Origin of the sequence: Trebonia kvetii (genome assembly GCF_007827045.1) — a bacterium.
Taxonomy (GTDB): Bacteria; Actinomycetota; Actinomycetes; order Streptosporangiales; family Streptosporangiaceae; genus Trebonia; species Trebonia kvetii.
On the sequence record NZ_RPFW01000008.1, the window covers coordinates 57042 to 171260 of the forward strand.

Sequence of the window (114219 nt, forward strand, 5' to 3'; positions counted from 1 at the left end):
TCTGGATCAGCGACGCCGGATTGCCCTCGGCGGCCACCCACCACGGCGCGTGCGGCCCCTCGGACACCGAAGGCAGGACGAACGTCGCGCCGCCCTCGGCGGGCTCGACGGTGACCAGCCAGTCGACCGCTTCCCTGGCCAGCGTCTCGTCCCACGCGTCGCAGGTGTCCATGATCCGCAGCGCCATCTCCACCGCGGCGGGCTGGCTGGCGGGGGTGCGGCAGTCGGGTTCGATGCCGTGCCCGAACCCGCCGTCGGCGTTCCGGTAGGCGGCGACCGCGTCCCGCACCGGCTCGGCGACGCCGCCGCAGAACAGCCGCTGGAACATCCGCTTGTCGAGCACTCGCGCGTTGCCGGCCAGGAAGTCCGCGGCCGCGTCGAAATCTGGAGTCTTGTTCACGAGCCCATCACATCACCCGGTTGCCCCGGCCGTATTGAACGAAACGGCCGTGCTGAATCTCAGCGCGGTGGCCAGGCGCTGGCCCGCAGCGGGTCGGCTTCCGGGTCGTCGCGGTACCCGGCGGGCCGCCGTCGCGGCGGGACGGGCTCCCGCCGCCCGATCTCGTCCAGGATCGGCCTGATGATCGCCTCGTACGCGACCGGGTTGTACCTGGCGTGGATGGCCCGGAGCACACCCTTGCCGCTCGCCTCGCCGATCAGCTCCTTGAGCAGCCGGTAGTCGACGTCCTCACCCTCGGCAAGCCGGTGGTACACGCACTGCGCGATGGAGGCCACAGCCGGCTGGCCCGCCGACTCAGTCAGCACCATGAGCGTCGCGTCCTTCAGGTCCATGCGCAGATCCTACGCATTTGCGACCGACGGCAAGAGGCATTGGCGAGCCCGCGGCGGGAGATGGCATCCTGGCAGCATGAGGCTGACAGGCGTTAGGCCGTCGCCGGCGAGCTGGGTACCCCCCGTTGCCTGGCTCGCCCCCGGGTACGCGGAGTGGCGGCCGCCCGCCGCGCTGCGCGGCCAGGTGGCGTGCCTGTGGCTGAGCGTCATCCCGGATCGGCCCCAGGGCAGCGGGCTCATCTTGCCCGACGGCTGCAGCGACTTGATCTGGGAGCAGGGCGCGGGCGCCTCCGTTGCCGGGCCGGACACCGGCCCGTTCACCGCGGGAAACCAGGCGCCCGGCGCTGTCATCGTCGGCATCCGCTTCCGCCCGGCCGCCGGCGGCCAGGTGCTCGGCCTCCCGCTCAGCGAACTCCGCGACCAGCGCGCACCGCTCGCCGACGTGCTTCCCGGCCAGGCCGCCTCGACCCGGCTCCCCGCCGACCTGAGCCCCGCCGAGGCCGCCACCCGCCTGCTCGACCTGACCGGCAGGCTGATTGCGGATGGCGCGGCCGATCACGCCATCGCCCGTGCCGCGACCCTGCTCCGCGACCCCGCCGCCCGCACCGAGGAAGTAGCCGGCCTGGTGGGCCTCAGCGAGCGCCAGCTCCGCCGCCGCAGTCAGGCCGCCGCGGGCTATGGCCCCAAGACACTGCAGCGGGTCCTCCGCTTCCAGCACTTCGTCCGCCTGCTCGACGCGTCGCCCGTCCTCCCCGACCTGGCCGACGCGGCCGTCCGCACGGGCTACGCCGACCAGCCGCACCTAACTCGCGAGTGCCGCGCCCTGTCCGGCCGCACCCCCGCCGCCCTGCACCGCCTCCGCCGCCCGGCCTAGGGCGATGAGCCTCTGTCCCGGCTCGCCTAGACCGGGTATCGCTTGGGCCCCTGCGTGTAGCTCCGCCCGGTCGGCGTCGTCCACTCATGCCAGCCTGGCCGGGGCTGGGTGAGGTTCCATCCGGGTGACTGTTTGACGCGGTGGCATTGCCTGCTGCGTGATCCGGCGTTGCACGCGCAGGTTCTGCCTCCCTTGTCGTAGGGCGTCGCGTGCTCGAAGTCGGTTTCCCTGGCGTGGCGGGAGCAGGGCGGGAAGGTGCATTCCCCGTCGCGTACCTGGACGAGGTGGCGCAGGGTGTCGTTGGGCTGGTAGGCGTGCGATTCGTGGCGGTGGTGGCAGTCGAATGTGGGCATCGGCTCAAGTGCGACGGCGAACCGCCTGCCGTCGGGCAGGGTGAGCGTCCAGCGCCCGGAGCCGCCCGGCGGTCCGGGGTCGTCGTCGCAAGTGAAGCGCCACGCAGATCTGCCTGGCGGCCCGACCGCCCCAGCCAGCGATTTCAGCCGGCTGGCGGTGATCGTCAGCTGCACCCGGGCGGGCAGCCCGGGTCTTGCGCTGTACCCGAAATCATCCTGGCGGGTCTGGCGTCGTGCCGGGCGGGCGCAGCCGTGGCCGATCGCGATCCCGTCGGTGTCGGTGACGGTGAAGCACAGCCGGGTCGCCGGGCTGGCGATGGCGGCGGCGGCCAGGTCGCGGCAGAGTTCGGGGTCGAGCGGCCCGAGGCCGTGGCCCTCGCCGGGCCGTTCCCCGAGGCCGAGCAGCGTGGCCAGCGGCAGCACCAGATCGGTCAGGCGTGGCGGCGATGACTGTCCGGCGGGTCCGTCGCTGGCGGGACGGTCGCCTGCCGGGCGGCCGTCGGCGGGACCCTCGCCGCCCGGGCCGCAGTCGTCCGCTGCGCCTCGGTCGCCGCCGCGTGCTGCGTCCGGATCGTCGCCGTCGCCGATGTCGAGTCCGGTGCCGCGTGCCTGGTCCGGGTCTTGGCTGCCGGCGCTGCCCGGGTCTTGGCTGCCTGCGGTGTCCGGCTGGCGACTGGCGGGCGGGGTGTTTGCGGTGCCGGGTCCCTCGCCGGCGGCCGCGCCGGGCCGGGACTCGGTCGCGAGCTGGCCGCAGGCGATGCGGGATCTGGCGCTGGTGCCGTTGATGAGATCCAGATACGCGGTGGCGCGCAGCTGGTCCATCCGCGCCTCGCCGAACACCCCGGAGTCCTGGTATTCGGCGGCCCGCTCGCCCACCCGGGCGTGCGCGGCCAGGGCCTGGCCGGTGGGCAGGTCCCGGCCGGACAGCCCCGCGGCGCCTGATTCCTCGCGGAACAGCAGCACCCGGCTCCGGTTGCGCTCGGCTTCCTCGCGGCGGCGGGCCGCCGATTGCGGATCCACTGTGATCGCGGCCTGCTCGGCGAGCCTGGCGACCTGGCTGTGGGTCTTGCCGGGCAGTTCCGGCGCGATCATCGCCTCGGCGGCGGCCGTGTCTTCGTCGGTGAGCGGGCCGAGGGCCTGGTCGATGGCGCGTGCCTTGGCCAGGGTGAGGTCGCCAGCGGCGAGCAGCTCCCCGGTGGCGGGGAGCCGGGCGTGCAGGTCCCAGGCGAGCCACATCAGGTTCTCCGCCGAGGTCACTGACATCGCCAGGGCGGCGGCGACCTCGTGGGTGAGCGATCTGGTCCAGCCTTCGGGCAGGCCGGCGCGGTAGCTCCCGCCGGGCAGCGGCTGGTCCTCGTCGCGGATCAGCGCCCGCAGCACGCCGAGCTTGCCCGCCGCCGCCCACGACTCCAGCGCCTGCCACCGGCGCAGCAGGCCGGTCATCTCGTCACGGGACAGGCCATCGCAGCGCCACCCGGCGCCGGAGGCGGCCTCGGCCGCGGCGGCCAGCGCCGCCGACACGGCGCACGCGTCCAGGCCGCCGCCGAGGGCGAACCCGGACGGTGACGGGGGAGCCGGACCGGGCCCGGGCGTGCCGCCCGTCCCGTCGTCCTGTCCCGGCTGCGGTCCCATCCGGATTCCCCTTTGTTCGATTTGCTGCTTACAAGTTCTAGTACTCGAATATTATCACTAATTCAAGATCATTATCTGCCGAAACACTATCCATACAGACAGTCTTTCCTAACCTCAGACGGAACCATTCACGCCCGTCCTCAGGAGAAACATTCACGCCGGACCGCAGGCGAAAGCATTCACACCTGGCAGGATGTTAGACACCGACGATGACTTTCGGCCCAGGTGATCGTCCTCACTGACGTCGGGCCACGGCACCGGGCCGGGTCGTCGTGAAGCAACGTGTCAGGAGGTCATCGTGCCGCGAGTGCGGGTGCACAACTTCTCGGTATCGCTGGACGGGTTCGGCACCGGGGAGGGGCAAAGCCTGGATGCCCCGTTCGGGCATGCGGGGGTCCGGCTGCACGAGTGGTTCTTCGCGACCCGCACGTTCCACGCCATGCAAGGCCAGCCCGGCGGCAGTACCGGCATCGACGACGCGTTCGCCAGCGCCTGGGAAACGGGCATCGGCGCCGAGATCATGGGACGCGGCAAGTTCGGCCCCGATCACGGCCCCTGGCCGGACAAGGAGCCGGACAAGCAGTGGAACGGATGGTGGGGAGACAACCCGCCGTTCCACACCCCGGTTTTCGTCCTTACCCACCATCCCAGGCCCTCGGTTCCGATGGACGGCGGCACCACGTTCCACTTCCTCGACGCCAGCCCCGCCGAGGCGCTCGCACAGGCGCGTGCGGCCGCCGCCGGGGCAGACATCCGCATCGGCGGCGGCCCGTCCACCATCCGCGAATTCCTGTCCGCCGGACTCATCGACTACCTGCACATCGTCGTTGTGCCCATCGTGCTTGGGCGCGGGGAGCGGCTCTGGGACGGGCAAGAGGCGCTCGAAGACCACTTCCAGATCGAGGCCGTGCACAGCCCGAGCGGCGTCACCCACCTCACCCTAAGCAGACGCTGAGCACAGCTGAACAGGGCGGACCCGTCGCCTAGCCGTGGTCGTGCGGCTCGGCGATCATCGCCGTCCCGATCTCACGGAAGCCAAGCCGGCTGTACACCCGGGCCACCTCCGCGTCGGAGGCGGAAAGGAACACCGTCGACGCGCCGCGCGCCAGCGCGTCGGCGGCCAGCGCATGCGTGACCGCGGCACCAAGCCCGCGGCGTCGGCTGGCGGGCAGCACCCCGATCCCGGTGATCTCCGCGACCTCGCCGGCGAGCTGGTAGCTGCCCGCGGCGAGTGGCCCGTTCGGGCCGCCGGCCGCGGCGAGCACCGACTGCCCGGCGCGCAGCCGTTCCCGCAGCATGGAAATGGTGGCCGCGTCGTGGTCGGCGGCAATCTTGTCCCGCTCGGTGACGCCGGCCTCGCTGATGCCCGTGCCCGGGTGCCCGAACGCGACGGCAGGCACCGACCAGGCGAGCACCACGTCGGGGTCGTCGGCGCCGAGGATGCCGGCGGTCAGCCGCGGCGGCAGGTCCGGCGGCGCGTTGAGTGACTCGAGCACAAGCAGCGGGTGCTCATGCACATGCAGGCCCGCCTCGGCCGCCGCGAAGGCCATATCGGGCGCGGCCTGCTCGATCCACTCGAACGACTCAGGTATCAGCAGTTCCCGCTGCCTGGCCCGCGCGGCGCGGACATCGCCAGCGGACACACGGGGCCGCCTGCCGACACGCGGCCGCGCGTAGTACGGATAACCGGACCCGACGGGAATGAAGAGGACGAGGGAACCGATCGTCTCAATCCTGGCGCGCTGTCTCGGCACGGTGTCGCAAAAGACGTCAATCCGCCCGATCATCTCATCATCGCTCACAACGCCTCATACCTTAGGCGGGGTGCGCGCGGTCAGCCAAGCCCTTTACCGTCAGGACTCTCATGCCATCTGGAGCGGTCCCTGGCTTGGCGGCGTCGACTGACCAGACGCCCCGCCGGAACTGGAACCGGAACCGGAGCCGGAAGTGGAGCCTGAGCCAGCTCCAGGGCCAGCAGCGGAGCCGGCGCCCGAGCCAGCAACGGAACCGGAACCAGCGACGGACGCAGGCACCGCCGGCCCGTACACCTCGATCTCCGCGGGAGACAGGCCGAGCATGGTCGCCGCGTCGTGGAACGCGAACCCCTCGCGGGCCAGCGTCTCAAGCGCGCTCCGCGTCGCCCGGTTGGCCGCGTCGACGGCCATCCGCGCGGCATGCCGCGCCCGCAGCGCGTCCGCGACCGGCGCCGGAGCATCGGGGAGCACGTCGACCCTGATCGCCTCGGCAGGAATGTTGAGGGTACGCGAGATGACCTGCCTGGCCACCATCTCGGCCTGGCTCAGGTCGCGGATCTGCGCGCTCAGGCCCTCCACCTGCGGGATGCGGATCGTCCACCAGCGGCCGGCCCGCTCGCACAGCGCAGTGAAGGTTGTCGTCTCCATGAAATGCCCCTTATCACCGAGTCGTCGGTTCCCCCCAGCGCGGTGACTTGGAACCTTATGCTACCGGCGAGTAGCGAAAGTTGTCGGCGAACGTGCGCACTAGTGACAAAAAATCGCACAACACTCCTGCTCAGCGGACCAGATGCCGGTTCGGGGCGGCCGCCTCGGCGGCGAACTCCGGCAGTTCGGTGACCGGGATCCCCGCCGCCGTCAGCAGTTCGACCCCCTGGCAGTCCGCCACGAACAGCGCGGGCTCCCGCCAGGCGATCACCACCCGGGCCAGCCGGGCCGCGATGATCAGCTCGGTGCAGGTCCGCGGCCGGGAACTGCGCGCAGTGCACGGCTCGAGCGTGCTGTAGATGGTGGCACCGGCCAGCCGCGGGTCTCCGTCGGCGAGCTTGCCGAGTGCCGCCTCCTCCGCGTGCACCGCCAGATCGCCGCCCTCGCGGGAGAAACCGCGCGACAACTCCGCCCCGTCCGCGCCGACGATGACCGCGCCGACCGAGAAAGCGGTATCCGACGGCGGGCACTCCCGCGCCAGCGACACCGCGACCCGCATCCACCCCGAGTCATCCACGCCGCCCATCCTAACCGCGAGCTAAAACACGATTTCACCGAAAAAAGAATATCCAGCAGAACGGTTTCGTGCTAAACCTTTTCCCGACTCCCGCGACCTATGGCAGTCAAGGCATTAGCATTGACCTGCGCAAACAGCCGTTATTAAAAGCGGGCAAAAGTCGGCAAAGCCGCGCCAGCGGTTACTTCTCCATCGTCGCGTACGCACGTAAAGCCCGTGCGCAAATCGCTAGAAGGCGTCGCCGGAATACATCGTCTGACAAAAGTGAGGTCATCATGACCCTGGAGGCCCTCGCCGCCGGGACGCCCGTCGCCACCGTTGCCCAGGCGGCTTCGCACCTGACAGGTCGCCAGGTCGTCCCGGGCCTGGCGATCATCACGGTGCTCCTGCTCGCCCTGGTTATCTGGTTCGGTCCGAGGGACAGTGAGCGCGACCCCGGTGACTCACGGACCGCCGACGGGTCAGTTCACGCTGCTGATCTGCGCGATTCGCCCGAGGACTTCCCCGGCGCCGTCACCGGGGAGGAGGTCGGCGCGGTCTTTCCCGTTGTCGAGGATGCCCACGAAGGCGCAACCGCTCATCGGGAGTGAAACCGCAGCGGTAACCGTGCCGCCGGCTCGCGTCTGGAAGGTCAGGGTGAACCGGCCGCCGTAGTCCGCTGGGCAGCTCCAGGTGGAGTCGGCAGGCAGCGTGACATGCCGTTGATGAGCGACACGATGTCCCGCACCTGAGTGGCTGCGCTGATGGTGACGGGCCCGGCGGGCCGCACGACCGTCTGCGGAGAGAAGGTCACGCCAAGCGGCGGCACCGCGGAGGAGGGGAAAGCCATGCACCCCGCCAGGGCGATTGCCGCAACCGCGGTCGCGCCAATCGCAATCGTGACCCGCCGCATTCCAGCCGACATACCTATTGGACGCGCCAGGCGCGCCGCCGGTTTCACCCGCATCGTCGCGGGCAGTTCAAGCCGCGATCAATGTCATCGACGTGTGCCAATTGGGCCGACGGCAGTTCTCTCACGGGAGGAGTGAGGTTATGGCCGGCAAGTTCGAGGTATATCAGGACCGCTCTGGCAAGTATCGTTTCCGGCTAAAGGCGGGCAACGGCGAAGTAGTCGCCTCGGGAGAGGCGTATGAGACCAAGGCATCGGCGAAGGAAGGCTGCGAAGCCGTTAAGCGCGCCTCGGACGGCGCGTCCGTCGTCGAGGTCGAAAGCTAGCCGGCTTCCATCGCGATTCAGCGCCGGCCCGGGCGTTGCCCGGGCCGGCGCCAGCTAGCACTTGCCAGATTCCCCGCTGATGGACTGCTGATAGATGTCCGCGTAGGTGCGAGAGTCCTTGATGAGGTCGTCGCTGAAGGCGGCCACGTCGATGCCGATGAGTTCCAGTACTCCCTTGCCGGCCGCGACGCCCTCCTCGAAGAAGTCGACAAGCCCGGACAGCAGTGTCCCGTCAGACAGGTCGACCGGTCCGACCTTGAAGAAGTACCGCTGCATCTCCTTGTAGACGATCTGGTAGTCCGGCGGGAGCGCCTTGACCCGCGCCATGTGCACCCGCCACTGCTTCTTGCCCTCGATGATGTCTTGGATGCCCACGTCAGCCTCCCAGCCGGGCTAGTTTCCTCGCGACGTTCCTGTTCAACTGCTCGCGCCACCGGTCGCGATAGCTCCGGGCCCCTTCTCCGCCGGCCAGCGCCACGCAGAAGCCCTTGATGTCGTCGCCGAGCACCTCGTGAACGCTCTGCCCGTCCGCCGCTGATTCTTCGAGCAATCCCAGAGCGCCGTCGAGGACCGGCATCAGACTGCGGCCCGTGAAGCCCGCATAGGGGAAGAGGTGGACCTTGATCTGTTCCCACACCGCCCGGTAGTCGGCTGGCAATTCCTCGGCCCGGGCTTCGAATACCTTCCATTCCCTGGTGAGGTCGCTGCCCGTCACGGTCTCCCAGAAGGTCATCTCCCACCCTCCTTGAGCTTGTCGATTCGCGATGAGAGGTACTCCCATTTCGCCCAGAACCGCGCGAGTTCGTCGCGTCCCGCGTCGTTGAGCGCGTAGAACTTGCGCGGCGGGCCCAATCCGGATGGCCGCTTCGTCACCTGCACGAGCCCGTTCTTCTCCAGTCGCAGCAGAATGGTGTACACCGTCCCCTCGATGACATCGGCGAAGCCGAGTTCGTTCAGTCGGCGCGTGATGGCGTACCCGTAGGTCTCCTCGCCGCCGATGATTTCGAGCACGCAGCCCTCAAGCGTGCCCTTCAGCATCTCCGTCAGGTCATCCATCGCCGGCCTTCTTCCGCACTCTCGGTACTGCGTAGTACCGAGTACCACTACACGGTATCACAGAGTACTGGACAGTCCCGGGATTTACCAGCGCGGATCGTGATTAACGGGGGTCTGAACCATGACGGTCCGGTTCACCGGGAACCGCCGCCGCGGGCAGCGGAAGGCCGCTGAGCGCTTCCCTGATAGCCGCGCCGTATGTCCCGGACCGGTCATCGGCTTGTAAGGCTGAAAACCAGGGGGAAGTTCGGAGGTCTGCAGCATCCTGGCGGCCAGGTCGACAGGGCCGACGCCGGCTGCCCGAACGCCGGCGGGACTGGCAGCGCCTGCCAATGCGGACAGGAAGATCACGACGACCATAATCATCAGCCGCGATTTCTTGCCCATCGCCGCATTGCCCCCCGTCCGGCGGCCCGATGCACTGTAGCCGCCGCTTACCTCTCAGTTCGAGGCGGGATTTTCGTCATGCTAAAACTGTTGGACTATGCCGTCAATGCAGCCTGCCGGACTTCCGAAGACGCCGCACTTTCCGCGTCTTAGACCGGGAAAAAACGAAATGACGCTAACGCTAGACGGAGTGGTGAATGTGACACGGGATCGGGCGCGCGAAGCGAAAAGCCCGCAGCGAGGTCAAGAACCTCCCTGCGGGCTTCCGCGACTAACCAGCTAAGACCCGTCAGACGTCGAAGTACAGCTCGAACTCGTGCGGCGTCGGGCGCAGCCGCACCGCGTCGATCTCCTTCTCGCGCTTGTACGCGATCCAGGTCTCGATGAGGTCGTCGGTGAAGACACCGCCCTCGGTGAGGAAGGCGTGGTTCGCCTCGAGGTTGTCGAGCACCGCATCGAGCGAGCCGGGCACCATCGGGATCGAGGCGGCCTCGTCCGGCGGCAGCTCGTACAGGTCCTTGTCGACGGGCTCCGGCGGCTCGATCTTGTTCTTGATGCCGTCGATGCCCGCCATCAGCATCGCCGCGAAGGCGAGGTACGGGTTGGCGGACGGGTCGGGCACGCGGAACTCGATCCGCTTGGCCTTCGGGTTCGAGCCGGTGATCGGGATGCGGCAGCAGGCCGAACGGTTCCGGTTCGAGTAGACCAGGTTGACCGGCGCCTCGAAGCCCGGCACCAGGCGGTGGTAGGAGTTCACCGTCGGGTTGGTGAAGGCGAGCAGCGACGGCGCGTGCTTGAGCAGGCCGCCGACGTACCAGCGGCCGATGTCGGACAGGCCGCCGTAGCCCATCTCGTCGTAGAACAGCGGCGCGCCGTCCTTCCACAGCGACTGGTGGCAGTGCATGCCACTGCCGTTGTCGCCGAAGAGCGGCTTCGGCATGAACGTCACGGTCTTGCCGGCCGCACGCGCGACGGACTTGACGACGTACTTGTACAGCAGCAGCTTGTCGGCCTGCTCGAGCAGCTTGCCGAAGCGGATGTCGATCTCCGCCTGGCCGGCGGTGCCCACCTCGTGGTGCTGCATCTCGGTCACGATGCCGACCTCGATGAGCTTCTTGACCATCTCCGAGCGCAGGTCGGTGTAGTGGTCCATCGGGGGCACGGGGAAGTAGCCGCCCTTGTACGGGGGCTTGGCGCCGAGGTTGCCGCCCACCTCGTCGCGGCCGGTGTTCCACGCGCCCTCGATGGAGTCAACGTGGTAGTACCCCTCGTTCGACCCGGTGGAGAACCGCACCGAGTCGAAGATGTAGAACTCCGCCTCAGGCCCGAAGAACGCGGTGTCCGCGATGCCGGTGCCCTTGAGGTACTCCTCGGCCTTCGCGGCCACGTTGCGCGGGTCGCGGGAGTAGGCCGCGCCGGTCAGCGGGTCGAAGACAGAGAAGGTCAGGTTCAGCGTCTTGTGCTGGCGGAACGGGTCGAGCACGGCGGTCGTCGGGTCCGGGATCAGCAGCATGTCGGACTCGTGGATGGCCTGGAAGCCGCGAATCGACGAGCCGTCGAACATCCGGCCCTCGGTGAAGACGTCCGCGTCGAACGTCTGGACCGGGATCGTGAAGTGCTGGACCGTGCCCGGCAGGTCCGTGAACCTGACGTCAATGAACTCCACGTTTTCCTCAGCGATGAACCTGAGGACATCTTCAGCACTGCTGAACGACATCAACCCTCCCTGAACAGGGCGCGCATAGTGAGCTATAACTCGATTTCTTCGGCGGAATCGCTTCGGACAGTAGCCGTCGGCAATTTCCTGACCGTATCCCCGATGTTTCGTGAGTGTTACGCGTGCTCCACCGGTACCAGCCGCGCAACCGCCCCGGCCAGCTTCGACAACCCAGCCGCGGGCGGCGAGCGGATACCGTAGTCCTGTGGCTCAAGGACCCAGGAACCCGCGCACCAGGAACGCGACCAAGCCGGCCGCCGCGTCCGGTGCCGTTGTGGCCGATGATACGCCTGACTACCCCGGCAAGCGCTTCGGCTTGCCAAAGGAGGGTCCCATGTCGGTGGCCCCGATGGGCAGGCGGCTGATCGCGCTGCTCGTCGACTGGCTGCTGTGCTACCTGATCGCCTCGAGCATTGTGGGCCACAACATCGCCGCGGCGGGCGACGCGCACTACCGCGACGCCCAGCTGCTGACGCTGCTGCTGTTCGCCGTCGAGGTCTACCTGCTCACCGCGGTCAGCGGCCTGACGGTCGGCAAGCGCCTGCTCGGCATTCGGGTGATCCGCACCGACGGCGGCCGCCCCGGCTTCGGCTGGGCGGCGCTGCGCACCGTGCTGCTGCTTTTCGTCGTCCCCGCGTGCCTCACCGACCGTGACCAGCGCGGTCTGCACGACCGCGCCGCCGACACGATCGTGGTGCGGCTCTAGCCTCCCGGGGGACGACCTCCGTACCCCCGCTGTCGTGCGTCCTGCACGACGAAGGTGACTAGCGCTGCTGCTTGGGCATCTTCGGCATGCGGGCGCCCTTCGGCATCGGCCCCTTGGGCATCTGCATCGTCGGCGCCAGCGCCTTGAGCCGGTAGTTCAGGTCCGACACCGCGGCAGGCCGCAGCGTGCGGGGCAGCATGGTGATCTTTCGCTGCAGCTTGCTGACCGGGACCTGGCCCTCGCCGCTGCCGGCCTGGAACTCGTGAATCGGCACGCCGTGCGCGACCCGCTCGGTCTTCTTCCGCTCCGCGGCGAGCAGCGACGCGACCCGGGCGGGCACACCCTCGCCGACAAGCACCACGCCGGGCTTCCCGACCGCGCGGTGCACTACGTCCATGGTCCTGTTGCCCGCTACCGCGGGGGTGACCGTCCAGTCGCCGCGCATCGACTGGAGCACCGCGGCCGCCGCCCCGAGCTGACCGTCGATCGCCGAGTACTGTGCCTGCTGCGCGAACCGCCCGAACAGGATCATCGCCGTCATCACGCCGAGAATCACGCCAAGCGGGATGAAGAGGAAGGCCGGCCCGACCAGCAGCCCGAGAAGCACGAACACGGCGATGACGAGCACAGCGGAGCCGAAGATGATCGGCATCGCCCGCCGGTTCTGCTCGTTGACCAGCTTCGCGACCATGCGGATCTGCTTGAACCGCCCGGCCTTCGCGAGGTCCTCAGCGCTGTAATTGTCAACCACCGGCTCAGCCTTTCCAGTAACACGCGTGCCAACATCAGTGAGCATACGGTTTCGCGCCCACCGGGCTGTAACCGACGAGAGTCAAAGTCCCATACCCGTCAGTCCGAACGTGTTCGGCCGACTCCGTCCCGTCACCAGTGCCCCCGGGGCGTGGCAAAGCAGCAGGCGGGCGCCTATCCGAACGCGGGGAACGCGTCCGCCCGTTCGCCGAGGAACGTCCGGTCGGCGTCGCTCAGCGCGGCCCGTCCCGTCCCCTTGAGCAGGTATGTCGCGGGATCCCAGGCCGGCGGCCGCGCCGGGCTGCCGGTGAGCTCGTCCAAGGTGCGCAGCGCGAGCGTGAGCGCGTCGCGCCGTGGTCCTAGCCGCTCGCCGGGCAGGCGCGCGGTCAGGTCGAGCTGGTGGATCACCCACTCGGTCGTCCACATCGCCAGGATGTCGTCGGCGTCCATGACATGCCCCTGCAGCAGGAACGCCCCGGCCGGCGCGTTCCTGCTCATCGCCGCCGCCTGCCGCGCGGTGTCGGCGAAGTGCTGCCGCAGCCCGTCGGCGGTCGCGTACGCGCTGCCGTTCGCCCAGTGGAACCTGGCCTGCGCGTACGTGACGGGCTCGGTCGCGGGCGGCCAGTCGCGCCAGTAGCTGACGTAGTCCCTGTCGATGACATCCCCAGACGCGGCGGGCTCGGCGAAGCTGAGCGCGTGCTCGGCGAGCCCGAGCCGCATGTGCATCAGCAGGTGCGCCGCCAGCCAGCCCGAACATAGCGTCGGCGCCACCAGGTCAGAGTCGCTGAGCCCCGCCACCACGGCGGCAAGCCGCTCCACCTGTCCGGCCGCGATCTCCCTGATTCTCTCCGGTAGCCGTTCGCTCACGTTTGGCAAGCCTAGCGGTGGCCGGCCGTTGCCCGTGGTTGACTGGCCGCCACAGCCAGGACATCGCGGGCAAGATCTTCAGCCTCGCGAGCAACCCAAGGACGCGACAGGTGTCTCTGCTTCGTGGACGCGATGGATACCTCTGAACGCCCGGGCATGGCGCCGGACGCCGGTGATGCCCCGGACGGGCGCCTGGACGCCACGGCAGGCGTCACCGCGCTCTATCAGGGGCACGCGGTGGGCCTGATCCGGCTGGCCATCGTGATGCTCGGGGACCGGGTGGCGGCCGAGGACGTGGTGCAGGACGCGTTCCTCGGGCTGTACCGGCACTGGGACGGGCTCGCCGACACGGGCAAGGCGCTGGCTTACCTGCGGTCCGCCGTCCTCAACCGGTGCAGGAACGCGCTGCGCCAGCGCCATCGCGGCACAAGGCACGGTGTCACGCCGCAAATCGTGGAGTCCGCCGAGGCCACGGTGCTTGTCGGCGAGGAAAACCAGCGGGTGCTTGCCGCGATCCGCGCGTTGCCCGACCGCCAGCGTGAAGCCCTGGTGCTCCGCTTCTACCTCGACCTGTCCCAGGACGAGACCGCCCGCGTGATGGGCATCAGCACGGGCACCGTCAAGTCCGCGACATCCCGCGCCGTCGCGGCGCTCGGCCGGCTGCTGAAGGAGGACTCATGACCGGGACCCAGGAACGCGCCGTCACCGCGATGCGCGCCATCGGCGACACCGTCACGGGCGCGCCGCCGCTGCGCTTGCCGCCGCGGACCGCCGCTTCGACTCGGTTCACCCGGCTTGGCCGCCCGGCCAGCCGCGCCTGGCGGCTGTGGCTGGTCCCCGCCGCCGCGGCCGTCGCCGTGGTCGCGATCGCGCTCTCGCTGGCCGTGGTGCGCTCCGCGCCGAAGGAGTCCGCGGCCCCGCCAAGCACCGCCGCGCCGTCGGCGCAGGCGGGGACCAGCGGTTCCGCCAGCGTGCCGCCGTACTACGTGACGCTCCCGGCGTTCGGCTGGTACGCCTATGCGCCGCCGGCGCCACAGACCAGTTCGGCCAGCCAGACCGTGCTCGTCGTCGGCGAGACTGCCACCGGCAAGCGGCTGGCCACCGTGACGCCGCCGCACGGCATGACGTTTAACGTGGTGTCAGGCGCGGCCGACGACCGGGCCTTCGTCGTCGGCGCGACGAGCTACTCGCCCGGAGAGAAGACCGTCAGCGGGATCTGGTTCGAGACCTGGTACCTGCTGCGGATCTCACCGGGCACGGCGCACGTCGCGCAACTCACTCAGCTGCGGATCCCGGTGGTCCCGAACGTGACTGGTATCGCGATCTCTCCCGAAGGCACCATGCTGGCCGTGGCCTACCAGCAGTTCTCCGGCCCGTCCTGGTCCTCGGCCAGCGGGCGTCCCCAGCTGGGCCTGTGGTCGGTCGCGACGGGCAGGGAGCTGGACCACTGGTCATCGGCGCAGGGCCGGATCACCGCCACGCCGCCGGCCGCCGGGTCCCGTCCTGACCCGTTCGACACCGCCGGCCTGGCCACCGCGCTGCGCTGGACCCCGGACGGCGGCGGACTCGCCTATGCCTGGAACGGCTCGCAGATCCGGCTGCTTGACTTCACCGCGCAGGGGCCCCGTCAGCCGGACCTGGTCAAGGCGAGCAGGCTGCGCGCTGGGATCGGCGACTACTACACGCCCGCGGGCGCCAGCTTCACCTGCGTCGCGGCCGACGGCTGGTCGCTCTCGACCGGGGCTAGGACCTTCACCTGCGCCGGAAGCTATGTCCCCATGCGCGCGGCGACTGGCCCGGGCTGCGGCAAGAATGCGCCGGCCCACCCCGCGCTCTTCCAGCAGATCCAGCTCGGCGACGGTGCCCAGGAACTGACCACACTGGCGCAGTCTCCCGGTTGCGTGCCCGCCGGCCCCAGGGCCAAGAGCGCGGCCCTCGGCTGGTCGAGCGCCGACGGGTCGAGGGTCATCGCCATGCTTGGTGACCCGGCAGCCCGCGACGACAAGTTCGGCGTCTTCACGAAGAAGACGTTCAACGCGCTCCCCGCGGTGATGAGCAGCGGGTCGCTCGTCACGGTTGCCTGGTAGTCCAGGCGGCAGATGGCTAGCCAGCCGCCGCGGCGGAACGCTGCTCGATCGCCTGCGCGTACAGCTTGCCCGCCCGGTAGGAGGACCGGACAAGCGGGCCGGACATCACGCCGGCGAACCCCATCGCGATGGCCTCGTCGCGCAGCGCGACGAACTCCTCCGGGTGCACCCAGCGGTGCACCGGATGGTGCCGCGCGGACGGCCGCAGGTACTGGGTGATCGTCAGCAGCTCGACGCCGGCCGACCGCAGGTCGGCCATCGCGGGCGCGATCTCCTCGCGGGTCTCGCCCATGCCCAGGATCAGGTTGGACTTGGTGACCATGCCCGCGTCGCGGGCCTGGCGGAGCACGTCGAGCGACCGCTCGTAGCGGAAGCCCGGCCGGATGCGGCGGAAGATCCGCGGCACCGTCTCCAGGTTGTGCGCGAACACCTCGGGCCGCGCGCTGAACACCTCGGCGAGCTGTTCGGGTTCGGCGTTGAAGTCGGGCACGAGCAGCTCGACGCCGCAGCCGGGCACGGCCGCGTGGATCTCGCGCCCGGTCTGCGCGTACAGCCAGGCGCCGCCGTCCGGCTGATCGTCGCGGGCTACTCCGGTGACCGTCGCGTACCGCAGCCCCATCGCGGCGACCGACTCGGCGACCCGCCGCGGCTCGTCACGGTCGAGCGGCTGCGGCTTGCCGGTGTCGATCTGGCAGAAGTCGCAGCGCCGCGTGCACTGGTCGCCGCCGATCAGGAAGGTGGCCTCGCGGTCTTCCCAGCACTCGAAGATGTTCGGGCAGCCTGCCTCCTGGCACACCGTGTGCAGGCCCTCCGACTTCACTAGCTGCTGCAGCGCGGTGTACTCGGGCCCGGTGCGTATCCGGGTCTTGATCCACGGCGGCTTGCGTTCGATCGGCGTCTCGGCGTTGCGCGCCTCGAGCCGCAGCAACCGCCGTCCTTCAGGGGCCAGTTCCGGAGTATGCACCACGTTCACCAGCCTACGTTCCCGCGGCCCCTCGCGCGCCCTGGCCCGTCGCGCCGGGGAACGTAGGCAGGAGTGCTGGCGAGCGCTTCAGCTGGCCCCTACATCGCGTTGGCGTCGGCGCGGGCGAGCATCGCATCCATGACCGCGTACTCGGCTTCCTGCACAGCCGCGATCGCGAAGCCGATCGCGTCATCGGCGTACTCCTCCGCCGCCTCGGCCTTCAGTTCCGTCTTGCGGGCGTCCCGCTCGGCCCTCTTGTCGCCGGCCCGCTGGTGGAGCTGCGCGACGTGCGCCTGCCACTGGTCCTTCATGGTCTCCCAGCCGGTGGCGGTCTCGGCCTGAGTCTCTGCCATGTTCGCCTTCATCTCCCGTGCCTGCTGCTCGGCCTCGGCCTGTGCCTGCTGCACCTGGGCCTTCAGCTGATCGCGGCCGGTGCTCGCAGCGGCCTTGATCTTGGCCTGGGCGTCGTTGACCCGCTGGGTGAGCGTGCTGAAATCGGTGTTGTGTGTCATGTCATGACCTTCCGTGAAACGTTCCTGGCCTCTTCAAGCCGTCAGCCGGCCCTGCGCTGCCCGCGGAGGCTTGCGGGCGGCCCCGAGCCCGCGCGCCCTATTTCACTCGCCAAGCATCCGGGGGGACATCACCTTGACAGGGTGATGACCGCTCGCGGCGCGCGGGCTTACCGTCCCGCTGTAGCCGCGAACGGAGGACTCATGCGATCAGACACGCCCCCAGACGACGACGAACTCGGCCCTGTTGACTTCATCGTGGTCGAGTTTCCGCACGGTCATATCGGCGCGCCAGGCTTCGAACAGCTGCTCTCCCTCGCGGATCAGGGCACCATCCGGATTCTTGACGTGGAGTTCGTCGCCAAGGACGCCGCGGGAGCCTCGCGGAGAGTCGAGGCGAGCGAGCTCGGCAATCCCGACGGCATCGACCTGAGCCTCTGGGCCGGCGCCTCCTGCGGCCTGCTCGATCAGGCCGATGTCGCCCTGATCGACGCGGCGATCGAGCCGGGCGCGATCGCGGCCGTCATCGTGTACGAGAACCGCTGGATTCTCGGCCTGGCGGACGCCTGGCGGCGGGAGGGCGCCCGGCTGATCGCGGACGGCGGGGTACCGGCCGACGACCTGGTCGCCGCCCTCGACGCGAGCGAGCGGTCCTAGAGGAGGAGATGACGGTGGGCATACTGAAGACTGCCGCGACGGTGGCGGTGGCCAGCTCAGTCCACGGACGGGTGCAGCGCAGGCAGCAGCAACGCTGGGCGGCACAGGACCACGCCGCCGCTCCGCCGGTGCCGCAGCAGGCACCGCCCATGGCGGCGCAGCAGGCCGCGCCCATGGCGGCGCCGCAGGCCGATACCGGCGAGCGGCTCGCCCAGCTAGCGCAGCTCGGCGAACTGAAAACCGCCGGGGTCCTCAGCGAGGCCGAATTCGAACGGGAGAAGGCGCGCATTCTCGGCGGGTGACCGCCGGGGATCGCAACGCGACCTGGGCGGGCGGCTAGGCCGCCGACGCGAGCAGCGGCGCGACGGTGTGGATCCGCTGCCAGCCCCGGTAGCCGAGCGCCGCCGCCAAGTGCCGTTCGAGCAGCGGCGTCACGTCGGCGACCGACACCCTGATGCCGAGTTCGGTGGTGAGCGATGTCACGCCGGCGTCCCTGATGCCGCAGGGCACGATGCGGTCGTACCAGGACAGGTCACAGTCGCAGTTGAACGCCAGGCCATGCATGGTGACACCCCTAGCCACCCGGGCGCCGATCGCGCCGACCTTCCGGTCAGGCAGGCCGCCGGAGGCGGGAATCCAGGTGCCTGAGCGCCCCTCGACCCTGATCGCGGCGAGCCCGAACTCGGCGCAGACCCGGATCATCGCCTCCTCGAGCGCGCGGATATAGGCGACCACGTCCATCGGCTCGCGCAGCTTGACGATCGGGTAGGCGGTGAGCTGCCCCGGCCCGTGCCAGGTGATCTTGCCGCCGCGGTCGACATCGATGACGGGGGCCCCTGGGTCGCCGACCGGCCGGTCGGACAGCGCGGTCCGTTTGCCCGCTGTGTAGACCGGCGTGTGCTCGAGGAGCAGGCAGCTGTCGGGGACCTCGCCGCTGACTCGCCGTGCGTGCACCGCGCGCTGCATGTCCCAGCCCTGGACATAGTCCACGGCGTTCGACCCGAAGCCTGCGTGCGCGAAAACGAGTTCAGAGTCCACGACATCGAGAGTACGACGCGAGTGAGACCGCCGCGTCTCCCGGCGCGGACCCGGCCGGCTCCCGGTGCAAGATCACACAGTCGCGGCGGTAGACCCGCCGCGCGCCGCGGACATAATCTCGTCGCCATGGCAACCGATTTCACAGAGGAAACCGCGGCCGACGCCGTCATCGAGTCCTTCGCGCCGGACACGGACCCCCGGCTACGCGAGATCCTGACCTCGCTTGTCAGGCATTTGCACGGGTTCGCCCGCGAGGTCGAGCTGACGATCCCCGAGTGGGAGAAGGCGATCGACTTCCTGACCCGCGTGGGACACAAGTGCGACGACGAGCGCCAGGAGTTCATCCTGCTGTCGGACGTGCTCGGGCTGTCGATGCTGACCGAGACCATCTCCAACAGGAAGTTCGGCGTGGCCACCGAGTCGACGGTCCTCGGCCCGTTCCACGTGGTCGAGTCCCCGGTCCGCGACCTAGGCGACAACGTCGACCTGGTGGGCACGGGCACGCCCTGCGTGGTAACCGGCCGGGTCGTCTCGGTAGACGGCACCCCGCTCCCCGGCGCCACGATCGACGTCTGGCAGGCCAACGACCAGGGCTTCTACGACGTCCAGCAGCCAGAAGTGCAGCCAAGGACCAACGGCCGCGGCCTCTTCACCGCCGACGAGGATGGCCGCTTCTGGTTCCGCACCATCGTGCCGAGCTTCTACCCCATCCCCACCGACGGCCCCGTAGGCGAACTGCTCAACGCCACCGGCAGGCACGCCTTCCGCCCCGCCCACATCCACTTCATCGTCGAGGCCCCAAGCCACCGCCCCCTGACCACCCACATCTTCGTAGCAGGCAGCCAGTACATCGAGTCCGACACCGTATTCGCTGTCAAGAAATCCCTGGTAGTCGACTTCAAGGAGGTAACAGACGAGACCAAGGCGGAGCAGTGGCACATGACCAAGCTCCCCTTCCGCCACGCCGACTTCGAAATCATCATGCAGCCCGGTTCATAGCTTCGCCCAGCCCGCCCAGCACGCCCAAACCGGACCCAAGCCCCGCCCGGACCCGCAGGCAAGCGGGCCAGCCCCCGCACCCAGTCAGCCGACCCACCCAGGCCCCCAACGCGCGAACCTCAGCCACCCGACGCACCACACAGGCCAATCCCGAAAAGAGCGGGTGTACACATTTGGGCCGAAGTACACCCAGCAACGAGCCAGCCCGCAGCGTCAGCGGGGCAGTTCGGCGGTGAGTGCCGCGCCGACCGTCGCGTGATCGAACGAGAACCCCGCATCGAGCAGCCGCGCCGGCAGCACCCGCGCGCTGGTGAGCAGCTCAGCTGACATCTCGCCAAGGCCGAGCTTGAGCAGAAATGAAGGCACCCGGAGCCAGGGGAAGTCGGGCCGCTTGAACGCGGCGTGCAGCGCCGCGGTGAGCTCGTCGTTGCTGACCGGGTTGGGCGCGGTGAGGTTGTAGGCGCCGCTGCGCTCGTCCGCGCCCGGCCCGTCGAGCAGGAAGCGGATGGCCCGGATCTCGTCGGTCAGCGAGATCCAGCTCATCACCTGATGGCCGTCGCCGAAGCGCGGCAGCACACCGAGCCGAGCGGGCAGCGCGAGACGGCCGAGCACGCCGCCCCCGGCGCCGAGCACCAGCCCGCTGCGCAGGTGCGCGACGCGGATGCCCGCCTCGCGCGCCGGGTCGGCTGCGGCCTCCCAGTCATGCACGACGCGGGACAGGAAGGCCTTGCCCGCCGGGGCGGACTCGGTGACCTCACGCCCGCCGGTGTCGCCGTACCAGCCGATCGCCGAGGCGCAGATGAACGCCTTCGGCGCGGGATGGGTCGCGGTGAGCGCCGACGCGAGCGCGCGGGTGGCGAGCACACGGCTCGCCCTGATCTCCGCCTTGTACGCGGCGGTCCAGCGGTGGTCGCCGACCCCGGCGCCGGCCAGGTGCACCACGGCGTCCACGCCGGACAGCGCCGGATCGCCGGCGTCGGCCGCGCGCGGGTCCCAGCGGACCTCCTCGCCTGACTGCGCGCCCGCGCGCGGCGGCCGCCTGACGAGGCGGACAACCTGGTGGTCGTCCGCTCGCAGGCTAGCCGTCAGCGCGGCGCCGATCAGGCCGGACGAGCCGGTGATCGCGATCCTCATCCCGATGCCCTCTTGCCGCGAGCCTTCACCGGCGCGGCCTCCTACAGCCCGAGGTCGGCCTCGAACGCGCCCTCCTCGAGACGGTTCTTCACCGTGACGAGGAACCGGGCGGCGTCCGCGCCGTCCACGAGCCGGTGGTCGTAGGTCAGCGCCAGGTAGACCATGGAGCGAACCGCGATGACCTCGCCGAGCGACGGGTCGTCCACCACAACGGCACGCCTGACCACGCTGCCCACGCCGAGGATGCCGACCTGGGGCTGGTTGATGATCGGGGTGTCGAATAGCGCGCCGCGGCTGCCGGTGTTGGTGAGCGTGAACGTGCCGCCCGACAGTTCGTCGGGACCGACCTGGCCGCCCCTGGTGCGGGCGGCGAGGTCGGCGATCTTCCTGGCCAGGCCGCCGATGTTCAGGTCGCCCGCATTGTGGATGACCGGCACCATCAGGCCGCGCTCGGTGTCCACGGCGATGCCGAGGTGCTCGGCCGCGTGGTAGGTGATCTCCTGGGATTCGGAGTTGATCACCGCGTTCAGCACCGGGTGCACCTTGAGCGACTCGACGGCGGCCTGCGCGAAGAACGGCAGGAACGTCAGCTTGACGCCCTCGCGGGCCTCGAACGCGGACTTGGCGCGGTCCCTGAGCCTGGCGATGTTGGTGACGTCCACCTCGACAACGGTGGTCAGCTGCGCCGAGGTCTGCAGCGATTCGATCATCCGCTTGGCGATGACCTGGCGCGGCCGGGACATCCGCTGCGTGGTGCCGCGCAGCGCGGACGGAACGATCTCCGGGCGGGCAGGAGCCGCGACAGCCGGCGCCACGGCGGGCGCCGCAGCCGGGGCGGGCACCGCGGCAGCGGGGGCGGTCGCGGTCGCGGCTGCCTGGGCGGCGGCCGCCGCCTCGGCGGCGCGCTGGGCGCGGGCCGCCTCGAGGACGTCCTGCTTGCGGATGCGGCCGCCGACACCGGTGCCGGTGATCGCCTCGAGCGGCACCGCGTGCTCGGCGGCCAGCTTGCGGACGAGCGGCGTGACATACGGCGACTCGCCGGTCGGCAGCGGGGTGGGCTCGGGGTAGGAGTCGGCGGGCTCGTCCTCGACGGGCACCGGCGGCGCGTACGCCGGGGCGGGCGGCTCGGGCGGCGCGTACCCGGCGGGGGCGGGCGCGGGCGGCGGCGCGTAACCGGGCGCCGGGGGAGCGGCGGGGGCGACCGAGGGCGGCGGTGCGCTCCACGACCAGCTGCTCGGCGCGGACGTGCCGCCGTTGGCCGGGGCAGCGGCGACGGGGGAGGGCGCGGCGGGGGAGGGCGCGGGGGCGGGAGCCGCGGGCGGCTCAGGCGCGGGCGGGGCATAACCGGGCGCGGCGGGCGCCGGGGGCGCGGGTGCCTCGGCGGCAGGCGCGGCGGGCGCCGCGGGCGGCTCGGGGGCGCTCGCGACGTCGGCGTCCTCGATCACGGCGAGCTGCGCGCCGACCGCGACCGTCTCGTCCTCGTCGACCGCGATGCCCCGCAGGATCCCGGTGGCGGGTGACGGGATCTCGGTGTCAACCTTGTCCGTGGAGACCTCGAGGAGCGGCTCATCGGCCGTGACGTGCTCGCCCTCCTTCTTCAGCCAGCGCGTGACGGTGCCCTCGGTGACGCTCTCGCCGAGCTGGGGCATTACTACGGAGACCGACATCTTCGGTGTGACTCCTTAGGCGTGGAAGTGCAGTGGCTTGCCGGCGAGCGCCAGGTGCGCCTCGCCGATGATCTCGGACTGGGTGGGGTGCGGGTGGATGAGCGCGGCCACATCGTCCGGCTCCGCGTCCCAGTTGTAGATGAGCTGCGCCTCGGCGATGAGCTCGCCGACCCGGCTGCCGACCAGGTGCACGCCGAGCACCCGGCCCGGCTGGCCGCCAGGCGTGGACGGGGCCTCGGCGATGACCTTGGCCTGGCCCTGCGTCTGCAGGATGACGCTCTTGCCGTTGCCGCCGAGCGGGTAGTTGACCTCGACCACGTTGATGCCGCGCGCGGTGGCCTGGGCGGAGGTGATGCCCACGGAGGCGACCTCAGGGTCGGAGTAGGTGATGCGCGGCACGCCATCGTAGTCAATCGGGCGGACGTCGAGCCCGCCGAGGCGCTCGGCCACCAGGATGCCCTCGCCGAAGCCCACGTGCGCCAGCTGCGGGTGCGCGATCCCCTGGATGCTGACCAGGTCGCCCACGGCGGAGATGGTGGGCACCGCTGTCCGGCACAGCGGGTCGACCTCGACGAACCCGCGGGTGATGCCGACGCCGTTCTCCTCGTACCCGAGGCCGGCGGAGACCGGGCCGCGGCCCACGGCGACCAGCAGTAGCTCCGCCTCGAGCTGCTTGCCGTTACCGAGCGTGACCTGCACGCCGGTGTCGGTGTAGTTGACCGACTGGAACGGCGTGCCGAGCTCGAAGCCGATGCCGCGGCGGCGGAACACCCGCTGCAGCACCTTCGCGGACGCCTCCTCCTCGAGCGGCAGCAGCTGCGGCGCCATCTCCACGATGGTCACCTCGGCGCCGAACGAGCGCCACACCGACGCGAACTCGACGCCGATCACGCCGCCGCCGAGGATGATCGCCGACGCGGGCACCCGGTCGAGCGTCAGCGCGTCGTCCGAGCTGATGATGCGGTTGCCGTCCAGGTTCAGCCCGGGCAGCGAGCGCGGCACGGAGCCGGTCGCGAGCACCACGTGGTCGCCGGAGTAGGTCGCGCCGTTGACCGTCACCGAGGTGGGCGACGCGAGCCGCCCGTCGCCGATGATGGTGTCGATCTTGCGGCCGGCGATGGTGCCCTGCAGGCCCTTCCACAGCCGCTCGACGACGCCCTGCTGGTAGGAGAGCACCGAGGGCATGTCGATGCCCTCGAACGAGGTCCGCACCCCGAACTTCTCGCTCTCCTTCGAGGTGTCGGCGACCTCGGCCGCGTGTAGCAGCGCCTTGGTCGGGATGCAGCCGCGGTGCAGGCAGGTCCCGCCTACCTTGTCCTTCTCGATCAGGGCAACGCGCTTGCCAAACTCGGCCGCGCGCAGCGCGCACGCATAACCGCCGCTGCCGCCGCCGAGAATGACGATGTCGTAATGGCCGCCCTCTGCCACAGTAAACCCCTTTTCCGCTTACGCTCAGTGTCTCATCATGTCACTGCGGTTGCCTACGCGCCGGGAAGTCGCCCCGCCGCAGTCTCCGCCGCGATCGCGATGAGTGCCCGCACTGCCGCCCCGGTCCCGCCCTTGGGCGTGTAGCCGAACGGCCCCTTCTCGTTGAACGCCGGCCCCGCGATATCCAGGTGCGCCCAGGCGATGCCGTCTGGCACGAATTCCTTAAGGAAAAGGCCGCCGACCATCATCCCGCCCTCGCGATCGGGCGACACGTTGGTCATGTCGGCGACGGTGGAGTCGAGCCCCTTGCGCAGTTCCTCGGGGAACGGCATCGCCCACGCGGGCTCGCCCGCCTCGCGCATGACCGCGGCGATCTCGGCGGCGACCTCTTCGGAGGACCCCATGACGCCCGCGGTCCGCCGGCCGAGCGCGACAGTCGCGGCGCCGGTGAGGGTGGCGACGTCCACGATCAGCACCGGGTTGTCCTCGACGGACCTGGCGATGCCGTCGGCGAGGACGAGCCGGCCCTCGGCGTCGGTGTTAAGCACCTCGACGCTCTTGCCGCCGTAGATCCTGATGATGTCCGACGGCCGCTGCGCGGCGCCGCCCGGCATGTTTTCCGCGGCGCACAGGTAGCCCACCACGTTGACAGGGAGCGCCAGGTCGGCGACAGCGGTGGTGGCGGCGAGCACGGCGGCGGCGCCGCTCATGTCGCACTTCATCGTCTCCATGGACTTCGGCGGCTTGAGCGACAGGCCGCCGGAGTCGAAGGTGATGCCCTTGCCGACGAACGCAACGGTTTGCGTCGCCGCCGGGTGCGTGTAGGACAGCCGGATCAGCCGCGGCGGCCGGGTCGAGCCCTGGCCGACGCCGGTGAGGCCGCCGTAGCCGCGGTCACGCAGCGCCACCTCGTCGAGCACCTCGACGGTGACGCCGGCGGCGGCGCCGACCCGCTCCGCCTCCGCCGCGAGCGCGGCGGGCGTCAGGTCGAGCGGCGAGGTGTTGACCAGGTCCCGCACCAGGTTGACCGCGCTGGCGATCACCTGGCCGCGCCGGGCCGCGTCGGCGTTGCCGTCGCCGGTGAGCACGGTGACCGCCAGGTCGGGCGCGGGGGTGGAGCGGTACCTGCGGAAGCTGTACGCGCCGAGCAGCGCCCCGGTGGCCACGGCCTCCGCCTCGTCCGGCATCAGCGCGGGCAGCGCGACCGCGACGGTCTTGGCCGCGGTGTCGTCGCCGTTGGCGCCCGCCTTCTTCGCCGCGGCCGACCGTAGGGCGGTGCCCGCCGCGCGGCGCAGTCGCTCGGTGTCGAACGCGCGGCCCTCGGCCGGCGCCTCGCCGAGCCCGACCGCGAGCACGAGCCTGGCGGGCAGCTTGCCGCCGCTGGGAATCTTGGTGAGTTCTTCTGGCTCGCCCGTCGCACCAAGTGCGGTGAGCGCGTCGGCGAGGGTACCGCCGAGGGCCTCATCCACCTCGGCGAGCCCTGGTGCGGCTGCCGGGCCTTCCGGAGTCTGGATCACCCCGATGACAAGGACGTCGGCCTCGGCCGTCTCCGGCGCCGACTCACTGGTTGCAAGGGAGACTGTCACGAAGCCGATGCTATTGCACTCCGATACACGGCGATCGCCCGCGCACCCCCGCCGTGACCGACGGCACAGTGCAAAAAGACAGACGACCTCGAAACGGTTGCGTGCCGCGACCTACCGCGAGCAGAACCTGCTAGCCGGCGGCGGACCTGGTCCCGCCGAAGGACTCGATCAGCGCGTCCGCGACCGCCCCCGCGTCCGCGTCGGCCACGTCGGCCGGATACTCGGGCAGCAGGTCGTCCCAGACCACCAGCCATGACCCGTACAGCTGCCCCTGCCCCTGCGGCCTGGCGAAGAACCAGACGTGCAGGTGCGCGCCGCCGTCACCGATCCGGTACACGTGCGACCGAGCGATGTGCTCGAGCGCCTCCACGTGCCTGACGATGTGCGTGGTTAGCACTCCGAGTTCGGCGGCCATGTCGTCGGGCAGGTCCGCCATGTCGTAGTGATCGCGCGGATGCAGCATCAGCACGAGCGGCACCCCGACCCCGGGAATACGTGTAAGCCGCCAGCGCTCGTTGAACCAGATTCCCTCGTCACGCGAGCGGCACGACCCGCAGTCCGAGGGGTCCTCACCATGCCGCGGGGGCTCGGGCAGCACCGGCGGGCGCAGTCGCGCGACGCGCAGCCCCTCCTGCTCGAAGGGACTGATCTCCCACCCTGTCATCCGCGCCAGCGGCAGCCGGCCCTCGCCATCGCTTACCGCGAGCGCGTGCTCATAGAACTCGTCAGGTCGCAAGGCCATGACCCAAAGGCTAACCGCTTCGTTACGCCGCGCGCAGCTTCCAGGTCTTCCCGTTCCACAGCCCGCTCAGCGGGCTGTTCATGGCCCCGAGTCTGCGGAGCCAAGGCGGCGCTAAAGTGTCTTTTAGTTGGACAAGGGATGAACCGATAATCACAACTTAAAAATAACGTGCGTTACTACTGAGATCTAACGACTGTTACTATGGGCCTGTGTCACTGCCCTTCGGCCTCCTCGGCGTAGACCCTGACCGCGTACGCCTCAAGGGACTGTTCGCACTTGTCCAGGTACTGCTCGCAGGCGGCGCGCCCGCTGGCGCCGAAGACGTCCCTGTCGACGATCTTGGCGAACCAGTTCTTCAGCTTGACCAGGTCGACCTCGTTTTCCTCGAGCTCGGCGTAGGTGAAGTGGTTCTCGTCGTACTCCTTCTGCACCTGCGCGAGGAAGTCCTGGCACTTGTCGACGATCTCCTCGTACTCGTCGTTGCGCGCCGTCTGGAACGACGCGCGCACCTCCGACTCGCCGACGAGCACGCCGGCGGACAGCAGCACGGCCGTCCCGGACATGTCCACGATCTCGCGCCGCAGCTTGCGCAGCGACCGCTCGTTGGCAGCCGACGCGGGCAGTGCGGCCACCGAATTCTGCAGGTAGATCGCGCCAAGCGATTTGATGCGCCGCCACACGGTGGAGCGCAGCCGGGTTGGCTCCGGCGGCACCCGGTAGATAAGCAGCAGCCAGCCCCGTCCGGCACTCTCGCCCGCTGTCGGGCGGTCACCGCCGGGCGCTCCCGTCCGGTCCTGATCAGTCGTCACCCGCTCATTGTCGCGGATCAAACCGAGGAGATTCGTTGAATGCCCTCCCGTTGATCCTCACCGTCTTCATCGCGTGCGCGGTCGAAGCCGTGGAGGCTCTCACCATCGTTCTCGCCGCGGGCATCACCAGGGAGTGGAAGTCCACGCTCCAAGGGATGGCCGTGGCGCTGGTGGCACTCGCCGTGATCACCGCCGCGATCGGCCCCGCCGTCAGTCACCTGCCGCTGACCCCGCTGCGGCTGGTCGTCGGCGCACTGCTCGCCATCTTCGGCCTGCAGTGGCTGCGCAAGGCCGTGCTCCGCGCGACCGGCTACAAGGCGCTGCACGACGAGGCGAGCGCCTACCTGCGCGAGGTCACCGCCGCCAAGGAAGCCGCCAGGGAATCCAGGCGCGGCATCAATGACTGGTATGCGTTCACGCTCGCCTTCAAGGGCGTGCTCCTCGAGGGCCTCGAGGTCGTTTTCATCGTCGTCACCTTCGGCACCAACCAGAAGAACGTCGGCGCCGCGGTGATCGGCGCCGCTGCCGCGATCATCGCCGTCACGATCACCGGCATCGCGGTCAGGGCGCCGCTCACCAAGGTCCCGGAGAACTGGATGAAGTTCGCCGTCGGCGTCATGCTCACGAGCTTCGGCACCTTCTGGGGCGCCGAGGGCGCGGGCGTCGAATGGCCGGGCAACGACGGCGCCCTGCTCGTCATCATCCCGCTGGTGGCGCTGTTCGGCGCCGCCTGCATCTTCTGGCTGCGCTCGCGCAAGACCGCCGCGGCCGCCCCCGCCATGGAAACGGAGACCGTCGGCTCATGAGGCACATCAAGGCGTTCGGCGCCTTCTGGTACGACTTCATCGTCGGCGACGACTGGCATGTCGCCGCCCTCGTGGTGATCGGCATGGCCGCCACCGCGATCCTGACGCACGCCGCCAAGGTCAACGCCTGGTGGCTGCTCCCGATCGTGGTCTTCGCCGCCCTCGCCTGGTCGCTGCACCGCGCCACCGCGCACCGCAAGTAAAGGCATCATCCAGAACGGGTTCGTGGCTCCGCCGCCGGCCCCGCCATTTCACAGCACACACGCGGTACCAAAGCGCGTACAACCGACTTGATCACGGAAACTTTGATCCTGGCGGAAATTACGACCCCGATTTGGGTGCCGAATTTCCGTTAAAAACAAAGTTTCCGTGATCTGATCATCGGCCCCGTTCCCAGATAACAGCAAGAAGCGCCGCGGGCGCGGAGCCGGCCGGCGTGCTACGCGCCGAGGAACCGCACTGGGATCGCGGTCTCGGCGAAGCCGCCCGCGCCGTCGGGGTCGACGCGGTAGGCGCCCGCGTCCGGCCGGTCGGCGACCACCTCCGCGAGCGCGTCGTCCACGAAGTGCGCGCCCGCCCCGTCGTCGCAGGCCAGGCCGCCGGGCAGCGCGCCCTCGGCGACGAGCCGCTGGTACAGCGGCCGCCGCTCGGGCTCGGAGTTGTAGTGCGGGCAGAACGATCCCGTCAGCATCCCGAGTCCGTCGGTGAACGGCCGCAGCTTTATCCCGAACGAGTCGGTGGTGCCACCCTCGAACCAGCAGATTCCCCCGGCGGACGAGCCGGCCAGGATGATTCCCGCGTGCCAGGCCTTGCGCATGATCGCGTCGATGCCGTGCACCCGCCACACGGCGGCCATGTTCGCGACCGAGCCGCCGCCGACGAAGATGATGTCCTGCGAGAGCAGGAAGTCCTCGGGATCGGACACGTTCGGCATGGGGAACAGCGCCAGGTGCCTGACCCGCGCGGGCGTGTCCGCGAGACGGTCGTAGAACCGGAGGTTGGTGCCCGGGTCGTCGCCGACGGCCTGGTTCAGCACGCACAGCCGGGGCTGCGGCTTGCCGCTGAGTTCGATCGCGAGCTGTATCTGAAGCGGGATCGCCTCGCGCGGCATCAGCATGCCGCCTCCGATCGCGAGCACGTGCCGCCGTCCGTCTGCCGCCATGCCGTGACCGTACCGAGAAATCGCCGGACGCCGCAAATATTGTCACGGAGGTCACAGCGCGGTATCGCTGGCCGGCGAGCAGACGATTAATTAGATTTCGATGCGATTCCCCCGTGGGCGAAGGCATTTGCCTTTCCCGCGGTCGCCGTAAAGACGTACTATCGTGAAAAGTTCTTCGCGACGTGGCGCAGATGGGCGGCGGCGACATCATGGGCGAATGGTGGTCGATCGAGGTCTTCTCCGGCGACAGGCTTCCCGCGAGCGGGTGGCGGACCGCCTACGAGGACGATCTGACCGAGGCGGCGATCACAAACGGCGCGCAGTATTACGAGTGGCATGACACTCAGTACGGCGTGATCTTCGAGATCCTGTTCCCGACCGACGCCGAATGGGAGTCGTTCCGCGAGCTGTCCGCCGTCCGGGCGGCGCTCGACGGGGTACCCGACCCGGTCAACGGGCTGCTCGTCTACCGCGGGCGCGGCGGCGCATCCGGCGGCACGAAACCGCGCAAGCCCAAGCCCGCGCCAAGCGCCGCCGCGATGGAACTGGAAGAGCCCAAGGAGCGGCGCTTCATCAGGCCGCGCCGGCTCAAGTACGCGGCCAAGGAGGCCGAGGAACTGCTACGCGAGCTCGGCGCCGACCCGGGGCGGATCGACGAGCCTGACCGCGGGGTCACCGACCCGAGCCAGCAGGGGCCGGGCGGGCCGGTATGGCGGGATATCGCCGCTTCTGACCGTTCCGACGGCTAGATAGAGACGCCTTTCGGTTGTCCCAAGGGTGAACCACGCCTTGAGACAAGGCAGGATGGAGCAATGACGGAAACCCGAGTCATGACCGAGGATCTGCGAGCGGCGATCGAGCGCAGTGGCTATTACCCGGGGCTGGTGACCGACGCCGTCGCCACCGCTCTCGGCCAGGAACCAGTCACCGCGTTCTTCGTGCACCATGACGCGATATTCGACCCCGGCATGGAAGTTCGCAGGCATATGACCGTGCTGGCGCTGACGCCGACGCGGCTGGTGTACTCGCACACCGACGAGCACCCAGCGGACGACCCGCAAGGCCGCCCCCGTGCGGAAACCTCCACCGAGGCGATCAGGTCGTCCCGCGTCACATCGGTCTCGCTGACCAGGGTCGTTCCCGACCCGGCGACCTACGTGGCCGGCGTGACGATGCCGTCGGAAGTGATCTTGACGATCGGCTGGAACGTGCTGTCGCACGTGGAACTCGAGCCGGCGCACTGCGGCGACGAGACCTGCGAGGCGGACCACGGGTACCTGGGGACCATTACCGCCGACGACCTGACGCTGCGGGTGAGCGAGGCCGCCGACGGTGAGGACGCAGTCCGCCAGGTGCTGCAGTTCTCCACCGCACTCAACGACGCGACAGCCCGCGCCGGGAGCTGATGACCTTGCCTGGCGAGCCCAGAACCAGCCCGATCATTCCCTCCTACGGCGAGTCAAGCCTCGCCGATCTGTCCGCCTCCCTCCTCGCCTCGCTGACAGAGAACCACGGCGCGAACGTGCTCGGCCTGCCCGAGACGGGCCGTGCCTGCCTGCTGCTCATCGACGGGCTCGGCCTCGAGCTGCTGCGCGCGCACCAGGCGGCGGCGCCGTTCCTCGCCGAGCTCGCGTTCAACTCGCGGCCACTGACCGCGGGCGCGCCGTCCACCACGGTGACCAGCCTCGGCTCGCTCGGCACCGGGCTGCCGCCGGTGACGCACGGGATGGTCGGCTATCAGGTGGCGGTGCCCGGCACGGGGCGGCTGCTCAACGGCCTGCGCTGGCCGCAGGACATCGACCCCGTCGGCTGGCAGCCGCTGCCGACGATCTTCGAACGGGCGAAGTCCGCCGGGATCGCCGCCATCAACGTGTCGCCGCGCGCCTACCGGGACAGCGGACTGACCAGGGCGGCGCTGCGCGGCGCCGACTACCGCCCGGCCGACTCGCTCGGCGCGCTCGCCGCGATCGCGGGTGCCGCGCTCGGCGAGGCCGACCGCACGCTGGTGCTCGCCTACCACGGCGACCTCGACTCGACCGGCCACCTGTACGGGGTGTCCTCGCCCGCGTGGGCCAACCAGCTCGCGCACGTGGACAAGCTGGCGGAGCAGATCGCCTCGAGCCTGCCGTACGGCTCGGTGCTCTACGTGACGGCCGACCACGGCATGGTGGACGTCGGTGCCGACGACAGGATCGACGCCGACGAAGACGGCTCGCGGCTGCGCGACGGCGTGGCGCTGCTCGGCGGCGAGGCCAGGCTGCGGCACGTGTACGCGCAGCCGGGCGCCGCCGACGACGTGCTCGCCACCTGGCACGAGGTGCTCGGCGAGCGCGCCTGGGTGCTGTCGCGCGAGGAGGCCATCAAGGACGGCTGGTTCGGGCCTGTCGGCACCGAGATCAGCGACGCCATGGCCGCCCGCATCGGCGACGTGGTCGCCGCCAGCACTGGCAGCTGGGGTGTCGTGGCGACGAAGGCGGAGCCGCTCGAGGCCTCGCTTGTCGGCATGCACGGCTCGCTGACCGCCGCCGAGCAGCTGGTCCCGTTGCTCACCTTCGGCGCCCGGTGACCGAGGCCAGCGCAAGCCCGCTGATCGAGCCAGGTGAACTCGCCGCGCTGCTCGCATCCCACGATCCGCCCGCGCTGCTCGACGTGCGGTGGCGGCTCGGCGGCCCGCCGGGACGCGAGCTGTACCGGGTGGGACACCTGCCCGGTGCGGTGTTCACCGACCTGGACCGCGACCTGGCCGCACCGCCCGGAGCCGGCGGCAGGCATCCGGTGCCCGCCGCCGCCGACTTCCAGTCGGCCATGCGCCGGGTCGGGGTGTTCGACGGTCGCGCGGTCATCGTGTACGACGACGCGGACTCGACCGCGGCCGCCCGCGCCTGGTGGCTGCTGCGCTACTTCGGTCATCCGCTGGTTCGCGTCCTCGACGGCGGTTTCCGTGCCTGGGCTGCCGCCGGCCGCCCCGTCGCGTCCGGAGATTCCCCGGGCGATGCGGCGGCCGAGCCAGGCGACTTCAGCGCCCGCCCCGGCCACGAGAAACTGCTCGACGCGCAGGCCGCCGCCGTGCTAGCCGGTACCGGTGTCCTGCTCGACGCCAGGGCGGGCGAACGCTACCGGGGCGAGGCGGAGCCGGTCGACCCGGTAGCGGGCCACATTCCGGGCGCGCTCAGCGCGCCGACCGCGGAAAACGTCCGCCCCGACGGCACCTTCAGGTCCGCGGCCGAACTCGCGGACCGCTTCGCCGCCCTCGGCGCGACCGCGGGGGGTCCTGTCGCGGCCTACTGCGGCTCCGGCGTCACGGCCGCCCACGAGGTGCTGGCGCTCACGCTGGCCGGCATCCCCGCCGCCCTGTACGCGGGCTCCTGGTCCGAGTGGATCACCGACCCGTCGCGCCCCGTCGCCACCGGCCCGCAACCGGGAAACGAGCACTCGGGCTAGCCGCGCAGCCGGGCGGCGACCAGCCAGGTCAGTGCCCCGGCGAGTACGCCCGCCGTCCCCGGGCTCCACCCGGCGGCGAGGAACGACACCGTGCCAGCCGCCGCGGCCACGGCTGCCCGCACCGCCAGGCCCCAGCCGAGCCCGCTCGCGGCGAGGCTTGCGGCGCGCTCCGCCATCCCGGGTCGCCGCCCGCTCCCGGGTCGCCGCCCGCTCCCGGGTCGCCGGCCGCTGCCGAGTCGCCGGCCGGTCCCGAGACGTCGTCGGGTCTCAAGTCGCGGGCCGGTCTCCGGCCGTCGGCCATCCCGTAGCCGCCCTCGCAGACCCGTCGCCGGGCGACCGCGCCGTCCCCGGTGCCGACCCGGCAGGCGCGCGGATCCCGCGGCCGCGGCGTCGCCGAGGTCCGCGAGCGCCTCGCCGCGCCCGTCTGACGTCCGGAGCGTCACGTAGGCCGCCGCCGCGGCGCCGAACCGGGCAGGGTCACCGCCGTCTTCCCGGTCCGGGTGCGTCGCCGCCGCGATCCGCCGCCACGCCGCGCGGACGTCGTCGTCCGACAGGCCGGCCCGCGCGGGCAGCCCGAGCAGCGCGAACGGGTCGTCGCGGCCGCCGGTCTCAGCCACGCCGCGCACCGAACGCCTCGTCGAGCACCTCGCTCACGTCGGGCAGCGGTGGACCGGGCGGCGGCGCCCCCGGCCGCCCGCGACCGCCCGCCACGGGAACGGTCCGGGAAACAGACCCCGCCACAGCGTGAAGCGGCTCGGTCGGCGCCTCGCCGCCAAGCCCGCCAAGCCCGCGAAGCCCGTCAGGCCCGTCAGGCCCGTCAGGGAACGCCGCGCCTGCCGCGGCGGCCGCACTGCCCGGCACCCGGTCCGCGCCCCCGGCACCGCCAGCGGCGGCACCGCGCCCGATCGCCGCCTGCCGCCCGGTCAGCCGCTTGATCTGCAGGAACGTCACCCCGTTGCGGTACACGTAACACACCTGTCCGACCTCGAGCCGCCGCACCAGGTCCCCGTCGAGCACCGGCGCGGTCCCGGCATGGGACAGCCCCTCGTCGTCCCACGGCCCCGCCCCTGCCATCCGTCGCGACGTGTCCACCGAGGGCCGGTTTCCGGCCAGTTCCGCCACTGGCGAGGGCCGTGGCGTGCGCAGCAGCCAGATGCCGCCCTCGGCGGTCGCCGCGACCCGCCACCGCTCGTCGTCGCTCCCGGCGAGGCCCTCCCACGACTGCGCCGATACCTGGACCGCGAGCCCGAGCGACCGCGCCCGCTCGTACAGCCGCCAGATCGGCAACCGCCGCGCGACCGCGGAGAACTCATCCACGCACAGCAGGATCTCCCGGTCACCGCGCAGCGCGTGGAACGCGAGCAGGTCGGTGAGCGCCCGCGCCTGCGCCTCGGCGACCGCGACCTCCGCGGTGCCCTCGAGCACGCAGTACCAGGCGTCGGCGTCGGCGAACGAGCCGCCCGCACCGAGTCCGGTACTGTCGAGTCCCGCGCCGAGCCGCCGCCACAGCGCGCGGAACCGCAGCCGCACGTCTTCCAGCGCCCTCTTGCCGGAACGGATGACGCTGACCGCCTCCGCGTCACCGCTCATCGCATAGCCGACGGCCAGCCAGTCGGCGTCCAGCCTGGTGAGAAAGTCGGCCGAGCTGACCGGCGGACCGCACGGCGCGTACACGGCGAGTTCGACGAGCGCCTCCATCACGTCGGTGTAGAAGGCGGCGCCGCCCGTGCCGTGCTCGATCAGGTCGAGCAGCGTGGTGACCAGCCGGTCAGGCGGCAGCGCCCACAGCGACAGCGTGGCCTCGTCCGGCCAGATCGCGGTCGAGCGCGCGCCCGCGTCGCGCAGTACCCGGCGGGTCCTGTCGGCCACCTTGCGGGAGGACGCGCCGCCCTTGCAGTCGAGCACGACGAGCAGCGGCCGCCGTCCGGACCCGGCGGCGTACCGGCGCAGCCCGGCCGCCATGAACCCGGCCCACAACCGCAGCAGCAGCGTTGTCTTGCCTGTCCCTGTCGATCCGATGACCACCTGGTGCGCGCGCAGCCGTTCGTAAGGGATCGCGGCGGAACGGCCCGCCCGGTGCCGCAGGCTGCGGATGGCCGCCCCCACTACCACGTGCCCGGACCTGGAGAGCAGTGGCAGCGAACCCGGCGCGGCGATGAGCGCCTGGGCGGTGCGCACCTGATGCCGCCACTGCCGCGCGTCGAACGCGGCGGGGCTCTCCGGGGTGAGGCCGCCGGCGCCGGTGCGCATGCGGAACCTCCGGTACGCCCAGCAGGCGCCGCCCGCGACGATGCCGAGCGGCACCGCGGGCGCCGCGACCGCGACCGCCGCGGCGACCGGGTGCCCGTGCGCCAGCAGCTGCCACATCGCGGCCCAGGCCCGGTACGGCGCGGCGACCAGCCGAAACCACCAGGCGCCCGCGCCGGCACCGTGCGCCGCGCGCGCTCCGGCGGGCCAGGCGGCGATCGCACCCAGCCACGCGAGCACCATCGGCAGGCACCAGGCCGCCGCCGCGAACACCCGCCGCGGCGGCCACCCGCGCCACCACGCGTACCAGAACGCCAGGCACGCGACCAGCGTCACCGGCGCGAGCGCCGCGGCGAGCCCGACGACCATACAGAGCCTGATCATCAAGCCGAACCCGCGCCACAGCGCGGCCCGCACCGGACGGTGAGGATACCGGGCGGGCCGCCGGGACATCACGTCACCGGCCGAGCGGGCGGATGATGGCTACGCGCCGCGCATGACACCTGGCCTGCCTCGCCCGTCCGCTCGTCATGGCAGCTCCCGGCGCTCCCGCTGCGTCGTTTGCGCTTACTTCACCACACCCCCGCCCGCGGCGGCGTGATTCCTCCCTTACGGTCTGCTTACGCCATCCGTGCCGCGTCCTAAAGGCCCCGGAGCTCTGCGAGGTTACCCGGCGCTGTCGCTGTCCTGGGCGGCTGCTTGCGCTTCCTGAAGGGCCTCGTCGGAGACGGGATGAGATTCTGCTGCGCCGCCCAGTTCGACAAGCTTGTCCCTCACCACGGTGGCTTCTTCCACGGGAGCCAGCACACCGACCGCGGCTTTGCCGCCTTGCAGCTCTTCGCCTATGCGCTCGCGGTCGACCTTGCTGAGTCCGAGATTCTTGTGGTGCAGGGCGCCTGCCAGGCCGCCGCCGAGCAGGCCGGCGGCTAGCCCGACCGGAGTGACCAACGCGACGGCCGCGCCGATGCCGGCCCCCTTGCCCATGCTGCGTTTGCCGACTTTGTCCGTCTTGAGCTCGCCCTTGTCGTTGAGGGCCAGGACACCGATGGCATCCTTCTTCGTTATGCCCGACTCCTTCAATGACGCGGCCGCGATGTCGGCGGATGCTTCATCGTTGAAGATCGCCAAGACCACCATGTTGTTCGCCATGAATTGCTCCTCTTTGGGTAGCCAGCGCGTCGGAGCGCACTGGGCACTGGGTTGAAGACCGAGGTGCAGGTCCGTACGCGCAGACTGCGGCTGATTAAACGCCCTGGCATCCTCCCGCCGGGGTGAACCAGCCTGGACGCCCGGCTCGCCGGGTCGTGCGCGCCGCGGACAGCATGGCCCTCCATCCGCCGTCAGGAGCCGCCTTCCGCCATCTTCTGCTGCGCGTCGGCGATCGCGCCTTTCAGGGCCTGCACGTGGTGGCCTTCTGCCTCGCTGCCTCGCCGACGACTTTCTGGATGGCGCGGGTCACGCCGGGCTCGACCTTGGCGGCCGCCGAGTGCGGGTAGGCGACGATGAGGCCGGCGCCGCCGACCGGGATGGTGGCCCCGGCCTGCTCCTCCAGTTTGCTGGCGGTCCTGTGGTGCAGCAGTTTGCCGGCGCCGGCGCCGATCACCGCGCCGACCGCGGTCGCGGCTAGCAGTGGCAGGGCGAACAGCCCGACCGCGAACCCGATGGCGCCTAGGCCCGCGGCGCTCTCGCGGACCATGTGGTCGGCCTGCTCCACCGAGAGGTTGCCTTTGAGGTCTTTGCTGACGACCACCGCGCCGTGCAGGTAGCCGCCGCTTGCCAGGACCGCCTCGTAGTCGTCCCGGGCGGCGTCGGCGGACAGGTAGCCGCCGATCAGCACGTCGGTCGTTTCGTCATCGAATTTCATCGGTCCCTCCTCCAGGGCGGGCTTGTGTTATTGCGTGTCGCACACTATTGCGCTAGCGCGTGCGCGGCGCGGCCGTGGTGGGCGGCTGCGTGCAGCGCTTCCTCGTCTTGGGCCGCCGGATGCGGCTTGACGTCGAAGGTGACCTTCTTGATGGTGCCGGTGAAGGCGAACGGCTTCTTGTCCGCATAGCTCAGGTCGACGACCCCGCCGTTGTCGCGGCCGATGTCCATGCCCGCGTAGGCGGAAAAGCGGATCGGGACGGTGTGGTCCATGCGGCCCTTGCCGACGGTCCTGTCGTTGATGTACAGGGTGACCTCCCCGCCGGTGGCGGGCGTGGGCGCATCGGCGGCGAACTCCATCCGCACGGTCACCTCCCCGGACGGCAGCGGTTCGTCGGCTTGCTGGCGGTAGATGAACACGCCCATCATCGAGTAGGTGTGGGTGAGCTTGCCGTCGGCGACCCACAGAGAGAACCCGCCCAGGTGGTCGGCCTCGGCCACGATCACGCCCTCGGCCCCCTCGGCCGGGACGAGCAGCTCCGCGCTGATCGTGTAGGAGTGGTTGTAGATCCGCGGGATCATCCCGGACATGATGTTCTGGACATCGCCCCGGTACTCCACCGGGGCGGCATCGGGTATGGGAGGGAGGATGCCGAAGAAGGCGGACAAGGTCGCGAGCAGGGGGAGCGCCTTGTACTTCTCGGCCTCGGCCCAGAACAGCTCCCTCAGCTCGGCCACTTTGCCGGGGTGATCGGCAGCGAGGTCCTTGGCCTGGGTGAAGTCGTCGGGCAGGTAGTACAGCTCGGCCGGGTCGGCGTCGGGGTCCCACACCCCGGGCGCGTACGGCCGCAGCGCGTCGGGTGTGATCACCCACGGGATGCGCTTGGTCTTCACGGCCAGCCACCAGCCGTCCTTGTACATAGCGCGGTTGCCCATGGTCTCGAAGTACTGCTGAGTATGGCGTTCCGGCGCGGCCGCGTCGGTCAGCGAGTCCGCGAAGGTCACCCCGTGGAGGGGCTCTTGCCCGATCCCGTCGACGTGAGAGGGGGCGGGGATCCCGGCGATGTCGAGGATCGTCGGCCCGACGTCGATGGCGTGGGTGAAGTGCGAGCGCAGCGCGCCGCCTTCGGTGATCCGGGCCGGCCAGTGGATGACCATCGGGTTGCGGGTCCCGCCCAGGCGCGAGCCGACCTGCTTGCCCCACTGGAACGGGGTGTTGCCGGCCCACGCCCATGCGGCGGAGTAGTGCGGGTCCATCATCTGGCCGCCCCAGGCGCCGATGCCGCCGTAGCGCTCGGCGAGCTGGAGCTGCATCTCGTCGGTGAGCGGGATGCCGTTCTGCATCGTCATCTCGTTGAACGAGCCGGTGATGGTGCCCTCCATGCTGGCGCCGTTATCCCCCCAGATCCAGATGATCAGCGTGTCATCCAGCTCGCCGAGCTCGTCGATGGCGTCGATGACCCGGCCGACGTTGTAGTCGGCGTTCTCGGAGTACCCGGCGTAGACCTCCATCTGGCGGGCGTAGTAGGCCTTGAGCTTGCCCGGGACCGAATCCCAGGCGGGGAACGCCGCGTCCCGCGGTGTCAGCTCCGCGTCTGCGGGGATGACGCCCAGCTCCTTCTGCCGGGCGAAGGTCTCCTCGCGCAGACGGTCCCAGCCCTGGTCGAACTTGCCCCGGTACTTATCCGCCCATTGCGGGGCCACGTGGTGCGGGGCGTGGCTGCACCCGGTGGAGAAGTAGACGAAGAACGGCTTGCGGGCGTCCTGCCCTCGGACTCCGTGCAGCCACTCGACGGTCTTATCGGCCATGGCATCGGGCAGGTAGTACGGGTTGTCCTTGTCGTAGAAGGCCGCCGGGGTGCCGATGATCTTCTGGTTCTCGGCCAGGCAGGGGTCCCACTGCCCCGCGTCACCGCCCAGGAAGCCGTAGAAATAGTCGAAACCCCACCCGTTCGGCCACCGCTCGAACGGCCCGGCCGGCCCCTGCTGCCCATCGGGGGTCAGATGCCACTTGCCGAAGGCCGCGGTGCTGTACCCGTTCTCCGCCAGTGTCCGCGGCCACGGCGTGCAATCCCGCGGAACCGTCGCCGTGTAGCCGGGGAAGCCGCTGGAGAATTCGCCGACCGAGCCGAAACCGACCGTATGGTTGTTCCGCCCAGTCAGCAAAGCCGCACGCGTCGGGGAGCACAGTGCGGTGACGTGGAACCGGTTATAGTGCAACCCCGCCTCGGCCATCCGCGTGTAGTTCGGGGTGTTGATGGGACCGCCGAACGTGCTCGGGTTACCGAAGCCGGCGTCGTCGATGAGCACCAGCAAGACATTCGGCGCCCCCTTCGGAGGCTCGGGGTGCCCGATCAGGTCCCGTCGGGCACCGACCCCGTCAGCGTCCTGTTGGCCACCCCCTGAAACGGCGGCCGGCGTATCGGAAGCCTTGCACGGTCAAGATCGCTCATCGTTTCCCCAGTTCCGTTCGGCACCTGCTGGCGCGTCTTAGCTGGACGTACGCCACCCGTAAGCGGCCATCGTGATGACGAGCATGTCCCTGAGCATGACTAGGTTCGCCCATGGTGGCCCGAACGGCATCACCGTCGCAGGGTGATCCCATCTCGCCGATACGGGGCTAGCGTCACGGGCGAAGAGGGCATGGAGGCCGGCGCGGCCAGGTAATGAGGACGATCAACCAGACCCGGAAGGAGGGATGAGATGTTCGGATCACGCAGAGTCGCCCGGCGGACCGGGCGGCGCACCGCCCGCCGCGTCTCCCGCCGCCGCATGTAGAAGCGCAGGCCCGGTCCCGGCCAGCAGCGCGCCCGCGGGCAGGTCGCGGACCTCGACCCGCGCCGCGAGCGGCCCGAGCGTCTCCCGTGCACGCAGCACGGTGCCGAGCGCGGCGGGGGAGCACAGGTAAAGCGCCCGCGCGTGCCGCGGCGCCCGTCCGGGCACCGCGACTTCCGCGGCCGGGCAGCCGTAGTCCCCCGTCCTGGTCAGGATCTCCCGCATGATCGAGGCCGTCCGCGCCACGGTCTTCGCGGAAAGCTCCGCCTCAACCGCCCAGCACTCGCCGGCCCAGCCGACCGGCGAGCCGGCGGGCGCGCCGTCCGGCCAGTGCACCTCCGCGTCCGGCAGGTGCTGCCGCATGCCGATCCGGTGCCGTGACCTGATCCGCCGCTCGCAGCGCCAGAACGCGCCCGCGTCGCGGTAGCCGCGGGTCGACTCGAGCGCGATCCGCGCCGCCGCGACCGCGCGGATGTGCGCGAGACGCGAAAGCGCGGGCCTGGCCGGCGAGTAAGAAAGGCCGCAGGCGGCGAGTCCCGCCTTGGTCGCCCACAGCCAGGCGGCCCCGGGACCGAGCCTGGCGCTTTCCACGTAGCCGAGCGACCGCCACCGTGCGGCCGCCGCCCGCGCCGACCGTGAGTCCCCGGTCAGCGCGGCGAGCTGGTCGAGCTGCACGCCGTACATGTCCGCGGCGAAGATCAGCGCGCCGGCGTCCCTGACAGCGAGCCCGCGCCCGGCAAAGTGCGTCGTTTCCCGGCCGGAAGAAATTGTCATTGTCACCCGCAAGCGTGTCGGTGATTAATGGCGGGACCTTGGTCCCCTGAGGCGGTGCCTTTCCGCCATGCCCGGCCGGGGGTGCACGGCGGATCCTATGAATGTAAGGAAATCCGGAAAGGCCAAGCCTAAGCAAGGCGAGGCAGGAATTCAGGGAGATGTTCCAAATGCGCCGCACTTCTTTCGACAAGCTTCTCGGATGGATTGGCACCGGCCTCGGCGTGGTGCTGCTGGCCGCCGGCGGCCTGCTGCTTTGGGGTTCCGCCTACGTGCACAACACCGTTCAGGGTCAGCTGGCCGCCCAGCAGATCACGTTCCCGCCGGCCGCCGCGTTCGCGCACCCCAAGGCGGGCACCGAGATCACCCCGAGCATGATCCCGAGCGTCAGCCAGTACGCGGGCCAGCAGCTGGTCACCGGGCAGCAGGCCGAGGCGTACGCCGACGGCTTCATCGCGGTGCACATCGCGAACATGACCGGCGGGCAGACCTACGCGCAGCTGTCGGGCAAGGCGCTGGCGCAGCCGAACAACACCCAGCTCCAGGCGCAGGTGGCCACCGTGTTCAAGGGCGAGACGCTGCGGTCCATGCTGCTGAACGCTTACGGCTGGTGGAAGGTCTCGCAGATCACCTACATCATCGCCCTGGCCGCCTTCGGCCTCGGCACCGTCTCCTTCCTCGCCGGGATCTTCGGCTTCGCCAGGATCGGCCGCGACAAGAAGGTCGCCGCCGGCCAGGTCGGCCCGGCCATCGAGCAGATCAACGAGGCAGGTCACCCCGCCGCCTGAGCGACCCGCTCGCACGACAGGGAAAAGTAAAAAAGAAGAACGCGCCAGCCGCCCGCCGGGACCGAACCCGGCGGGCGGTTCGCGTTACCGGCTACACCTGGAGTCCCAGCCAGAGCGCGACCACGCTGAGCGCGAGGCTGGGCAGCACGGTCGCCACTCCGAGCCTGGTGAACTCGCCGAGCGGCGCGTCCGTGTCGTACCCCTGCAGCACCCGCCGCCAGAGCAGCGTGGCGAGCGAGCCGGTGTAGGTCAGGTTGGGCCCGATGTTGACGCCGATCAGCACCGCGAGCACCGCGCCCGCGCCGGACGGCGCGGCGATCGGCAGCAGCACGAGCACCGCGGGCAGGTTGTTCACCACCGCGGCGAGCACCGCCGCGAGCCCGGCCACCGCGAGCAGCGCGGGCAGCGACGTCCCTGACACCACCGCCGGCCGCAGCGCTGAGCCGAGCCCGTTGTCCACCACCGCGGTCACGATCACCCCGAGGGCGAGCACGAACAGCAGGAACGGCACGTCGGCGCTGCGCGCGATGGTGACGGGCGTCGTCTCGCGCCTGGCGAGCGCCCGGACCGCGAGCAGCGCCGCGCCGCCGAGCGCCGCCCAGGCCGGGTTCGCACCCGCCGCCGACGCGACGACGAACCCGCCGAGCGTCAGCGCGACGACGACCAGGGAAAACACCGGCACGTCCGGCCGCTCGCCAGCATCGCGACCGCCAGCGCCGCCCCCGTCCGGCGCTGCCGCCAGGTCACCGCCGAAGAACCGGCCGATCACCGCGTACTCCACGCCGATCGCCGCCAGCCAGGGCAGCGCCATCAGCGCGGCGAAGCCCGCGAAGGACAGCCCGCTCACCGTGAACGCGAGCAGGTTCGTCAGGTTCGACACGGGAAGCAGCAGCGACGCGGAGTTCGCCAGGTGCCCGCAGGCGTACGCGTGCGGCCGGGCCCGCACCCGCAGCCGGTCGGCGGCGATCAGCACCACCGGGGTGAGCAGCACGACGGTGGCGTCGAGCGACAGCACCGCGGTGATCGCGGAGGCGACGAGGAACACCCGGGCGAACAACGACCGCGCCGTGCTGCCGCCGCGCACTCCGGCGGACGGGCCTCGACCGCTCAGCCACGTGCCCAGATACCGGAACAGCCCGTCGTCGTCGCACAGCTGGGCGAGCACGAGGACGCAGCCGAGAAAGCCGACAACCGGCGCGAGCCGCCGCGCCTCGGCGAGCGCCGCGGATCGGGTCACCGCGCCGATGGCGATGACGAGCCCGGCCGCGGGCACCGCCGCGGCGGCCTCCGGCCAGCCGCGCGGCCGCCGCACCGCCCACGCGAGGACCACTGCGAGCGCCGCGGCCGACACGAGGCCGGCGCTGACAGAGGAGTGCATCCGGTCCATTGTCCTGTATCACGGCGACGTCCGGCCGCCGGGCCTCGCCGGGGTAAAGGGAAATGCGGCGCGGGAAGTGTCAGCAGAACCCGTTCGGGATATCGATTGTGTGCTTATCGAGCGGCGCGGAAAAGATTGCTTAGAAGTCCCATTGTGACTACTGGGAAGTCCGCATGTGACTACCAAAACAGGCCCGCTACCTCGTGCTATGGCCACAATGGCGGGCGAGTAACGTTGCGTAACCCGGGCTAGAAGAGCCTCACCCGCAAGGTGTAGGTTCGCGTGCATGGCCGTATCAGCGGAGGTTTCATGAGTATTTTGGGCACGCGGGTGATCCGTACGGAGGACCCGCGGCTTCTTACCTCGGGCGGCGTCTACGTTGACGACTTGCGCGAACCTGAACTCGCTGGGGCGGTGCGCGCAACTTTCGTGCGGTCGACGGTGGCGCACGCCCTCATCACTGGCATCGACACCTCCGCCGCGCTGGCTGCGCCCGGGGTGGTCGCGGTGCTCACCGTGGCGGACATGACCGACCTGCCCGCGCCGCCCCCGCCTGAGCCGGTGCCCGACGACGCGCCGCCGCCCGAGGGCCCGGCGCCGCTCGGCGGCGTCTGGCAGGAGCCGCTGTTCGCCGTGGACCGGGTGCGGTTCGTCGGCGAGCCTGTCGCGCTCGTGCTCACCGATTCCAACTACGCGGGCGAGGACGTCGCCGAGCTGGTCAGCGTGGACTACGAGCCGCTGCCCGCGGTGCCGTCGATCGCGGCCGCGCTGCGGGACGAGTCGCTGCTCTTCCCCGACGCCGGCACCAACGTGGTCGTCCGGGGCGCCCGCCCCATCGGCGACGACTCGATCTTCGACGGCTGCGAGGTCATCGTCGAGGGCGACGTGGTCAACCAGCGCGTCGCCTGCCTGCCGATGGAGGGCAGGGCCACCGCCGCGGTGTGGAAGGACGGGAAGCTCACCGTCTGGACCTCCACCCAGAACGCCCAGCTTTCCCGGCTGATCCTGACCGCGATCGGGCTGCCGCCGGACGCGATCCGGGTGGTCGCGCCCGACGTCGGCGGCGGGTTCGGCGCCAAGATCGGCGTCGACAGGGAGCAGATCATCATCGCCTGGGCCGCCAAGCACACCGGCAGGCCGGTTCGCTGGGTGGAGACCCGCAACGAGAACCTGATGGCCATGACGCAGGGCCGCGCCCAGGAACACCACATCAAGATCGGCGGCGACCGCGAGGGCCACATCAAGGCCTACCGGCTCGACGTCGTGCAGGACTCAGGCGCCTACTCCCGCATGGGCGGCTTCCTGCCGATGCTCACCAACCTGATGGCGCCCGGCGTGTACGACATCCCGAAGGTCGAGGCCAACTACAAGGCGGTCGTCACCAACGGCACGCCGATCGCCGCCTACCGCGGCGCCGGTCGGCCCGAGGCGGCGGCGACCATCGAGCGCGTCGTGGACTGGTACGCCGCCGAGGCAGGGCTCGACCCCGTGGCGGTGCGCAAGCTCAACTTCATCAAGAAGGAGCAGTTCCCGTTCGTCACCAAGACGGGCGCGCCGTACGACACCGGCGACTACGAGGCCGCGCTCGACAAGGTGCTCGCGGCCGCGGACTACGAGGTGCTCCGCGGCGAGCAGAAACGCCGCCGCGACGCCGGCGAGACCAGGCTGCTCGGCATCGGCCTCGCCTCCTACGTGGAGATCACCGCCGCCGACGCTGGGGCGGGGGAGACCGCCAAGGTGGAGGTGCACGACGACGGCACCGCCACCGTGTACACCGGCTCGTCCGCGCACGGCCAGGGCCACCACACCGCCTACGCGATGCTCGTGACGGAAGAGCTCGGCATCCCGATGGACAAGATCGAGGTCATCCACGGTGACACCGACCTGATCCCGGACGGTGTCGGCACCTACGCCTCGCGCTCGCTGCAGCTCGGCGGCTCCGCCGTGCAGAAGGCCGCGATCGAGGTCAAGGAGGAGGCGGGCAAGAAGGCCGCCGAGCTCTTCGAGGCCGCCGAGGACGACGTGGAGCTCGACACCGAGGCCGGCGTGTGGCGCATCAAGGGCGACCCGGACAAGTCGCTGTCCTGGTCGCAGGTGGCCTCCGCCGCCGAGCAGGGCCTGATCGTCGCCAACGTGCGGTTTACCGCCGACCGGCCGACGTTCCCGTTCGGCTCGCAGCTGTCGCTCGTCGAGGTCGACGTGGAGACCGGCAAGGTCACCCTGCTGCGGCACGTCACCGCGGACGACGCGGGCCCGGTGCTCAACCCGATCCTGATGGAGGGCCAGCGGCACGGCGGCATCGCGCAGGGCGCCGCGCAGGCGCTTGTCGAGGAGATCCTTTACGACGAGGACGGCAACCCGCTGACCGCCACGCTGATGGACTACGGCGCGATCACCGCCGCCGAGCTGCCCAGCTTCGAGCTGCTCACCAGCGAGACGCCGACCCCGGTGAACCCGCTCGGCGTGAAGGGCATCGGCGAGGCGGGCACGATCGGCGCGACCCCGGCCGTGCACAACGCGGTCATCGACGCCGTGTCGCACCTCGGCGTCCGGCACATCGACATGCCGATGACCCCGGAACGTGTTTGGACCGCTATTCAGAAGGCGAGCTCGAAGTGAAGGTCTCCCTGACCGTCAACGGCAAGGACGTCACCGCGGACGTCGAGGACCGCACCCTGCTCGTGCACTTCCTGCGCGACACCGCCGACCTCACCGCGACCAACATCGGCTGCGAAACGACGTCCTGCGGCGCCTGCACGGTGCTGCTCGACGGCGAGTCGGTCAAGTCGTGCACCGTGCTCGCCGCCCAGGCGGACGGGCGCGCGGTGACCACGCTCGAGGGTCTCGCGTCGGAATCCGGCGAGATGCACCCGGTGCAGCGGGCGTTCCACAACGAGCACGGGCTCCAGTGCGGCTACTGCACGCCGGGCATGGTCATGGCGATCGTGTCACTGCTCAAGGAGAACCCGTCGCCGACCGAGGCCGAGGTCCGCACCGGCCTCGAGGGCAACATCTGCCGGTGCACCGGCTACCACAACATCGTGAAGGCGGCCCTGGCGGCGGCCTCGGAGGGCGCCAAGTGATACCTCCCGCGTTCACCTACGTCAGGGCCAACTCGGTCGACGAGGCCGTCGGCCTCGCGGCCGAGCACGGCGAGGACGCCAAGTACCTGGCGGGCGGCCAGTCGCTGCTGCCGCTGATGAAGCTGCGGTTCGCCGCGCCGACGGTGCTTATCGACCTCGGCCGGGTCAGCGAGCTCTCCTACATCCGCGACGAGGGCAACCACGTGGCGATCGGGGCGCTCACCAGGCACCACGACGTCGCGACGTCGGCGCTGCTGCTGTCCGACATCCCGCTGCTTGCGCACACGGCCGAGGCCGTCGGCGACCCGCAGATCAGGCACCGCGGCACGATCGGCGGCTCGGTCGCGCACGCCGACGCAGCCGCCGACCTGCCGGCCGCGCTGCTCGCGCTCGACGCGACGTTCGTCATCCGCGGCGCGGACGGCGAGCGCTCGGTGCCGGCGGCGGAGTTCTTCCGCGGCATCTTCGAGACCGCGATCGAGCCGGGCGAACTGCTCACCGAGATCCAGGTGCCCAAGCCGGCCGCGCCCGCCGCGTGGTCGTTCCAGAAGTTCAACAAGCGGGCGATCGACTTCGCGATCGTCGGCGTGGCCGTGCAGGGCAGCGCTGTCGCGCTGATCAACATGGGCTCGACCCCGCTGCGGGCGACCGCGGTGGAGTCCGCGCTCGCCTCCGGCGCCTCGGCCGCCGACGCGGCCGCGCTGGCCGCCGAGGGCACCAACGCGGGCTCCGACATTCACGCGTCAAGGGAATACCGCGAGCACCTGGCGCGGGTTCTGGTCCGCCGCGCCCTGGAGGAGTCCTCCGCGAGGGCGTAACGACCGCACCGTGGCGGGGGAGCGGAGGCATGCGGCGCCTCCGCTCCCCCGTCCGGTGTCTTCGCTAGCTGGTCTTCACCGGCCGGTCTTCCCCGACTGGCCGCTGCGCGCCCGGCAGCGTCGTCCGCCGTCCGCGGGGCAATATTCACCTTCATTTAACAACGCCATCGCATGACGTTCCCGGCCCGCGCCTAGCGTGGGAGCCCGGGCCGAGCGCAAAGTCTCCGCCCGCGGCCGGGAGATGAGCACGATGAGGCGGCTGGGGTTTTCGCTGGCGGCGGCGTGCCTGGCGACCGCGATGTCGGTCGCCGGTACGGGCGCCGCGCGGGCCGCGGCGGCGGTACCGGTCACCTCAGGCACGCACTCCTCGGGCCGGGTGACCGTGCGCGTGGACGTCTCCGGTCCGGCGATCGGCCAGGTCGGCCAGCACTTCATCGGGCTGTCCGTCGAGTCGGGCGCGCTGCGCACCAGGGCTCCCCAGCTCAAGAACACCGGCAATCTCGCCAGGCTGCTCGCCAACCTGGGGGCCGGCGTCCTGCGGTTCGGCGGCGATACGGCCGACGACGAGTCCTTCGCGGGTACCTCAGCCGCCACGCTCAGGGGCCTAGCCAGCCTGGTGCGCGCGGCCGGCTGGTCGGTCCTGTACACAGAGAACCTCGGGCACTTCAAGGCGGCGCGGGTCCGCGCCGACGCCAAGGCGGTCCGCCGCGCGCTCGGCGGCAACCTGTTCGCGTTCGCCTGCGGCAACGAGCCCGACCAGTACGTGCCGATCGGCCTGCGCCCGCCCAGCTGGACCGTGGGCGACTACCTGGCCCAGGTGAACGCCTGTTACCAGGCCATCCGCTCAATCGCGCCGCAGGCGCCGCTCGCGGGTCCGGACGCCGACTACCACAGGACCTTGCTCGCGTCCTACGCCAGGCGGGACGCGAGCACCATCGACTGGTACGGCGCGCACTACTATCCGCTCGGCTGCCGCGGGCTCCGTGCCGGCACCACCGCCTCCGCCGCTACGTCCATGCTGTCGGCCACGACGGCCGAGGCCGAGGCCGCCAGGTTCGACATCTACGCCGGGATGGCGGCGATCGCCGGGCACCCGCTCGTGCTGACCGAGACGAGCAGCGCCTGCCGTGGCGGCATACCGGACGTCAGCGATTCCTTCGCCTCGGCCCTGTGGGTCATCGACTACCTGCTCACCGGCGCCGAGCACGGCGTGCACGCGATGAATATCGCGACCGGGCTCTCCGCCGCTTGCGCCACCTACACGGTGCTGTGCCTGCACGGGGACAACGAGTACTTCGCCCAGCCGGTCTACTACGGCCTGCTGCTGACCAGGATGCTCGGCACCGGCAGGCTCGTGCCGGTCAGCATCGTCCAGGCGTGGCACCAGCACATCACGGCCTTCGCGCTGCGCAGCGGCGGCCGCCTGCGGCTATTGGTGGAGAACCTGGACAGCGCGGCGGCGGCGGTCACGCTCCACGTCGGCAGCTACCGCGGCACCGCGACGGCCGACCGGCTGCGGGCACCGTCCCTGCTCGCCAGATCGGGGGTGACCATCCAGGAGCGGCGGGTCTCTGCTGACGGCTCCTTCTCGCCGGGCAGGCCGGACACCGTCACATGCGCCGCCGCCGGCTGCCGGCTGACCCTGCCCGGCTACTCGGCGGCCCTGGTCAAGGTCCCGGTCGGCTAGCCCCGTCGGCCAGCCCAGCCGGCCAGCCCAGCCGGCCAGCCCAGCCGCGAGTCCCGTTGTTGACGCGATGTTCGACAATGAAGGGGTGAGGTTGCGTGGCAAGCTCCTGCGCCCGTTCCGGTACCCGGCGCGACGGCTGGCGTTCCTCGCGGGCGGGGTGCCCGCGGTGCTGGTCTTCCCCGGCCCGTCGCTGTGGTATCTCGCCTGGTTCGCGCTCGTGCCCGCGATGGCGCTGTTCACCGGGGCCGGCACGACGCGCGAGGCGATCGCGCGCGGCTGGTGGTTCGGCGCCGGCTACCTGATCGCCATCCTGCAGTGGATGACGCCGGAGATCGGCCCCGGCGTGGTGCTGATCGGCGGGATCTTCGGCTGCATGTATTCGCCGTTCGCCGTCGCCGTCAGCCGCCTGCTGCGGCCCGCGGTCACCCTGCCGCGGCTGCTCGCCGCGCTCGCGGTCGTCCCCGCCACCTGGCTGATACCGGAATGGATCAGGTCGTATCAGGGCCTCGGCGGTCCCTGGGGCCTCTACGGCGCGTCGCAGTGGCAGCACCCCGCGGTGCTCGCGCTGGCCGGCGTCGGCGGCGTCTGGCTGGTCAGCGTGGCGCTCCTGCTCGCGAACACCGGCCTGACGCTGATACTCGGCGCGTTCCGGCCGGACCTGCTCGCCCCGGGGGCGGGGACGGCTGCGCGGGCCCCGGCTGGCAGGCGTGTCGCGCTCGCCGCCGCCGGCGCCGCCACCTTTGCCGCTGCGGCCATCTCCGGGCCGCTCGCCTTCGCCCTGACGCCGCCGTTCCCCGCGGTCCGCCAGGTCTCGGTCGCCCTGGTGCAGCCGGGCATCGTGCACGACCCGGCCAGGCGGGTCGACGCGTCGGAGACGCTCACCAGGCAATTCACCGCGGGCAAGGCGCTGGCGAAGGACCACCCCGGGCTGATCGTCTGGGGTGAGTCGAGCGTCGCCTACGACCTCGCTGTCAGCCCCGGGCTGCTCGCCGGCATCGAGAACCTGTCGCGGCAGGCGGGCGCGGAGATCCTGACCAGCCAGGACTCCACCCTGCCAGGACCTGACGGCGGCCAGGAGAAGGTCGCCGTGCTCGTCAGCCCGTCCGGCATCCAGGGCCGCTACGTGAAGACCAGGCTCGTGCCGTTCGGCGAGTACATACCGTTCAGGCAGCAGCTCGGCTGGCTCACCCGGGTAAGCAAGGCCGCGTCGTCGAACATGATCCCTGGCTCGGGCGCGCGCATGCTCACCGTGACGGGCCAGGCGGTCGGCGCGCCGCTTGAGGTGGGGGTGCTCATCTGCTTCGAGTCCGCCTTCCCCGACATGTCCCGGGTGGAGACCGCCCAGGGCGCACAGCTCATCGTGTACCAGTCGTCAACCTCCACGTTCCAGGGCACCTGGGGACCTGACCAGCACGCGAGCCTGGCCGCGATCCGCGCGGCGGAGACCGGGCGGCCGGTGGTGCAGGCCGCGCTGACCGGGGACTCGGCGGCCTTCGATGCCCGCGGCCGGCTGCTGTCCTGGCTCGGCCAGGACAGCAGGGGAGTCGTCACGGTCACCCTCGCCCTGCCCGCGGCCTCGGCGCGGACCTTCTACGACCAGGCAGGCGACTATGTGATGTGGTCGGGCGTCGCCACCACCGCGTTTGCCGCGCTGGTCATGCTGCTACGCCGGCGATACTTTCCAGTCAATAGCACTGGTGCCCCCGGCGGTCGTACGGCAGAATATGAGGCGAATACCGGAGATCGGCGTGCGTCAGCGAGCGCTCGGCGGGCCAACCGGGCGTGATGAGGTCGCAGGGGAAGGCGAACCTCGTCTTACGCAGGGAGGCACCGGTGTCGGTTTACGGCGTTCTGCAGGTCCATTCGGCGCCCCCCGCGCTGTGCCCGCACATCGAGTGGGCAGTGGCGGGGACCGTCGGATCGGCCGTCAACATGCCCTGGGTCAGCCAGCCCGCTGCCCCAGGGTCTCTTCGTGCTGAGCTCACGTGGAAGGGCAAGCCCGGCATGGCCGGCGCCATCACCTCCGCGCTGGCCGGCTGGAACAGGCTGCGCTTCGAGGTGACCGAGGAAGCGTCACCCGGCTGCGACGCCATGCGCTACTGCTATACCCCCAACCTCGGGCTGTTCTCCGCGACCACCAGCGCGAACGGCGACATCCTGGTGCCGGAGAACAAGCTGCGGGCCGCGCTCGCCCTCGGCGCCAACGGCACGGCGATCCTGGAAAAGGAGCTGGACCGGCTGCTCGGCGGCGCCTGGGACAATGAGCTCGAGCCGTTCCGCCGGGCAGGCGACGGCGCCCCGGTCCGCTGGCTGAACGCCACCGGCTGACGATGAGCGGCTTCACCACTTCCGACATTCCCCACCTTTCCGGCCAGACGGCCATCGTCACCGGCGCGAGCAGCGGCATCGGCCTGGAGACCGCGAAGGCGCTCGCCGCCCGCGGCGCCCGGGTGATTCTCGCGGTCCGCGACCTCGACAGGGGCCGCCGGGCCGCTGTCCAGGTCCAGGGTCAGGGGTCCGGGCCAGGGACGACCGAGGTCCGCCTGCTCGACCTCGCCAGCCTGGAGTCGGTGCGCGCGTTCGCGGCCGGCTGGTCGGGCCCTGTCGACCTGCTGATCAACAACGCGGGCGTCATGATCCCGCCGCTGTCCCGCACCGCCGACGGCTTCGAGCTGCAGTTCGGCACCAATCACCTCGGGCATTTCGCCCTCACCAACCTGCTGCTGCCCAGCATCGGCGGCCGGGGTCGCGTCGTGACGGTCTCCTCGAACGCGCACAAGGGCGGCAGCATCGACTTCAACGACCTCAACTGGGAGCGCAAGCGGTACCGAGCGTGGCGCGCCTACAGCCAGTCCAAGCTGGCAAACCTGCTGTTCACCGCGGAATTGCAGCGCAGGCTCACCGAGGCGGGCTCGACGGTGCTTTCCGTGGCGGCGCACCCCGGCTACGCGGCGACCAACCTCCAGTCGGGCAGCGGCAGCGCGATCACCCGCTTCGCCATGGAGAAGCTCGGCAACCGGCTGCTCGCGCAGGACGCGCGCGGCGGCGCCCTGCCGACCCTCTACGTGGCCACGGCCGCCGTGCCCGGCAACACGTTCGCCGGCCCGTCCGGCTTCGCCGGCCTGCGCGGCGCCCCCGCGCCCTGCTCTCGCTCGAAGGCCGCGAGCGACCCGGAGGCCGCTCGCAGGCTCTGGGATGTCTCCGAGCAAATGACCGGCATACGTTTCCCTGACATTCAGCCACGCTTAAGGTCCGGTAACCGCCTGGGTGCGCTGGGTAGCGCTGCGCTTAGTACCCAATCGTTTGCATTACGGCTTTATGTCTATGCCTGCCAAATCTCCCGCGACCGCGCGCCGACGTCATTAGCATCGGTCGCTGTGCCCGGCTGCGGTTTTTACGGGCATCTATAACAGAATCAGGCTGCATCGCACGGAGTGATTATGAGAATTCAGAACGCATGCCGGGCGTCTATCGTGGCGGCAGCGTCGCTGGTCACACTGGCAGGATGTTCGGCGTCGTCGGGCGGGGCCAGCGGGGGCAGCCTTGAAAAGACGGACATCGTCGTCGATGCATTTCCCGCGATTGATTCCGCGGGCCTGTTCATCGCGGAGCAGCGCGGGCTGTTCAAGGCGCAGGGCCTCAATGTCACCATCAAACTGGCCGCGACAAGCCAGACGGCCATCGACGGCCAGCTCAAGGGGCAATTCGACATCACGTCTGCCGACTACGTAACCTACGTTGACAATGTGCTGCTCGACAAGGCGCCGCTGCGCATCATCGCCGAGTCGTCGTTCCTGCAGCCCAACGTGCTGACCCTGCTCGCCAAGCCGGGGTCAAAGGTCCAATCGGTCAGGCAGCTCAAGAACAAGACCGTCTCCGTCAACGCGCCGAACGACATCGGCACCCTGCTCGTCGACTCGCTGCTCACCGACAACGGCGTGCCGCTCAGCTTGGTGAAGTTCAACAACAACGTCGACTTCCCGCACGTGCCGCAGAACCTCTTGACCGGGAAGGTGGACGCCGCCTTCGCGCCCGAGCCCTTCGTCAGCCTGTTCTCGATGAATGTCGGCACCCAGGAGCTTGCCGACCTCGACCAGGGCGGCACGACCGACTTCCCCATCCAGGGCGTCGCTGTTACCCAGAAGTGGGCGCAGGACAACCCGCACTCCCTCGCCGCCTTCGAGCGTGCCTACGCCCAAGGGCAGGAGATCGCCGACACCGAGCGCACCGCGGTCGAGTCGGCGCTGAAGAAGTTCCTCGGCATGCGGCCGCTCGCCGCGGCGCTCGTCTCGCTGCCCAGCTTTCCCGTCGGCGTGAACCCGGTCCGGCTGCAGCGCCTGGTGGACGCCATGGTCAGGTTCGGCCTGCTCAAGCAGAAGTACAGCGGCTTCAAGATCAAGTCCATCATCGACGGCGGCTGAGCCGGGGCCTGTTATGTTGTCTCACTGTGACTAGTGAGACAAATCGGATACCCGAGTACCGGCGGCTGGGGCCGCTCTGGACCGCACTCCATGGCCGACTTCACCGAGCTGCAGTGGGTCACCACCCGGGAGGGCACCGGCGGCTATCCCATGTAGTGGGTGTCCCGGTCTGTCCCGGGTCTGCCCCGGCTGCACGCCCGTGATGATCCGAACGTACGGTTGGTGTCAGCGGCCGCCCCGCGTACGCTCATCCGGAGTGGCCAACACGGTACCAACGCCTGGAGTAACTGCATGACTATCACTGAGCTCACCGGCATCGACGTCCCGACGGGGCTGCTCATCGGGGGGGAGTGGGGCAAGGGTCGCGGTACGTTCCGTGTGCTTGACCCGGCGACAGAGGAACCGCTCGCCGAGGTCGCCGACGGCTCGGTGAACGACGGGCTCGACGCGGTGACCGCCGCCCAGGCGGCCCTTCCTGGCTGGGCCGCGACCCCGCCGCGCAAGCGCGCGGAGATCCTCCGCAAGGCCTACGAGCTGATGTCGGCGCGCAGCGAGCAGTTCGCCAGGCTGATGTCGGCGGAGAACGGCAAGTCGCTGCGCGACGCGCGCGGCGAGGCAGCCTACGCGGCCGAGTTCTTCCGCTGGTACGCCGAGGAGGCGGTGCGCATCGAGGGCACCCTGATGCGCTCGCCGTCCGGCGCCAACCGCATTCTCACGCTGCACCAGCCGATCGGCGTGTCGCTGCTCATCACGCCGTGGAACTTCCCCGCCGCGATGGCCACCCGCAAGATCGGCCCCGCGCTCGCCGCCGGCTGCACGGTCGTGCTCAAGCCCGCCGCGGAGACGCCGCTGACCGCGCTCGCGCTCGCCGCGCTGCTGAGCGAGGCGGGGGTGCCCGACGGCGTGGTCAACGTGGTGACCACCACCACATCCGGTCCGGTCTGCGCCGCGATGATCGACGACCCCCGGGTGCGGAAGCTGTCCTTCACTGGCTCCACCGAGGTGGGGCGCATCCTGCTCGCCCAAGCGGCCAAGTCCATCGTCAGCTGCTCGATGGAGCTCGGCGGCAACGCGCCGTTCATCATCTTCGAGGACGCGGACATCCCCGCCGCCGTCGAGGGCGCGCTGATCGCGAAGATGCGCAACGGCGGCGAGGCGTGCACCGCCGCCAACCGCTTCTACGTGCATGAGGCGGTCGCCGCCGAGTTCACCGCGGCCTTCGCGGCCCGGCTGAAGGCCATGGTGGTCGGCCCCGGCCTCGACGAGGCGACCGAGGTCGGCCCGCTCGTCAACGAGGACACCAGGTCTAAGGTGTCCGACCTGGTGGACGGCGCGACCGAGTCGGGCGCGGCGCTCGTCACCGGCGGCCGCGCGCCGGAGCGGCGCGGCTACTACTACGAGCCGACCCTGCTAGACGGCGTGCCCGCCGACGCGGCGATCCTGTCCACCGAGATCTTCGGCCCTGTCGCGCCCGTGGTGCGGTTCACCGATGAGGCCGAGGCGATCCGCTGGGCCAACGCGACCGAGTTCGGGCTCGTCTCCTACGTCTTCACCCAGGACCTGCGGCGCGGGCTGCGGGTGTCCGAGGCGCTGGACGCGGGCATGGTAGGGCTGAACCGTGGCCTCGTCTCCGACCCGGCCGCGCCGTTTGGCGGCACCAAGCAGTCGGGACTCGGCCGCGAGGGCGCCCACGAGGGGCTGCTCGAGTACACCGAGACGAAGTACATCGCCACCGACTGGTAACGCCGGCTCGATGCACTTTAGTCAGTTTTTATATGCCCTATTTTACCATTGGGACTATCAGAAGCTCGTCATATGAGCCTGAGAACATGCAGGTCAAACCGGTATTTCAAGGTGCGAGACGGACATCATATGTTGCCTGAAGCAGAAATTAGGAAGTGTTCTTATAGCGTGGCAATTAGATGACAGGCTGAGCGCATGTCCAATCCCGGATAAGGTGAGAGTGCACTTTATCGAGGAGATATGCGTCGCGGAGGAAGCGGAGGACAGCTAGCGATGGCGTCTCAGACTCCAACTTCGGACCGCGAGTTCGAGCATGACGTCGTGGTCATCGGCGGCTGCGGCCACGTGGGCCTGCCGCTTGCGATCGCCTTCGCGGAGCGCGGTGCCACGGTGACCATCTACGACGTCAGCGAGCCTGCCGTCGAGTCGGTGAACGCGGGCCGGATGCCGTTCGACGAGCCGGGTGCCGCGCCGCTGCTCGAGCGGGCCGTGGCGGGGGGCCGGCTGAGCGCCTCAGCCGACCCGGCCGTCGTCGGCACCGCCGAGCACGTGATCGTGGTGATCGGCACCCCGGTCGACGAGCACCTCAACCCGAACCAGACCGCGATACCCAAGGCGCTGACCGGCTTCGCCCCGTTCCTGCGCGACGGCCAGCTGCTCGTGCTGCGGTCCACCGTCTTCCCCGGCGTCACGGCCGTGGTGGAGAAGATGATCGCGAGCCTCGGCACGCACATCGAGGTGGCGTTCTGCCCCGAGCGGATCGCCGAAGGCAAGGCGATGACCGAACTGTTCGAGCTGCCGCAGATCGTGTCGGCCCGCAGCCCGCGCGGCATGGAGCGCGCGTCGGCGCTGTTCTCGCTGCTCACCGACAACATCGTGGAGCTGACGCCGGAGGAGGCCGAGCTCGCCAAGCTGTTCACGAACGTGTGGCGGTACATCAAGTTCGCGGCGGCCAACCAGTTCTACATGATGGCCAACGACCGGGGGCTCGACTTCGAGCGCATCCGCCAGGGGCTGATCAAGGACTACCCGCGGGCCGCGGACATGCCGGGTGCCGGGTTCGCCGCCGGGCCGTGCCTGTTCAAGGACACCATGCAGCTCGCGGCGTTCAACAACAACAACTTCACGCTCGGCCACACGGCGATGACGATCAACGAGGGCATGCCGCTGTACCTGGTGCACTGTCTCGAGCAGAAGTTCGACCTGGGGTCGATGACCGTGGGCATCCTGGGAATGGCGTTCAAGGGCGGCTCGGACGACATCAGGTCGAGCCTGTCCTACAAGCTCAAGCGGATACTTGAGTTCAAGGCGGACGAGGTGCTCTGCGCCGACCCCTACGTCAAGGTCGACGAGAACCTGCTGCCGCACGACGAGGTGGTCGCCAGGTCAGACCTGCTGATCATCGCCGCGCCGCATCCGGACTACCGGGAGCTGAGAACCGCTAAGCCCGTTGCCGACATCTGGAACGTGCTCGGCGGCGGGGTCCTCGTATGACGACCGCCGAGGTGCCCCGCGTCTCGGTGGTTATCCCCGCCTACAACGAGGGACCGCACATCATCCCCGTGATCGACCGGATCTTCGAGTCGGTCCGGCTGCAGTGCGAGGTGCTCGTCGTCGTCGACTTCGCCGACGACACCACGGTTGCCCCGGTCACTGAGTACGCGCAGAAGGAACCGCGGCTGCGCTGCATCGTCAACACCTACGGCCGCGGGCCCGCCAACGCGATCAGGTACGGCATCGGCGCCGCCGCGGCGCCGGTCGCCGTGGTCACCATGGCCGACGGCTGCGACGACCCGCGGCAGATCGACGACCTGGCCAGGCTGGTGGACAGGGGGGTGGCCGTCGCGGTCGCGTCTCGCTACATGCCGGGCGGCCAGCAGGTCGGCGGGCCGCTGTTCAAGGGGCTGCTGTCGCGGATGGCGGGCCGTTCGCTCGGGCTGCTCGCCCGCACCGGCACCCGCGACGCGACGAACTCGTTCAAGGCCTACTCGACCGACTTCGTGCGCAAGGTCGGCATCGATTCGCGCGCCGGGTTCGAGATCGGCATCGAGCTGACCGCCAAGGCACGCAGGATGCGGCTGCCTGTCGCGGAGATACCGACGATCTGGCTCGACAGGCAGGCGGGCATCTCGAACTTCCGGGTCGCCAAGTGGATCCCCGGGTACCTGTACTGGTACCGGTTCGCGTTCGGCCCGCGGCTGTCCGCGGAGCAGGTCAGGGCCCACGGGTACGAGAAGAAGAAGGAACACCGCTAAATGCAGCAGAAGGTTCTGGTCAGCGGATCGGCCGGGTTCATCGGCGGCTACGTCGTCGAGGAACTGCTCGGCAAGGGCTACTCCGTCGTGGGCGTCGACAACTTCTCCAAGTACGGGAAGGTCGCCAAGTCCTACGACAGCCATCAGGACTACCGGCTGGTCGAGGGCGACTGCCGCGACGTGGCGCTGATGACGGAACTGCTCGCGGACTGCGACCACTTCATCGCCGGCGCCGCGATGATCGGCGGCATCTCCTACTTCCACACCTACGCCTACGACCTGCTCGCCACCAACGAGCGGATCATCGCCACCTCCTGCGACGCCGCGATCAGCGCGCACCAGGCGGGCAGGCTCAAGAAGATGACCTACCTGTCGTCCTCGATGGTGTTCGAGTCCACGCCGGAGTGGCCGTCGTATGAGGGCCAGGAACGCGAGGTGCCGCCGCCACTGTCCTCCTACGGCTTCCAGAAGCTGGCCGTCGAGTACTTCGCCCGCGCCGCCTGGGACCAGCACAAGCTGCCCTACACCATCGTCCGGCCGTTCAACTGCGTCGGCATCGGCGAGTCCCGCGCCCTGGGGGACGAGGAGATCATGTCGGGCAACGTCAAGCTCGCAATGAGCCACGTGGTGCCCGACCTGGTGCAGAAGGTCTACAAGGGCCAGGACCCGCTGCACATCCTCGGCACAGGCGAGCAGGTGCGGCACTACACCTACGGCGGCGACCTGGCCAGGGGCATCGTCATCGCAATGGAACACCCGGACGCGCGCAACGAGGACTTCAACCTCTCCACCGCCCAGTCCACCACCGTCCTCGAACTCGCCGAGGCCATCTGGCGGAAGATAAAGGGCCCGGGCGAGCCGCTGCGCGTCGTCTCCGACAGTCCGTTCGAGTACGACGTCAACCGCCGCGTTCCCGCCACCGAAAAGGCCAAGCGGGTGCTCGGCTTCGAGGCCGCCACCTCCCTCGACGAGATGCTCGACGAGGTAATCCCGTGGATCGCCAACGCGATCGACAACGGCACCATCTAGGGGGCGTACGTGCGTGGTCGAGCCTGGTCAAATCCCCGAAAGCACACCCATGCTTGCGCAGTTCCGGCGGGGCATAGTGACCGATGGCAGCAAGTGAACGTAGCCTAGGGACGTGGACAGGCGAATATTCGGGCTCGAGAACGAGTACGGCGTTACGTGCACCTTCCGTGGACAGCGGCGGCTGTCTCCGGACGAGGTGGCCCGCTACCTCTTCCGCCGTGTCGTGTCATGGGGTCGCAGCAGCAATGTGTTCCTCCGCAATGGCGCCCGTCTCTACCTGGACGTGGGCAGCCATCCGGAGTACGCCACCCCCGAGTGCGACAACGTGGTCGACCTGGTCGCGCACGACAAGGCGGGTGAGCGCATCCTTGAGGGCCTGCTCGTCGACGCCGACCGCCGGCTCCGCGAGGAAGGCATCGCGGGGGACATCTACCTGTTCAAGAACAACACCGACTCGGCGGGCAACTCCTATGGCTGCCACGAGAACTACCTGGTCGGCAGGCACGGTGAGTTCGGCCGCCTGGCCGACATCCTGATCCCGTTCCTTGTCACGCGGCAGATCATCTGCGGCGCGGGCAAGGTGCTGCAGACGCCGCGCGGCGCGGTCTACTGCGTCAGCCAGCGTGCCGAGCACATCTGGGAGGGCGTTTCGAGCGCCACCACCAGGTCACGGCCGATCATCAACACCCGTGACGAGCCGCACGCCGACGCCGAGCGCTTCCGGCGGCTGCACGTCATCGTCGGCGACTCCAACATGTCCGAGACGACCATGCTGCTCAAGGTCGGCTCCACCGACCTGGTGCTGCGCATGGTCGAGGCGGGCATCGTGCTGCGCGACATGACGCTGGACAACCCGATCAGAGCGATCCGTGAGGTCAGCCACGACATGACCGGCCGCAGCCGGGTCAGGCTGGCCAACGGGCGCGAGATGTCCGCCCTGGAGATCCAGTGGGAGTACCTGAACCGGGCCAAGGACTTCACGGAGAAGAACGGCATCGACCCGGTCAGCCTGCGCGTGCTGGAGATGTGGGAGCGCGCGCTCACCGCGATCGAGGACGGCAACCTGGACAAGATCGCCAGGGAGATCGACTGGGTGACCAAGTACCAGCTCATCGAGCGCTATCGGGCCAAGCACGACCTGCCGCTTTCCGCGCCGCGTGTCGCACAGCTCGACCTGGCCTACCACGACGTGCACCGCGGCCGCGGTCTGTACTACCTGCTGCAGAAGAACGGCGCCGTGGACCGGGTGACCACCGACCTGAAGATCTTCGAGGCCAAGTCCGTCCCGCCGCAGACCACCCGCGCCAAGCTGCGCGGTGAGTTCATCCGCCGCGCACAGGAAAAGCGCCGCGACTTCACGGTCGACTGGGTGCACCTCAAGCTCAACGACCAGGCGCAGCGCACGGTCCTGTGCAAGGACCCGTTCCGCTCGGTCGACGAGCGCGTGGAGAAGCTCATCGCCGGCATGTAGCGGATAACAGCAACAAGCGGCGAAGCCGCAACTCGAACATGGCGAAGCCGGGACGTGACACTGCGTCCCGGCTTCGACCGTCTGGTCGGCACACTTTCTGAAAACCCGCTGACCCGGCTGCCACGGCCTTCCCGCTGCTGAACAGCGCCATTTCCGGCCAAATAGGGCCGGAGTCCGCCATCCGTGACGCTGGGATGCGCCAAAGCTGAACGTTTGCTGTCGACTTGATCGCATGCAACGGAGCGGCCCGTCGCTGCGGGTAACCTGAGTAGGCTTTACCAAAGTCACAGAATGTGGTGTCGGACCTGGGTCCGCCCGCCTGTCCCCCAGTCAGACCCGAGAGGCTCTCATGCGACGCGCAGCAGCGCTTGTCATAACCCCCCTGCTCGCCGCCCTGGCGCTCGCCGGCTGCGGTTCCTCGTCCTCGTCGTCGTCGAACGCCGCGGCGTCGGACACCTACAAGTCGGTCACCGCCACCGGAACGTTCGGCAAGGCGCCCACGGTGAAGATCCCGGCGGAAACGGGGAGCGGTGCGCTTTACACCAAGACCGTCATCCAGGGCACCGGCGCCGCGCTGACCTCGACTGAGGGCATGGTCGGCAACTACGTCGCCTATGACTGGTCGGGCAAGACCCACAAGCTGCTTGGCTCGTCCTACACCGCGGGCAAGCCGTCGCTGTTCACCGGGACGCTGCTGCCCGGCCTCGAGACCGCCCTCGTCGGGCAGAAGATCGGCAGCCGGGTGCTCGCGGTGATCCCGCCCAAGGACGGCTTCGGCACCAGCGGCAACTCAACCGCGGGCATCGGCAAGACCGACACGCTGGTGTTCGTCATCGACATGGTCTCCGCGTTCGACGACAACAGCGTGCCTGGCACGCAGTCCACGAACGGCGGCGGCACGCTGCCGACGGTGACCGCCCCGGCGGCGGGCAGCACGGCCGGCCCCACCATCACGATCCCCGCCAAGGCCACGCCGTCCAAGACCCTCCAGGTCAAGACCCTGATCACGGGCACCGGCGCGAAGGTGACCAAGGGCCAGACCCTCGCGGTCCAGTACACCGGCGTGAACTGGCGGACGGGCAAGGTCTTCGACTCCTCCTGGGCGCGCAAGTCGCCGTACACCGTGGTGATCGGCGCGGGCCAGGTCATCAAGGGCTGGGACACCGGCCTGGTCGGCCAGACGGTCGGCAGCCGCGTCCTGCTCGTCATCCCGCCGGCCGACGGCTACGGCAAGACCGGCGCCTCCACGGCGGGCATCAAGGGCACCGACACCCTCGTCTTCGTCGTCGACATCCTGGCCGCCGACTAGGTTCGGTCCGCTAGCACGTCTCGTCCCCCGGCCCGGGGAGCGCTCAGCCGCTCCCCGCCGGGGGACAGTCATTTCCGCGCCCACCCAAGCGGCTACTGGTGCAGCAGGGACGCCGCGTGCCGCCCGGCGCAGGCCGCCGCGAGGAAATACTCCCGGTCCTCATCAAGCGAGCGCCCCATGGTCGACAGCGGCACCGGGCAGCCGCGCAGCGCCTCGTCCAGGCCGTCGACGGGCACCGTGACAAGCCGGTGCCGGCCGGCCAACCCCGCCGCCTCCTCGGCTACCCGCTCGCCGAACGGGGAGGGCAGATCCGGCAGCACCACGTCGGCGGCGGCGAGCGCGACCCGCCCGTAGGCGGTCAGGCTGTGGTGCGATACGCCGCGATGCCGCTCCCGCGGGTCGGCGAACGACACCCGCAGCGACGCGACGGGACGGCCGCCGAGCACCGCAGCGGCGTTGACCGCCTCGCCCGCCGCCACGCCGGAGAAGCCCCACCTGGTGCCCGTGCCCAGGTTGCCTGGCCCCTGCGTGACGACCGCGACGTCGGCGCCCGCCGCGTGCCTGGCGGCGAGCAGGCCCGAGTGGACGGTGACCGCCTCCAGGTCACCGCCGAACGACTGGCCGGTGGTGACGGTCGCCGCCAGCCAGCCCGCCTCGCGCAGCCCAGCGGCCGTGCGGGAGAACCACGCGGGCAGCGCCCCGCCGTCGGTCATCACGTAGACGGCGCGCGCATCGCACGAACCCGTTTCGTATGCGGCGTAAAGCCCGGCCAGGATCGCCGGGAGCGCCGAATGCAGGTCGGCCACCACCACCGGCATGCCGTCTAGCGAGTCTGCCGATTCGAGCAGGTCGTGCTGGGCCGACCCCTGCTCGTCCGCGCTGGCCGTCATCGCCTGCAGCGGTGTATACCGTGATTTCACGATATGGCCGGTTATTTCGCCGTCCGCGGGCAGCCGGTCGGGCAGCGCGACCACGAACGCGTAGCCGCCGGTGCCGAGTCCGGCCCGCAGCGCGGTGACGTTCAGCAGCACCCGGTCGCCGACTCGCGGCAACCCGGTGAGCGCGGGGTAGGCAAGCGCGCGAATCGAATCCCCGTCCACGGTTACCATGAGTTCGGCTGCTCCGGGCCATTCGCGCCGCAACGCCGTGACAGTTCCGCTCCGCCATCGGATCACGACGGCAGACTAGCGGCAGGCGGCCGTAGAGTGCCGGGTACAAGGGGTGACTTTCATAAGGGGGTCGCGTTGTCGAAGCGCAGGACCGAACGCCTCCTGTCCATCGTCGTGCTGCTGCTCTCCTCGCGCAGGTACCTGACCGCAGAGCAGATCCGTGCCGCGGTCATCGGCTACCCGGAGGAGCAGGAATCGTTCAAGCGGATGTTCGAGCGGGACAAGGAAGAGCTCCGTGACCTGGGCATCCCCCTGGAGACCGGCCGGTCCGCCACGGCGGACGAGGAGATCGGCTACCGGATCAGCCGCCAGGACTACGAGCTGCCGGAGATCCAGCTTGAGCCGGACGAGGCGGCGGTGCTCGGCATCGCGTCCCGGGTCTGGCAGTCGGCGGCGCTTGAGGGCGCGGCGACCGGGGCCGCGCTCAAGCTGCGCGCGGCGAGCCGGGAGGCCGACGCCGAGGGCGAAACAGCCCAGGCGCCCGGCATCCAGCCGCGGCTGACCACCCAGGAGCCGGCGTTCGGCGCGCTGTGGGAGGCGGTGCGCGACCGCAGGCCCGTCGCCTTCGACCACGTGGCGGGCGGCAGGTCCGAGGTCACCAGGCGCACTCTCGAGCCGTGGGGCGTGGTCAACAGGCGCGGCCGCTGGTACGTCGCGGGGCACGACAGGGCGCGCGGCGCCCCCCGTGTCTTCCGGATGAACCGCATCGTCGGCCCCGTCAAGCTCGTCGGGCCGCCGGGCAGCGTGACCGTCCCTGAGGGCACCGACGTCCGCGAGATGGTGAAGGACTGGGACAAGCCGCAGACGCGCAAGCACAACGCGGTGCTGCGGGTCCGCGCGGACGCGGGCTTCGCATTGCACCGCTGGGCCAGCCAGATCGAGCCCGACGCCGCACATCCTGGCTGGGACCGGCTCACCATCGCCTACTCCGACCCGGACTGGTACGCCGGCCATCTGGCCTGGTTTGGCCAGGACGTCGTCGTCCTCGACCCGCCCGAGCTGCGCGAGGCCGTCATCAGGCGGCTCAAGGGGGTGCTGGCATGAGCCCGGCGAACAGCGCGCGCATGGTCACCTCGGGCGAGCGGCTGCGCCGCCTGCTCGCCCTGGTCCCCTACGTGGCGACGCGGCGCGTCGTCGGCCTCGCGGAGACCGCGGCGACCTTCGGCATGACCGAACGCGAGCTCATCGACGACCTGAACCTCGCCTGGTGCGTGGAGCTCAAGGCGCCCGAGCCGTACTGCCCGATCGACCTGTCGTACGAGGACGGGGAGATCTCGATCAGCCAGGCGGAGTCGATCGCCAGGCCGCTGCGGCTCGCCGCCGACGAGGCGAGCGCGCTGCTCGTCGCGCTGCGGATGCTGGCGGAGGCCGGGGGCGGCGACGCCGTGCAGCGCCTCATCGCGAAGATCGAGGACGCCGCCGGCGCGGCGGGCGCGGCGCCCTCCCAGGTGAGCGTCCTCCAGGTCGACAGCCCGAACGCCCGCGGCATAGCCGTCACGCTCAACGCGGCCCTGGCCGCGCGCAGGCGGGTCCACCTGCGCCACTATGTGCAGAAGAGGGACGAGGCGACCGAGCGTGACGTGGACCCGATGCGGCTGCTTGTCGTGGACGGCAGGACCTACCTGGAGGGCTGGTGCCGCCGGGCCGAGGGCGTCCGGCTGTTCCGGCTTGACCGGGTGATCTCCGTCGACGTGCTCGACGTGCCCGCCGAGGTGCCGGAGGAGGCCGAGGAGGTGGACGTGGACGCGGGGCTGTTCCAGGCGTCACCCACCGACGAGCTCGTCGAGCTCGAGCTCGGGCCGGCCGCCCGCAGGGTCGCCGAAGACTACCTGTGCGAGTCGGTTTCGGAACTCGGCGATGGCCGGCTTCGCATTGGCCTGCGCACCCCGGACACCAACTGGGTCCGGCGGCTGGCCTTGCGCCTCGGCGAGGACGCCCGGGTTATCTCACCGCCTGAGCTGGCCGAGGAGATCAGAGCCGAGGCCGCGGCGGCGCTGGCCCTGTACGAGTAGTAGGGCCAGCGGGCGGGCTAGGACTACTTGCGCGCGATGAGGAAGAACTGCTTGCCAAGCGGTCGCCACAGCGGCGGCGTGTGCAGGTACACCCTGGTCAGCCGGGGCGATGGCGGCAGCAGGCCGCGGAAGGAGTACGGCAGGAACCGGGGGACCGTCAGCGTGATCTCGAATCCGGCCGCGTACAGGTGCTCGGCCATCGAGACATGGGTGAGGATCACGGTGTGGTCGGCGCAGTCGAAATACTCGCGGGCGCAGTAGCGGAAGTTGGGGCCGATGATCCCGATCCGGCCGCCAGGTGACATCGCCGCGCGCAGCTTGCCGAGCACCGTCCCGACCGCGTCCTGGCTTGGCAGGTGCTCGAGGAAGTTCGACAGGAACACGCCATCGAAGTGCCCGGCGGGCAGCTCGGTGTCCATGATGTCGCCGATGATCATCTTCACGCCCGCGGCCTCGATGTCACCCTGGCTGACTAGGTCGACGCCCCAGCGCTCGGCGGCGGGCACCGCGGTGATGAATTCGCCCCGCCCGGCCGCCGGGTCGAGGACGCGCTGCGGCCTGTCCATCCGGCCGTGCACGTAGCTGGCTATCTCGCGCCAGACCGCTTGCCTGCCCGCCTGATCGACATCGCGGAACCGGTAGTCGTAGAGGCGCTCGTAGTTGATGCCTGCGACGGGTCTCGCCACCGCCGCACCGTAGTCGGCGTCCAGGGCTTCCATGACCGCGACTTTAGCTCACTGTCCGTGATAATTCCCAACGTATCGGATTTTGTCGCCCGGGAGTTGGTAACAATTTCCGCACACGATGTAACTCACAGCATTCATTTGTCGACGGGTCAATCCGACAGTCGCGCGGCTGCGAAGCAAATGGTGAACGAGAGGGGACGGCATCCAACTACAGATGAACCATCACCGGTAGCGATGTGTGTCATTTCCGCTCACTATGGTCGGTTACCCTTCCGTTCGGCTGCTGGACCTAGTCGTTTCCGTCACGCCGTGTAGACTCAACCTCGAGGCCAGCCCCGGTAACGGGACTCATCCCCTGTGACTTAAGGACTCCAATGATCGGTGACCTGTTCGACAGCCCATGGAAGATTGCGATCATCGCGATCCTGATCATCGTGCTGTTCGGGTCGCGCAAGCTGCCCGCTGCCGCCCGCTCGCTTGGCCAGTCGATGCGCATCCTGAAGAAGGAAGTGCAGGGCCTGCACGAGGACGAGCCCACCGAGCCCGCCTCCGCCGCCACGTTCCAGGCTCCCCAGCCGCAGATCGAGGCTGCCGCCGCGGACGCCGGTGCCCAGGCGCAGATCGACGCGCTGAGCAAGCAGCTCGCCGACCTGCAGCAGTCGGTCAAGACGTCGGACGGCGCGCAGGCCAAGTAGCCTGCCGCCTCCCGAGCATTTAACGACAACCCCCCTCCGGGAAAGACGATCATGGCATCGAAGCCTTCCGCCATCAGGGGGGCTCGCATCGTGGGCGAGCGCTTCCTTCGCTCGCAGCAGCGGGCCAACCCGGAGGGGCGCATGTCCCTGATCGACCACCTGCGCGAGCTGCGCAACCGGGTGGTCAAGATCGCCGTGGCGGTCCTCGTCGGCGCGGGCGTGTCCTGGGCGTTCTACACCCACATCTGGAATTTCATCCAGCGCCCCTACTGCCACGCGGTGACGTTCTGCAAGACGAACGTCCCCGGGCACTCGCTCGTGCTTAACGGCGTCATGGACGGCTTCTACCTGCACATCAAGGTCTCCGTCATCGCCGGCGTGGTCCTCACCAGCCCGATCTGGCTGTACCAGCTGTGGGCCTTCGTGGCGCCCGGTCTCTACTCGCGCGAGAAGCGCTGGACGTATGCATTCCTCGGCACCGCGGTCCCGCTGTTCGGGCTCGGCTGCTTCTTCGCCTTCACCGCGATGAGCCGCGGGCTCGACTTCTTCATCGGGATGTCCCAGGGCTTCACGAACCTGTACACCGCCGACACCTACATCGGGTACTGGATCGCGATGATCGTCGGATTCGGGCTCTGCTTCGAGGTCCCGCTCTTCCTGGTCATACTGAATCTGGCTCGTGTCGTCACCCACGAGCGGTTCAAGAAGTGGCGCAGGCTCATCATCTTCCTGGTCTTCGTGTTCGCAGGCATCGCGTCGCCGAGCCCCGACCCGCTGACGATGCTCTTGCTCGGCGGGGTCGTCGTGGTGCTGGTCGAGGCGGCCGAGATCTTCATCTACCTCAACGACAGGCGCTGGGCCCGAAACCACCCCGACCTGTACGCGGGCCTCGATGACGACGAACTCTCCCCGATTGACGACCCCGAGCCGATCGACGCGGACAGCAACATCTAGCTAGACCTGCCCGACGGGGGTCCCCCGGGCGCCGGCAGAGCCTCATCCGTACCAGGCGAGGCAGAAGTCCCCTACTCTTGGATGCATGAGCACACCGGCGGTGAGCCCTGCTGAAAAGTACGCGAAGTTCCGCGAGCGGCAGGCCGCCCCCGAGTTCACGTCATTCCGTGAGCTGTACGACTTCGACTTCGATCCCTTCCAGGTGGCCGCCTGTGCCGCGCTGACCGGGGGAGAAGGGGTCCTGGTCGCGGCGCCAACGGGGAGCGGCAAGACGGTCGTCGGCGAGTACGCCGTCCACCTCGCGCTCTATCAGGGCAAGAAATGCTTCTACACCACGCCGATCAAGGCGCTGAGCAACCAGAAGTACAACGACCTGGTCCGGCGCTACGACAGCGACACGGTCGGACTGCTGACCGGCGACAACGCTGTCAACGGCGATGCGCCCATCGTGGTGATGACCACCGAGGTGCTGCGGAACATGCTGTACGCGGGCTCGCCCGCGCTGAAAGACCTCGGCTACGTCGTGCTCGACGAGGTGCACTACCTCGCCGACCGCTCCCGCGGCGCGGTCTGGGAAGAGGTCATCATCCACCTGCAGGAAAGCGTGCGGGTGGTCGCGCTGTCCGCGACGGTGAGCAACGCCGAGGAATTCGGCGACTGGCTCGCCCAGGTGCGCGGCGGCACCGAGGTCATCGTCGACGAGCACCGCCCGGTGCCGCTGTGGCAGCACATGCTCGCGGGCCGCCGTCTGTACGACCTGTTCACCGACGACGACCACCACGAGGTCAACCCCGAACTCGTCCGGCTGGCGCACCGCGAGGCGATCAGGCAGCCGTCGAGCAGGCCGGGACGAGGCGGCCACCGGCCGCGGCGCACCCAGCCGCCCTACCGCCCGGAGATCGTCGACCGGCTGGACGCCGCGGGCCTGCTGCCCGCGATCACGTTCATCTTCAGCCGGGCAGGCTGCGACGCCGCCGTGCAGCAGTGCCTGGCGGCGGGCCTGCGGCTGACCACGCCAGAAGAGGCGCGGGTCATCGAGGAACTGGCCGCGCGGCGCACCGCCGACATTCCCGAGGAGGATCTCACCGTCCTCGGCTACCACGACTGGGTGCTCGCACTGCGCCGCGGCATCGCCGCCCACCACGCCGGGCTGCTGCCCGCGTTCAAGGAGGTGGTCGAGGAGCTGTTCACCGCCGGTCTTGTCCGGGCCGTCTTCGCCACCGAGACCCTCGCGCTCGGCATCAACATGCCCGCCCGCACCGTGGTGCTCGAGAAGCTCGACAAGTGGAACGGCGAGGCGCACGTCGCGCTCACGCCAGGCGAGTACACGCAGCTCACCGGCCGGGCAGGCCGTCGCGGCATCGACGTCGAGGGGCACGCGGTGGTGCTGTGGCAGCCGGGCCTCGACCCGGGGGCCGTCGCTGGCCTGGCAGGCACCCGTACCTACCCGCTGAACTCCTCCTTCCGCCCGTCCTACAACATGGCGGTGAACCTCACCGCCCGCGTCGGCCGCGCGCGGGCCGCCAGCCTGCTGGAGTCGAGCTTCGCCCAGTTCCAGGCGGACCGCGGCGTCGTCGGCCTCGCCAGGCGGCTGCGCAGGCTCAAGGAGCAGGCAGAAGGACTGGCCAAGCAGGTCAGCTGCGACCGCGGTGACTTCATGGAGTACGCGGAAATGCGCCGCAGGCTCACCGACGCCGAGCGCGGCGCCTCGCGCAGCCGTGCCTCCGCGCAGCGGTCCGAGGCCAGGCGGGTGCTCGCCACGCTGCGCCGCGGCGACATCATCCGCGTACCGGCCGGCCGCAGGTCCGGCCTCGCAGTGGTGCTCAACCCGCCGCCGGCCGGCGACGGGTTCTCGGTCCACCGCGCCGACGGACCCCTCGTCCTCACCTCGCACGGCCAGCTTAAGCAGCTGTCGGCGGCGGACTTCCCGGTGCCGGCCGATCCCGTCGACCGGCTGCGCATTCCCCAGCATTTCAGCGAGCGCTCACCGAAGCACCGCCGCGATCTCGTCTCCGCGATGCGCGCCAAGATCGAGGGCCGCGACCTGGAGTCCGCGTCACGCCATCGCAGGTCCGCCGCCGATACCGATGATCCAGAACGGGTTCGTGGCTTCGCCGAGGACGCGGGCGATTTCGAGGGGGGCGATGTCGCCGAGGGCGACATCGCGGAACTGCGCCGCAAGCTCCGACGCCACCCTTGCCACGCCTGCCCGGACCGCGAGCAGCACGCCAGGTACGCCGAGCGGTACTTCAGGCAGTACAAGGAGGTCGACGAGCTCGAGCGGCAGATCGGCGGTCGCAGGCACGTGATCGCGCGGACCTTCGACCGGGTCTGCAAGGTGCTCGACGAGCTCGGCTACACCGACGGGGACACGGTCACCCCGGCAGGGCAGCGGCTGACCCGCCTCTACTCGGAGCTGGACCTGGTGGCGGCCGAATGCCTGCGCCGCGGCCTGTGGGAGGGACTGAACCCGGCCGAGCTAGCCGCGTGCGTGTCAGTGCTGTCGTTCGAGTCGCGCAAGCAGCCGGACGACGCCGGCCCCGCCAGGCTGCCCAAGGGCCCGGTCCGTGACGTGCTCGACGTCATGGCGCGGACCTGGGCTGAGCTCGACCACCTAGAGCAGCGCAACGGCCTGTCGTTCCTCCGCGAACCCGACGCCGGCTTCGTCTGGGCGGCCTACCGCTGGGTCCGCGGCGCCAAGCTGGAAGACGTGCTCGACGCGGTGCCCGGCCTCACCCCCGGCGACTTCGTCCGTTCCATGAAGCAGCTCATCGACCTGCTCGACCAGGTAGCCGTCGCGGCACGGGACCTGAGCGTGCCCCGGGCCGCGCGCGCCGCGGAGCGAGCCGCCGCCGCCGCCGAGCGGGCCGCCGCCGATGGTGACGTTGACGACGACCGTGACAGCGACACGGGCACGGTGCCCAAGAACAGGGACGTGTCCGCCACCGCCCGCGCCGCCATCGACGCGATGCGCCGCGGCGTCGTCGCCTATTCGGCGCTGGCCGACTGAGCCGGAATTGCAACGGACCGCGCGACCAAGCGATCGCGCGGCCCGTTTCCCGTCCCCGTAAGCCGGGTCTCACGTGGCGGGTGTCTTGCGGCGGTGGTTTCCCGCGCTGGCTACGATACGAATCCTCGTGCCCGGTTCCACGCCTGTGCGGCCTGGTAGGCGTCGATCATGCCCCAGATCCAGAAACCGAGGATGCCCACGAAACCGATGATGACGATGGTTAGCACCCAGGAGACGATGTAACCGATAAGGATAATGACCCCGGTGTTCGTCTTTCCCGCGTACATCGAACCGACGCCGGGGATGAAGAACGAGATCAGCAGCGCGATGCCCGCGTTCTTCGGCACCACCTGGGGTCCGTAACCCTGCGGATAGGGCTGCTGATACGGGGCGGGCGCATAACCGTACGGCCCCTGCGGCTGCTGGTATCCCTGACCGAACGGCTGCTCCTGCTGCGGCGGCGGCTGATAGCCCGGGACAGCACCCGGCGCGCTCCAGTCCTGCTCTTGTGACATCGCGATCCCCACTTTCGCGGATGAAAAGATTCAGCTCGGAACTCTATGAGAGAAATGCCTTTTCCGCCCGATACGTGACGCTACTGGTAGATAAAACGTTACGGAAATGGCGAGCACGCATCGATCACGATCGAAATGACCCTTTTGTCATTTCTTTTCCGCCGACGATGGAATCCGGCGCTTTCCGCGCGGGAGTGGGCGTAGACGTGACGTCGCCCGTCGCGCCCACCCGCGCCCCCGCCGTACCCCCACGCCGCCGCTCCATATATAGGCATGACCTATAGATCGCCGGAGAAGTGGCATTGGTGCTGATGCGACGCCCGCGATTACCGTGGGGTAGGAGTCGCGCTGGAGGTGGTTGGAATGTCAGTCACGGTCGCCGAGCTGCCGAAGGTTACCGGCACGTGCCCGGAGCAGGTCAGCGCTGCGGTACGCCGTGCGGTCCGCGCCGGGGGGACCTGGCAGGACACCGCCACCCGGGTGGCCGCGGCGCTGCGCGGCCGCCTGCCCGGCCCCGGTATCCTCTCGCCCGAGCAGCTCGCGGGCGACCCGGAGGGCTACCAGACGCACCTGGTGCACGCCGAGCCCGACGGCTCCTTCTCGATCGTGGTCATGGTCTGGCTGCCCGGTCAGGCGACGCCGGTTCACGACCACCTCACCTGGTGCGTCACCGCGGTGCTCCAGGGCACCGAGTACGAGGAGGTCTACGCGAACCGCGGCGATCACCTCGAGACGGTGGCGCGCAACGCCAATCCTGTCGGCACGGTGAGCGGGTTCGCCCCGCCCGGCGACATCCACATGGTCAGGAACATCGGCGATGCCATCGCGGTGTCGATGCACGTCTACGGAACCGACATCTCCCGCGTCGGCTCCAGCGTCCGCCGGGTCTACGAGCTGCCCGTCCGCTAGCTAGCCGTCACCGCGCCTGAGCTGCGCGGATAGCTCCAAGGAGCCGCCAACGAGTCGTTGGCGGCTCCTTTTCCGTCCCCGGACTTGCCAAGCGATGTTCAGCGATATATCGTTGAGATGTCAAAGAAGATACAAGACCATCGAAAGAGGTGACGCGTCATGCGAGAAGAGCACAGGCGCGGTATGCGAGACGAGGGCTGGGGTCCGTCGCCCCGGCCCGGCGGCCCCGAGTGGGGGCCGAGGCCCGGACGAGGTTCGGGCAGGCGCGGCGGCGAGCGCGGCAGCCCCGGCTGGGGCGGTCCTGGCGGCCACGGCGGCCACGGGCCGCGCGGCGAGTTCGGCCCCCGCTTTGGCATGTTCGGGCCGGAATTCGTGCTCAAGGGCCCGGGATTCGGCGTGCGCGGCCCTGGCGGCCGTGGCATGCGGGTCCGCAAGGGTGACGTCAGGGCGGCGATACTCGACCTGCTCGCCGAGGGCGGGCAGTGGAACGGCTATCAGCTGATCCAGGAGATCTCCGGCCGCACAAGCGGCGTCTGGCGGCCGAGCGCGGGGTCGGTGTACCCGGCACTGCAGCAGCTCGAGGACGAGGGCCTCATCGCCCCCGAAGGCGAGGGCCGCCGCCGGATGTACACCCTGACGGACGCCGGACGGGCGTACGCGGAGGAGCATGCCGAGGAGCTGTCCGCGTCCTGGGACGCGGCGGCGGGCATGACCGACGAGGACGCCTTCGAGTTCCATGACCTGATCCGCCAGGTAATGATGGCGGTGATGGAGGTGCGGCGCGCCGGCTCACCCGAGCAGGTCGCCCAGGCCCGTGACGTGCTGGCCCAGGCCAGGCGCTCGCTGTACCGGATCCTCGCCGAGGACACCGCGGACAGCGCGCCGCAGGCAGGGACCCCGGAAGGGACCGAGGCACCTGAGGACACGGAGTGAACCTCCGATGACCGTGCCCGCCGTCCAGGTCAAGTCGACCACCATCAAGATCCTGTGCACCCTCGCGGATCCCACCTCGGGGTCCGCGAGGGTGGCAGGCCACGTCTGAAGCAGCGCGAGGACATCGCGATTTCCCCACCACGCATTACATTCAGCGTGGCGTCTGGGGAGGAGTTCGTGCCCCGCCTTTTCGCGGAGCTCAGCCTGCCGATCCGTTCGGTGAGCGTCGCGCGACCGTCGCTTGACGACGTTTTCATGTCCTATACCGGCCGGACCATCAGGGATTCCGAGGCCACGGTGAGCGACATGAACCGCGCGCACGTGACCGGGAGTTCGGTTTCCTGCGAGAGATGCTGGTCGCGCCGGTAAGCAGGTCGGCGATAGTTATCGGGAAATGCCTCGGCGGCGCCACAGTTTCCACCTTCCAGGGAATCGTCATTCTGGCACTGGCCGGTCTCGCGCATGTGCCCTACGATCCCGTTCTGGCTGTCGGTGCTCACCCGGTTCGACCCGCTGACCTTTGTCGTGTACCCGATGCGGCACGCGGTCTTCAGCCATCTGAGCATCCCGTCGGCGGCCCGCGCGGTCCTCGAGGCCGCGGTCACCTGGAACGGCTGGCCCGTCCCGGTCGGCCTCTCGCTCGGCATCGTCGCGGTGAGGGGAGCAGCCCTGCTCGGCATGGCGATCGGGAGTTCCAGCGCACCGAGTAAGCGCACGAGAAGGCCGGGATAAAGAGTCCGCAAAATTAGGGCGACGCTGGGTGGCTACGGGGGCAAACCACCCAGCGTCGCATCATCGGCGTTCCGACGGGGGCCCGGAACGCCGGCACCGGTGCCCCGACGGGGGACCAGAGCACCGATATGAATGGTACACGTCCGGCCCCTGGGATGTGTCAAGACCTAATGACAAGTAAATCTCGGAACGCCATTGCCGCCACTACGGGCACGCGCGTCGCAGAAGAGCAGCTTCGCAGGTCATTGGCTCCTTCCCGGATCCGCGATGGCTATATGTTGCTTATGGTTATCGCTCAGTAACTTTAAGTGCGCAAGACTTGCTGAGACAATTCAGAGAAAAGTTACGCACCAAGTGGCAAATGGGGAAGGAGCTGGTTGCGCGCTGCAAGTGAAACGCGACGGTCAGTGCTCGTCGTCGCCGGAGTCGCGGCGGGCGGGCAGGTTCACCCGGTGCTCGAGGAACCCGCGCATGTTGTCGGGCTCGCGCCCGCCGTTGGCGAAGATCACCGCGATGTACGGGATGAAGATCGCGCCGATCGCCGGGATCAGTACCAGCCACCGCAGGTGGTTGACGAACAGGATGATGGCGACGGCGAAGCAGAGGGTCCTGATGGCCATCATGATCAGGTACCGGTGCTGCCGGTACCTGATGTCCTCGGACATCGGCCTGCGCGCCTGGGTAACCAGGTGCACCTGCTCATGCCCTCGTGCGTGGCCCATCCTCACCCTTCCAAGGTAGCTCGCCTTTGCTGCGCCGCATACACCGTATCGTCCGGGTTGACCAGCCCCGCCCCCGGGCCTAGCTCGCCTGGCTGACCGAGGACATGTTGAACGCCTCGACGCGCAGCGGCGGCATCGCGGCCCGGTTGAAGTAGTCGCCCCACTCGCGCGGCAGCGTCTTCTCCGTGGCGCCCGCCTCGAGCACCCGCGACAGCATGGCCACGGGCGACTCGTTGAATCGGAAGTTGTTCACCACGCCGGACACCTCGCCCTCTTCGACCAGGTACACCCCGTCCCTGGTGAGCCCGGTGAGCAGCAGTGTCTGCGGGTCGACGAGCCTGATGTACCACAGGCAGGTGACCAGCAGGCCGCGCTTGGTCGAGGCGATCATCTGCTCGAGCGACGCCGACGCGCCGGGTGCGGACAGGATCAGGTTGTCCACCGAAGGGGTGACGGGCAGCCCGGTCAGGCCGGCCGAGTAGCGCGAGGAGTGCAGCGCGGACAGGGTCCCCGCGGAGATCCAGCGCCCGGCGGGCGCCGCGAGCCCGTTGTCGAACACCGAGGAGTCGCGGCCTGAGGCGTGCGCCACCACGAACGGCGCGCACTCGAGCCCCGGGTACGCCGGATCGCTGTACAGGTCAAGCGCCATCGGCGAGAGCCGCTCGCCGACCCGCGTGCCGCCGCCAGGCGCGGAGAACACCGTCCGCCCCTCACCGGCGTCCCTGGCGCCCGCCGACCAGTACAGGTAGGTCAGCAGGTCGGCGACGGCGGTCGGCGGCAGCAGCGTTTCGTACCGCCCCGCGGGCAGGTCGAGCCGCCGCGATTGCCAGGACAGCCGCTCGGCGAGGCCCGCGTCGAGCGCGGCCACGTCCACGCCGGCGAAGTCGCGCGTCGCCGTTCCCGCCCAGGCGGAGCGGGTCAGGTCCGCCGACTTGGCGTTCAGCTCAAGCCTCCCGGTCGGCTGGTCGTAGCGGGCTCGCACCCCCGCGGAGGTGCCGAGGAAGGTCGAGCTCACGCCGTGCTCGGCGAAACCGTACAGCTTGCGGCCCGCCGCCTCCGCCGCGCGCAGCGTGTCACCGAGTTGCGTGGAGAAGGAACGGAAGACGCCGAAGTCGGTGGCGCTCGGCGCGGCGGACCAGCCGCCCGCGTCGCGGGCCGCGGCGTCCCGCGCCACCAGGTCCGCCGCGTCCTGTGCCGCGGAAGCCTCGGCCGCGGCCTTCTCCGCCTCCCGAACCAGGTCTTCCACCTGCCCCTGGGTGACGCCTGAACGGGTGACCGTGCCGACGCCCGCGGTGCCGTCTGACCGCCTGTCGATCGCGATCACCGTGAGGGACCTGGTGGCGGCGACCCCGTTGGTGGTGAGCGTGTTCCCCGCCCAGCGCAGGTTCGCGGTGGACGACTCCTCGGCGATGACGATCGTCTCGCCGCCCGGCCGTGCGGCGGCAAGCGCCTGCTCGACGGTGTCCTGCGGCGTGCCTGCCGTCCGCTGGTCCAGCCAGGGCTCGCTCTCGTTCGCGCTCATCTACTTCCCCTCCTGGACCGTGTTGAGTACCCGCACCTGCCGGAACAGCGCGGCGGGCGCGCCGTGGCTCACCGGGGCGACCTGGCCCGGCTGGCCCTTGCCGCAGTTGAACGCGCCGCCGAGCATGTAGGTCTGCGGGCCGCCGACCGCCTCCATCGAGTTCCAGAAGTCCGTCGTCGTCGCCTGGTAGGCGATGTCCTTGAGCTGGCCGTCGAGGCGGCCGTTCCTGATGCGGAAGAACCGCTGCCCGGTGAACTGGAAGTTGTACCGCTGCATGTCGATCGACCAGGACTTGTCGCCGAGTATGTAGATGCCGTTCTCGACGCCGCCGATCAGCTCCTGCGCCGACGGGCCGCCCGGTGCCGGCTTGAGCGACACGTTGGCCATCCGCTGCAGCGGCATGTGCCCGGGCGAGTCGGCGAACGCGCACCCGTTGGACCGGCCGAAGCCCTTGAGCTGTGCCATTCGCCTGTCGAGCTGGTAGCCGACGAGTACGCCGTCGGAGATGAGGTCCCAGGACTGCCCGGCGACGCCCTCGTCGTCGTACCCGATGGTGGCCAGGCCGTGTTCCGCGGTGCGGTCGCCGGTGATGTTCATGACCGGCGACCCGTATTGGAGGCTGCCCAGCTTGTCGAAGGTGGCAAAGCTGGTGCCCGCGTAGGCGGCCTCGTAGCCGAGCGCCCGGTCCAGCTCGGTGGCGTGCCCGATCGACTCGTGAATGGTGAGCCACAGGTTGGACGGGTCGATCACCAGGTCGTACCTGCCCGCCTCGACCGACGGCGCCTTGAGCTTGGCGGCGAGCAGGTCGGGCAGCTCGGCGAGTTCGGCGGGGAAGTCCCACCCGCTCCCGGTGAGGTACTCCCAGCCCCGCCCGGCAGGCGGGGCGAGCGTGCGCATGTCGTCGAACCCGGACTCGGTGACCGCGGTGGCCTCGAGCTGCGGGTACAGCCTGACCCGCTGCTGCGTGGTGGTGGTCGCGCCGTCGGTGTAGAACTTGCACTCCTTGACCTGGTAGACCGACGCGTCGGCGTGACTGACCACGGGGTGGGCGAGCAGCAGCGCGGACCAGTCGGCGAGCAGCGCCACCTTCTCCTTGGCCGCGACGCTGAACGGGTCGATCTCGTAGGCGGACACCCAGGTGACGTCGCCGTACCCCGGCTCGGCAGCCAGTTCGATCCGCTCGGTGTTCATCGCGGCGGCGACCTTGGCCACCTCCACGGCGTGCCGGGCCGCGTCGCGCGCCGCCTCGGCCGTCAGGTCGACCGCGGACGCGAACCCCCAGGTCCCGTCCACGATGACGCGGACCGCGAGCCCGCTGTCGTCCGCGTCGGACAGCGACTGCAGCTTCCCGTCAGACAGTGCGATGCTCTGCCCGCGCACCCGCTCGACCCGGAAGTCGGCGTGATCCGCCCCCAGCGTCCGCGCCGCGTCAAGCGCGGCGTCGGCGAGGTTTCGCAGCGGCAAGTCCGTGAACTCGGCGTCAATCCGGCCGTCATGATCTCCCACGCCACAGAACCTATCCCGCCAGCTCCCTGTTCAGTCATGTGATGCGAGGACCCCGGGCCTTCAGGTCCGGGGGAATCGATCGGCCAGGTCTAGGCAGGTCGCTTCCGCTGCTCGATGTATTCCTTGATGCTCTCGAGCGGCGCGCCGCCGCAGGACGCGGCGAAGTACGATGGGCTGTAGACAAAGGCCCTTCCCCTGCGTGTGTCGGTGTTTCGTTCACAGCGAGGTGACATAGGCCAATGCCATGCTTGTCTGTGTGAAGATCGTCGTGCAAGTTCGGTTGCTGCCGGACGCCGCGCAGGCGCCCGCGCTGGAGTCGGCCCTGCGGGCAGTCAACGAAGCCGCGAACCTGGTGTCGGCCGTGGCGTTCGACCGCCACGTGTTCCGCGAGTACGCGCTGCGCAAGCAGGTCTACGGCTCCCTTAAGGACCGGGGGCTTGGTGCACAGGCTGCCCAGCAGGTGATCAAGAAGACATGCAACGCGTACAAAACCCTGCGGGCGACAATCCAGGCGGGGAACCTCGGCGCCCCCGGGTCGAAACGGCGGGTGAAAGCCGAATCCAAGCCCATCGCTTTCCGGCCCGACGCCGCCCAGCCATACGACGACAGGTGCCTGTCCTGGCAGCTTGACACGCGGACAGTATCGATCTGGACCACTTCCGGGCGGCTGCGCGGCGTGCGGTTCGCCTGCTCTGCGGACGCGCTCAGGACGCTGGCCCTGTACCGGCATGGCGAGTCGGACCTGGTCAGCCGGGACGGCCGGTGGTTCCTGATGGCGACCTGCGACGTGCCGGAGGCCGGGCAGTACGAGCCCGACGGGTTCCTCGGCATCGACCTCGGCATCGCGAACATCGCCACCACCAGTGACGGCGAGATCATGTCCGGCCGGATGGTGAACCGGTACCGGAGGCGGCAGCTCAGCCTCCGCCGCAAACTCCAGGCGAAGGGAACCAAGTCCGCGAAGCGGCTGCTGAAGAAGCGAGCCAGGAAGGAAGCCCGGTTTGCCCGGGATATCAACCACTGCATCGCAAAGAAGATCGTGACCGAGGCTGAACGCACCTCGCGCGGTATTGCCCTTGAAGACCTGACGGGCATCCGCGACAGGGTACGGCTCCGCAAGCCCCAACGGGTCACGCTCAGCAGCTGGGCGTTCGCCCAGCTCGGGTCGTTCATCGCGTACAAGGCCCTCCGCGCCGGGGTGCCGGCGGTCTACGTCGATCCGGCCTGGACATCGCGCACCTGCGCGGACTGCGGTCACGCCGACAAGCGGAACCGCGTCTCGCAAGCCAGGTTCACCTGCCGGGGATGCGGCGTCGTTGCGCACGCAGACCGGAACGCTTCCCGCAACATTGCCGCCCGCGGCCAGGTTGCGTGGGATGCGGGGCGTGAGTCACGCGCCCCTGCCCCTGCCCGCAACGGGCAAGGGCTGGACGCGGCAGCCAGCATCACCGCCAGTGATGCCCTAGCCGCAAGCTCGGCCCTAAGGGCCGAGTTAGTTGACTCAAAACAAAATACCTGCCCGCCACCCCGTATCTGGCGGATTTCTACAAAGACGAAGACCCGATGTTCGTGCCGGGCGGCATCGAAGCGGAGCCCAGGTTGCGGCAGGGTGAAGCGTGGTCGCGCCCGCCGAGGGCCGGGGCGGTACTCTCGGCTGTCGGGCTGAACCACTGCTGGAGGGAAAACGATGGGGCGCTCCGTACTTGTGACCGGCGGGAACCGAGGGATCGGGCTTGCGATCGCGCAGCGGCTCGCCGCCGACGGGAACAGCGTCACCGTCACCTCGCGCTCTGGCGAGCCGGTGGAGGGCCTGTCTGTGGTCAAGTGCGACGTGCGCGACGCGGAGTCGGTTGACGCGGCGTTCACCGAGGTCGAGCAGGCGCAGGGGCCGGTCGAGGTCCTTGTCGCCAACGCGGGAATCACCAAGGACCAGCTGCTGGCCCTGATGAAGGAGGACGCGTTCACCGACGTCCTCGACACCAACCTGGTCGGCGCGTACCGGGTCGCCAAGCGCGCCGTGCGCGGCATGATGAAGATGCGCCGCGGCCGGATGATCTTCATTTCCTCCGTGGTCGGCCTGTACGGCTCCGGCGGCCAGGCCAACTACGCCGCATCCAAGGCCGGCCTTGTCGGCCTGGCCCGCTCGCTCGCCCGTGAGCTCGGCTCCCGCGGCATCACCGCGAACGTGGTGGCGCCAGGGTTCGTGGAAAGCGACATGACCGCGGTGCTGTCGGAGGAGCGCAAGGCGCAGATCATCGGCGCGGTGCCGCTCGGCCGGTACGCCGCGGCCGACGAGGTGGCCGGCGCGGTCGCCTTCCTGGCCAGCCCGGACGGCGGCTACGTGACCGGCGCGGTCATCCCGGTCGACGGCGGCCTCGGCATGGGCCATTAAGAACAGGGCCACTGGCAAACAACAGGAGAGCTGGTTAGCAATGGGCATTCTCGACGGCAAGCGGATCCTGGTGACGGGTGTGCTCACCGACGCCTCGATCGCCTTCCACGTGGCGCGCGTCGCCCAGGAACAGGGCGCGACCGTGGTGCTGACCGCGTTCCCCCGCCCGACGCTCGTGGAGCGGATCGCCAAGCGGCTGCCGCAGCCGGCGCCGGTGATCGAGCTCGACGTGACGAGCACCGAGCAGCTCGACTCGCTCAAGGACCGGGTCAAGGAGCACGTGGACGGCCTGGACGGCGTGGTGCACTCGATCGGCAACGCGCCGCAAGCCGCGCTCGGCGGCAACTTCCTGAACACCGGCTGGGAGGATGTCGCCAAGGCGGTGCACGTCTCGACCTTCTCGCTGAAGTCCCTCGCCATGGCGGCGCTGCCGCTGATGGGCGACGGCGGCAGCGTGGTCGGCCTTGACTTCGACGCGGCGGTGGCCTGGCCTGGGTACGACTGGATGGGCGTGGCCAAGGCCGGGCTCGAGTCCTGCGCCCGCTACCTGGCTCGCGACCTCGGCCCGCAGCGGGTGCGGGTCAACCTGGTCGCGGCGGGACCGCTCAAGACGATGGCCGCCAAGTCCATTCCCGGCTTCGAGAAGTTCGAGGACGTGTGGGCGCAGCGGGCACCGCTCGGCTGGGACATCGCCAACCCCGACGCCGCCGCGCGGGCCTGCGTCGCGCTGCTTTCCGACTGGTTCCCCGCCACCACCGGGGAGATCGTGCACGTCGACGGCGGGGTGCACGCGGTCGGCGTCTGAGCGCTGTACCGGCATCGACGCCGATCTTGTTGCGCAGCGGGCTGTTGGTCCCGATACTGCATTTCATGGGAGGTTCCGCGGCGCAGACCCCTACCTCGCCGGACGAACAGCCGGCTGCCGGTCTTCGTGCTTCCGACGCCGACCGGGATCAGGTGGTGTCCAGGCTCAGGGACGAGTACGTCGCGGGACGCCTGTCGCAGGAGACGTTCCTGCACCGGATGAACCTGGTGCTCGAGACCAAGCGGCAGGTGGACCTGCCGCCGCTGCTCGCCGACCTGCCGCAGCCGACGCCAAACGGCCAAAAGGTCGGCCAGACGCTCGGCGGCTGGCTGCGCGGCACCTGGTCCCGGGTGACGGCAACCCAGATACGCCGGCCGGGGCGGGACGCGCCACCGCGCACCGTCGCGCCGCGCCGCGCGCCCCTCAGGGCCATGACCACGGGCATGGGGGCCGCCGACGTCGGCCGCAGGGTGCCGCTCGCCCTGCAGTTCCCGCGCGGCTCGGGCGACCAGTTCAGCATCGGCAGGGACGCGAGCTGCGACCTGGCGATCGCGGACGTGACGGTGTCCAGGCGGCACGCCCAGCTTGAGCGGACGGCGGACGGCTGGCTGCTCAGCGACCTCGAGTCGACCAACGGCACCCGGATCAACGGCTGGCGGGTGCGCGGCAGGGTCCCGGTCCGGGTCGGCGACCTGGTGAGCTTCGGCAGCCTGGAGGCGGTCTTCGCCCGCGGCGACGACTGACACACGACTGAAAGACGACCGAAAGACGGCTGAAAAGACGTCGCGCGGCCGACCGCACGCCGCCTGCGATCTGCCGCGAAACAGGAACCCCCGCGGGCGACCGCCGCCAATCCCCGTCCTCAGGGCGGTGAGTAGTCAACTAAAGTTCTAAAGCGTGACAACGGTTCTGCTCGTGCGGCACGGCCTCACTGCGACGACGGGGCAGCTGCTTACCGGCTGGACGCCCGGCATCGGCCTCGATGAGCGCGGCCGCGCGCAGGCGAAGGCGCTGGGGGAACGGATCGCCCCTGTGCCGCTCGACGCGATCGTTACCAGCCCGCTCGACCGCTGCAGGCAGACCGTCGAGGAGATCGTCGCCGCCCGCGCGGGGCGGACCGCACCGGTGCCAGACCCGGCCGTCGACCCGATGGTGGGAGAGTGCAGGTACGGCGACTGGACGGGCAAGCCGCTGACGGAGCTGCAGAAGGACCCGCTGTGGCCGGTCGTGCAGGCGCACCCGAGCGCGGTCGTCTTCCCCGGCGCCGAGGGCGAGTCCATGCTTGACATGCAGCACCGCGCCGTCTCCGCGATCAGGGAGTGGAACGCGCGGCTTGGCAAGGACGCGACCTACCTGGTCTGCTCGCACGGCGACGTGATCAAGGCGATCGTGGCCGACAGCCTGGGACTCCACCTCGACCAGTGCCAGCGCATCGTCGCGGACCCGTGCTCGCTCACCGTCATCCGCTACACCCCGCTGCGGCCCTTCCTGCTCCGCCTGAACGACACCGGCGGCACCGTGGATGACCTGCTGCCGCGACCCGCGACACAAGGCGAGGGACAGGAAGCGGGCGGCGAGAGCGATGCCGTGATCGGCGGCGGCGCGGGTATTGATCCAGACACCGCCAACGGTGCGGAAGGATAGGACTCATGCCGGTCTTCTACTATGACCCGCCGGACAGGTTCGTGGCCGGTTCCGTCGGTCAGCCGGGTGACAGGACCTTCTACCTGCAGGCGAGTTCGGCCGGCCGGGTGACGAGCGTGGTACTCGAGAAGTTCCAGGTGAGCCTGCTCGCCGAACGGATCGACGAGCTGCTCGACGAGGTGCTGCGCCGCACCGAGGCGACCGACATCCCGGAGAGCGCACCCGCGGCGCTGCGCGACGACGGCCCGCTCGACCTGCCGCTGACCGAAGACTTCCGTGTCGGCGCGATCGCGCTCGCCTGGGACAGCGAGGGCGACCGGGTGGTCATCGAGGCGCAGGAGGAGAGCGAAACGCCCGTCGAGCCGTTGTCCGACGACATCCCGGTGGACGGGCCTGGCGTGCTGCGCGTGCGGATAAGCCCGAGTGCAGCCCGCGCCTTCGCGCAGCGGGCGCTCAGCCTGGTCGCCGCGGGCCGTCCGCCGTGCCCGCTGTGCGGGCTGCCGCTCGACGCGGCGGGCCACGTGTGCCCGCGGCAAAACGGCCACCGTGCGGCCCGTGCCTGACGACGCGAATGTCTGATAACACCAATGTCTGAAATCACGGGCGCCTGCGACGCCGACGACCTGCCTGAGGGGGAGCGCGAGGCCCTCGAGCTGCTCGAACGCGGCACGCTTACCGTCGAGGGCCGCCTGGTGGACGCGTCGAACGCGACGCTGTTCTGCACGGTCAGGTCGCACGGCGCCGTGGCGAACTGCGTGTACAAGCCGATCGCGGGCGAGCGGCCGCTGTGGGATTTCCCGACGGGCAGCCTGGCCGGGCGCGAGGTCGCCGCCTACTCGGTTAGCAAGGCGGCCGGCTGGAACTTCGTGCCGCCGACGGTGATGCGCGACGGGCCGTTCGGCCCCGGCATGTGCCAGCTGTGGATCGACATCGACGACAGGGTCGACGTGATCGGGCTCGCCCGCCGCACCGATCACGTGGCGCTGCGGGAGATGGCCGTATTCGACGCGGTCATCAACAACGCCGACAGGAAGATCGGCCACCTGCTGCCGGTCGTCGACGGCCACCTGTACGGCTGCGACCACGGAATCTGCTTCGCCGAGGAGTACAAGCTCCGCACGGTGCTCTGGCAGTGGCGCGGCGAGCAGCTGCCCGACCGCGCCGTCGAGACGCTGCGCCGCCTGTCGGCGGGCCTCGCCGGGAACGGCTGGCTCGCCGAGGACCTGGCGCAGTACCTGACCCGCGCCGAGGTGGCCGCCACCGCCGGCCGCGTCGAGGTGCTGCTCGCCGGCCGCATCCACCCCCTGCCGCCCCAGGACTGGCCCGCCGTCCCCTGGCCCCCGTATTAAACACAAGGTCATCCCGAACGGGTTCGGCTGACTCTCATCCCTCGATCGTCTCCTCCTGCGCGGAACCCGGCGGCCTTCTCGCGCGTCCAATCCGCGCAGTGTTACCGCAGCGCGTGTTTTCCGCGACACTGGCCACCCGCTGTATCGCCAAAGCATCGGCTCGACCCGAGGGATGACCGTGCGAAAGACCGCCAGCCTGCTGACCGCCGGTCCCGTCATCGCGTCACTCGTGTGCGCCTCCGCCGTCACGGCGCATGGCGGTACCGCCCGGCTCGAAGGACGTCTTCGCGTTCTACGACGGGTACCGGAACTTCGCGCTCCCGAACGTGACCGAGTGGACGGGCAGTTCGTGGCGGCCACGGACCTTCTTCACGCCGAACTCGACCATCCTGTCGTCCGTGGCGGCGCGCCCGGGCGATGTCTGGGCCTTCGGCATCCCGTATCCGTCCACGGCGGACCCGGCGCTCCGCTACAACGGCAAGACCTGGGCCGCCGCGCCCTCGCCCGGCTTCAGCGCCTTCTACTCAGCCGCCACGGGGCCCGACAACATCTGGGCGCTCGGCGAGCAGATCGTGCACCCCGCCAATGGCTACAGCGTCGCCCGCTGGAACGGCAAGAAATGGACCGCGGTGCCGTTCCCGTCCGCGCCCAAGGCGGCGCATCAGGTCATCAGCGACTTCCAGGGACTGGCCGTGGGCAGCAAGAACGATGTCTGGACGACCAGCTACAGCGAGCCGGCCGCCAGCACGTTCTGGATGCTGCACTGGAACGGCAGGAAGTGGTCGGCGCTGAAGGTCCCGTACGCGATCGGCTCGATGGACTACCTGGCGCCCTATGTCATCGGCGCGGACGGCCGCGGCGGCGTCTGGCTGGACGCCATCGCACGGAACGGGACCGAGTACCTCTTCCACGGCACTGTCTCCCCAGGCACCGGGGCCGGCCACTGGCAGCGGTTCGCGCTGACCGGCGGTGAAGGGCGGGGGCCCGATCAGCGTCTCGGGCATTGTCCGGGTGCCAGGCACCACGACGGTCTACGCGTACGGCTGGGCCAGCGCGGCCAAGCCCGCCGTGGGCGTCATCCTCGAATACATCAGCTGACCCGCAGTGCGAACAGAAAGGCAACAGTAGTGAGCAGAACCTCCCGCATGCTCGCCGCCTCCGTCGCCGCCACGGCGATCGCGTGCGCGTCCGCCGTCGCGGCGACGGCCGCGAACGCGGCCCAGGCCGCAGGGACCGCGCGGGCGGCGGTCCCGGCGCCCCACTGGCGGATCGTCGCCGCCTTCCAGAAGCGGTCGTCGATCGATGGCCTCGCGGCGAGCGGCCCGAACAGCGCCTGGGCCGTGCAGAACTGCACGAAGCCCTGCACGAGCGGCAACGGCGTGCTCATGCGGCACTGGAACGGCAAGACCTGGCAGACCGAGCCGCAGCCCGCGAACGCGAAGCACACAGGCAACGCCGAACCCCTGCTCGCGATGGCGCCGGGATCGCCGGACGTCTGGGCCGTCTACAACATCTACGACCACAAGACCCGCGCGTCGGTGGCCGAGTGGACAGGCAAGGCGTGGGCGCATCCCACGGTGTTCCCCGTCGGCACGAACTTCCAGGGACTCACCGCCACGGGCTCCACCCTCTGGGCCTTCGGATCCAGGCAAGAGTTCGGCAATACCCCGTACGTGGTGCGCTTCACCGGCAAGTCCTGGGCGCAGGCGCCCTCGCCCGGCCCGGCCTTCGGCCCCTGGACCGCCGTCGCCCGTTCCGCCAGCGACATCTGGGCGCAGGCACTGCCCAGCGGGGGTGGCATCGGCCTCCAGTTCAGCCACTGGACCGGCACCCGCTGGGTCAAGCAGGCGGTGCCGCCCGCGCCGAAGGGCTCACCCGGCGCCTACGGCGGCCTGCGCGGCGATCTCGCCGTCAGCGGCCAGGACAACGTGTGGGGCTTCGGCTACTTCGAGTTCAAGTCCGGCAGCACCGACTACTGGCTGGTGCACTGGAACGGCAAGGCCTGGTCCAACGTCAAGGTCCCGTTCGCGCTCAGCCCGACGTACATCGCCGGCCCGCTCGGCCCCGACGGCCACGGCGGCGCCTGGCTCGCGGCCATTCCCCCCAAGACCAACCGCGAGTACCTCTACCACGTCACCGCCGCCGGCCACTGGACCCGAGTGCCGATACCCACACTCCAGGGGGCCACGGGGACGGTGATCTACGGCTTCGCCGCCATCCCAGGCACCTCGTCGGTCTACGCCTACGGCCGGGCGGACAGCGCGGCCGGCCTACAGGGCGTCATCCTCAAGTACGCGGCCTGACCCGACAGCGAAATGGCCCGCCGCCCCGGAAGACCGGGACGGCGGGCCATGGCAAGCGAACGATCCCTAGAACTCGCCGCCGCCGGCGTGCCCCTCGTCGCCGCGGCGGCGCAGGTAGCGCTCGAACTCGCGGGCGATGGCGTCCCCGGACGCCTCGGGCAGGTCGGTGGCGTCCTTGGCCTCCTCGAGCGTCCGCACGTACTCGGCCACGTCGGAGTCCTGCTGCGCGAGCTCGTCGACGCCCCGCTCCCAGGCGCGGGCCTCCTCGGGCAGGTCCGCCTGCGGCAGCGACACGTCGAGCACGTCCTCGATCGAGCGCAGCAGGGCCAGCGTCACCTTCGGCGACGGTGACTGCGCGACGTAGTGCGGCACGGAGGCCCACAGCGAGACGGTGGGGATGTCGGCGGCGGCGCACATGTACTGCAGCACGCCCACGATCCCTGACGACCCCTTGTACTCGTTCGGCTCAGAGCCCACGCCGCGCATCAGCTTCGGCTCGGAGCCGCTAACCTGAACCGGCACCGGCCGGGTGTGCGGCGAGTCGGCGAGCAGCGCCCCGATCAGGATCATCATCTCGACGCCGAGTTCGGTCAGCCCGCCGATGAGCTCGTCGGTGAATCCGCGCCAGCGCATGTTCGGCTCCACGCCGTGCACGAGCACGATGTCGCGGGGCAGCCCGGTGTCCGACGCGCGGGCCAGGGACAGCCGCGTGGTCGGCCAGACCAGCCGTTCCGTCTTGCCGCCAACCACCTCGATGACCGGCCGGTTGACCTGGAAGTCGTAAAAGTCATCAGGGTCGATCGCGGCGATCGGGGTGGATTCCCACGCGATGCCCAGGTGGTTGACGACACCGCTCGCGGCCTCCGCCGCGTCGTTCCACCCCTCAAACGCGGCAATCGCCACTGGGTTGACGAGCGGGCCGTCGACGTCGCTGAACTTGATGACTTCACCTCCGCTAGAGCCACGGGCCTACCCCGTAACTACAGCCTACGTCTCCATGAGGGCTCGACGTGTGACCTGTGGCGGACACAGTTTCAAGTCGACTCTTTTGTTTTCGGACCACTAACGCCTACACTCGGTATAACTATGAGCGGTCTTGTTATTGAAGAGGCTACTGAGCGTTCTGCTGCCCTGCGGGGAGCGCTCGCCGAACGGGTCGTCATCGCGGATGGCGCCATGGGAACGATGCTCCAGGCTGCCGACCTGACGCTGGCAGACTTCGAGGGCCACGAGGGCTGCAACGAGGTACTGAACGCCACCAGGCCGGACGTGGTGGGCGATATCCACCGCGCATACCTGGCCGCGGGGGCGGACTGTGTCACCACGAACACGTTCGGCGCCAACTTCGCGAACCTGGCCGAGTACGGCATCCAGGAGCGGATCGGCGAGCTCTCCGAGGCGGGCGCGGCGATCGCCCGCCGGGTCGCCGACGAGTTCACCGCCGCGGACGGCAGGGCCCGCTGGGTGCTCGGCTCGATCGGCCCCGGCACCAAGCTGCCGACGCTCGGTCACGTCACGTTCCGCGAGCTGCGCGACTCCTACTACGAGAACGCGGCGGGGCTGCTCCGCGGCGGCGCGGACGCGCTGATCATCGAGACCTGCCCCGACCTGCTCCAGGCGAAGGCCGCCGTCATCGGCACCAAGCGCGCGGTGCGCGACCTGGCCCCGGAGGCGGTCGTCATCGCGTCGCTGACCATCGAGACCACGGGGACCATGCTGCTCGGCACCGAGATCGGCGCCGCGCTCACCGCGCTCGCGCCGCTCGGCATCGACGTGATCGGCCTCAACTGCGCCACCGGGCCCGACCTGATGAGCGAGCACCTGCGCTACCTGGCGGCGAACTCGCCGATACCGATCTCCTGCGAGCCGAACGCCGGCCTGCCCGTGCTGACCGCCGACGGCGCCCACTACCCGCTCACCCCCGCGGAGCTCGCCGACGCGCACGAACGGTTCGCCACCGAGTTCGGCCTGTCCCTGGTGGGCGGCTGCTGCGGCACCACGCCCGAGCACGTCGCGGCGCTCGTCGAGCGCCTGGGGGTCACCGCGGCGCGGCCGGGCGGCGTGCAGCCCGCGGCGCGCTCGCCGCGCACCGAGCCGGGCGTCGCGTCGCTCTACAACCACGTGCCGTTCCGTCAGGACACCGCGTTCCTCGCCATCGGCGAGCGGACCAATGCCAACGGCTCCAAGGCGTTCCGCGAGGCGCTGCTGGCAGGCGACTTCGCGGGCTGCGTGGACATCGCCAGGTCGCAGACCAGGGACGGCGCGCACCTGCTCGACGTCTGCATCGACTACGTCGGCAGGGACGGCGTGGCGGACATGCGGGAGATCGCCGGCCGGCTTTCCACCGCGGCGACGCTGCCACTCGTGCTTGACTCCACCGAGCCGCCTGTCATCGAGGCGGGACTCGAGCTGATCGGCGGCCGCTCCATCGTCAACTCGGTCAACTACGAGGACGGCGACGGCCCGCAGTCGCGGATCGCCCGGCTGATGCCGCTAATTCGCGAGCACGGTGCCGCCGTTGTCGCGCTGACTATCGACGAGCGCGGCCAGGCCCGCACCGCCGAGTGGAAGGTCGAGGTGGCCGAGCGGCTGATCCGCGACCTCACCGTCAACTACGGGATGAACGAGCAAGACATCATCGTCGACTGCCTCACGTTCCCGATCGCGACCGGCCAGGAGGAGACAAGGCGGGACGCGCTCGAGACGATCGAGGCGATCGCCGAGCTCAAGCGCCGCCATCCCGGCGTGCAGACCACCCTCGGCGTCTCCAACGTCTCGTTCGGGCTCAAGCCGGCCGCCCGCCAGGTGCTCAACTCGGTCTTCCTCGCCGAGTGTGTCAGCGCCGGGCTCGACTCGGCGATCGTCCACCCCTCCAAGATCGTCCCGCTCGCGCGCATCCCGCAGGAGCAGCGCGAGGTGGCCATGGACTTGGTCTACGACCGGCGGCGGGACGGGTACGACCCGCTGTCGCGGATGCTCGAGCTGTTCGAGGACGTGGACGTGGTGTCCGCGAAGGCGTCGCGGGCCGCCGAGCTCGCCGCGCTGCCGCTCGACGAGCGGCTCAAGGCACGGATCATCGACGGCGAGCGCAACGGCCTTGAGGGCGATCTCGACCTGGCGCTGGCCGAGCGGCCCGCCCTGGAGATCGTCAACGACATCCTGCTCGACGGGATGAAGACGGTTGGCGAACTGTTCGGCTCCGGCCAGATGCAGCTGCCGTTCGTGCTCCAGTCGGCGGAGGTCATGAAGGCCGCGGTCGGCTACCTCGAACCGCACATGGAGAAGACGGCCGACGGCGGGCGCGGCACGATCGTGCTCGCGACGGTCAAGGGCGACGTGCACGACATCGGCAAGAACCTGGTCGACATCATCTTGTCCAACAACGGCTACGACGTGGTGAACATCGGTATCAAGCAGCCGGTCTCCGCGATCATCGCCGCCGCGGAGGAGCACAACGCCGACGTCATCGGCATGTCCGGGCTGCTCGTCAAGTCCACCGTGGTGATGCGGGACAACCTGGCTGAGCTGAACGACCGCGGCCTCGCGGAGCGCTGGCCCGTGCTGCTCGGCGGCGCGGCGCTGACCCGCGCCTACGTCGAGCAGGACCTGGCCGAGCTGTTCGCGGGCGAGGTCCGCTACGCCCGCGACGCGTTCGAGGGGCTGCGCCTGATGGACGCCGCGATCGGCGTCAAGCGCGGCGTGCCGGGCGCCGCCCTGCCGGCGCTGCGCCCGCGCCGGGTGCGCGCCCGCGCCGTCGCGGAAGAGTCCGCCGCCGCGGAGCCGGTCGCGACGGGGAATCAGTCGGTCGCCCGCGACAACCGCGTGCCGGAGCCGCCGTTCCTTGGCACCCGCATCATCAAGGGCATCCCGCTCGCCGACTACGCGGCCTACCTGGACGAGCGGGCCACGTTCATGGGCCAGTGGGGCCTCAAGGCGTCGCGCAAGGCGGACGGCCCGAGCTACGAGGACCTGGTCGAGTCCGAGGGCCGGCCGCGGCTGCGGATGTGGCTAGAGCGCGCCCAGACCGAGGGGATGCTGCAGGCCGCCGTGGTGTACGGCTACTTCCGCTGCGTGAGCGAGGGCAACGACCTCATCGTTCTCGGCGAGGACGGCGCCGAGCGCGAGCGCTTCTCCTTCCCCCGCCAGCAGCGCGACGAGCGGCTGTGCCTCGCCGACTACTTCAGGCCCGCCGACTCGGGCGAGACCGATGTCATCGCCTTCCAGCTTGCCACCATGGGCTCGGCGGTGTCCGGTGTCACCGCCGAGCTGTTCGCGAAGAACGCCTACCGCGAGTACCTGGAGCTGCACGGCCTTTCCGTGCAGCTCACCGAGGCGCTAGCCGAGTACTGGCACGCGCGGATCCGCAAGGAGCTGGGCATCGCCAGCGAAGACCCCGCCGACCTCGACGGCTTCTTCAGCGTGAAGTACCAGGGCTGCCGCTACTCGATGGGCTACCCGGCCTGCCCGGACCTGGCCGACCGCGCGAAGGTCGCCAGGCTGCTCGAACCGGAGCGGATCGGCGTCGAGCTGTCCGAGGAGATGCAGCTCCACCCCGAGCAGTCCACCGACGCCCTGGTCGTCCACCACCCGGCCGCACATTACTTCAGCGTCTGACGCCGACCGCGCGAAATCCGCAACCTTATCCTTACCGGCCGGGCGGTTGCCGTCCGCCAAGCACCTCTCCTACGGTCGTCGAGCGGCCTAGTAGACCGATCTACTAGATGGATCGGATAGGCCGATTGAATAGGCCGCTCCCGGACCACCAACGGAGGTGCGCAGATGGCGGGCGTATCCGCGCGGCAGCGCGAGACGTACGAGGCGCTGCTCAAGCACGACGACGGGCCGTTCATCACCGAGCGGCCCGCCTACTTCAGCCCGGCCGCGGCGGCGCAGGACGAGGCGAACCTCAAGGGCGGTTTCGGCAGGTTCGCCCAGATCCTGCTGCCGACGGAGTACGCGGACGGCTGGCTGGCGGAGAGCCAGGCGCACGTGCGGTCGGCCTACCTCGGCGACTGGACCTCGCTGAACAAGGTGACCGTGCGCGGGCGGCAGGCGCTCGACTTTCTCGCCCGCTCGGGGCTGCGTGACCTGTCCCGCTTCAGGCCCGGGCAGGTCACCCACCACGTGCAGCTGGACTCCCGCGGCTGGGTCGCCTCCGAGGGCATCCTGTACCGGATCGGCGAGGAGGAGTTCGTCTACACCGCGGGCAGCTGCGACTGGCTGGTGTGGCAGTTCGGCCAGGGCGGCTGGGACGCCGAGATCGCCGACATCAGCCCGGAGACGTTCATCTTCGGCGTGCAGGGTCCGGCGTCGCTGTCGATACTTGAGCGGGCGGCGGGGGAGCCGCTGCGCGACATCGGCTTCAGCAGGCTGCGCGCTGCACAGGTCGGCGGCCTGCCGGTCCGGGTGCTGCGCACCGGCATCTCCGGCGAGCTCGGCTACGAGCTGCACGGCTCAGCGGACGACGCGGACGCCGTCTGGCGCGCGGTCAGCGCGGCGGGACGCGAGTACGGCATCCGCCACCTCGGCTTCCGCTCCCAGCCGGTGCAGCACATCGAGGCGGGGATCGCCACCAACGGCCTCGACTACATGCCCGCCGCCGCGATCACCCCGGGCGCGCCGCGCCAGTTCAGGCGCGGCGCGATCGGCGGCAGCTTCGTCCCCGTCAACGGGTTCACCGACTACTTTCGCAAGCCAGGCGAGCTCGGCTGGGCGCCGCGGACGCTGCCCGCCCACGACTTCCTCGGCCGCGACGCCCTCGCCGCCGATGCCGCATCGGGCGCGGCGGGCCGGGTCCTTGTCGGCCTGACCTGGCACCCGGCCGACGTGGCAGGCGTGCTGACCGCCCTGCTCGGCGACGGCGAGGCCCCGGAGCAGATGGACATCCCCCGCCTGCCAGGCCCGAGCTTCGACCAGGTCCTGGTCGGCGGTACCCCGGCCGGCGTCTCCACGGGCCGCACCCTTAGCCCCACGGTCCGCGCCATGATCTCCCTGTGCGTCATCGACAAGGCGCACGCCACCCCAGGCACCGCGGTGACCGTCATCTGGGGCCGCCCCGGCACCCCCCAGCGCGAAATCCGCGCCACCGTGACCGCCCTCCCCTTCAAACCAGACAACCGCCGCACCGACGTGACCACCCACTAACCCACCCCGCCCGCTCCCGCTGGCGCGAATGCCCGTTTCGTTACCGGGGTTATGACCCCGGCAACAGCAAGGGCATTTTGGTAATGATCTTCACCCCGCCACTCTTCCTCGCGATAACAGCAAGAAGCGGGGCTGTCGCGCCGCCCGGCCGGCGATCATAGGGAGGGGCCGCGCGGCGGCCAGGCAAAAGGCGTGACTGGCTTGGGGAGTATGACGTGACGGATGGGCTCGCGGCGGTGCTGTTCGACATGGACGGGCTGCTCGTGGACACCGAACCGCTCTGGTTCGAGACCGAGATCGAGGTGATGGGCCGCCTCGGCGCGCCGTGGACCCACGAGGACCAGAAACAGCTGCTCGGCGGCTCCATGCCCCGCACGGTCAGCTACCTGCTCGGCAAGGCCACCAAGCCGGCGCCCGCGGAGACGGTCGCCCGGTGGATGACGGACGGCATGCTGGAGCGCGCCGCCGCGGGACGGGTGACGGTGATGCCTGGCGTGCGCGAGCTGCTCGCTGAGGTGGCGGCTTCCGGGCTGCCATATGCCCTGGTCACCTCCTCGGAGCGGCCGCTGGCCGAGGCGGTGCTCGCGAGCACGGGCATTAGTTTCCCCGTGACGGTGACCGGGGACGACGTCCCGGTGACCAAACCGGACCCCGCGCCCTACCTGCTCGCCGCCAAGCTGCTCGACGTGGATCCCGCCAGGTGCGTGGCCCTTGAGGACTCGCCGAACGGTGCCGCCTCCGCCACCGCGGCCGGCTGCCGGGTCGTCGCCGTCCCGTCTTTCGGCGAAATGCCCGAGGCGCCCGGCCGGCTCATCGTCGGGTCGCTGCGCGACGTCAGCCTCGGCACCCTTCGTGACCTGGCACAAGACGCCCAGAGTTGGTAGCAGGGGACAAAAGCGAAGATAACAGCAAGAAGTTCGGCCCGGCGGGCGGTGCGCCGACGTTCCGTGCATCACTCGAGATATGTCACGATGGAGAGAGCAGGGAGGCGCCGTCATGAGCTATAGCAGTTTCGCCTGGGTCCCGCTCACCGTGGGACTGACCATCCTCGGCCTCATACTGAGCTACATCACCTACCAGCGCAGGGGACTTCGGCCCGCCATGATGGTCGTGGCCTTCTCGCTGCTGCCGGTCGCCGCCCTCATGACGGGCGCGATCGAGATGCTGTGGAAGGTCGGGGTCGCGATCGGCCAGTTCGGCACCGGCTTCGTGTTCTCTCCGGAAAAGTGGGCGGGCATCGGCCTCACCGGCCTCGCCGTCGCGCTGTTCCTCGCCGCTGGCGGCAGGCAGCGCCGCAGGGCGTCGCGGGAGGCGCGCCGCGCCGCCCGCGGTGCCCGCAAGGACGAGGCCGAGGGCAGGCCGACCGCGCCGCAGATCGCCCCCCGGTCGCGGTCCGCTGACCAGGCCACCCGTGCGCTGGCCACCGATGTCCGCACACCGGTTCCCGCGGAGCGCGGTACCGCGAACGCCCCGGCGAAGCCATCGCGCAAGTCCGCGCCTGTCGATGACGACATGAAGGACATCGAGGAGATCCTCCGCAAGCGCGGCCTCTAACGCGGCACCCGTTCGGGGTGTGACAGTGCGTAACCGCCACCCTGCTCGCATGCCGCGGCAGGCCCCGCGGATCGGTCCGTGGCCCGCGTCGTGCGACTCATCGGACCTTGCGCACGCGCTGCCGCGCATGTCCCTTTGACATCGTTAGCATTACCAGAAATGCCGCGAATAACGGCTCTGCCGGCATCAACGACGCGCTGGCCAAGTCGCTCGGCACGCCGGAGAAAGGCGACACGGCCGCCTTTCTCGGGCGGTTACCGTCCGTGAAACCTTCAGAAAAGGTTCAGATTCTTCAGCAAAACCATAGTTTGCCAGACGTTGCCTCCGATGTAACGTTCCTGTTACCGCATGTGGCCATCAAGGACGATTTACATCACAATCAAGCCACAGCCTTCGATTTGGTATGGATTAGTCCGGGCGTAACGCAGAATCTCCTGTTAGGCAGTGATCGCTGGGGGCGAGGTCGCTCACTGGCTGCCTCACGCCCCAGCGCGTCGACTGAACACCAAGAGGAACGTGCCACATGCTCATGTCTAGATCCCCCAGGCGCATCGCCGCGCCGATGGGAGGACGCAGCCGCGACGTTGGCGCTGGTCACTCCGACCGGGAGGAATCACCCGTTTCCTTCCCGTTTCGACCGGATCACGAAAACACAACACTTCGAGACGATATCTTTACCCCGCGCAACTCATGTCTAAGGTGATGAACGCGGATGCAGCGGGCAACCCCTGGGGCTCACGCAGGCATGTCGTAGCCGTGCACCACAGATGCACCCGCTGCCCATGAAGGAGGCTTACTCACGTGTCGTTGTCTGGCGGAGAACTTGAGGTCGTCGTCAGCGGGTCACCAGCCCCGGCCGAACCTCTCGGCGAGGTCAAGGCGATCGAGGGTCGCTCCCTGTGGCAGATCGCGTGGCGGCGCCTCAAGAAGGACAAGGTCGCGATGGCGGGCGGCGTCATCTGCCTCCTGCTCGCCCTCATCGCGGTGTTCGCCGGGCAGTTGAGCGCGCTGTACGGCTACGACTGGAAGACGCAGAGCCCGAATCTGCTCGACCAGACGACGACGATGCCCGTCGGCCCGTTCGGCGGAGCTAGCGGTAATCACTGGCTCGGCCTCACGCCGGTGCTCGGTCAGGACGTCCTCGCGGGCCTCCTCTACGGCGCCCGGACCTCGCTGATCATCTCATCGCTGGCGACGCTGCTGTCGCTGGTGCTCGGCGTCTCGCTTGGCCTCATCGCGGGCTACGCCCGCGGCTGGCGCGACACGGTGATCGCCCGGACGATGGACATGCTGCTGGCGTTCCCCACGCTGCTGTTCTCGATCGCGCTGCTGAGCGTGTTCTCGATCGTGCCGTCGTTCCTCGGTCTGACCGGAGTCCCGCTGCGCTTCGGCGTGATCATCTTCGTCCTCGGCTTCTTCGGCTTCCCCTACATCGGCCGCATCGTGCGCGGCCAGGTGCTCTCGCTGCGCGAGAAGGAGTTCGTCGACGCCGCGCGAAGTCTCGGTGCGTCGAACTTCCGCATCATGACGCGCGAGATCATGCCCAACCTCGTCGGCCCGATCCTCGTGTACACCACCCTGACGATTCCCAATTACATCCTCGGTGAGGCCGGGCTGTCGTTCCTTGGTGTCGGCGTGACGTACCCGACCGCGTCCTGGGGTCAGATGCTCAGCGACGCCGGCAGCTACTTCGAGATCGACCCGACCTACCTCGTCGCTCCGGGCCTCACGATCTTCATCGCGGTCATGGCGTTCAACCTCTTCGGCGACGGATTGCGCGACGCCCTCGATCCCAAGTCCACCCGATGAGCCCGGCGATCCCGCCCAGCTCGTCCACGAACCCGGCCGCGGCGTAAGCCCTGGCAGCAGTCCGGCAGTCCGCCGGGATGGCCGTCGCTCCCCAGCTCGGCCAGGAACCATACAACAGGAGAAGAATCAAGTGCAGCTGATGAAACGGCACCGTATGGTGTCCGCCGCGATCGGCGTCGTCGCCGCAGCCATGGTGATCGGTGGCTGTAGCAGCAGCACGACGTCGTCGGCCGCCGGTGGCTCGACACCAAGCAGCAGTAGTAGTTCGACACCAAGCAGCAGCGGCAGCAGTGGCAGTGGCAACACCACTACCGCTGCCTACAACGCCGCGGCCGACAACATCGTGAACGCATCGACGAAGACCGGTGGCACGCTCCAGCTGCTCGCGGGGTCGGACTGCGACTCGTGGGACCCGCAGCGCACGTACTACGGCTGGTGCTGGAACATGCAGCGGCTGTTCACCCGTTCGCTCATCGGTTACAGCGTGCTCAACGGTACGAAGTTCACTCTCGCACCCGACCTGGCCACCGACATGGGCACCCACAACGCCGACTACACCCAGTGGACCTACACGCTGAAGTCGGGCCTCAAGTTCAGCGACGGCACGCCGATCACGCCGAAGGACGTCAAGTACGGCGTCGAGCGCCTGTGGGCGACCGACGTCATCAACGGCGGCCCGTACTCGTACTTCACCACGGGCATCAAGGCTCCGAAGAACTACGCGGGTCCGTACAAGAACGGTGACAATAACGTCGGGATCACCACGACCGACACCACCATCACCTTCAACCTGACGGGCCCGAACGCCGACTTCAACTACCTGATGGCGATGTCCGCGTCGGCACCGGTGCCATACAAGGTCGAGGGTGGCGCGGGCTTCACCGGCGCGACCTACACCAAGCACCCGCTGTCGTCCGGCCCGTTCATGATCAAGTCGTACGTGCCGAACAAGAGCATCATCTTCGTGCGCAACCCCGACTGGTCGCAGGCCACCGACACGATCAGGCACCCGCTGGCGAACGAGGTCGACCTCACGGTTGACACGGACCCGGTCGACATCGACAAGAAGCTCGCGGCGGGCACCGCCGACGCCAGGGCTGACTCCGGTGTGCAGGCCGAGTTCCAAGCGCAGATCCTCAGCAACCCGACGCTCAAGGCCCAGGCCGACGACCCGGTCGCGGCGGCCACCAGGTACATGGCGGTCATCCCGTCCGTGATCCCGAACCTGCACTGCCGCCTCGCGATCTTCTACGCGTTTGACAAGGCCGGCTTCGTCCGGGCTTACGGTGGCACGGTTGCCGGTGATGTGGCCGGCGGCATGGCGCCTCCCGGCATCTCGGGCTACAAGGCCGGCTTCAACCCGTTCCCGTCGGGCGCGGACAACACCGGTGACGACGTGAAGGCCAAGGCGGAACTCGCCGCGTGCGGGCAGCCGAACGGCTTCAGCACCAAGATGGCCTACGGAACGCCGAGCGGTCACGCCGCCGCGGCGTTCGCAGTCGAGCAAGCGGCGCTGGCCAAGGTCGGCATTCAGATAACCGCGGACACCCACGACAGCGCGTCGTACTACAGCACCTTTATCGGCTCGCCGCAGAACCTCAAGAACCAGGGCATCGGCATCGCCATCGCCGGCTGGGGTGCTGACTTCCCGACGGGCGTCGGGTTCTTCCAGTCGATCACCAACGGCAACGCGATCGTGCCGACCGGTAACTCGAACTACGCGAGCCTGAACGACCCCACGGTGAACAAGGTTCTCGACGAGGCCCCGGCGGGCAAGGCCACCGAGGCCGACTGGGAGAGCCTGAACAACGCGATTGCGCAGAGCGGGACCTACCTGCCGGTCCTCTACGAGAAGACCCTGTACTACCGCAACCCGCAGATGACGAACGTGACCAGCGACAACGCTCTCGCGTTCGGCATCTACGACTTCGTCAACGCGGGCGTCAGCTGATCAGCAGACGTCCTTAGGACGAAAGGAAGGTAAGACGCTTCGCGGTGGGCCCGGGTACTCCGGGCCCACCGCGAACGTCCACCAGCACATGATCCGGTTCATCATCCGCAGAAGCCTCGGCGCCGTCGTGGTGCTGATCGTCGTGAGCTTCATCACGTTCGTGATCTTCCAGCTCGCGCCGTTCCTGTCACACACCTCGCCGGTCTACTACTACACCGGCAAGATCACGGCCAGGCCGGGCTCGTTGCAGCTCAAGTTGCTCGAGCACCGCTTCGGCTTCGACCTGCCGTGGTACCAGCAGTACTGGCACTGGCTGCACGGCATCCTCTTCGGTCAGTCACTGACCGACGGCACCTCGAACGTCTACTGCAACGCACCGTGCTTCGGCTACTCGTTCGTGCAGAACACGGCCGTCGGCTCGCTGATATGGCAGGCACTGCCGGTCAGCCTGAGCCTGGCGGTCGGCGCCGGGGCGCTGTGGCTGTTCGGTGGCGTGCTCATTGGCACCCTGTCCGGCCTGCGCCCCGGATCGATCATGGACCGCATCGGCATGACGCTGGCGCTCGGCGGCGTGTCGCTGCCGATCTTCTTCACCGGCCCTGTGCTGCTGCTGGTCTTCGAGTACCAGCTGAAATGGCTGAAAAACCCCGCGTACGCGAGCCTCACAAGCAATCCGCCGCAGTGGCTCGAGAGCATGATCCTGCCCTGGGTCGCGCTCGCGTTCCTCTTCGCGGCCCTCTACGCCCGGCTCACCCGCGCGAGCATGCTCGAGACGATGGGTGAGGACTTCATCCGCACCGCTCGCGCGAAGGGCCTACCGTGGCACACCGTCGTCGTGAGGCACGGTCTGCGCGCCGCGCTCACGCCGATCGTCACTATCTTCGGTATCGACCTCGGCCAGTTGATCGGCTCCACCGTCATCACCGAGACGGTCTTCAACCTGCGTGGCCTCGGCTGGCTGTCGGTGACGTCGATCCGGCAGAACGACCTGCCGGTGATCATGGGCGTCACGCTGATTGCCGCCTTCGCCCTCGTCCTCGCCAACCTGGTCGTCGACATCCTCTACGCGTTCGTCGACCCGCGCGTGCGCCTGAGCTGACGACCAACCGACGAGGAGAACTGATTATGCAACCGCAACCGGCCATCGACGTGCACCTCGAGACCGAGGCTCCGTCGGCGTTCCTGTCCGTGCGCGATCTGCGTGTGCACTTCCCCACCACGGACGGTGTGGTCAAGTCGGTCGACGGCCTATCGTTCGACCTCGAACGTGGCCAGATCCTTGGCATCGTCGGCGAGTCGGGCTCGGGCAAGTCGGTGACGAGCCAGGCCATCCTCGGCCTGCACAAGGGCTCGTCGGCGCAGGTCTCCGGCGAGATCTGGTTCGAGGGCAAGGAACTCGTCCGCATGCGCGAAGGCGACATGCGGGCGTTGCGCGGCAACGAGATGTCGATGATCTTCCAGGATCCGCTGTCGTCGCTGCACCCGCTCTACACCGTCGGCTGGCAGATCGTCGAGGCGTACCGCCAGCACAACAAGGTGAGCAAGGCCATCGCGCACCGGCGAGCGATCGAGATGCTGGACCGGGTCGGCATCCCCAACCCCGACAAGCGTTTCGACGACTACCCGCACCAGTTCTCTGGCGGTATGCGCCAGCGCGCGATGATCGCGATGGCACTCGTGAACGACCCGAAGCTGCTCATCGCCGACGAGCCGACGACCGCGCTCGACGTGACGGTCCAGGCACAGATCCTCGAGCTGATGAAGGACCTGCAGCACGAGTTCAACTCGGCGATCATCCTCATCACGCACGACCTGGGCGTCGTGGCCGAGACGTGCGAGACCGTCGTCGTCATGTACGGCGGGCAGTGCGTCGAGCAGGGTTCGGCGGACGACATCTTCTACAACCCGCAAATGCCCTACACCTGGGGCCTGCTCGGCTCGATGCCGCGCATGGACCGCACCAGGCAAGCGCGGCTCAGTCCGATCCCGGGCACGCCGCCGTCGCTGATCCAGGTCCCGCGCGGCTGTGTGTTCCACCCGCGCTGCCGCTTCCGGGATCGGGTTGGGGAGGCGTGCACGACGGTGCACCCCGACCTCGAGGACGTCGACGCCACCGGCCATCGCGCGCGCTGCCACATCGCTGCGCGCCAGCGCAGCGAGATCTTCTCCACCGAGATCGCGCCTACCCTCTAGCTAGGAGAACCTGACAATGAGCAAGACTGCGCGAACGGAAGCCGAAGCGGACGGCGTGCACCCCGCTGCGGCCCGTCCCGACGCCCTGCTCGCGGTCAACGACCTCAAGAAGCACTTCCCGATCCGGCAGGGCATCTTGATCCAGCGGCAGATCGGCGCGGTGCGGGCCGTCGACGGCGTCTCGTTCTCGGTCGCCCCCGGTGAGACGCTTGGCCTCGTCGGCGAATCGGGCTGCGGCAAGTCGACGACGGGCCGCATGCTGTCGAAGCTGCTCGAGCCCACGGCCGGCTCGATCATGTTCGAGGGCCACGACATCGCCCGGTACTCGCGCCGGCGCATGCGCGCGCTGCGCACCGACATCCAGATGATCTTCCAGGATCCCTACTCGTCGCTGAACCCGCGGCACACGATCGGCACGATCGTCGGCGCACCGTTCCGCATCCAGAAGGCCAAGACCGAGAAGGGCGTCAAGGCCGAGGTGCAGGGCCTCATGGAACGCGTCGGCCTCAACCCCGAGCACTACAACCGCTATCCGCACGAGTTCTCCGGTGGCCAGCGGCAGCGGATCGGCATCGCCCGCGCCATCGCGCTCAAGCCGAAACTGATCGTCTGCGACGAGCCGGTGTCAGCGCTCGACGTGTCGGTGCAGGCCCAGGTCGTCAACCTGCTCGAAGACCTGCAGAACGACTTCAACCTCACCTACATCTTCGTAGCGCATGACCTGTCGGTGGTGCGCCACATCGCCGACCGCGTCGCCGTGATGTACCTCGGCAAGATCATGGAACTCACCGACCGTGACGTCCTCTACTCGACACCGATGCACCCGTACACGCACGCGCTCATGTCGGCCGTGCCGGTGCCCGATCCCAAGAAGGAGTCGCGACGCGAGCGCATCCTGCTCGTCGGCGACCTGCCGAGCCCGATCAACCCGCCCAGCGGGTGCGTGTTCCACACGCGCTGCCCGAAGTACCGACAGATTCTCAGCGAGACGGACAAGCAGCTGTGCCGTGACGTCGTGCCGCTGCTCGATCTCAAGAAGGAAGACCACTTCGTCGCGTGCCACTTCCCGCAGGTGCGGGCCGACATCGCGGCAGCGGTCGACGTCGGCGTCACGGCCGAAGAGATCGAGGTCGAGCAAGCCGAGGAAGCCGTGGCCGTGGCTGCGGCCGAGGCGGCCCCGGCACCGGAGGATCGGCAGAACTAGCCCGGCTGCCGGGGCGGGCGGGCCCGTGCGGGCCCGCGCGGCACCGGGCAAGAACGCGATGGCCGGCCACCCCAGGGGTGGTCGGCCATCGCGGCGTTCTGGACGTTAAGCGTTCTCACGGACGAACACCCGCGAGCCCAGCCACAGGAACACCGCCGCCGTGCCCACGGCCACGCACAGCCCCTCGATCATGATCGCGTTCCAGTACTGACCGGCGTACGCCTCGCGCATCGCGTCGATGATGTAGCGGAACGGGCTGATCCGCGCGAATCCCTGGAGCCAGCCGGGACCGAGCGTCATCGGCAGCATGATGCCCGACAGCAGGACGAGCGGCACCACAACCGAGTTGATCAGCGGCGCGAACGCGTCCTCGCTCTTCAGCAGCAGCGCGACCGCGTAGGACACCGAGGCGAGTCCGGTCGCCACCAGGATGATGAACACGAACGACAGCAGCAGCGCAGGCAGCGGCGCGCGCAGCCCGAAGGCGACGCCGGCCAGGATCAGCACAAGCGACTGCGCGATCAGCGCCACCACGTCGCGCAGCACCCGGCCGGTGAGGATCGCGAGCCGGGAGATCGGGGTGACCCGGTACCGCTCGATCACCCCAGCTCGCCACTCGGAGATGATCGCGAACCCGACGAACGTCGAGCCGAAGAGCGCGAGCTGGATGAGCAGCCCAGGCACGAAGAACCGGTAGGCCTCCGCGGTGCCGCCGGACCCGGACCCGCCGCTCAGCGCGCCGGCCGGCAGCCTGGTCAGCAGCGGGCCGAACAGCACCAGGTACAGGATCGGCTGCAGCAGCCCGATGGTGAGGAACGCCGGGTTACGCAGGATAAGCCGCATCTGCCTGCGGAACACGAACAGCGTGTCTTCGATGAACCTCATCTGTTACTCCCCGTTCCCGGTGCGAGCGCCGGCGCCGGCCAGCTCGCCCTCTGCCTTGTCCTGCCCGCCTCCCGCGCTCGCCGAGTCGTCGCGCAGCGACCGCCCGGTCAGCGTCAGGAACACGTCGTCGAGCGTTGGCCGCGCCAGGCTGATCGCGCTCATCGTGATGCCCGCGCCGTCGAGCACCCGCAGCAGCACCGGCAGCGCCTCCTCGCCGTGCTCGACGGTGAGCCGCAGCTCGCCGTCGGAGACCGCGATCTCCTGCACCACGGGCTGCTCGGCGAGCAGCGCGCGGGCGGCGGGCAGCTGCCCGTTGACGCGCAGCGTCACCACGTCACCCGACACCCGCCGCTTCAGCTCGTCCGGCGTGCCGACCGCCACGGTGACGCCGCGGTCGATGACGAACAGCCGGTCGCACAGCGCGTCCGCCTCGTCCAGGTAGTGCGTGGTGAGGAACACCGTGGTGCCGAGCTCTGACCTGATGCGCCTGATGTGCTCCCACATGTTCGACCGCGACTGCGGGTCGAGCCCGGTGGTCGGCTCGTCGAGGAACACCAGCGACGGCTGGTGCACCAGGCCGATCGCGATCTCGAGCCGCCGCCGCTGCCCGCCGGACAGCGTCTTCACGAGCCGCTGGTCGAGCCCGCCCAGGTCGAGCTGCTCGATCAGCTGCGCGGCGCGGCGCGCGGTCTCCGCCTTGCCGATCCGGTAGGCGGCGCCCTGGTCGAGTAGCTCCTCGATGACCAGGTTAGTGTCCGTGGTGCCGCCCTGCGTCTGACCGATGGCCTGCGGCACGAAGCCGATCCGCTTGCGCACCTCAAGCGGGTTGCGCAGCAGGTCGGCGCCGGCCACCGTCGCGGTGCCCGCGGTCGGCCGCAGCAGCGTGTTCAGCATGCGCAGCGTCGTGGTCTTGCCGGCGCCGTTCGGTCCGAGGAAGCCGACGATCTCGCCTTCCTCCACCGTCAGGTCGACGCCGCGCACCGCGTGCACGGTGCGCTTGCGGCTGGTGAAGTCCTTGGCGAGGCCCCTGGCCTCGATGATTGCCATGATTGTGGTTCCCCTCCTGGCCGTCGCCGCGGGCGCCCGCGTGCGCGGGACTGTGGCCATTATCAAGTAATATCTCAAGTAGTTCAAGTACTATCTCGATGTTTCCGAACGGGTTGCTGCTACGCGTTACCCCCGCCCGGAGTCTGGTCGCCTGCTGGCGTATCGGCGACGGCACCGCCAGCGGCGACTTCCGCCTCGGTACCCGCGCCAGCGAGCTCCGCGTCAATCTCGTCGTGCCAGCGGATTTCCGCCTCGACGTGCACGATCGCGCGGCGCATGACGGACGCCGCGAGCGGGCTGATGTATCCCTTGCGCAGCAGCTGCTCCCGCTCGGCGGCGACCTCGGCGATCCAGATCGCCAGCATGCCCCGCCTGGCGCGCAGGGTCCGGCGCAGGTCCGCCCGGTCTACCCCGTCCGCGGCGAAGAGCAGCGCCACGCCGAGCGGGTCGTGCGAGGAGAACAGCGGCTTGATCGCCTGCTCGCGCAGCGCCGACAGCTCAAGCTGCCCCTCTTCGGTGATCGCGTACACGGTCCGCTCCGGCCGGTTTCCCACCCGCTCGGTCCGCGCCGCCTCCACCAGGCCCTCGCGCTCCATCGCGCGCAGCTCCCTGTACAGCGCGCCGACCGACACGCCGCCCCACTCGCCCACGTCGGTGAGTTCGGCGATCCGGCGGATGTGGTGCCCGTGCGACGGCCCGCTCCGCACCAGGACGCCGAGCGCCATCAACCGCGTCAGGTTCATGAGATTAGTTTCATGAGAGTAATCTCGCGCTGTCAAACGAATTTCCGGAGGATCACTGCTTTCCCGCGACGCCAACGCGGGCCGCCAACGACACCAGCCGCGCGTGGGCGGGCGGGCGGCGGGGAGCTCAGCCCACCGCGGACGCGTGCTGCGCGGGCACGCCTGCGGGCAGGGGCGGCAGCGTGCCGCCGAATTCGGGGCACAGCGCCTTGTGCCGGCACCAATCGCACAGCCGCGACGGCCGCGGCCGCCAGTCGCCGGTCTCCTTCGCACGGGTGATGGCCGCCCACAGCGCCTCGAGCTTGCGCTCAGTCGCCCGCAGGTCCGCCTCGTCGGGGGAGTAGCGCAGCACCTCGCCGTCGCCCGACAGGTACATGAGCTGCAGCATCCGGGGGATGACACCGCGCAGCCGCCAGATCACCAGCGCGTAGAACTTCATCTGGAACAGCGCGCTCGCCTCGTACGCCTCGAGCGGCACCTTGCCCGTCTTGTAGTCGACGACCCGGATGTCACCCGCCGCGGAGATGTCGAGCCTGTCGACATAGCCGCGCAGCCGCAGGCCGGACGCCAGCTCCGCCTCCACGTACCACTCGCGCTCCGCAGGCTCGAGACGCCGCGGGTCCTCGAGCCTGAAGTAGCCCGTCAGGGCCGTGTGGGCGTCGGCGAGGAAGCGCACCCGTTCCTCATCATCGGACAGCAGCGCGGTGAGACCGGGATCATCCGCACACAGCCGCACCCACTCGGGCTCGAGCATTTCCGCGGCCGCCGCGGGCAGGCGCTCGGCGGCCGGCCTGTCGAACAGCCGCTCAAGCACCGCGTGCACCAGGGTGCCGCGCGCTGTGGCGGGTGTCGGCGGCTCGGGTATGCGGTCGATCACCCGGAACCGGTAAAGCAGCGGGCAGGTCATGAAGTCCGACGCCCGTGACGGCGAGAGCGAGGCGGGCCTATCCCCGGATCCTGCGCCGTCGGCCGGGCCGTCCGCCTTGTCGATGTCCGCACCGTCGATGTCCACACCGTAACCGTAGGGCAGCCCGCCGACATTATGCGCGTCTTCCGCCCGCACCGGGCCGCGTCAGCGGCGGACCACGGGTCGGCCCGCGCCGGACCACGGGCTGCGCCTGCGGCGCAGCGTGCGCGGCGTAAGCGGCCGACCACGGTCCGTGCACGCACAAAGACGCGGCGGGACACGGACGCGCGCTGTCGCCGGATGCACGTAGCATCGGGGGTGTGGCAAGTGGCCAGGAGGAGCAGCCGGAGCAGGCGCAGTCCGATCAAGGGCGGGCCGGCCGCGGGCAGCAGGGCATCATCGTGGCGCGGCCATTCGGCATCCCCGTGTACGTGTCGCCGTACTGGTTCATCATCGCCGGCGTCTTCATCATCATCTACGCCAATGACCTGAGCACCTCGATCTACGGCAACACCAGGTACATCGTCGCCGCCGCGTTCGTGGTGCTGCTCTACGTCTCCGTGCTCGTGCACGAGCTGTCCCACTCGATCGTGGCGCGCGGCTTCGGCCTGCCGGTCCGCCGCATTCTGCTGTACCCGCTCGGCGGCGTCTCGGAGATCGAACGGGAGGCGCCGACTCCCGGCCGCGAGTTCGCCGTGGCCGGCGCCGGCCCCGCGCTGTCGCTCGCGCTCGGCGCGCTCGGCTGGGGCCTGTCCCAGGTGGCGCCCTACGGCGTGACCGGCGCCCTGATCAGGCAGCTCATGGTGGCCAACATCATCGTGGGCGTCTTCAACCTGCTGCCTGGACTGCCGCTTGACGGCGGCCGGATGCTGCGCGCCGTCGTCTGGAAGGTGACGGGCAAGCCGGGCACGGCCACCATCGCGGCCGCGTGGGTGGGCCGCGTGCTGGCCATCGCGCTGCTCGCGATCCCGTTCTTCTCCGGCGCTCTGGCCGGCGGCGACCTAGTGAGCATGGTGTGGGTGGTCGTCATCGCCGCGTTCATGTGGACGGGCGCCAGCCAGTCCATCAAGGCCACCAGGTTCCGCGAGCGGCTGCCCGCACTGCAGGCACGCCGCCTGGCGCGCAAGGCCATCTCCGTCCCCGCCAGCACCCCGCTCGCCGAGGCGATCAGGCAGGCGGACGAGGCGAAGGCCCGCGCGGTCGTCGTGGTGGACCACGACAACAAGCCGATAGCGATCGTCAACGAGGCCGCCGTGATGGCCACGCCGCCGCAGCGCAGGCCCTGGGTGGACGCGGGGTCGATGGCGCGGTCCATCGACCCCGGCGTGATCCTCAGCGCCGACCTGCAGGGCATGGCGCTGCTCGACGCGATCCGCCGCTCGCCGGCCAGCGAGTACCTGCTCGTTGAGCCGTCGGGCGAGGTGGCTGGCGTGCTCGCGGCGCGCGACCTCGACCAGGTGTTCGCCGGGGTGTTATCCCCAGTAACCTAAGCCGGGTGAAGGCAAGAACCCAGCGAGGACCGTTCAGCGCCGGTGACCAGGTGCAGCTCACCGACCCCAAGGGTCGCATGCACCAGATCGTCCTGCAGGCGGGCGGCACGTTCCACACGCACCGCGGCTCGCTGAGCCACGACGACCTCATCGGCAGCCCGGAGGGGTCGGTGGTGACCGCATCGAGCGGCACCGCCTACGTGGCGCTGCGCCCGCTGCTCGCCGACTTCACGCTCGCGATGAAGCGCGGCGCCACGATCGTGTATCCGAAGGACGCGGCGCAGATCCTCGCCTACGCCGACGTATTCCCGGGCGCCAGGGTCCTGGAGGCGGGCGCGGGCTCCGGCGCCCTGTCCTGCTGGCTGCTGCGGGCGGTCGGCCCGGACGGCGAGCTCGTGTCCTTCGAGGCACGCCCGGACTTTGCCGAGATCGCCCGCGAGAACGTCAGGAAATACTTCGGAGAGGTCCCCGCCTGGTGGCGGCTGGTCACCGGCGAACTGTCCGCGCGGGTAGCACTCGACCCGTCACTCCCAACGGGTGCGGTCTACTCCCGACTCCACCCCGACGAGCCCGAGCCTGGCGAGCCGCAAGACGGGGGCGTCCCCCCGGAAGACAGCGGCACCTTCGACCGGGTGATCCTCGACATGCTCGCCCCGTGGGAGAACGTCGAACGTGCCGCGCGCGCCCTTATTCCCGGCGGCCTGATCTGCTGCTACGTGGCGACCACGACGCAGCTGTCGCGCGTGGTCGAGGAACTGCGGTCGCACGGCGGGTTCTTCGAGCCCGCCGCCTGGGAGACCCTGTACCGCGGCTGGCACGTCGACGGCCTCGCGGTGCGGCCCGACCACCGGATGATCGCGCACACCGGGTTCCTCGTCACCGCGCGCCGGCTGGCGAGCGGCGTGACCGCGCCGGCCCGGCGCCGCAGGCCGGCGAAGGGCGCCCACCCGGAGACGGCACCCGCCCTTCCGCAGGACAACCTAGACGCCGGTGCATTCCCTGAGGCCGGCGCGCTGCAGCCGGATGACGCCGGGCCGTCTACCGCGTGAATAATTACTCTACGCAATCATTACATAACTCTGTGCTGACAACCCTTCGTTACCCTGCGGTTTCTTGCGCGGAAACGGTTACAGTCACCAACCGAACACGCGCTGGGATGTTAGGAAAGACCCCGAGGTAGGTAAGGTCGAGTTAAGTTTCATACTCCCCGGGAGGAGGTGAGGGCCGTGGCAGCAAGGGACGAGAGTGGACGGGCTTCGCGGCACGAGGATGAGGTGAGCAGCCTTACCGCACAGATCTCCTTCCTCGATGAGGAGATCGCAGTGTTGCGTAGGCGCCTGGCCGATTCACCGCGTCAGGTCCGTCTTCTAGAGGAACGGCTCCGCGAGACCGAGGCATCCCTGACCTCGGTGACATCACAGAACGAGCGGCTCGCGTCAACGCTGCGCGAAGCCAGGGACCAGATCGTCGCGCTGAAGGAGGAAGTCGACCGGCTGGCACAGCCGCCGTCCGGCTTCGGCATCTTCCTGGCCGCGCGCGACGACAACACCGCGGACGTGTTCACCGGCGGTCGCAAGATGCGCGTGAACGTCAGCCCCAACGTCGAGCTCGAAGAGCTGCGCCCCGGCCAGGAGGTCGTGCTCAACGAGGCGCTCAACATCGTCATCGCCCAGGAATACGAGACCGTGGGCGAGGTCGTGATGCTCAAGGAGGTGCTCGCCGACGGCGAGCGCGCCCTGGTCATCTCGCACGCCGACGAGGAGCGCATCGTCAGGCTCGCCGCCCCGCTGCTCGACCAGGTGCTGCGGGCCGGCGACTCGCTGCTGCTCGAGCCACGCTCCGGCTACGTCTACGAGCGGATACCCAAGGCCGAGGTCGAGGAGCTCATCCTCGAAGAGGTCCCGGACATCTCCTACCACGACATCGGCGGCCTCTCGTCGCAGATCGAGCAGATCCGCGACGCGGTGGAGCTGCCCTACCTGCACGCGGACCTGTTCCGCGAGCACCACCTGCGCCCGCCGAAGGGCGTGCTGCTCTACGGCCCCCCCGGCTGCGGCAAGACGCTCATCGCCAAGGCCGTGGCGAACTCCCTCGCCAAGAAGGTGGCGGAGAAGGCGGCGGCGGCCGGCGACGGCAGCACCAAGCCCGCGGAGGGCAAGTCCTTCTTCCTCAACATCAAGGGCCCCGAGCTGCTCAACAAGTACGTCGGCGAGACCGAGCGGCACATCCGCCTGGTCTTCCAGCGGGCCAGGGAGAAGGCCTCAGAGGGCATGCCGGTGATCGTGTTCTTCGACGAGATGGACTCGATCTTCCGCACCCGCGGCTCCGGCGTCTCCTCCGACGTGGAGAACACCATCGTCCCCCAGCTGCTGTCGGAGATCGACGGCGTTGAGGGCCTGGAGAACGTCATCGTCATCGGCGCCTCCAACCGCGAGGACATGATCGACCCGGCGATCCTGCGGCCAGGCCGCCTGGACGTCAAGATCAAGATCGAGCGGCCGGACGCCGAGGCGGCAGGGGACATCTTCACCAAGTACATGATCCCCGAGCTGCCGCTGCACCCCGACGACGTGAAGGAGCACGGCGGCTCGGCGACGGCGGCGGTCGCGGCGATGATCCAGCGGACCGTGGAGCGGATGTACTCCGAGTCCGAGGAGAACCGCTTCCTCGAGGTCACCTACGCCAACGGCGACAAGGAGGTCCTGTACTTCAAGGACTTCAACTCCGGCGCCATGATCGAGAACATCGTGGCCCGCGCCAAGAAGATGGCCATCAAGCAGTTCCTCGAGACCGGCCAGAAGGGCATCAGGGTCGCGCACCTCCTCGCTGCCTGCGTGGACGAGTTCAGCGAGAACGAGGACCTGCCCAACACCACCAACCCCGACGACTGGGCGCGCATCTCCGGCAAGAAGGGCGAGCGCATCGTCTACATCAGGACCCTGATCTCCGGCAAGCAGGGCACCGAGGCCGGCCGCTCCATCGACACGGTGGCAAACACGGGCCAGTACCTGTAGTCCCCCGGTGTCCGCGCGGGCGGGCCCGTACCTGGCCCGCCCGCCCGGACAAGGGTGCCTTCGGTTTTCTCTGAGGAGCGTCACACGGAACGACATGCAGCCAGCCCGGACTACGCTGAAGAACTATGAGCGTGCTGCGGGTCATGAGCACCGAGACCGAGTACGGCATTTCCGTACCGGGCCAGCCGGGTGCCAACGCGATGGTGACGTCATCGCAGATCGTCAACGCCTACCAGGCGGCAACGGCCGCGCGAGCGCGCCGTGCCCGGTGGGACTTCGAGGAGGAGAACCCGCTGCGGGACGCCCGCGGGTTCGACCTCGCCCGGGAGGCGGCGGACTCCACCCAGCTCACCGATGAGGATCTGGGACTCGCCAACGTCATCCTGACCAACGGGGCGCGGCTGTACGTCGACCACGCGCACCCGGAATACTCCGCGCCCGAGTGCACCAACCCGCTGTCGGTGGTCATCTGGGACAAGGCGGGGGAGCGGATCATGGCGGAGGCCGCGGCCAAGGCGGCAACCGTGCCCGGCTCGCATCCCATCCAGCTGTACAAGAACAACACCGACAACAAGGGCGTCTCCTACGGCACGCACGAGAACTACCTCATGCGGCGCAGCACGCCGTTCGCCGACATCGTCAAGAACCTGACGCCGTTCTTCGTCACCCGCCAGGTGATCTGCGGCGCGGGCCGGGTGGGCATCGGCGCGGACGGCAGGGGCACCGGGTTCCAGCTCAGCCAGCGGGCCGACTTCTTCGAGGTCGAGGTGGGCCTGGAGACCACGCTCAAGCGGCCGATCATCAACACGCGCGACGAGCCGCACGCCGACCCGGAGAAGTACCGGCGGCTGCACGTAATCCTCGGCGACGCGAACCTGAGCGAGGTGGCCCAGTACCTCAAGATGGGCACCACCGCGCTGGTGCTCGCGATGATCGAGGACAAGTTCTTCCCCCGCGACCTGTCGCTGGAGGCGGCCGTCGCCGACCTGCGGGCGGTCTCCCACGACCCGTCGCTGAAGTACCTGGTGACGCTGCGGGACGGCAGGAAGATGACCGCCGTCCAGCTGCAGACCGAGTACCTGGAGCTGGCGCGCAAGTACACCGAGGACCGGTACGGGGCGGACGCCGACGCGATGACCCTCGACGTGCTCGACCGCTGGGAGTCGGTACTCACCAGGCTCGCCGACGACCCGATGCAGCTGTCACGCGAGCTTGACTGGGTGGCCAAGCTCGAGCTGCTCGAGGGCTACCGCCGCCGCGATGGCCTGGGCTGGGACGCACCCAAGCTGCAGCTGTTCGACCTGCAGTACGCCGATGTGCGGCAGGAGAAGGGCCTGTACAACCGCCTCGCGGCCCGTGGCCGCATGGAGCGGATGACCGACGAGAACGCGATCGTCTGGGCGATCGACAACCCGCCAGAGGACACCAGGGCCTACTTCCGCGGCCGCTGCCTGCGGCAGTACGCCGACTCGGTGGCCGCCGCGTCCTGGGATTCGGTGATCTTCGACATCCCCGGCCGCGAGTCGCTGCAGCGGGTGCCCACTCTGGAGCCGCTGCGCGGCACGAAGGCGCACGTTGGAGGCCTGCTCGACCGCTGCAAGACGGCCGCGGACCTAGTCGCGGCGCTGACCGGCGACTTAGTCGCCGCCAAGGGCGAAATGCCTTCTGTCACGCGCTACCGGAAGCCAGGAAAACCCCGCAAGACCCGTCCGTCCGCCAAAGGATGAAAATCAAGGGGATTGGAAGGCAACATCGCGGGCGAGGATAACGTTGGAGCTGTGGAGGGGCTAACGCCTCGAAGGGACGGAGGAATCGCACATGGCGACGAAGGACACCGGTGGCCAGCGGCAGACGACGCGGCGCACCGAGGAGACCGAGGAAGACCAGGCCGCCGCGACAGAAGAGGTCAAGGAGCGCCACGAGAAGCTCTCCGACGACGTGGACTCGATCCTCGACGAGATCGACGAGGTGCTCGAGGAGAACGCCGAGGAGTTCGTCCGCTCGTACGTCCAAAAGGGCGGCGAGTAAGGGTCATCGCCGGTTAGCTCTAGGCGAAAGCCGCCGAGTTCAATACCGAGCCGAACGGACGGTAGTGTCTGCTCAAGGACAACCAAATCAGCAGGGAGGCGGCGGCGTGGGAGGTTTTTCCAGCGGTTCCGGGAGGGACCAGGCGGCGTTCATGGCGGCGCGGATCCCGTCCTTTACGCAGTTCCTGTCCTCGTATGACCCTGGCCTGCTGCCCGCGCGGGACCTCGGCACGCTAGCCGGCTCCGACACGGCAGCCGACGTGCTCAAGAACCTGCCGCACGCCACGACGATCGTCGCGGCCACCTGCGAGCGCGGCGTGGTCATGGCGGGCGACCGCCGGGCGACCATGGGCAACATGATCGCCAAGCGGGACGTCGAGAAGGTGTTCCGCGCCGACGAGTACTCCGCGATCGCGATCGCGGGCGTCGCCTCCATCGGGCTTGAGTTCATCCGCCTGTTCGGCGTCGAGCTCGAGCACTACGAGAAGATGGAGGGCCGCACCCTCTCCCTCGAGGGCAAGGCCAACCGCCTTGGCAAGATGATCCGCGACAACCTGATGCTCGCCATGCAGGGCCTGGCGATGATCCCGCTGTTCGTCGGCTACGACGAGGACAGGGGCGCCGGGCGCATCTTCAGCTACGACGTGGCGGGCGGCCCCTCGGAGGAGCAGCGCTTCCACTCGATCGGATCCGGCTCCATCTTCGCCAAGTCCGCGCTGAAGAAGTTCTACACAGACGACATGTCGGTCAACGACGCGGTGCTCGCCTGCGTGCAGGCGCTCTACGACGCGGCCGACGACGACTCCGCCACCGGCGGGCCCGACCTGACCAGGCGGATCTTCCCGGTCATCGCCACCATCACCGACGACGGCTTCCACCGGCTGACGGACGCCGAGTCCGCCGACTACGCCCAGCAGGTGGTCGACGGCCGGATGCGCTCGCCTGACGGCCCGTCCGCCCCGCTGCTGACTGCCAGCTAACGACCCTCCCCACCAGGACCGATCAAGGAGCGCCCGCGGTGTCCATGCCGTTCTATGTGTCGCCCGAGCAGTCGATGCGCGACAAGGCCGACTACGCGCGCAAGGGTGTGGCGCGCAGCCGCAGCTCGGTGGTCGTGCAGTACGCGGGCGGCATCCTGCTGGTGACCCCCAACATCTCCAGCGTGCTGCACAAGATCAGCGAGATCTACGACAGGATCGCGTTCGCCGCGGTCGGCAGGTACAACGAGTACGAGGTGCTGCGCAAGGCCGGCGTCACCTACGCGGACGTGACCGGCTACCAGTTCGACCGCGGCGACGTGACCGCCCGCGGCCTCGCCAACTGGTACGCCCAGGCGCTTGGCACCAACTTCAGCGAGCCGACGGGCAAGCCGTATGAGGTGGAGATCGTCGTCGCGGAGGTCGGCGCCAAGCCGGACGGCGACCAGATCTACCGCATCTCCTGGGACGGCTCGGTGTCCGATGAGCCAGGCTTCGTCGCCTTCGGCGGCCAGGCCGACCAGGTGACGACGGCGCTCAAGGAGCGCTTCTCCGACGGCATGTCGCTCACCGAGGCGCTCGCGGCCGCCCTGGCGGCGCTCGCCGCCCCGGCGGCGGCGGCCGCGCCCGGCCAGGCCAACGGCAGCCAGCCGGAACTGACCGCGGCCAACCTCGAGGTCGCTATCCTGGACCGCGCCCGCGCCCACCGGACGTTCCGCCGCCTGCAGGGCCCGCGCCTCGAGGGGCTGATCGACGAGTCCCGCGGCGGCTCGGCAGGCGGTGACACCCAGACCACGGCGGAGCCCGCGGAGACGGCGCCTGCGCCGCCCGCCAAGGACAAGCCTGCCCCCGACGCAAAGCCGGCGCCGCCCTCCGACGAGCCTCCCACCGGCCCGTCCGCCGGCGGCGGCGACGGCATCCCGAAATTGTAAACGTCAAAGACGCGACAGCGCCCGGCATGTCCGACATGCCGGGCGCTGTCGCGTCTTCGCGCCGAGGCTACGACTCGGCGGGCAGGTACTCGGTGAACGCGAGGGCCACGTTGTGGCCGCCGAAACCGAACGCGTTGTTGAGCACCGCCATCGGCGCACCCGCGACCCGCGGCTCAAGGGTCCGCGCCTTGGTGGCGACGTCGATGCCGAGGTCGTCGTCCGGGTTGTCCAGGTTGATCGTCGGCGGCGCGGTCCTGTCGACAAGCGCCATGATCGCCGCCACGCTCTCGATCGCCCCGGCGCCGCCGAGCAGGTGCCCGGTCATCGACTTGGTCGCGGAGACGACCACGCCAGCGGCGTCGTCGCCGAACGCCGACTGGAGGGCCTTGGCCTCGAGCGGGTCGCCGCCAGGCGTCGAGGTGGCGTGCGCGTTCACGTGCACCACCTGCTTCGGGGTGATCCCCCCGTCGCGCAGCGCGGCGTTGATCGCGAACGTGACGCCCTCGCCGTCCGGCGCGCCGAGCGAGATGTGGTGCGCGTCAGAGGAGTACCCAGCCCCGGCAGCCACCGCGTAGATCCTTGCCTTGCGGGCGAGCGCGTGCTCGAGCGACTCCAGGATGACCACGCCCGCGCCCTCGCCGAGCACGAAACCGTCGCGATCCTTGTCGAACGGGCGCGACGCGCGCTCCGGCTCGTCGTTGCGGGTGGACATGGCGCGCATCACGGCGAACGCGCCGATGTTCAGCGCCATGATCGCGGCCTCGGCGCCGCCGGCGATCACCACGTCGGCGCGGCCTGAGCGGATCATGTCGATGCCGTAGCCGATCGCCTCGGCACCGGACGCGCAGGCGCTGACCAGGGCGTGCGCCCCCGCCTTGGCGCCGAACTCGATGCTCAGCCAGCCGGCCGCGCCGTTCGGCATCAGCATCGGCACGGTGAACGGCGAGATACGGTTCCAGCCCCTGTCCCGCAGCGTGTCGTAGGCGGTCAGCGTGGAGCCGATGCCGCCGATGCCGCTGGTGACGGCCACGCCGAGCCGGTACGGGTCGACCGCGGGCGCTCCCGCGTCGGTCCAGGCCTCACGGGCGGCCACCAGGGCTAGTTGCTCGTAGCGGTCCATCTTGCGTGCCTGCGGCTTGCCGACGGTCTCCGCCGGGTCGACGGCGGCGGGCGCGGCGATCTTGACCGGCAGGTCATCGACCCACGAATCGGTCAGGCGGCGCACGCCGCTGGTCCCCGCGAGCATCGCCGACCAGGTCGACGCGGTGTCGCCGCCGAGCGGCGTGGTCGCGCCGAGCCCCGTGACGACGACGCTCACTCGATCGTTGTTGCTGCCCACTGCTGTCCTCCGCAGTTGTTGTCTTTCTACGCCGGGACGTCCCCTGTCCCGCGGCTGCCGCCATGAAGACGGCCGCCGTAACTCCCGATATCCGCAGGGCGGGCCTGACCGCGGAAACCGCGATCAAGGTCAGGCCCGGCCCAGCGGATCAGGGCTGTCACCCAACCCAGCTCGGGTGTGCGCCCGTAACGAGTTCTTCGAGACGAAGTTGACGACGTCCTGGACCGTCTTGAGGTCCTTGAGCTGCTCGTCGGGGATCTCGACGCCGAACTTGTCCTGCGCCGCGACGGCGATCTCGACCATGGAAAGCGAGTCGATGTCGAGGTCGTCGACGAAGTTGGCCTCGGGGGTCACCTCATCGGCGGGCGTGCCGGCGATCTCCTCGATGATCTCGGCGAGTCCGGAGAGAATCTCCTGGTCAGTCACTTTTTCTCCTTCTGGGTGGGTTTCTTGCGTCTTCGCCTGGTCCGCCGGCCGGAGCAGGCGGTGGGCAGGCCCGGCTAGGGTACCGTGATCACCTGCGAGGCGTAGGCGAGCCCTGCGCCGAACCCGACGAGCAGCGCGGGCGTGCCCGGCTGCAGCCGCCCCTGTTCGGCCATCCGCGCCAGCGCGAGCGGAATGGACGCCGACGAGGTGTTCCCGGTGTGGATGATGTCGTCGGCTACCCGCTCCCGCGGTATGCCAAGCTTCTTGGCGATCGCCTCGATGATCCGCAGGTTCGCCTGGTGCGGCACGAACGCCGTGATGTCGGCGGGCGTCACCCCGGCGCGGTGGCAGGCCTCGAGCGCCACCGGCGCGATGGCCGTGGTCGCCCAGCGGAACACGCCCTGCCCGTCCTGGGTCAGCGCGCCGTTCCGCCCTCCGGTGACGGTGATCTTGTTCGCCTGGTCGCCCGCCGAGCCCCAGACGACAGGCCCGATGCCGGTCGGCTCGTCGTCCGCGGTCGGTCCCACCACGGCGGCGCCCGCGCCGTCGGCGAAGATGATGCAGGTCGACCGGTCGGTCCAGTCGATCCACGAGGTCATCTTCTCCGCGCCGACCACCAGCACGTTGCGCGCGGACCCGGCGCGCACCGCGTCGGACGCCGCGCTGATCGCGTAGCAGAACCCGGCGCAGGCCGCGTTGAGGTCGTAGGCACCTGGCGCGGGGATGCCGAGCCGGTAGCCGACGGTCGCCGCCACGTTGGGCAGCGGCACCTCGGGGGAGCAGGTAGCCACGATGACCAGGTCCACGTCGGCCGGCTCGAGCCCGGAGGCGGCCAGGGCCTTGGCGCCCGCCGCCTCGGCCATGTCGGCGACGGTCTCGTCGTCACGCGCGACGCGGCGGGACTGGATGCCTACCCGTGCCCTGATCCATTCGTCGTTGGTGTCGACGAGCTTGGCGAGGTCGTCGTTGGTCACTACCTTGTCTGGCTGGTACCCGCCGAACGCGAGAATCTTGGCGCCTGCCACGATCAGGACTCCTTCTTCAACTCGGGTGCCGAGCCGGGGGCGGCATCTGGGTTCACCGACGTGGCGTGTGACGCGACGAGGGCCCGCGCGGCGTCAAGCTGGTCGGGGGTCTTGATCGCGAGCAGCTCGACGCCGGGCAGCGCCCGCTTGGCCATCCCGGTCAGTGTCCCGCCGGGGACCAGTTCGATGAGCGCCGTGACGCCGATGGCGGACATCGTCGCCATGCACAGGTCCCAGCGGACGGGGTTGGCGACCTGGCGGACCACGCGGTCCATCCAGTCCTCCCCGGAGGCGACGACGGCGCCGTCCCTGTTGGAAATCAGCGTGATGGCGGGGTCCTTGACGCTGGTGCCAGCCGCCGCGGCGGCAAGTGTGCCCACGGCCGGTTCCATGTGCCTGGTGTGGAACGCCCCGGCCACGCGCAGCGGCCGCAGCCGTCCCCCGGCGGGCGGGTTGGCGGCGAACGCTTCGAGTTCCGCGAGTGTCCCGCCGGCGACGATCTGCCCGGCGGTGTTGATGTTGGCGGGCGTGAGCCCCGCCGCTTCGATGGCGGCGAGCACGGTCGCCTCGTCACCGCCGAGCACCGCGGTCATCCCCGTCGGCTCGGCGCCGCAGGCGGCTGCCATGGCCTCGCCGCGCACCCGGGTGAGCCGGATGGCGTCCTCCGCGGAGGTGACCCCGGCGATCGCGGCCGCGGCG

110 protein-coding genes and 2 pseudogenes (2 of these 112 running past the window's edge) are annotated in these 114219 nt (G+C 69.7%); 64 read left to right on the forward strand and 48 right to left on the reverse strand.

Annotated features, from left to right (window positions below):
* Both EAS64_RS34960 and EAS64_RS34965 read right to left on the reverse strand, forming a co-directional pair.
* On the reverse strand, positions 1-400 hold the 5' end (the start) of the coding sequence (locus EAS64_RS34960; protein ID WP_145860136.1) for a hypothetical protein. It extends 470 nt beyond the left edge of the window; 400 of the gene's 870 nt are visible here — the first part of the coding sequence; it begins with the start codon at positions 398-400; the stop codon falls past the left edge of the window.
* 59 nt (positions 401-459) lie between these two features.
* The gene (locus EAS64_RS34965) at positions 460-792 is read right to left on the reverse strand and encodes a hypothetical protein (protein ID WP_145860138.1); all 333 of its coding nucleotides are present in this window, start codon (positions 790-792) and stop codon (positions 460-462) included.
* A gap of 76 nt (positions 793-868) precedes the next feature.
* Here EAS64_RS34965 and EAS64_RS34970 point away from each other — a divergent pair, with 76 nt between their 5' ends.
* A complete protein-coding gene (locus EAS64_RS34970; RefSeq protein WP_145860140.1) occupies positions 869-1666 on the forward strand; it encodes a DUF6597 domain-containing transcriptional factor in 798 nt (265 codons plus the stop codon).
* Positions 1667-1692: 26 nt separating this feature from the next.
* On the opposite strand, the gene EAS64_RS34975 is transcribed toward EAS64_RS34970, so the two are convergent.
* A complete protein-coding gene (locus tag EAS64_RS34975) occupies positions 1693-3651 on the reverse strand; it encodes a DUF222 domain-containing protein (RefSeq protein ID WP_145860142.1) in 1959 nt (652 codons plus the stop codon).
* A 298-nt stretch (positions 3652-3949) separates the two neighbouring features.
* Between EAS64_RS34975 and EAS64_RS34980 the strand changes: the two genes are divergently transcribed.
* The gene (locus EAS64_RS34980; protein ID WP_145860144.1) at positions 3950-4606 is read left to right on the forward strand and encodes a dihydrofolate reductase family protein; all 657 of its coding nucleotides are present in this window, start codon (positions 3950-3952) and stop codon (positions 4604-4606) included.
* Positions 4607-4634: 28 nt separating this feature from the next.
* On the opposite strand, the gene EAS64_RS34985 is transcribed toward EAS64_RS34980, so the two are convergent.
* The 3 genes from EAS64_RS34985 to EAS64_RS34995 all read right to left on the reverse strand — a co-directional run bounded on the left by EAS64_RS34985 (position 4635) and on the right by EAS64_RS34995 (position 6639).
* Positions 4635-5453, reverse strand: a complete 819-nt coding sequence (locus EAS64_RS34985; protein ID WP_222849842.1) for a GNAT family N-acetyltransferase — start codon at positions 5451-5453, stop codon at positions 4635-4637.
* Between the two features lie 60 nt (positions 5454-5513).
* Positions 5514-6053 carry a hypothetical protein gene (locus EAS64_RS44115; protein WP_187366402.1) on the reverse strand — a complete coding sequence of 180 codons (540 nt, stop codon included), beginning with the start codon at positions 6051-6053 and terminating at the stop codon, positions 5514-5516.
* A 130-nt stretch (positions 6054-6183) separates the two neighbouring features.
* Positions 6184-6639 carry a cytidine/deoxycytidylate deaminase family protein gene (locus EAS64_RS34995; protein ID WP_145860146.1) on the reverse strand — a complete coding sequence of 152 codons (456 nt, stop codon included), beginning with the start codon at positions 6637-6639 and terminating at the stop codon, positions 6184-6186.
* 266 nt (positions 6640-6905) lie between these two features.
* On the opposite strand from EAS64_RS34995, the gene EAS64_RS35000 reads away from it, so the two are divergent.
* Positions 6906-7220 (forward strand): hypothetical protein, encoded by a 315-nt coding sequence (locus tag EAS64_RS35000; protein ID WP_145860148.1) that lies wholly within the window; start codon positions 6906-6908, stop codon positions 7218-7220.
* A 41-nt stretch (positions 7221-7261) separates the two neighbouring features.
* Here the strand turns inward: EAS64_RS35000 and EAS64_RS35005 are convergent, their stop codons facing one another.
* Positions 7262-7459 (reverse strand): hypothetical protein, encoded by a 198-nt coding sequence (locus EAS64_RS35005; protein ID WP_145860150.1) that lies wholly within the window; start codon positions 7457-7459, stop codon positions 7262-7264.
* A 203-nt stretch (positions 7460-7662) separates the two neighbouring features.
* Here EAS64_RS35005 and EAS64_RS35010 point away from each other — a divergent pair, with 203 nt between their 5' ends.
* A complete protein-coding gene (locus EAS64_RS35010) occupies positions 7663-7845 on the forward strand; it encodes a YegP family protein (RefSeq protein WP_145860152.1) in 183 nt (60 codons plus the stop codon).
* A gap of 54 nt (positions 7846-7899) precedes the next feature.
* Here the strand turns inward: EAS64_RS35010 and EAS64_RS35015 are convergent, their stop codons facing one another.
* From EAS64_RS35015 to glnA, 5 genes are all read right to left on the reverse strand, one after another.
* On the reverse strand, positions 7900-8220 hold the full coding sequence (locus EAS64_RS35015; RefSeq protein ID WP_145860154.1) for a DUF1048 domain-containing protein: 321 nt from the start codon (positions 8218-8220) through the stop codon (positions 7900-7902).
* A gap of 1 nt (position 8221) precedes the next feature.
* On the reverse strand, positions 8222-8578 hold the full coding sequence (locus EAS64_RS35020) for a DUF1048 domain-containing protein (RefSeq protein ID WP_145860156.1): 357 nt from the start codon (positions 8576-8578) through the stop codon (positions 8222-8224).
* Positions 8575-8901 (reverse strand): PadR family transcriptional regulator, encoded by a 327-nt coding sequence (locus tag EAS64_RS35025; protein ID WP_145860158.1) that lies wholly within the window; start codon positions 8899-8901, stop codon positions 8575-8577. Before EAS64_RS35025 ends, EAS64_RS35020 begins: the two co-directional genes overlap by 4 nt.
* A gap of 84 nt (positions 8902-8985) precedes the next feature.
* A complete protein-coding gene (locus EAS64_RS35030) occupies positions 8986-9288 on the reverse strand; it encodes a hypothetical protein (protein WP_145860160.1) in 303 nt (100 codons plus the stop codon).
* Between the two features lie 289 nt (positions 9289-9577).
* Positions 9578-11005, reverse strand: a complete 1428-nt coding sequence (gene glnA / locus EAS64_RS35035) for a type I glutamate--ammonia ligase (RefSeq protein ID WP_145860163.1) — start codon at positions 11003-11005, stop codon at positions 9578-9580.
* A 334-nt stretch (positions 11006-11339) separates the two neighbouring features.
* Between glnA and EAS64_RS46400 the strand changes: the two genes are divergently transcribed.
* Positions 11340-11711, forward strand: a complete 372-nt coding sequence (locus EAS64_RS46400) for an RDD family protein (protein WP_145860164.1) — start codon at positions 11340-11342, stop codon at positions 11709-11711.
* Between the two features lie 58 nt (positions 11712-11769).
* Here the strand turns inward: EAS64_RS46400 and EAS64_RS35045 are convergent, their stop codons facing one another.
* Positions 11770-12462, reverse strand: coding sequence for a DUF4191 domain-containing protein (locus EAS64_RS35045; protein ID WP_246116008.1), 693 nt, complete (start codon positions 12460-12462; stop codon positions 11770-11772).
* 173 nt (positions 12463-12635) lie between these two features.
* On the reverse strand, positions 12636-13328 hold the full coding sequence (locus EAS64_RS35050; protein ID WP_187366403.1) for a maleylpyruvate isomerase N-terminal domain-containing protein: 693 nt from the start codon (positions 13326-13328) through the stop codon (positions 12636-12638).
* Between the two features lie 132 nt (positions 13329-13460).
* Here EAS64_RS35050 and EAS64_RS35055 point away from each other — a divergent pair, with 132 nt between their 5' ends.
* Positions 13461-14009 carry an RNA polymerase sigma factor gene (locus EAS64_RS35055; protein ID WP_246116009.1) on the forward strand — a complete coding sequence of 183 codons (549 nt, stop codon included), beginning with the start codon at positions 13461-13463 and terminating at the stop codon, positions 14007-14009.
* Positions 14006-15415: a WD40 repeat domain-containing protein gene (locus EAS64_RS35060; protein WP_145860170.1), complete on the forward strand. Its 1410-nt coding sequence runs from the start codon at positions 14006-14008 to the stop codon at positions 15413-15415. Before EAS64_RS35055 ends, EAS64_RS35060 begins: the two co-directional genes overlap by 4 nt.
* A gap of 16 nt (positions 15416-15431) precedes the next feature.
* On the opposite strand, the gene lipA is transcribed toward EAS64_RS35060, so the two are convergent.
* Together lipA and EAS64_RS35070 are read right to left on the reverse strand one after the other, a co-directional pair.
* On the reverse strand, positions 15432-16364 hold the full coding sequence (gene lipA / locus EAS64_RS35065; RefSeq protein ID WP_145860762.1) for a lipoyl synthase: 933 nt from the start codon (positions 16362-16364) through the stop codon (positions 15432-15434).
* Positions 16365-16477: 113 nt separating this feature from the next.
* Positions 16478-16891: a YtxH domain-containing protein gene (locus EAS64_RS35070; protein ID WP_145860172.1), complete on the reverse strand. Its 414-nt coding sequence runs from the start codon at positions 16889-16891 to the stop codon at positions 16478-16480.
* Between the two features lie 201 nt (positions 16892-17092).
* Here EAS64_RS35070 and EAS64_RS35075 point away from each other — a divergent pair, with 201 nt between their 5' ends.
* Complete coding sequence (locus EAS64_RS35075; RefSeq protein ID WP_145860174.1) at positions 17093-17545, forward strand: DUF6325 family protein; 453 nt, start codon at positions 17093-17095, stop codon at positions 17543-17545.
* A 14-nt stretch (positions 17546-17559) separates the two neighbouring features.
* On the forward strand, positions 17560-17847 hold the full coding sequence (locus EAS64_RS35080) for an SHOCT domain-containing protein (protein WP_145860176.1): 288 nt from the start codon (positions 17560-17562) through the stop codon (positions 17845-17847).
* 34 nt (positions 17848-17881) lie between these two features.
* On the opposite strand, the gene lipB is transcribed toward EAS64_RS35080, so the two are convergent.
* Complete coding sequence (gene lipB / locus EAS64_RS35085; RefSeq protein ID WP_145860178.1) at positions 17882-18583, reverse strand: lipoyl(octanoyl) transferase LipB; 702 nt, start codon at positions 18581-18583, stop codon at positions 17882-17884.
* A gap of 126 nt (positions 18584-18709) precedes the next feature.
* On the opposite strand from lipB, the gene EAS64_RS35090 reads away from it, so the two are divergent.
* Complete coding sequence (locus EAS64_RS35090) at positions 18710-19582, forward strand: intradiol ring-cleavage dioxygenase (RefSeq protein ID WP_145860180.1); 873 nt, start codon at positions 18710-18712, stop codon at positions 19580-19582.
* Between the two features lie 213 nt (positions 19583-19795).
* On the opposite strand, the gene EAS64_RS35095 is transcribed toward EAS64_RS35090, so the two are convergent.
* The 6 genes from EAS64_RS35095 to EAS64_RS35120 form a co-directional block, all read right to left on the reverse strand.
* The gene (locus EAS64_RS35095) at positions 19796-20716 is read right to left on the reverse strand and encodes a TIGR01777 family oxidoreductase (protein ID WP_145860182.1); all 921 of its coding nucleotides are present in this window, start codon (positions 20714-20716) and stop codon (positions 19796-19798) included.
* A 41-nt stretch (positions 20717-20757) separates the two neighbouring features.
* A complete protein-coding gene (gene sucB, locus EAS64_RS35100) occupies positions 20758-22383 on the reverse strand; it encodes a 2-oxoglutarate dehydrogenase, E2 component, dihydrolipoamide succinyltransferase (protein ID WP_145860184.1) in 1626 nt (541 codons plus the stop codon).
* A gap of 15 nt (positions 22384-22398) precedes the next feature.
* On the reverse strand, positions 22399-23811 hold the full coding sequence (gene lpdA, locus EAS64_RS35105) for a dihydrolipoyl dehydrogenase (protein WP_145860186.1): 1413 nt from the start codon (positions 23809-23811) through the stop codon (positions 22399-22401).
* Positions 23812-23864: 53 nt separating this feature from the next.
* Entirely contained in the window at positions 23865-25397 is a 1533-nt protein-coding gene (locus EAS64_RS35110; protein WP_145860188.1) for a leucyl aminopeptidase, read from the reverse strand.
* Between the two features lie 130 nt (positions 25398-25527).
* The gene (locus EAS64_RS35115; RefSeq protein WP_145860190.1) at positions 25528-26139 is read right to left on the reverse strand and encodes an HIT family protein; all 612 of its coding nucleotides are present in this window, start codon (positions 26137-26139) and stop codon (positions 25528-25530) included.
* Between the two features lie 212 nt (positions 26140-26351).
* A complete protein-coding gene (locus EAS64_RS35120; protein ID WP_222849844.1) occupies positions 26352-26948 on the reverse strand; it encodes a Chromate resistance protein ChrB in 597 nt (198 codons plus the stop codon).
* Between the two features lie 35 nt (positions 26949-26983).
* Between EAS64_RS35120 and EAS64_RS35125 the strand changes: the two genes are divergently transcribed.
* Positions 26984-27754 (forward strand): COG4280 domain-containing protein, encoded by a 771-nt coding sequence (locus EAS64_RS35125; RefSeq protein ID WP_145860191.1) that lies wholly within the window; start codon positions 26984-26986, stop codon positions 27752-27754.
* Positions 27751-27957, forward strand: coding sequence for a hypothetical protein (locus EAS64_RS35130; RefSeq protein WP_145860193.1), 207 nt, complete (start codon positions 27751-27753; stop codon positions 27955-27957). The genes EAS64_RS35125 and EAS64_RS35130 overlap by 4 nt, the downstream gene beginning before the upstream one ends.
* Positions 27958-28193: 236 nt before the next feature.
* Here EAS64_RS35130 and EAS64_RS35135 read toward each other — a convergent pair whose 3' ends face one another.
* Complete coding sequence (locus EAS64_RS35135; protein ID WP_145860195.1) at positions 28194-28916, reverse strand: Type 1 glutamine amidotransferase-like domain-containing protein; 723 nt, start codon at positions 28914-28916, stop codon at positions 28194-28196.
* Between the two features lie 182 nt (positions 28917-29098).
* Between EAS64_RS35135 and EAS64_RS44120 the strand changes: the two genes are divergently transcribed.
* The 4 genes from EAS64_RS44120 to EAS64_RS35155 all read left to right on the forward strand — a co-directional run bounded on the left by EAS64_RS44120 (position 29099) and on the right by EAS64_RS35155 (position 32357).
* On the forward strand, positions 29099-29665 hold the full coding sequence (locus EAS64_RS44120; RefSeq protein WP_187366404.1) for a hypothetical protein: 567 nt from the start codon (positions 29099-29101) through the stop codon (positions 29663-29665).
* A 63-nt stretch (positions 29666-29728) separates the two neighbouring features.
* On the forward strand, positions 29729-30322 hold the full coding sequence (locus EAS64_RS35145; RefSeq protein ID WP_187366405.1) for a DUF5998 family protein: 594 nt from the start codon (positions 29729-29731) through the stop codon (positions 30320-30322).
* Positions 30322-31482, forward strand: a complete 1161-nt coding sequence (locus EAS64_RS35150) for an alkaline phosphatase family protein (protein WP_145860197.1) — start codon at positions 30322-30324, stop codon at positions 31480-31482. Before EAS64_RS35145 ends, EAS64_RS35150 begins: the two co-directional genes overlap by 1 nt.
* The gene (locus EAS64_RS35155) at positions 31479-32357 is read left to right on the forward strand and encodes a sulfurtransferase (protein WP_145860199.1); all 879 of its coding nucleotides are present in this window, start codon (positions 31479-31481) and stop codon (positions 32355-32357) included. The genes EAS64_RS35150 and EAS64_RS35155 overlap by 4 nt, the downstream gene beginning before the upstream one ends.
* On the opposite strand, the gene EAS64_RS44125 is transcribed toward EAS64_RS35155, so the two are convergent.
* The 6 genes from EAS64_RS44125 to EAS64_RS35185 form a co-directional block, all read right to left on the reverse strand.
* Positions 32354-32974, reverse strand: a complete 621-nt coding sequence (locus EAS64_RS44125; protein WP_187366406.1) for a hypothetical protein — start codon at positions 32972-32974, stop codon at positions 32354-32356. The two genes, EAS64_RS35155 and EAS64_RS44125, sit on opposite strands and share 4 nt — an antisense overlap.
* Complete coding sequence (locus tag EAS64_RS35165; RefSeq protein ID WP_222849845.1) at positions 32967-35021, reverse strand: type IV secretory system conjugative DNA transfer family protein; 2055 nt, start codon at positions 35019-35021, stop codon at positions 32967-32969. Before EAS64_RS35165 ends, EAS64_RS44125 begins: the two co-directional genes overlap by 8 nt.
* A 249-nt stretch (positions 35022-35270) precedes the next feature.
* Positions 35271-35753 (reverse strand): hypothetical protein, encoded by a 483-nt coding sequence (locus tag EAS64_RS35170; protein ID WP_145860205.1) that lies wholly within the window; start codon positions 35751-35753, stop codon positions 35271-35273.
* A 241-nt stretch (positions 35754-35994) separates the two neighbouring features.
* Positions 35995-36468 (reverse strand): DUF1269 domain-containing protein, encoded by a 474-nt coding sequence (locus EAS64_RS35175; protein ID WP_145860207.1) that lies wholly within the window; start codon positions 36466-36468, stop codon positions 35995-35997.
* A 44-nt stretch (positions 36469-36512) separates the two neighbouring features.
* Positions 36513-38783 (reverse strand): arylsulfatase, encoded by a 2271-nt coding sequence (locus EAS64_RS35180; protein WP_281283365.1) that lies wholly within the window; start codon positions 38781-38783, stop codon positions 36513-36515.
* Between the two features lie 396 nt (positions 38784-39179).
* Positions 39180-40016, reverse strand: a complete 837-nt coding sequence (locus EAS64_RS35185) for a hypothetical protein (RefSeq protein WP_145860211.1) — start codon at positions 40014-40016, stop codon at positions 39180-39182.
* Positions 40017-40183: 167 nt separating this feature from the next.
* Between EAS64_RS35185 and EAS64_RS35190 the strand changes: the two genes are divergently transcribed.
* The gene (locus EAS64_RS35190; RefSeq protein ID WP_145860213.1) at positions 40184-40801 is read left to right on the forward strand and encodes a hypothetical protein; all 618 of its coding nucleotides are present in this window, start codon (positions 40184-40186) and stop codon (positions 40799-40801) included.
* 91 nt (positions 40802-40892) lie between these two features.
* Here EAS64_RS35190 and EAS64_RS35195 read toward each other — a convergent pair whose 3' ends face one another.
* The gene (locus tag EAS64_RS35195) at positions 40893-42179 is read right to left on the reverse strand and encodes an SLC13 family permease (protein WP_145860216.1); all 1287 of its coding nucleotides are present in this window, start codon (positions 42177-42179) and stop codon (positions 40893-40895) included.
* A gap of 309 nt (positions 42180-42488) precedes the next feature.
* Here EAS64_RS35195 and EAS64_RS35200 point away from each other — a divergent pair, with 309 nt between their 5' ends.
* From EAS64_RS35200 to EAS64_RS35265, 15 genes are all read left to right on the forward strand, one after another.
* Positions 42489-44798 carry a xanthine dehydrogenase family protein molybdopterin-binding subunit gene (locus tag EAS64_RS35200; protein ID WP_145860217.1) on the forward strand — a complete coding sequence of 770 codons (2310 nt, stop codon included), beginning with the start codon at positions 42489-42491 and terminating at the stop codon, positions 44796-44798.
* Positions 44795-45262 (forward strand): (2Fe-2S)-binding protein, encoded by a 468-nt coding sequence (locus EAS64_RS35205; RefSeq protein WP_145860218.1) that lies wholly within the window; start codon positions 44795-44797, stop codon positions 45260-45262. The genes EAS64_RS35200 and EAS64_RS35205 overlap by 4 nt, the downstream gene beginning before the upstream one ends.
* A complete protein-coding gene (locus EAS64_RS35210; RefSeq protein ID WP_145860220.1) occupies positions 45259-46080 on the forward strand; it encodes an FAD binding domain-containing protein in 822 nt (273 codons plus the stop codon). Before EAS64_RS35205 ends, EAS64_RS35210 begins: the two co-directional genes overlap by 4 nt.
* A gap of 250 nt (positions 46081-46330) precedes the next feature.
* Positions 46331-47767: a hypothetical protein gene (locus EAS64_RS35215; RefSeq protein WP_222849846.1), complete on the forward strand. Its 1437-nt coding sequence runs from the start codon at positions 46331-46333 to the stop codon at positions 47765-47767.
* A 91-nt stretch (positions 47768-47858) separates the two neighbouring features.
* Entirely contained in the window at positions 47859-49553 is a 1695-nt protein-coding gene (gene lnt / locus EAS64_RS35220; protein ID WP_187366408.1) for an apolipoprotein N-acyltransferase, read from the forward strand.
* Positions 49554-49600: 47 nt separating this feature from the next.
* Entirely contained in the window at positions 49601-50095 is a 495-nt protein-coding gene (locus tag EAS64_RS35225; protein WP_145860225.1) for a DUF3145 domain-containing protein, read from the forward strand.
* Positions 50096-50097: 2 nt separating this feature from the next.
* Entirely contained in the window at positions 50098-51177 is a 1080-nt protein-coding gene (locus EAS64_RS35230) for an oxidoreductase (RefSeq protein WP_145860227.1), read from the forward strand.
* Between the two features lie 63 nt (positions 51178-51240).
* A complete protein-coding gene (locus EAS64_RS35235; RefSeq protein ID WP_222849847.1) occupies positions 51241-52188 on the forward strand; it encodes an ABC transporter substrate-binding protein in 948 nt (315 codons plus the stop codon).
* Between the two features lie 33 nt (positions 52189-52221).
* A complete protein-coding gene (locus EAS64_RS46980; RefSeq protein ID WP_281283366.1) occupies positions 52222-52344 on the forward strand; it encodes a hypothetical protein in 123 nt (40 codons plus the stop codon).
* 135 nt (positions 52345-52479) lie between these two features.
* Positions 52480-53931 (forward strand): NAD-dependent succinate-semialdehyde dehydrogenase, encoded by a 1452-nt coding sequence (locus EAS64_RS35240; protein WP_145860231.1) that lies wholly within the window; start codon positions 52480-52482, stop codon positions 53929-53931.
* A gap of 273 nt (positions 53932-54204) precedes the next feature.
* Positions 54205-55425, forward strand: a complete 1221-nt coding sequence (locus tag EAS64_RS35245; protein WP_145860232.1) for a nucleotide sugar dehydrogenase — start codon at positions 54205-54207, stop codon at positions 55423-55425.
* Positions 55422-56186 carry a glycosyltransferase family 2 protein gene (locus EAS64_RS35250; protein ID WP_145860234.1) on the forward strand — a complete coding sequence of 255 codons (765 nt, stop codon included), beginning with the start codon at positions 55422-55424 and terminating at the stop codon, positions 56184-56186. Before EAS64_RS35245 ends, EAS64_RS35250 begins: the two co-directional genes overlap by 4 nt.
* The gene (locus tag EAS64_RS35255) at positions 56187-57215 is read left to right on the forward strand and encodes an NAD-dependent epimerase/dehydratase family protein (protein ID WP_145860236.1); all 1029 of its coding nucleotides are present in this window, start codon (positions 56187-56189) and stop codon (positions 57213-57215) included. It abuts the gene before it with no gap.
* Positions 57216-57327: 112 nt separating this feature from the next.
* Positions 57328-58686, forward strand: a complete 1359-nt coding sequence (gene pafA, locus EAS64_RS35260) for a Pup--protein ligase (RefSeq protein ID WP_145860238.1) — start codon at positions 57328-57330, stop codon at positions 58684-58686.
* Between the two features lie 349 nt (positions 58687-59035).
* A complete protein-coding gene (locus tag EAS64_RS35265) occupies positions 59036-59995 on the forward strand; it encodes an FKBP-type peptidyl-prolyl cis-trans isomerase (protein WP_145860240.1) in 960 nt (319 codons plus the stop codon).
* A gap of 92 nt (positions 59996-60087) precedes the next feature.
* Here EAS64_RS35265 and EAS64_RS35270 read toward each other — a convergent pair whose 3' ends face one another.
* Complete coding sequence (locus EAS64_RS35270) at positions 60088-61170, reverse strand: DUF3866 family protein (RefSeq protein ID WP_145860242.1); 1083 nt, start codon at positions 61168-61170, stop codon at positions 60088-60090.
* 69 nt (positions 61171-61239) lie between these two features.
* On the opposite strand from EAS64_RS35270, the gene EAS64_RS44130 reads away from it, so the two are divergent.
* Together EAS64_RS44130 and EAS64_RS44135 are read left to right on the forward strand one after the other, a co-directional pair.
* Positions 61240-62208 (forward strand): helix-turn-helix transcriptional regulator, encoded by a 969-nt coding sequence (locus EAS64_RS44130; RefSeq protein ID WP_187366409.1) that lies wholly within the window; start codon positions 61240-61242, stop codon positions 62206-62208.
* Positions 62205-63176 (forward strand): helix-turn-helix transcriptional regulator, encoded by a 972-nt coding sequence (locus EAS64_RS44135; protein ID WP_246116010.1) that lies wholly within the window; start codon positions 62205-62207, stop codon positions 63174-63176. Before EAS64_RS44130 ends, EAS64_RS44135 begins: the two co-directional genes overlap by 4 nt.
* Positions 63177-63199: 23 nt before the next feature.
* Here EAS64_RS44135 and EAS64_RS35280 read toward each other — a convergent pair whose 3' ends face one another.
* On the reverse strand, positions 63200-63895 hold the full coding sequence (locus EAS64_RS35280) for a class I SAM-dependent methyltransferase (protein ID WP_222849849.1): 696 nt from the start codon (positions 63893-63895) through the stop codon (positions 63200-63202).
* A gap of 341 nt (positions 63896-64236) precedes the next feature.
* Between EAS64_RS35280 and tatA the strand changes: the two genes are divergently transcribed.
* From tatA to EAS64_RS35295, 3 genes are all read left to right on the forward strand, one after another.
* Positions 64237-64557, forward strand: a complete 321-nt coding sequence (gene tatA / locus EAS64_RS35285; protein WP_145860244.1) for a Sec-independent protein translocase subunit TatA — start codon at positions 64237-64239, stop codon at positions 64555-64557.
* A gap of 51 nt (positions 64558-64608) precedes the next feature.
* Entirely contained in the window at positions 64609-65511 is a 903-nt protein-coding gene (tatC, locus tag EAS64_RS35290) for a twin-arginine translocase subunit TatC (protein WP_145860246.1), read from the forward strand.
* Positions 65512-65596: 85 nt separating this feature from the next.
* Positions 65597-68521 carry a DEAD/DEAH box helicase gene (locus tag EAS64_RS35295; RefSeq protein ID WP_145860248.1) on the forward strand — a complete coding sequence of 975 codons (2925 nt, stop codon included), beginning with the start codon at positions 65597-65599 and terminating at the stop codon, positions 68519-68521.
* A 110-nt stretch (positions 68522-68631) separates the two neighbouring features.
* Here EAS64_RS35295 and EAS64_RS35300 read toward each other — a convergent pair whose 3' ends face one another.
* Positions 68632-69036 (reverse strand): TM2 domain-containing protein, encoded by a 405-nt coding sequence (locus EAS64_RS35300; RefSeq protein ID WP_145860250.1) that lies wholly within the window; start codon positions 69034-69036, stop codon positions 68632-68634.
* Between the two features lie 363 nt (positions 69037-69399).
* Here EAS64_RS35300 and EAS64_RS35305 point away from each other — a divergent pair, with 363 nt between their 5' ends.
* Together EAS64_RS35305 and EAS64_RS35310 are read left to right on the forward strand one after the other, a co-directional pair.
* On the forward strand, positions 69400-69945 hold the full coding sequence (locus EAS64_RS35305) for a cysteine dioxygenase family protein (RefSeq protein ID WP_145860252.1): 546 nt from the start codon (positions 69400-69402) through the stop codon (positions 69943-69945).
* Between the two features lie 159 nt (positions 69946-70104).
* Positions 70105-70878 (forward strand): PadR family transcriptional regulator, encoded by a 774-nt coding sequence (locus tag EAS64_RS35310; RefSeq protein WP_246116011.1) that lies wholly within the window; start codon positions 70105-70107, stop codon positions 70876-70878.
* A gap of 260 nt (positions 70879-71138) precedes the next feature.
* On the opposite strand, the gene EAS64_RS44140 is transcribed toward EAS64_RS35310, so the two are convergent.
* Positions 71139-71342, reverse strand: coding sequence for a hypothetical protein (locus EAS64_RS44140; protein ID WP_187366410.1), 204 nt, complete (start codon positions 71340-71342; stop codon positions 71139-71141).
* Here EAS64_RS44140 and EAS64_RS44145 point away from each other — a divergent pair.
* Positions 71341-71610 (forward strand): hypothetical protein, encoded by a 270-nt coding sequence (locus tag EAS64_RS44145; protein WP_187366411.1) that lies wholly within the window; start codon positions 71341-71343, stop codon positions 71608-71610. The genes EAS64_RS44140 and EAS64_RS44145 overlap by 2 nt on opposite strands.
* A gap of 404 nt (positions 71611-72014) precedes the next feature.
* On the opposite strand, the gene EAS64_RS35325 is transcribed toward EAS64_RS44145, so the two are convergent.
* The 4 genes from EAS64_RS35325 to EAS64_RS46405 all read right to left on the reverse strand — a co-directional run bounded on the left by EAS64_RS35325 (position 72015) and on the right by EAS64_RS46405 (position 75593).
* Positions 72015-72332 (reverse strand): DUF3099 domain-containing protein, encoded by a 318-nt coding sequence (locus tag EAS64_RS35325; RefSeq protein WP_145860254.1) that lies wholly within the window; start codon positions 72330-72332, stop codon positions 72015-72017.
* A 79-nt stretch (positions 72333-72411) separates the two neighbouring features.
* Positions 72412-73854, reverse strand: coding sequence for a metallopeptidase TldD-related protein (locus EAS64_RS35330; RefSeq protein ID WP_145860256.1), 1443 nt, complete (start codon positions 73852-73854; stop codon positions 72412-72414).
* Positions 73855-75360: a TldD/PmbA family protein gene (locus EAS64_RS35335; RefSeq protein ID WP_187366412.1), complete on the reverse strand. Its 1506-nt coding sequence runs from the start codon at positions 75358-75360 to the stop codon at positions 73855-73857.
* An 89-nt stretch (positions 75361-75449) separates the two neighbouring features.
* Positions 75450-75593, reverse strand: a complete 144-nt coding sequence (locus EAS64_RS46405; RefSeq protein WP_246116012.1) for a transposase — start codon at positions 75591-75593, stop codon at positions 75450-75452.
* Positions 75594-75616: 23 nt separating this feature from the next.
* Here EAS64_RS46405 and EAS64_RS35345 point away from each other — a divergent pair, with 23 nt between their 5' ends.
* The 8 genes from EAS64_RS35345 (at position 75617) to EAS64_RS35380 (ending at position 83853) form a co-directional block, all read left to right on the forward strand.
* Positions 75617-77026 (forward strand): RNA-guided endonuclease InsQ/TnpB family protein, encoded by a 1410-nt coding sequence (locus tag EAS64_RS35345; RefSeq protein ID WP_342782109.1) that lies wholly within the window; start codon positions 75617-75619, stop codon positions 77024-77026.
* 21 nt (positions 77027-77047) lie between these two features.
* Entirely contained in the window at positions 77048-77752 is a 705-nt protein-coding gene (fabG, locus tag EAS64_RS35350; RefSeq protein ID WP_145860258.1) for a 3-oxoacyl-ACP reductase FabG, read from the forward strand.
* Positions 77753-77792: 40 nt separating this feature from the next.
* The gene (gene fabI / locus EAS64_RS35355; RefSeq protein ID WP_145860260.1) at positions 77793-78557 is read left to right on the forward strand and encodes an enoyl-ACP reductase FabI; all 765 of its coding nucleotides are present in this window, start codon (positions 77793-77795) and stop codon (positions 78555-78557) included.
* A 65-nt stretch (positions 78558-78622) separates the two neighbouring features.
* Positions 78623-79300: an FHA domain-containing protein gene (locus EAS64_RS35360; protein WP_145860262.1), complete on the forward strand. Its 678-nt coding sequence runs from the start codon at positions 78623-78625 to the stop codon at positions 79298-79300.
* 154 nt (positions 79301-79454) lie between these two features.
* Positions 79455-80201, forward strand: coding sequence for a histidine phosphatase family protein (locus EAS64_RS35365; protein WP_145860264.1), 747 nt, complete (start codon positions 79455-79457; stop codon positions 80199-80201).
* 5 nt (positions 80202-80206) lie between these two features.
* Entirely contained in the window at positions 80207-80764 is a 558-nt protein-coding gene (locus tag EAS64_RS35370; protein WP_145860266.1) for a DUF3090 domain-containing protein, read from the forward strand.
* Between the two features lie 24 nt (positions 80765-80788).
* The gene (locus EAS64_RS35375) at positions 80789-81550 is read left to right on the forward strand and encodes an SCO1664 family protein (protein WP_145860268.1); all 762 of its coding nucleotides are present in this window, start codon (positions 80789-80791) and stop codon (positions 81548-81550) included.
* Between the two features lie 254 nt (positions 81551-81804).
* Positions 81805-83853, forward strand: coding sequence for a hypothetical protein (locus EAS64_RS35380; RefSeq protein ID WP_145860270.1), 2049 nt, complete (start codon positions 81805-81807; stop codon positions 83851-83853).
* Between the two features lie 66 nt (positions 83854-83919).
* On the opposite strand, the gene EAS64_RS35385 is transcribed toward EAS64_RS35380, so the two are convergent.
* Positions 83920-84756, reverse strand: coding sequence for a PAC2 family protein (locus tag EAS64_RS35385; RefSeq protein ID WP_246116013.1), 837 nt, complete (start codon positions 84754-84756; stop codon positions 83920-83922).
* Positions 84757-84939: 183 nt separating this feature from the next.
* Here EAS64_RS35385 and metH point away from each other — a divergent pair, with 183 nt between their 5' ends.
* The 9 genes from metH to EAS64_RS35430 all read left to right on the forward strand — a co-directional run bounded on the left by metH (position 84940) and on the right by EAS64_RS35430 (position 98708).
* Entirely contained in the window at positions 84940-88467 is a 3528-nt protein-coding gene (metH, locus tag EAS64_RS35390) for a methionine synthase (protein ID WP_145860274.1), read from the forward strand.
* A gap of 165 nt (positions 88468-88632) precedes the next feature.
* Positions 88633-89997, forward strand: a complete 1365-nt coding sequence (locus tag EAS64_RS35395; protein ID WP_145860276.1) for an aminomethyl transferase family protein — start codon at positions 88633-88635, stop codon at positions 89995-89997.
* 215 nt (positions 89998-90212) lie between these two features.
* On the forward strand, positions 90213-90881 hold the full coding sequence (locus EAS64_RS35400) for an HAD family hydrolase (protein ID WP_246116014.1): 669 nt from the start codon (positions 90213-90215) through the stop codon (positions 90879-90881).
* 112 nt (positions 90882-90993) lie between these two features.
* The gene (locus tag EAS64_RS35405) at positions 90994-91551 is read left to right on the forward strand and encodes a hypothetical protein (RefSeq protein WP_145860277.1); all 558 of its coding nucleotides are present in this window, start codon (positions 90994-90996) and stop codon (positions 91549-91551) included.
* Positions 91552-92352: 801 nt separating this feature from the next.
* Positions 92353-93360 carry an ABC transporter permease gene (locus EAS64_RS35410; RefSeq protein ID WP_246116015.1) on the forward strand — a complete coding sequence of 336 codons (1008 nt, stop codon included), beginning with the start codon at positions 92353-92355 and terminating at the stop codon, positions 93358-93360.
* 139 nt (positions 93361-93499) lie between these two features.
* Positions 93500-95311 (forward strand): ABC transporter substrate-binding protein, encoded by a 1812-nt coding sequence (locus EAS64_RS35415; RefSeq protein WP_145860279.1) that lies wholly within the window; start codon positions 93500-93502, stop codon positions 95309-95311.
* Between the two features lie 88 nt (positions 95312-95399).
* Positions 95400-96410 (forward strand): ABC transporter permease, encoded by a 1011-nt coding sequence (locus EAS64_RS35420; RefSeq protein WP_145860281.1) that lies wholly within the window; start codon positions 95400-95402, stop codon positions 96408-96410.
* 26 nt (positions 96411-96436) lie between these two features.
* Entirely contained in the window at positions 96437-97504 is a 1068-nt protein-coding gene (locus EAS64_RS35425) for an ABC transporter ATP-binding protein (RefSeq protein ID WP_145860283.1), read from the forward strand.
* Positions 97505-97520: 16 nt separating this feature from the next.
* Positions 97521-98708, forward strand: coding sequence for an ABC transporter ATP-binding protein (locus EAS64_RS35430; protein WP_145860285.1), 1188 nt, complete (start codon positions 97521-97523; stop codon positions 98706-98708).
* Positions 98709-98813: 105 nt separating this feature from the next.
* Here EAS64_RS35430 and EAS64_RS35435 read toward each other — a convergent pair whose 3' ends face one another.
* From EAS64_RS35435 to EAS64_RS35450, 4 genes are all read right to left on the reverse strand, one after another.
* Complete coding sequence (locus EAS64_RS35435; protein ID WP_145860287.1) at positions 98814-99593, reverse strand: ABC transporter permease; 780 nt, start codon at positions 99591-99593, stop codon at positions 98814-98816.
* A gap of 3 nt (positions 99594-99596) precedes the next feature.
* Positions 99597-100634: an ATP-binding cassette domain-containing protein gene (locus EAS64_RS35440; RefSeq protein ID WP_145860777.1), complete on the reverse strand. Its 1038-nt coding sequence runs from the start codon at positions 100632-100634 to the stop codon at positions 99597-99599.
* Positions 100635-100759: 125 nt separating this feature from the next.
* Positions 100760-101383, reverse strand: coding sequence for a PadR family transcriptional regulator (locus tag EAS64_RS35445; protein WP_145860289.1), 624 nt, complete (start codon positions 101381-101383; stop codon positions 100760-100762).
* 127 nt (positions 101384-101510) lie between these two features.
* Positions 101511-102290, reverse strand: coding sequence for a RecB family exonuclease (locus EAS64_RS35450; RefSeq protein ID WP_222849872.1), 780 nt, complete (start codon positions 102288-102290; stop codon positions 101511-101513).
* A 320-nt stretch (positions 102291-102610) separates the two neighbouring features.
* Here EAS64_RS35450 and EAS64_RS35455 point away from each other — a divergent pair, with 320 nt between their 5' ends.
* The 7 genes and pseudogenes from EAS64_RS35455 (at position 102611) to prcA (ending at position 110730) form a co-directional block, all read left to right on the forward strand.
* The gene (locus tag EAS64_RS35455; RefSeq protein ID WP_246116016.1) at positions 102611-103780 is read left to right on the forward strand and encodes a site-2 protease family protein; all 1170 of its coding nucleotides are present in this window, start codon (positions 102611-102613) and stop codon (positions 103778-103780) included.
* Between the two features lie 5 nt (positions 103781-103785).
* Positions 103786-104829, forward strand: a complete 1044-nt coding sequence (locus tag EAS64_RS35460; protein ID WP_246116017.1) for a tRNA (adenine-N1)-methyltransferase — start codon at positions 103786-103788, stop codon at positions 104827-104829.
* A 168-nt stretch (positions 104830-104997) separates the two neighbouring features.
* A complete protein-coding gene (gene arc / locus EAS64_RS35465) occupies positions 104998-106794 on the forward strand; it encodes a proteasome ATPase (RefSeq protein ID WP_145860292.1) in 1797 nt (598 codons plus the stop codon).
* Between the two features lie 125 nt (positions 106795-106919).
* Positions 106920-108428: pseudogene (gene dop, locus EAS64_RS35470) on the forward strand (depupylase/deamidase Dop); the annotation flags it as partial.
* A 184-nt stretch (positions 108429-108612) separates the two neighbouring features.
* Entirely contained in the window at positions 108613-108822 is a 210-nt protein-coding gene (locus EAS64_RS35475) for a ubiquitin-like protein Pup (RefSeq protein WP_145860296.1), read from the forward strand.
* Positions 108823-108973: 151 nt separating this feature from the next.
* A complete protein-coding gene (prcB, locus tag EAS64_RS35480; RefSeq protein ID WP_145860781.1) occupies positions 108974-109801 on the forward strand; it encodes a proteasome subunit beta in 828 nt (275 codons plus the stop codon).
* A gap of 44 nt (positions 109802-109845) precedes the next feature.
* The gene (prcA, locus tag EAS64_RS35485; RefSeq protein WP_145860782.1) at positions 109846-110730 is read left to right on the forward strand and encodes a proteasome subunit alpha; all 885 of its coding nucleotides are present in this window, start codon (positions 109846-109848) and stop codon (positions 110728-110730) included.
* A 67-nt stretch (positions 110731-110797) separates the two neighbouring features.
* Here prcA and fabF read toward each other — a convergent pair whose 3' ends face one another.
* The 4 genes and pseudogenes from fabF to EAS64_RS35505 form a co-directional block, all read right to left on the reverse strand.
* Positions 110798-112069, reverse strand: coding sequence for a beta-ketoacyl-ACP synthase II (fabF, locus tag EAS64_RS35490; RefSeq protein WP_187366414.1), 1272 nt, complete (start codon positions 112067-112069; stop codon positions 110798-110800).
* 195 nt (positions 112070-112264) lie between these two features.
* A pseudogene (locus EAS64_RS35495) lies at positions 112265-112495 on the reverse strand (acyl carrier protein); the annotation flags it as partial.
* Between the two features lie 74 nt (positions 112496-112569).
* A complete protein-coding gene (locus tag EAS64_RS35500; RefSeq protein ID WP_246116018.1) occupies positions 112570-113520 on the reverse strand; it encodes a beta-ketoacyl-ACP synthase III in 951 nt (316 codons plus the stop codon).
* A 2-nt stretch (positions 113521-113522) separates the two neighbouring features.
* Positions 113523-114219 carry the 3' portion of an ACP S-malonyltransferase gene (locus EAS64_RS35505; RefSeq protein ID WP_145860301.1) on the reverse strand. It continues 332 nt past the right edge of the window, so the window shows 697 of its 1029 coding nt (coding positions 333-1029); the start codon falls outside the window, past its right edge — the gene reads right to left on this strand; its stop codon occupies positions 113523-113525.

Excerpts from the sequence above, each read along its gene's own strand:
- EAS64_RS34965 (WP_145860138.1), bottom strand. The coding sequence starts at position 792 with ATGGACCTGAAGGACGCGACGCTCATGGTGCTGACTGAGTCGGCGGGC.
- EAS64_RS34970 (WP_145860140.1), top strand. The coding sequence starts at position 869 with ATGAGGCTGACAGGCGTTAGGCCGTCGCCGGCGAGCTGGGTACCCCCC.
- EAS64_RS34975 (WP_145860142.1), bottom strand. The coding sequence starts at position 3,651 with ATGGGACCGCAGCCGGGACAGGACGACGGGACGGGCGGCACGCCCGGG.
- EAS64_RS44115 (WP_187366402.1), bottom strand. The coding sequence starts at position 6,053 with ATGGAGACGACAACCTTCACTGCGCTGTGCGAGCGGGCCGGCCGCTGG.
- EAS64_RS34995 (WP_145860146.1), bottom strand. The coding sequence starts at position 6,639 with ATGGGCGGCGTGGATGACTCGGGGTGGATGCGGGTCGCGGTGTCGCTG.
- EAS64_RS35000 (WP_145860148.1), top strand. The coding sequence starts at position 6,906 with ATGACCCTGGAGGCCCTCGCCGCCGGGACGCCCGTCGCCACCGTTGCC.
- EAS64_RS35005 (WP_145860150.1), bottom strand. The coding sequence starts at position 7,459 with ATGGCTTTCCCCTCCTCCGCGGTGCCGCCGCTTGGCGTGACCTTCTCT.
- EAS64_RS35010 (WP_145860152.1), top strand. The coding sequence starts at position 7,663 with ATGGCCGGCAAGTTCGAGGTATATCAGGACCGCTCTGGCAAGTATCGT.
- EAS64_RS35020 (WP_145860156.1), bottom strand. The coding sequence starts at position 8,578 with ATGACCTTCTGGGAGACCGTGACGGGCAGCGACCTCACCAGGGAATGG.
- EAS64_RS35025 (WP_145860158.1), bottom strand. The coding sequence starts at position 8,901 with ATGGATGACCTGACGGAGATGCTGAAGGGCACGCTTGAGGGCTGCGTG.
- EAS64_RS35030 (WP_145860160.1), bottom strand. The coding sequence starts at position 9,288 with ATGGGCAAGAAATCGCGGCTGATGATTATGGTCGTCGTGATCTTCCTG.
- glnA (WP_145860163.1), bottom strand. The coding sequence starts at position 11,005 with ATGTCGTTCAGCAGTGCTGAAGATGTCCTCAGGTTCATCGCTGAGGAA.
- EAS64_RS46400 (WP_145860164.1), top strand. The coding sequence starts at position 11,340 with ATGTCGGTGGCCCCGATGGGCAGGCGGCTGATCGCGCTGCTCGTCGAC.
- EAS64_RS35055 (WP_246116009.1), top strand. The coding sequence starts at position 13,461 with ATGGATACCTCTGAACGCCCGGGCATGGCGCCGGACGCCGGTGATGCC.
- EAS64_RS35060 (WP_145860170.1), top strand. The coding sequence starts at position 14,006 with ATGACCGGGACCCAGGAACGCGCCGTCACCGCGATGCGCGCCATCGGC.
- EAS64_RS35070 (WP_145860172.1), bottom strand. The coding sequence starts at position 16,891 with ATGACACACAACACCGATTTCAGCACGCTCACCCAGCGGGTCAACGAC.
- EAS64_RS35075 (WP_145860174.1), top strand. The coding sequence starts at position 17,093 with ATGCGATCAGACACGCCCCCAGACGACGACGAACTCGGCCCTGTTGAC.
- EAS64_RS35090 (WP_145860180.1), top strand. The coding sequence starts at position 18,710 with ATGGCAACCGATTTCACAGAGGAAACCGCGGCCGACGCCGTCATCGAG.
- EAS64_RS35095 (WP_145860182.1), bottom strand. The coding sequence starts at position 20,716 with ATGAGGATCGCGATCACCGGCTCGTCCGGCCTGATCGGCGCCGCGCTG.
- sucB (WP_145860184.1), bottom strand. The coding sequence starts at position 22,383 with ATGTCGGTCTCCGTAGTAATGCCCCAGCTCGGCGAGAGCGTCACCGAG.
- EAS64_RS35115 (WP_145860190.1), bottom strand. The coding sequence starts at position 26,139 with ATGGCCTTGCGACCTGACGAGTTCTATGAGCACGCGCTCGCGGTAAGC.
- EAS64_RS35130 (WP_145860193.1), top strand. The coding sequence starts at position 27,751 with ATGAGGCACATCAAGGCGTTCGGCGCCTTCTGGTACGACTTCATCGTC.
- EAS64_RS35135 (WP_145860195.1), bottom strand. The coding sequence starts at position 28,916 with ATGGCGGCAGACGGACGGCGGCACGTGCTCGCGATCGGAGGCGGCATG.
- EAS64_RS35145 (WP_187366405.1), top strand. The coding sequence starts at position 29,729 with ATGACGGAAACCCGAGTCATGACCGAGGATCTGCGAGCGGCGATCGAG.
- EAS64_RS35150 (WP_145860197.1), top strand. The coding sequence starts at position 30,322 with ATGACCTTGCCTGGCGAGCCCAGAACCAGCCCGATCATTCCCTCCTAC.
- EAS64_RS35170 (WP_145860205.1), bottom strand. The coding sequence starts at position 35,753 with ATGGCGAACAACATGGTGGTCTTGGCGATCTTCAACGATGAAGCATCC.
- EAS64_RS35175 (WP_145860207.1), bottom strand. The coding sequence starts at position 36,468 with ATGAAATTCGATGACGAAACGACCGACGTGCTGATCGGCGGCTACCTG.
- EAS64_RS35185 (WP_145860211.1), bottom strand. The coding sequence starts at position 40,016 with ATGACAATTTCTTCCGGCCGGGAAACGACGCACTTTGCCGGGCGCGGG.
- EAS64_RS35190 (WP_145860213.1), top strand. The coding sequence starts at position 40,184 with ATGCGCCGCACTTCTTTCGACAAGCTTCTCGGATGGATTGGCACCGGC.
- EAS64_RS35195 (WP_145860216.1), bottom strand. The coding sequence starts at position 42,179 with ATGCACTCCTCTGTCAGCGCCGGCCTCGTGTCGGCCGCGGCGCTCGCA.
- EAS64_RS35200 (WP_145860217.1), top strand. The coding sequence starts at position 42,489 with ATGAGTATTTTGGGCACGCGGGTGATCCGTACGGAGGACCCGCGGCTT.
- EAS64_RS35215 (WP_222849846.1), top strand. The coding sequence starts at position 46,331 with ATGAGGCGGCTGGGGTTTTCGCTGGCGGCGGCGTGCCTGGCGACCGCG.
- EAS64_RS35230 (WP_145860227.1), top strand. The coding sequence starts at position 50,098 with ATGAGCGGCTTCACCACTTCCGACATTCCCCACCTTTCCGGCCAGACG.
- EAS64_RS35240 (WP_145860231.1), top strand. The coding sequence starts at position 52,480 with ATGACTATCACTGAGCTCACCGGCATCGACGTCCCGACGGGGCTGCTC.
- EAS64_RS35245 (WP_145860232.1), top strand. The coding sequence starts at position 54,205 with ATGGCGTCTCAGACTCCAACTTCGGACCGCGAGTTCGAGCATGACGTC.
- EAS64_RS35250 (WP_145860234.1), top strand. The coding sequence starts at position 55,422 with ATGACGACCGCCGAGGTGCCCCGCGTCTCGGTGGTTATCCCCGCCTAC.
- EAS64_RS35255 (WP_145860236.1), top strand. The coding sequence starts at position 56,187 with ATGCAGCAGAAGGTTCTGGTCAGCGGATCGGCCGGGTTCATCGGCGGC.
- EAS64_RS35265 (WP_145860240.1), top strand. The coding sequence starts at position 59,036 with ATGCGACGCGCAGCAGCGCTTGTCATAACCCCCCTGCTCGCCGCCCTG.
- EAS64_RS44135 (WP_246116010.1), top strand. The coding sequence starts at position 62,205 with ATGAGCCCGGCGAACAGCGCGCGCATGGTCACCTCGGGCGAGCGGCTG.
- EAS64_RS35280 (WP_222849849.1), bottom strand. The coding sequence starts at position 63,895 with ATGGAAGCCCTGGACGCCGACTACGGTGCGGCGGTGGCGAGACCCGTC.
- tatA (WP_145860244.1), top strand. The coding sequence starts at position 64,237 with ATGATCGGTGACCTGTTCGACAGCCCATGGAAGATTGCGATCATCGCG.
- tatC (WP_145860246.1), top strand. The coding sequence starts at position 64,609 with ATGGCATCGAAGCCTTCCGCCATCAGGGGGGCTCGCATCGTGGGCGAG.
- EAS64_RS35295 (WP_145860248.1), top strand. The coding sequence starts at position 65,597 with ATGAGCACACCGGCGGTGAGCCCTGCTGAAAAGTACGCGAAGTTCCGC.
- EAS64_RS35300 (WP_145860250.1), bottom strand. The coding sequence starts at position 69,036 with ATGTCACAAGAGCAGGACTGGAGCGCGCCGGGTGCTGTCCCGGGCTAT.
- EAS64_RS35305 (WP_145860252.1), top strand. The coding sequence starts at position 69,400 with ATGTCAGTCACGGTCGCCGAGCTGCCGAAGGTTACCGGCACGTGCCCG.
- EAS64_RS35310 (WP_246116011.1), top strand. The coding sequence starts at position 70,105 with ATGCGAGAAGAGCACAGGCGCGGTATGCGAGACGAGGGCTGGGGTCCG.
- EAS64_RS44145 (WP_187366411.1), top strand. The coding sequence starts at position 71,341 with ATGTGCCCTACGATCCCGTTCTGGCTGTCGGTGCTCACCCGGTTCGAC.
- EAS64_RS44140 (WP_187366410.1), bottom strand. The coding sequence starts at position 71,342 with ATGCGCGAGACCGGCCAGTGCCAGAATGACGATTCCCTGGAAGGTGGA.
- EAS64_RS35325 (WP_145860254.1), bottom strand. The coding sequence starts at position 72,332 with ATGGGCCACGCACGAGGGCATGAGCAGGTGCACCTGGTTACCCAGGCG.
- EAS64_RS35330 (WP_145860256.1), bottom strand. The coding sequence starts at position 73,854 with ATGAGCGCGAACGAGAGCGAGCCCTGGCTGGACCAGCGGACGGCAGGC.
- EAS64_RS46405 (WP_246116012.1), bottom strand. The coding sequence starts at position 75,593 with ATGTCACCTCGCTGTGAACGAAACACCGACACACGCAGGGGAAGGGCC.
- fabG (WP_145860258.1), top strand. The coding sequence starts at position 77,048 with ATGGGGCGCTCCGTACTTGTGACCGGCGGGAACCGAGGGATCGGGCTT.
- fabI (WP_145860260.1), top strand. The coding sequence starts at position 77,793 with ATGGGCATTCTCGACGGCAAGCGGATCCTGGTGACGGGTGTGCTCACC.
- EAS64_RS35360 (WP_145860262.1), top strand. The coding sequence starts at position 78,623 with ATGGGAGGTTCCGCGGCGCAGACCCCTACCTCGCCGGACGAACAGCCG.
- EAS64_RS35370 (WP_145860266.1), top strand. The coding sequence starts at position 80,207 with ATGCCGGTCTTCTACTATGACCCGCCGGACAGGTTCGTGGCCGGTTCC.
- EAS64_RS35375 (WP_145860268.1), top strand. The coding sequence starts at position 80,789 with ATGTCTGAAATCACGGGCGCCTGCGACGCCGACGACCTGCCTGAGGGG.
- EAS64_RS35380 (WP_145860270.1), top strand. The coding sequence starts at position 81,805 with ATGGCGGTACCGCCCGGCTCGAAGGACGTCTTCGCGTTCTACGACGGG.
- metH (WP_145860274.1), top strand. The coding sequence starts at position 84,940 with ATGAGCGGTCTTGTTATTGAAGAGGCTACTGAGCGTTCTGCTGCCCTG.
- EAS64_RS35395 (WP_145860276.1), top strand. The coding sequence starts at position 88,633 with ATGGCGGGCGTATCCGCGCGGCAGCGCGAGACGTACGAGGCGCTGCTC.
- EAS64_RS35405 (WP_145860277.1), top strand. The coding sequence starts at position 90,994 with ATGAGCTATAGCAGTTTCGCCTGGGTCCCGCTCACCGTGGGACTGACC.
- EAS64_RS35415 (WP_145860279.1), top strand. The coding sequence starts at position 93,500 with ATGAAACGGCACCGTATGGTGTCCGCCGCGATCGGCGTCGTCGCCGCA.
- EAS64_RS35420 (WP_145860281.1), top strand. The coding sequence starts at position 95,400 with ATGATCCGGTTCATCATCCGCAGAAGCCTCGGCGCCGTCGTGGTGCTG.
- EAS64_RS35425 (WP_145860283.1), top strand. The coding sequence starts at position 96,437 with ATGCAACCGCAACCGGCCATCGACGTGCACCTCGAGACCGAGGCTCCG.
- EAS64_RS35430 (WP_145860285.1), top strand. The coding sequence starts at position 97,521 with ATGAGCAAGACTGCGCGAACGGAAGCCGAAGCGGACGGCGTGCACCCC.
- EAS64_RS35435 (WP_145860287.1), bottom strand. The coding sequence starts at position 99,593 with ATGAGGTTCATCGAAGACACGCTGTTCGTGTTCCGCAGGCAGATGCGG.
- EAS64_RS35445 (WP_145860289.1), bottom strand. The coding sequence starts at position 101,383 with ATGAACCTGACGCGGTTGATGGCGCTCGGCGTCCTGGTGCGGAGCGGG.
- EAS64_RS35450 (WP_222849872.1), bottom strand. The coding sequence starts at position 102,290 with ATGACCTGCCCGCTGCTTTACCGGTTCCGGGTGATCGACCGCATACCC.
- EAS64_RS35475 (WP_145860296.1), top strand. The coding sequence starts at position 108,613 with ATGGCGACGAAGGACACCGGTGGCCAGCGGCAGACGACGCGGCGCACC.
- prcB (WP_145860781.1), top strand. The coding sequence starts at position 108,974 with ATGGCGGCGCGGATCCCGTCCTTTACGCAGTTCCTGTCCTCGTATGAC.
- prcA (WP_145860782.1), top strand. The coding sequence starts at position 109,846 with ATGCCGTTCTATGTGTCGCCCGAGCAGTCGATGCGCGACAAGGCCGAC.